107 protein-coding genes and 3 tRNA genes (3 of these 110 running past the window's edge) are annotated in these 115,343 nt (G+C 39.8%); 84 read left to right on the top strand and 26 right to left on the bottom strand.

Translation table 11 applies throughout. The features are described from left to right. Positions 1-5: the 5' portion of a serine hydrolase gene (locus HMPREF1516_RS03210; RefSeq protein WP_033605780.1), read on the bottom strand. 1,264 nt of this gene lie to the left of the window's left edge; the window shows 5 of its 1,269 coding nt (coding positions 1-5); the start codon lies at positions 3-5; its stop codon lies off the left edge, out of view. Next, positions 1-120 carry the 5' portion of an SP_0009 family protein gene (locus HMPREF1516_RS10170; RefSeq protein ID WP_000429343.1) on the bottom strand. The gene continues 3 nt to the left of window position 1, outside the view, so the window shows 120 of its 123 coding nt (coding positions 1-120); the start codon lies at positions 118-120; the stop codon falls past the left edge of the window. Before HMPREF1516_RS10170 ends, HMPREF1516_RS03210 begins: the two co-directional genes overlap by 8 nt. Before the next feature lie 4 nt (positions 121-124). Further along, a complete protein-coding gene (locus HMPREF1516_RS03200; protein ID WP_033605779.1) occupies positions 125-493 on the bottom strand; it encodes a septum formation initiator family protein in 369 nt (122 codons plus the stop codon). Next, on the bottom strand, positions 486-752 hold the full coding sequence (locus HMPREF1516_RS03195; protein WP_001234975.1) for an RNA-binding S4 domain-containing protein: 267 nt from the start codon (positions 750-752) through the stop codon (positions 486-488). The genes HMPREF1516_RS03200 and HMPREF1516_RS03195 overlap by 8 nt, the downstream gene beginning before the upstream one ends. Positions 753-809: 57 nt before the next feature. Beyond that, a complete protein-coding gene (mfd, locus tag HMPREF1516_RS03190; protein ID WP_033605778.1) occupies positions 810-4,313 on the bottom strand; it encodes a transcription-repair coupling factor in 3,504 nt (1,167 codons plus the stop codon). Continuing rightward, positions 4,314-4,883: an aminoacyl-tRNA hydrolase gene (pth, locus tag HMPREF1516_RS03185; protein WP_000163921.1), complete on the bottom strand. Its 570-nt coding sequence runs from the start codon at positions 4,881-4,883 to the stop codon at positions 4,314-4,316. Positions 4,884-4,955: 72 nt separating this feature from the next. Continuing rightward, a complete protein-coding gene (gene ychF, locus HMPREF1516_RS03180) occupies positions 4,956-6,071 on the bottom strand; it encodes a redox-regulated ATPase YchF (protein ID WP_001218702.1) in 1,116 nt (371 codons plus the stop codon). Between the two features lie 84 nt (positions 6,072-6,155). Beyond that, a complete protein-coding gene (locus HMPREF1516_RS03175) occupies positions 6,156-6,350 on the bottom strand; it encodes a DUF951 domain-containing protein (protein WP_000285178.1) in 195 nt (64 codons plus the stop codon). Between the two features lie 64 nt (positions 6,351-6,414). Continuing rightward, positions 6,415-7,551, bottom strand: coding sequence for a DNA polymerase III subunit beta (gene dnaN / locus HMPREF1516_RS03170; protein WP_033605777.1), 1,137 nt, complete (start codon positions 7,549-7,551; stop codon positions 6,415-6,417). Between the two features lie 158 nt (positions 7,552-7,709). Then, entirely contained in the window at positions 7,710-9,008 is a 1,299-nt protein-coding gene (gene dnaA, locus HMPREF1516_RS03165) for a chromosomal replication initiator protein DnaA (protein WP_394335025.1), read from the bottom strand. Between the two features lie 279 nt (positions 9,009-9,287). Beyond that, the gene (locus HMPREF1516_RS03160; RefSeq protein WP_033605775.1) at positions 9,288-10,046 is read right to left on the bottom strand and encodes a ParB/RepB/Spo0J family partition protein; all 759 of its coding nucleotides are present in this window, start codon (positions 10,044-10,046) and stop codon (positions 9,288-9,290) included. Between the two features lie 57 nt (positions 10,047-10,103). Further along, positions 10,104-11,294: a S1C family serine protease gene (locus HMPREF1516_RS03155; protein ID WP_000681812.1), complete on the bottom strand. Its 1,191-nt coding sequence runs from the start codon at positions 11,292-11,294 to the stop codon at positions 10,104-10,106. Between the two features lie 177 nt (positions 11,295-11,471). Here HMPREF1516_RS03155 and rlmH point away from each other — a divergent pair, with 177 nt between their 5' ends. From rlmH to HMPREF1516_RS03120, 7 genes are all read left to right on the top strand, one after another. Then, positions 11,472-11,951, top strand: a complete 480-nt coding sequence (gene rlmH, locus HMPREF1516_RS03150; protein WP_033605774.1) for a 23S rRNA (pseudouridine(1915)-N(3))-methyltransferase RlmH — start codon at positions 11,472-11,474, stop codon at positions 11,949-11,951. Positions 11,952-11,994: 43 nt separating this feature from the next. After that, positions 11,995-12,068 (top strand) — tRNA-Arg (locus tag HMPREF1516_RS03145). Positions 12,069-12,233: 165 nt separating this feature from the next. Further along, entirely contained in the window at positions 12,234-12,356 is a 123-nt protein-coding gene (gene comC / locus HMPREF1516_RS03140; RefSeq protein ID WP_000798830.1) for a competence-stimulating peptide ComC, read from the top strand. Between the two features lie 12 nt (positions 12,357-12,368). Next, complete coding sequence (gene comD / locus HMPREF1516_RS03135) at positions 12,369-13,688, top strand: competence system sensor histidine kinase ComD (RefSeq protein WP_000345271.1); 1,320 nt, start codon at positions 12,369-12,371, stop codon at positions 13,686-13,688. Continuing rightward, complete coding sequence (comE, locus tag HMPREF1516_RS03130; RefSeq protein ID WP_000866079.1) at positions 13,685-14,437, top strand: competence system response regulator transcription factor ComE; 753 nt, start codon at positions 13,685-13,687, stop codon at positions 14,435-14,437. The genes comD and comE overlap by 4 nt, the downstream gene beginning before the upstream one ends. Positions 14,438-14,488: 51 nt before the next feature. Then, positions 14,489-14,560 (top strand) — tRNA-Glu (locus tag HMPREF1516_RS03125). A 5-nt stretch (positions 14,561-14,565) separates the two neighbouring features. Beyond that, positions 14,566-14,639, top strand: a tRNA-Asn gene (locus HMPREF1516_RS03120). Between the two features lie 39 nt (positions 14,640-14,678). On the opposite strand, the gene HMPREF1516_RS03115 is transcribed toward HMPREF1516_RS03120, so the two are convergent. Further along, entirely contained in the window at positions 14,679-15,221 is a 543-nt protein-coding gene (locus tag HMPREF1516_RS03115) for a TetR/AcrR family transcriptional regulator (RefSeq protein WP_000665084.1), read from the bottom strand. A gap of 128 nt (positions 15,222-15,349) precedes the next feature. Between HMPREF1516_RS03115 and HMPREF1516_RS03110 the strand changes: the two genes are divergently transcribed. Further along, positions 15,350-18,004, top strand: coding sequence for a YhgE/Pip domain-containing protein (locus HMPREF1516_RS03110; RefSeq protein WP_033605773.1), 2,655 nt, complete (start codon positions 15,350-15,352; stop codon positions 18,002-18,004). Positions 18,005-18,025: 21 nt separating this feature from the next. Here the strand turns inward: HMPREF1516_RS03110 and HMPREF1516_RS03105 are convergent, their stop codons facing one another. Next, a complete protein-coding gene (locus HMPREF1516_RS03105) occupies positions 18,026-20,578 on the bottom strand; it encodes a YfhO family protein (protein WP_033605772.1) in 2,553 nt (850 codons plus the stop codon). A gap of 61 nt (positions 20,579-20,639) precedes the next feature. Further along, the gene (locus HMPREF1516_RS03100) at positions 20,640-22,262 is read right to left on the bottom strand and encodes an ATP-binding cassette domain-containing protein (protein ID WP_033605771.1); all 1,623 of its coding nucleotides are present in this window, start codon (positions 22,260-22,262) and stop codon (positions 20,640-20,642) included. Positions 22,263-22,457: 195 nt separating this feature from the next. Between HMPREF1516_RS03100 and trpS the strand changes: the two genes are divergently transcribed. Continuing rightward, positions 22,458-23,486: a tryptophan--tRNA ligase gene (trpS, locus tag HMPREF1516_RS03095; protein WP_000165469.1), complete on the top strand. Its 1,029-nt coding sequence runs from the start codon at positions 22,458-22,460 to the stop codon at positions 23,484-23,486. A gap of 159 nt (positions 23,487-23,645) precedes the next feature. Then, entirely contained in the window at positions 23,646-25,124 is a 1,479-nt protein-coding gene (gene guaB, locus HMPREF1516_RS03090; RefSeq protein WP_033584615.1) for an IMP dehydrogenase, read from the top strand. A 55-nt stretch (positions 25,125-25,179) separates the two neighbouring features. Here guaB and recF read toward each other — a convergent pair whose 3' ends face one another. Together recF and yaaA are read right to left on the bottom strand one after the other, a co-directional pair. Then, positions 25,180-26,271, bottom strand: a complete 1,092-nt coding sequence (gene recF, locus HMPREF1516_RS03085; protein WP_033584616.1) for a DNA replication/repair protein RecF — start codon at positions 26,269-26,271, stop codon at positions 25,180-25,182. A 2-nt stretch (positions 26,272-26,273) separates the two neighbouring features. After that, positions 26,274-26,642, bottom strand: coding sequence for a S4 domain-containing protein YaaA (yaaA, locus tag HMPREF1516_RS03080; protein ID WP_033584618.1), 369 nt, complete (start codon positions 26,640-26,642; stop codon positions 26,274-26,276). A 160-nt stretch (positions 26,643-26,802) separates the two neighbouring features. Here yaaA and yfmF point away from each other — a divergent pair, with 160 nt between their 5' ends. The 12 genes from yfmF (at position 26,803) to tsf (ending at position 37,988) form a co-directional block, all read left to right on the top strand. Next, positions 26,803-28,053: an EF-P 5-aminopentanol modification-associated protein YfmF gene (yfmF, locus tag HMPREF1516_RS03075; RefSeq protein ID WP_033605770.1), complete on the top strand. Its 1,251-nt coding sequence runs from the start codon at positions 26,803-26,805 to the stop codon at positions 28,051-28,053. After that, positions 28,050-29,333: an EF-P 5-aminopentanol modification-associated protein YfmH gene (yfmH, locus tag HMPREF1516_RS03070; RefSeq protein ID WP_033605769.1), complete on the top strand. Its 1,284-nt coding sequence runs from the start codon at positions 28,050-28,052 to the stop codon at positions 29,331-29,333. The genes yfmF and yfmH overlap by 4 nt, the downstream gene beginning before the upstream one ends. Positions 29,334-29,368: 35 nt before the next feature. After that, complete coding sequence (gene rodZ, locus HMPREF1516_RS03065; protein ID WP_033584624.1) at positions 29,369-30,190, top strand: cytoskeleton protein RodZ; 822 nt, start codon at positions 29,369-29,371, stop codon at positions 30,188-30,190. A 10-nt stretch (positions 30,191-30,200) separates the two neighbouring features. Then, positions 30,201-30,746 (top strand): CDP-diacylglycerol--glycerol-3-phosphate 3-phosphatidyltransferase, encoded by a 546-nt coding sequence (pgsA, locus tag HMPREF1516_RS03060; RefSeq protein WP_000712151.1) that lies wholly within the window; start codon positions 30,201-30,203, stop codon positions 30,744-30,746. Continuing rightward, positions 30,743-31,570, top strand: coding sequence for an energy-coupling factor ABC transporter ATP-binding protein (locus HMPREF1516_RS03055; RefSeq protein WP_000835748.1), 828 nt, complete (start codon positions 30,743-30,745; stop codon positions 31,568-31,570). The genes pgsA and HMPREF1516_RS03055 overlap by 4 nt, the downstream gene beginning before the upstream one ends. Next, on the top strand, positions 31,555-32,394 hold the full coding sequence (locus tag HMPREF1516_RS03050; RefSeq protein ID WP_000513202.1) for an energy-coupling factor transporter ATPase: 840 nt from the start codon (positions 31,555-31,557) through the stop codon (positions 32,392-32,394). Before HMPREF1516_RS03055 ends, HMPREF1516_RS03050 begins: the two co-directional genes overlap by 16 nt. Then, a complete protein-coding gene (locus HMPREF1516_RS03045; RefSeq protein ID WP_000377880.1) occupies positions 32,387-33,181 on the top strand; it encodes an energy-coupling factor transporter transmembrane component T family protein in 795 nt (264 codons plus the stop codon). Before HMPREF1516_RS03050 ends, HMPREF1516_RS03045 begins: the two co-directional genes overlap by 8 nt. A gap of 60 nt (positions 33,182-33,241) precedes the next feature. Next, positions 33,242-34,057 (top strand): rod shape-determining protein MreC, encoded by an 816-nt coding sequence (gene mreC / locus HMPREF1516_RS03040; protein WP_001078968.1) that lies wholly within the window; start codon positions 33,242-33,244, stop codon positions 34,055-34,057. A 2-nt stretch (positions 34,058-34,059) separates the two neighbouring features. Beyond that, positions 34,060-34,554, top strand: coding sequence for a rod shape-determining protein MreD (mreD, locus tag HMPREF1516_RS03035; protein ID WP_001237922.1), 495 nt, complete (start codon positions 34,060-34,062; stop codon positions 34,552-34,554). 93 nt (positions 34,555-34,647) lie between these two features. Then, the gene (pcsB, locus tag HMPREF1516_RS03030) at positions 34,648-35,877 is read left to right on the top strand and encodes a peptidoglycan hydrolase PcsB (RefSeq protein WP_000727001.1); all 1,230 of its coding nucleotides are present in this window, start codon (positions 34,648-34,650) and stop codon (positions 35,875-35,877) included. Between the two features lie 224 nt (positions 35,878-36,101). Beyond that, positions 36,102-36,869 (top strand): 30S ribosomal protein S2, encoded by a 768-nt coding sequence (gene rpsB, locus HMPREF1516_RS03025; protein ID WP_002877761.1) that lies wholly within the window; start codon positions 36,102-36,104, stop codon positions 36,867-36,869. 78 nt (positions 36,870-36,947) lie between these two features. Then, positions 36,948-37,988, top strand: a complete 1,041-nt coding sequence (tsf, locus tag HMPREF1516_RS03020; protein WP_000808088.1) for a translation elongation factor Ts — start codon at positions 36,948-36,950, stop codon at positions 37,986-37,988. 279 nt (positions 37,989-38,267) lie between these two features. On the opposite strand, the gene cysK is transcribed toward tsf, so the two are convergent. From cysK to HMPREF1516_RS03005, 3 genes are all read right to left on the bottom strand, one after another. Then, on the bottom strand, positions 38,268-39,194 hold the full coding sequence (cysK, locus tag HMPREF1516_RS03015; protein ID WP_000158479.1) for a cysteine synthase A: 927 nt from the start codon (positions 39,192-39,194) through the stop codon (positions 38,268-38,270). Positions 39,195-39,290: 96 nt separating this feature from the next. Further along, positions 39,291-39,734, bottom strand: a complete 444-nt coding sequence (locus HMPREF1516_RS03010; RefSeq protein ID WP_033605768.1) for a PH domain-containing protein — start codon at positions 39,732-39,734, stop codon at positions 39,291-39,293. Between the two features lie 15 nt (positions 39,735-39,749). Next, positions 39,750-40,385, bottom strand: coding sequence for a YigZ family protein (locus HMPREF1516_RS03005; protein ID WP_000395762.1), 636 nt, complete (start codon positions 40,383-40,385; stop codon positions 39,750-39,752). 56 nt (positions 40,386-40,441) lie between these two features. Here HMPREF1516_RS03005 and HMPREF1516_RS03000 point away from each other — a divergent pair, with 56 nt between their 5' ends. From HMPREF1516_RS03000 to HMPREF1516_RS02835, 34 genes are all read left to right on the top strand, one after another. Further along, positions 40,442-41,740 carry a DEAD/DEAH box helicase gene (locus HMPREF1516_RS03000; RefSeq protein ID WP_002877642.1) on the top strand — a complete coding sequence of 433 codons (1,299 nt, stop codon included), beginning with the start codon at positions 40,442-40,444 and terminating at the stop codon, positions 41,738-41,740. Continuing rightward, positions 41,737-42,399, top strand: a complete 663-nt coding sequence (locus HMPREF1516_RS02995) for a ComF family protein (RefSeq protein WP_000995719.1) — start codon at positions 41,737-41,739, stop codon at positions 42,397-42,399. Before HMPREF1516_RS03000 ends, HMPREF1516_RS02995 begins: the two co-directional genes overlap by 4 nt. A 79-nt stretch (positions 42,400-42,478) precedes the next feature. Further along, a complete protein-coding gene (gene hpf / locus HMPREF1516_RS02990) occupies positions 42,479-43,027 on the top strand; it encodes a ribosome hibernation-promoting factor, HPF/YfiA family (protein ID WP_000599116.1) in 549 nt (182 codons plus the stop codon). Between the two features lie 247 nt (positions 43,028-43,274). Next, the gene (gene fadE, locus HMPREF1516_RS02985) at positions 43,275-44,483 is read left to right on the top strand and encodes an acyl-CoA dehydrogenase FadE (RefSeq protein ID WP_000201480.1); all 1,209 of its coding nucleotides are present in this window, start codon (positions 43,275-43,277) and stop codon (positions 44,481-44,483) included. Between the two features lie 80 nt (positions 44,484-44,563). Further along, a complete protein-coding gene (locus HMPREF1516_RS02980) occupies positions 44,564-45,412 on the top strand; it encodes a 3-hydroxybutyryl-CoA dehydrogenase (RefSeq protein ID WP_025169584.1) in 849 nt (282 codons plus the stop codon). An 18-nt stretch (positions 45,413-45,430) separates the two neighbouring features. Beyond that, positions 45,431-46,609 carry an acetyl-CoA C-acetyltransferase gene (locus HMPREF1516_RS02975; RefSeq protein ID WP_000655998.1) on the top strand — a complete coding sequence of 393 codons (1,179 nt, stop codon included), beginning with the start codon at positions 45,431-45,433 and terminating at the stop codon, positions 46,607-46,609. 319 nt (positions 46,610-46,928) lie between these two features. Continuing rightward, positions 46,929-47,708, top strand: a complete 780-nt coding sequence (locus HMPREF1516_RS02970; protein ID WP_000048041.1) for an enoyl-CoA hydratase-related protein — start codon at positions 46,929-46,931, stop codon at positions 47,706-47,708. A gap of 15 nt (positions 47,709-47,723) precedes the next feature. Beyond that, positions 47,724-48,446, top strand: a complete 723-nt coding sequence (locus tag HMPREF1516_RS02965) for a CoA transferase subunit A (protein WP_000869893.1) — start codon at positions 47,724-47,726, stop codon at positions 48,444-48,446. A gap of 1 nt (position 48,447) precedes the next feature. Then, positions 48,448-49,101 (top strand): 3-oxoacid CoA-transferase subunit B, encoded by a 654-nt coding sequence (locus tag HMPREF1516_RS02960; protein ID WP_000644731.1) that lies wholly within the window; start codon positions 48,448-48,450, stop codon positions 49,099-49,101. A gap of 194 nt (positions 49,102-49,295) precedes the next feature. Continuing rightward, complete coding sequence (locus HMPREF1516_RS02955; RefSeq protein ID WP_002877920.1) at positions 49,296-50,204, top strand: LysR family transcriptional regulator; 909 nt, start codon at positions 49,296-49,298, stop codon at positions 50,202-50,204. 15 nt (positions 50,205-50,219) lie between these two features. Then, positions 50,220-51,350, top strand: coding sequence for an acyl-CoA dehydrogenase family protein (locus HMPREF1516_RS02950; protein WP_050595433.1), 1,131 nt, complete (start codon positions 50,220-50,222; stop codon positions 51,348-51,350). Between the two features lie 3 nt (positions 51,351-51,353). Then, the gene (locus tag HMPREF1516_RS02945) at positions 51,354-52,271 is read left to right on the top strand and encodes an MBL fold metallo-hydrolase (RefSeq protein WP_033605767.1); all 918 of its coding nucleotides are present in this window, start codon (positions 51,354-51,356) and stop codon (positions 52,269-52,271) included. A 64-nt stretch (positions 52,272-52,335) separates the two neighbouring features. After that, complete coding sequence (locus HMPREF1516_RS02940) at positions 52,336-53,316, top strand: nitronate monooxygenase (protein ID WP_256283325.1); 981 nt, start codon at positions 52,336-52,338, stop codon at positions 53,314-53,316. Between the two features lie 175 nt (positions 53,317-53,491). After that, the gene (locus tag HMPREF1516_RS02935; protein WP_033605766.1) at positions 53,492-55,465 is read left to right on the top strand and encodes a DHH family phosphoesterase; all 1,974 of its coding nucleotides are present in this window, start codon (positions 53,492-53,494) and stop codon (positions 55,463-55,465) included. Next, positions 55,462-55,914, top strand: coding sequence for a 50S ribosomal protein L9 (rplI, locus tag HMPREF1516_RS02930; RefSeq protein ID WP_000864202.1), 453 nt, complete (start codon positions 55,462-55,464; stop codon positions 55,912-55,914). The genes HMPREF1516_RS02935 and rplI overlap by 4 nt, the downstream gene beginning before the upstream one ends. A gap of 43 nt (positions 55,915-55,957) precedes the next feature. Then, complete coding sequence (dnaB, locus tag HMPREF1516_RS02925; protein WP_000852476.1) at positions 55,958-57,310, top strand: replicative DNA helicase; 1,353 nt, start codon at positions 55,958-55,960, stop codon at positions 57,308-57,310. A 1-nt stretch (position 57,311) separates the two neighbouring features. Further along, positions 57,312-57,587 (top strand): Veg family protein, encoded by a 276-nt coding sequence (locus HMPREF1516_RS02920; RefSeq protein WP_033605765.1) that lies wholly within the window; start codon positions 57,312-57,314, stop codon positions 57,585-57,587. Positions 57,588-57,677: 90 nt separating this feature from the next. Continuing rightward, positions 57,678-58,787 (top strand): N-acetylmuramoyl-L-alanine amidase family protein, encoded by a 1,110-nt coding sequence (locus HMPREF1516_RS02915; protein WP_033605764.1) that lies wholly within the window; start codon positions 57,678-57,680, stop codon positions 58,785-58,787. A gap of 84 nt (positions 58,788-58,871) precedes the next feature. Continuing rightward, on the top strand, positions 58,872-61,505 hold the full coding sequence (gene polA, locus HMPREF1516_RS02910; protein ID WP_033605784.1) for a DNA polymerase I: 2,634 nt from the start codon (positions 58,872-58,874) through the stop codon (positions 61,503-61,505). A gap of 276 nt (positions 61,506-61,781) precedes the next feature. Next, positions 61,782-62,072 carry a thiamine-binding protein gene (locus tag HMPREF1516_RS02905; protein WP_033605763.1) on the top strand — a complete coding sequence of 97 codons (291 nt, stop codon included), beginning with the start codon at positions 61,782-61,784 and terminating at the stop codon, positions 62,070-62,072. Then, complete coding sequence (locus HMPREF1516_RS02900) at positions 62,035-62,793, top strand: ABC transporter permease (RefSeq protein ID WP_084647634.1); 759 nt, start codon at positions 62,035-62,037, stop codon at positions 62,791-62,793. The genes HMPREF1516_RS02905 and HMPREF1516_RS02900 overlap by 38 nt, the downstream gene beginning before the upstream one ends. Positions 62,794-62,828: 35 nt before the next feature. Beyond that, positions 62,829-63,836, top strand: a complete 1,008-nt coding sequence (locus HMPREF1516_RS02895) for an ABC transporter substrate-binding protein (protein ID WP_033605762.1) — start codon at positions 62,829-62,831, stop codon at positions 63,834-63,836. Further along, positions 63,836-64,564, top strand: a complete 729-nt coding sequence (locus tag HMPREF1516_RS02890) for an ABC transporter ATP-binding protein (protein WP_033605761.1) — start codon at positions 63,836-63,838, stop codon at positions 64,562-64,564. Before HMPREF1516_RS02895 ends, HMPREF1516_RS02890 begins: the two co-directional genes overlap by 1 nt. 118 nt (positions 64,565-64,682) lie before the next feature. Beyond that, the gene (locus HMPREF1516_RS02885; protein ID WP_001211263.1) at positions 64,683-65,141 is read left to right on the top strand and encodes a CtsR family transcriptional regulator; all 459 of its coding nucleotides are present in this window, start codon (positions 64,683-64,685) and stop codon (positions 65,139-65,141) included. A 1-nt stretch (position 65,142) separates the two neighbouring features. Next, positions 65,143-67,575 (top strand): ATP-dependent Clp protease ATP-binding subunit, encoded by a 2,433-nt coding sequence (locus HMPREF1516_RS02880; protein ID WP_033605760.1) that lies wholly within the window; start codon positions 65,143-65,145, stop codon positions 67,573-67,575. A gap of 252 nt (positions 67,576-67,827) precedes the next feature. After that, on the top strand, positions 67,828-68,481 hold the full coding sequence (bgrR, locus tag HMPREF1516_RS02875) for a response regulator transcription factor BgrR (RefSeq protein WP_001024193.1): 654 nt from the start codon (positions 67,828-67,830) through the stop codon (positions 68,479-68,481). Then, positions 68,478-69,818, top strand: a complete 1,341-nt coding sequence (gene bgrS / locus HMPREF1516_RS02870) for a sensor histidine kinase BgrS (protein WP_002877614.1) — start codon at positions 68,478-68,480, stop codon at positions 69,816-69,818. The genes bgrR and bgrS overlap by 4 nt, the downstream gene beginning before the upstream one ends. Before the next feature lie 108 nt (positions 69,819-69,926). Further along, positions 69,927-70,454: an isoprenylcysteine carboxyl methyltransferase family protein gene (locus tag HMPREF1516_RS02865; protein WP_033605759.1), complete on the top strand. Its 528-nt coding sequence runs from the start codon at positions 69,927-69,929 to the stop codon at positions 70,452-70,454. A gap of 82 nt (positions 70,455-70,536) precedes the next feature. Next, positions 70,537-73,701 carry a GAG-binding domain-containing protein gene (locus HMPREF1516_RS02860; protein ID WP_033605758.1) on the top strand — a complete coding sequence of 1,055 codons (3,165 nt, stop codon included), beginning with the start codon at positions 70,537-70,539 and terminating at the stop codon, positions 73,699-73,701. A gap of 333 nt (positions 73,702-74,034) precedes the next feature. Next, positions 74,035-75,093 (top strand): AAA family ATPase, encoded by a 1,059-nt coding sequence (locus HMPREF1516_RS02855; RefSeq protein ID WP_000730567.1) that lies wholly within the window; start codon positions 74,035-74,037, stop codon positions 75,091-75,093. Positions 75,094-75,102: 9 nt separating this feature from the next. Then, entirely contained in the window at positions 75,103-75,882 is a 780-nt protein-coding gene (gene pnuC, locus HMPREF1516_RS02850) for a nicotinamide riboside transporter PnuC (protein WP_000736883.1), read from the top strand. Between the two features lies 1 nt (position 75,883). Continuing rightward, a complete protein-coding gene (locus tag HMPREF1516_RS02845) occupies positions 75,884-76,657 on the top strand; it encodes an NUDIX domain-containing protein (protein ID WP_000763405.1) in 774 nt (257 codons plus the stop codon). 273 nt (positions 76,658-76,930) lie between these two features. Further along, a complete protein-coding gene (locus HMPREF1516_RS02840; protein ID WP_000730912.1) occupies positions 76,931-77,614 on the top strand; it encodes a hypothetical protein in 684 nt (227 codons plus the stop codon). 126 nt (positions 77,615-77,740) lie between these two features. Beyond that, complete coding sequence (locus HMPREF1516_RS02835) at positions 77,741-78,427, top strand: YoaK family protein (RefSeq protein WP_033605757.1); 687 nt, start codon at positions 77,741-77,743, stop codon at positions 78,425-78,427. A gap of 56 nt (positions 78,428-78,483) precedes the next feature. Here HMPREF1516_RS02835 and dusB read toward each other — a convergent pair whose 3' ends face one another. Both dusB and hslO read right to left on the bottom strand, forming a co-directional pair. Then, a complete protein-coding gene (gene dusB / locus HMPREF1516_RS02830) occupies positions 78,484-79,464 on the bottom strand; it encodes a tRNA dihydrouridine synthase DusB (protein ID WP_000183314.1) in 981 nt (326 codons plus the stop codon). Continuing rightward, on the bottom strand, positions 79,451-80,323 hold the full coding sequence (gene hslO / locus HMPREF1516_RS02825; RefSeq protein ID WP_000357860.1) for an Hsp33 family molecular chaperone HslO: 873 nt from the start codon (positions 80,321-80,323) through the stop codon (positions 79,451-79,453). The genes dusB and hslO overlap by 14 nt, the downstream gene beginning before the upstream one ends. Before the next feature lie 286 nt (positions 80,324-80,609). Here hslO and HMPREF1516_RS02820 point away from each other — a divergent pair, with 286 nt between their 5' ends. The 11 genes from HMPREF1516_RS02820 (at position 80,610) to HMPREF1516_RS02770 (ending at position 93,083) form a co-directional block, all read left to right on the top strand. Further along, positions 80,610-80,741, top strand: coding sequence for a teichoic acid D-Ala incorporation-associated protein DltX (locus HMPREF1516_RS02820; protein ID WP_008276434.1), 132 nt, complete (start codon positions 80,610-80,612; stop codon positions 80,739-80,741). 20 nt (positions 80,742-80,761) lie between these two features. Continuing rightward, positions 80,762-82,312 carry a D-alanine--poly(phosphoribitol) ligase subunit DltA gene (gene dltA, locus HMPREF1516_RS02815; protein ID WP_033605756.1) on the top strand — a complete coding sequence of 517 codons (1,551 nt, stop codon included), beginning with the start codon at positions 80,762-80,764 and terminating at the stop codon, positions 82,310-82,312. Further along, positions 82,309-83,553 carry a D-alanyl-lipoteichoic acid biosynthesis protein DltB gene (dltB, locus tag HMPREF1516_RS02810; protein ID WP_033605755.1) on the top strand — a complete coding sequence of 415 codons (1,245 nt, stop codon included), beginning with the start codon at positions 82,309-82,311 and terminating at the stop codon, positions 83,551-83,553. The genes dltA and dltB overlap by 4 nt, the downstream gene beginning before the upstream one ends. Positions 83,554-83,566: 13 nt before the next feature. After that, complete coding sequence (dltC, locus tag HMPREF1516_RS02805; RefSeq protein WP_000351968.1) at positions 83,567-83,806, top strand: D-alanine--poly(phosphoribitol) ligase subunit DltC; 240 nt, start codon at positions 83,567-83,569, stop codon at positions 83,804-83,806. Beyond that, positions 83,799-85,067 (top strand): D-alanyl-lipoteichoic acid biosynthesis protein DltD, encoded by a 1,269-nt coding sequence (gene dltD / locus HMPREF1516_RS02800; RefSeq protein WP_033605754.1) that lies wholly within the window; start codon positions 83,799-83,801, stop codon positions 85,065-85,067. The genes dltC and dltD overlap by 8 nt, the downstream gene beginning before the upstream one ends. A 142-nt stretch (positions 85,068-85,209) precedes the next feature. Next, a complete protein-coding gene (nt5e, locus tag HMPREF1516_RS02795; RefSeq protein ID WP_001042700.1) occupies positions 85,210-87,261 on the top strand; it encodes a cell surface ecto-5'-nucleotidase Nt5e in 2,052 nt (683 codons plus the stop codon). 149 nt (positions 87,262-87,410) lie between these two features. Further along, a complete protein-coding gene (adcR, locus tag HMPREF1516_RS02790) occupies positions 87,411-87,851 on the top strand; it encodes a zinc-dependent transcriptional regulator AdcR (RefSeq protein ID WP_001249328.1) in 441 nt (146 codons plus the stop codon). Next, positions 87,851-88,555, top strand: coding sequence for a metal ABC transporter ATP-binding protein (locus tag HMPREF1516_RS02785; RefSeq protein WP_001269482.1), 705 nt, complete (start codon positions 87,851-87,853; stop codon positions 88,553-88,555). Before adcR ends, HMPREF1516_RS02785 begins: the two co-directional genes overlap by 1 nt. Beyond that, the gene (locus tag HMPREF1516_RS02780) at positions 88,548-89,354 is read left to right on the top strand and encodes a metal ABC transporter permease (protein WP_000950027.1); all 807 of its coding nucleotides are present in this window, start codon (positions 88,548-88,550) and stop codon (positions 89,352-89,354) included. Before HMPREF1516_RS02785 ends, HMPREF1516_RS02780 begins: the two co-directional genes overlap by 8 nt. 9 nt (positions 89,355-89,363) lie before the next feature. After that, positions 89,364-90,869, top strand: coding sequence for a zinc ABC transporter substrate-binding protein AdcA (locus HMPREF1516_RS02775; protein WP_033605753.1), 1,506 nt, complete (start codon positions 89,364-89,366; stop codon positions 90,867-90,869). A 534-nt stretch (positions 90,870-91,403) separates the two neighbouring features. Further along, a complete protein-coding gene (locus tag HMPREF1516_RS02770; protein ID WP_025169582.1) occupies positions 91,404-93,083 on the top strand; it encodes an alpha-L-fucosidase in 1,680 nt (559 codons plus the stop codon). A 36-nt stretch (positions 93,084-93,119) separates the two neighbouring features. On the opposite strand, the gene HMPREF1516_RS02765 is transcribed toward HMPREF1516_RS02770, so the two are convergent. Next, entirely contained in the window at positions 93,120-95,207 is a 2,088-nt protein-coding gene (locus HMPREF1516_RS02765) for a GH92 family glycosyl hydrolase (protein WP_000803421.1), read from the bottom strand. 170 nt (positions 95,208-95,377) lie between these two features. Between HMPREF1516_RS02765 and HMPREF1516_RS02760 the strand changes: the two genes are divergently transcribed. The 17 genes from HMPREF1516_RS02760 (at position 95,378) to HMPREF1516_RS02680 (ending at position 113,078) form a co-directional block, all read left to right on the top strand. Continuing rightward, positions 95,378-96,658 (top strand): glycoside hydrolase family 125 protein, encoded by a 1,281-nt coding sequence (locus HMPREF1516_RS02760; RefSeq protein ID WP_000640552.1) that lies wholly within the window; start codon positions 95,378-95,380, stop codon positions 96,656-96,658. 90 nt (positions 96,659-96,748) lie between these two features. Beyond that, entirely contained in the window at positions 96,749-99,394 is a 2,646-nt protein-coding gene (locus tag HMPREF1516_RS02755) for an alpha-mannosidase (protein ID WP_000432719.1), read from the top strand. An 86-nt stretch (positions 99,395-99,480) separates the two neighbouring features. Continuing rightward, positions 99,481-100,350 carry an ROK family protein gene (locus HMPREF1516_RS02750; protein ID WP_000150698.1) on the top strand — a complete coding sequence of 290 codons (870 nt, stop codon included), beginning with the start codon at positions 99,481-99,483 and terminating at the stop codon, positions 100,348-100,350. Then, positions 100,344-102,224 (top strand): beta-N-acetylhexosaminidase, encoded by a 1,881-nt coding sequence (locus HMPREF1516_RS02745; RefSeq protein ID WP_033605752.1) that lies wholly within the window; start codon positions 100,344-100,346, stop codon positions 102,222-102,224. Before HMPREF1516_RS02750 ends, HMPREF1516_RS02745 begins: the two co-directional genes overlap by 7 nt. Positions 102,225-102,422: 198 nt before the next feature. Continuing rightward, on the top strand, positions 102,423-103,352 hold the full coding sequence (locus tag HMPREF1516_RS02740) for an ABC transporter permease (protein WP_000714584.1): 930 nt from the start codon (positions 102,423-102,425) through the stop codon (positions 103,350-103,352). Positions 103,353-103,365: 13 nt separating this feature from the next. Then, complete coding sequence (locus tag HMPREF1516_RS02735; protein ID WP_000818344.1) at positions 103,366-104,289, top strand: carbohydrate ABC transporter permease; 924 nt, start codon at positions 103,366-103,368, stop codon at positions 104,287-104,289. 108 nt (positions 104,290-104,397) lie between these two features. Beyond that, the gene (locus HMPREF1516_RS02730; RefSeq protein WP_033605751.1) at positions 104,398-105,882 is read left to right on the top strand and encodes an ABC transporter substrate-binding protein; all 1,485 of its coding nucleotides are present in this window, start codon (positions 104,398-104,400) and stop codon (positions 105,880-105,882) included. 160 nt (positions 105,883-106,042) lie between these two features. Then, complete coding sequence (locus tag HMPREF1516_RS02725) at positions 106,043-106,732, top strand: CPBP family intramembrane glutamic endopeptidase (protein WP_033605750.1); 690 nt, start codon at positions 106,043-106,045, stop codon at positions 106,730-106,732. A gap of 64 nt (positions 106,733-106,796) precedes the next feature. Further along, positions 106,797-107,093 (top strand): bacteriocin immunity protein, encoded by a 297-nt coding sequence (locus HMPREF1516_RS02720; RefSeq protein WP_000188102.1) that lies wholly within the window; start codon positions 106,797-106,799, stop codon positions 107,091-107,093. 131 nt (positions 107,094-107,224) lie between these two features. Beyond that, positions 107,225-108,211 (top strand): oxygen-dependent tRNA uridine(34) hydroxylase TrhO, encoded by a 987-nt coding sequence (trhO, locus tag HMPREF1516_RS02715; RefSeq protein WP_001030023.1) that lies wholly within the window; start codon positions 107,225-107,227, stop codon positions 108,209-108,211. A gap of 121 nt (positions 108,212-108,332) precedes the next feature. After that, complete coding sequence (locus HMPREF1516_RS02710; protein WP_001140327.1) at positions 108,333-109,193, top strand: DUF4299 family protein; 861 nt, start codon at positions 108,333-108,335, stop codon at positions 109,191-109,193. 154 nt (positions 109,194-109,347) lie between these two features. Beyond that, on the top strand, positions 109,348-110,271 hold the full coding sequence (locus HMPREF1516_RS02705; protein WP_033605749.1) for a helix-turn-helix domain-containing protein: 924 nt from the start codon (positions 109,348-109,350) through the stop codon (positions 110,269-110,271). Positions 110,272-110,364: 93 nt separating this feature from the next. Then, a complete protein-coding gene (locus tag HMPREF1516_RS02700) occupies positions 110,365-110,586 on the top strand; it encodes a hypothetical protein (RefSeq protein WP_000429447.1) in 222 nt (73 codons plus the stop codon). Between the two features lie 30 nt (positions 110,587-110,616). After that, entirely contained in the window at positions 110,617-111,480 is an 864-nt protein-coding gene (locus HMPREF1516_RS02695) for an ATP-binding cassette domain-containing protein (protein ID WP_001082444.1), read from the top strand. A gap of 23 nt (positions 111,481-111,503) precedes the next feature. Then, on the top strand, positions 111,504-112,196 hold the full coding sequence (locus HMPREF1516_RS02690) for a hypothetical protein (protein ID WP_001086664.1): 693 nt from the start codon (positions 111,504-111,506) through the stop codon (positions 112,194-112,196). A gap of 8 nt (positions 112,197-112,204) precedes the next feature. Further along, positions 112,205-112,786 carry a hypothetical protein gene (locus HMPREF1516_RS02685; RefSeq protein ID WP_033605748.1) on the top strand — a complete coding sequence of 194 codons (582 nt, stop codon included), beginning with the start codon at positions 112,205-112,207 and terminating at the stop codon, positions 112,784-112,786. Beyond that, entirely contained in the window at positions 112,779-113,078 is a 300-nt protein-coding gene (locus tag HMPREF1516_RS02680) for a cysteine peptidase family C39 domain-containing protein (protein ID WP_033605747.1), read from the top strand. The genes HMPREF1516_RS02685 and HMPREF1516_RS02680 overlap by 8 nt, the downstream gene beginning before the upstream one ends. Positions 113,079-113,162: 84 nt before the next feature. Here the strand turns inward: HMPREF1516_RS02680 and HMPREF1516_RS02675 are convergent, their stop codons facing one another. The 3 genes from HMPREF1516_RS02675 to HMPREF1516_RS02665 all read right to left on the bottom strand — a co-directional run. Beyond that, positions 113,163-114,125, bottom strand: a complete 963-nt coding sequence (locus HMPREF1516_RS02675; RefSeq protein ID WP_033605746.1) for a DUF6574 domain-containing protein — start codon at positions 114,123-114,125, stop codon at positions 113,163-113,165. A gap of 62 nt (positions 114,126-114,187) precedes the next feature. Next, positions 114,188-115,117: a DUF4097 family beta strand repeat-containing protein gene (locus tag HMPREF1516_RS02670; RefSeq protein ID WP_033605745.1), complete on the bottom strand. Its 930-nt coding sequence runs from the start codon at positions 115,115-115,117 to the stop codon at positions 114,188-114,190. Further along, a protein-coding gene (locus tag HMPREF1516_RS02665) for a DUF1700 domain-containing protein (RefSeq protein ID WP_033605744.1) crosses the window boundary here: on the bottom strand, positions 115,110-115,343 show its 3' portion. The gene runs 360 nt beyond the window's last position; 234 of the gene's 594 nt are visible here — the last part of the coding sequence; its start codon lies beyond the right edge, outside the window — the gene reads right to left on this strand; it ends in the stop codon at positions 115,110-115,112. Before HMPREF1516_RS02665 ends, HMPREF1516_RS02670 begins: the two co-directional genes overlap by 8 nt.

The following is a 115,343-nucleotide window of genomic DNA, read 5'->3' as shown; positions in this document are numbered from 1 at the left end:
CGCATTCTTCTCTTCCCTTTCTTCTTGTAATCGTAATAAATGGTTTTTAGCTGCCAATTCCTCTAATTTTTCATCTGATAAACTTAAAAATTGCTCAACAACCTCTAATAAATTTTCCATGACATTACCTCGGAAGCAAATCAGGAATTGTGTAAATTGCTTCTCGTTTCTTTGAGTAATAGTACTTTGCGCGTGCATATTTTGCTACATAGTCTTCATCTTTCAACTTTGTAGCAAAAGCGGATTCCTTATCCTTTTCATCACTAAGAGTTTGGTATTGTTCTTTCAACTCTGTCAATTGCTGACGGCGTTGCAGTAACTGATCATAGCTTTGGGCCAAGTTATAAGTTGGTAAAATAAACAACAAAATCATCAAAATAAGGACCCAACCCATAAAACGATTTCGTTTTTGTCTCTGCTTCATCAGGTAACGACGACGTTGATGTTCATTTTGAATAAAAGAATTATTCATCTGTACAATATTTTTAGACATTTTCTTCTACCCGTGTTTCACTGAGAATTTCATACATGCCTGCTGCATCTTCTTTTTTTGTACTATCTTTCATCTCTAGTACTTTAACAAGCAACAACTTATTTCCAAAGCGAATTTCAACTTGGTCATCAACTTTCAAATCCGTTGAACTTTTGGCCAAGATTCCATTCACCTTGATTCTACCTTTATCTGCTACTTCTTTTGCGACTGTGCGACGCTTAATAATTCGTGATACTTTTAAATACTTGTCTAATCTCATTTTTATTACCTCAAATTATTATTGTACCATTTTTATCCCTTTTATAGAAGAAAAATGTTAACTAAGATTTGTTTTCTTTGATTCTTTTATCTCTAATAAACTTTCTCCAAAAATCAGCAGACCTTCTAAAATTTCATAATCCTTCTTGTTTCGAACATCGAATACAACTTCCATTAAACCTCTATTCTCCGCTATGGCTGCTTTTAAGTTCGTTGCGGATAAGGCTTTAAAATAATCTTGAGCCAAGAACAGTCGTTGAGTGACTTTTTCAAATTGAACTGTAATCTTATTTTCTTTTCTTTCCACACGTTCTACAAAGACCTTGTCAAAATATGACTTGACCAAACCAATCTCTAAAAGATATGCTACTACATCTGGATATTCTCCAAAGCGATCCATCAATTCTTCTTGTAGTTCTTCATAGTTGGTACGATTGTCAATTTGACGAATTTTCTTGTAAATTTCAATCTTATGTCGTTGATCAGAAATATAAGTGTCAGGAAGATAAGCATCAATTTGTAAAATCAACTCAGCATTTCCTTTGATTCTTTTATTCCCATTACCGTTCCGTTTAGCAATAGCTTCTTCTAGTAACTGAGAATACAATTCAAAACCAACAGAATCAATGAAGCCCGATTGGGATTTTCCTAAGAGGTTTCCTGCTCCACGAATTGAAAGATCTCGCATCGCAATCTTAAATCCAGATCCCAATTCTGTAAATCCTTTGATTGCTTCTAATCTCTTTTCAGAGACTTCACTGATTGATTTTTCTGGACGATACATAAGATAGGCATAGGCAATGCGATTGCTCCGACCAACTCTTCCCCTTAATTGATACAAGGTTGACAAGCCCATATGGTCTGCATTTTCAATAAATAAGGTATTGGCGTTTGGAATGTCAACGCCTGTTTCAATTATGGTAGTTGTCACCAAAATATCATATTGGCCTTCAATAAAGTCCAATAGAGTGTTTTCTAACTGAATTTCACTCATTTGTCCATGAACAAACCCAATTGAAGCTTCTGGAATCAACTCCTGTAATTCTGAAACCTTCCGATCAATAGTGTCAACTTTGTTGTAAAGATAGTAAACTTGACCTCCACGCTCCATTTCACGCAAGACAGCATCGCGAATCACACTATCATTCTTTTCTAAAACATAAGTTTGCACTGGATAGCGATTAGTTGGAGGAGTTTCAATAACAGACAAATCTCGAATTCCTAGCATAGACATATGAAGGGTACGAGGGATTGGCGTTGCTGTCAAGGTTAGAACATCTACTTGTTTTTTCAGTTCTTTCAAAGTTTCCTTATGCTTAACACCGAATCGTTGTTCCTCATCAATAATCATCAAGCCCAAATCAGAAAATACAACATCTTTTGACAAAACACGATGCGTTCCAATCAAAATATCAACTTGACCATTCTTTAATTTTTCAAGTGTCTCTGCCTGCTCTTTTTTACTTCTAAAGCGACTCAACACATCAATATTAACAGCAAAATTTTGGAATCGTTCCTTAAAATTCGTATAGTGTTGTTGTGCTAAAACCGTCGTTGGAACTAGAACAACCACCTGTTTGTGATCATTGACTGCCTTAAAAGCAGCACGCATTGCTACTTCAGTCTTCCCAAAACCAACATCTCCAACCAAAAGTCGATCCATGGGGTGAGAATCCTGCATATCTCTCTTGATTTCCTCAATACTGCGAAGTTGATCATCCGTTTCAACATAAGGGAAAGCATCATCAAAAGCATGTTGTTCATCATCATCCGCTGAGAAAGCAAACCCCTTCAACTGACTACGCTCAGAATACAGTTTGATTAAATCGTCAGCTATATCCTCTACCTGGTTCTTAACTTTTTGCTTGGCCTTTTTGAAATGACCGTCATTTAATTTATTAAGTTTTGGTGCTTTACCATCACTTGAAACATATTTGGACAGTAACTGAATCTGCTCCACTGGGATGGAGATTTGGTCACCATTTTCATACTGTACACTGACATAATCACGGTGGATACCTTTGATTTCAATTGTTTCGATTCCTAGATATTGACCAATTCCATGGATATGGTGAACAACATAGTCTCCTTTTTCAAGTTCATTATAATCTTTTAATCGCTCTGCATTTGAAGCATGTTGTCTTCTAAACCGACGTTTTAATTTCTTTTGAAAAATCTCATGTTCAGTAATCAAGAGAATTTTTTCATCTACAAAATGAAAACCATGTCTTAGATTACCCTCAATCAAGTTTACAGATTCTTTACAGATACTTGACTTATCTCTGGAATCCAATTTGATCTGGTATTCCTCTAAAACATCCTCCAATGTTTTACTTCCCATTGAATTGCTAGACTGCAAAACAATGGTGTAGTCCATTTTTTTGTATCGCTCAATTTCTTCTTTAAGAAAAGAAAACTGATTGAAAAACTCCTGCATAGGGTATTGATTAAATTGATAAATATGGTCAAACTTAAGATTTCCTAAGCCCTTTTGCAGATTGGAGAAAAAGGTAACTGGACTTTGTTTTTTATAGGTTTGCTCTGTATCTGCAAAATACTGCATCCCAGAAAATGATTTATTATTCTGTAAATCTTCTGTAAAGTATTGTGCTAATTCTCTTTCAAAGGATTCATACTGATTCATCAATTTTTGATAGTCATCAAAGAATACTGGTGTATCTTTTTCAATATAATCAAATACAGTCCATGTTTTATCGTAACATAAGGACAAAAACTTTCGACTATCTGAATGTACTTGTTTTTGATGAAAACTTGACAAAATCTCTTCCAAATATGATTTTAAAATTGGTGATAGAGTCTTTGAAATTTGCTTTTCTAAAGCTGACTGTCCTCGTTGATAATCTTTTTCTCTCAAAAGTATGTCGCTAGCTGGAAAGATAGTGAGGTTTGTCTGATTTTCTTTCGATAATTGTGTTTCAACTTCAAATGACCTGATACCATCTACTTCATCACCAAAAAACTCAATTCGGAAAGGTTCTAACTGAGACATCTCAAAAATATCTAAAATATCTCCTCGAATACTAAACTCACCTTGGGTCTGTACTTGAGTAACTTTTCGATATCCAATTTCCTCTAACCGGTGAAGTAGCTCGTGTTGGTCATATTCTTCACCAACCGCAATCTTTATAATACTTTCTTTAAATCTAGTCGGAGAGGGTAAAATCAACCGACTCGCTGCGATATTACAAACTAAAATCCCTTTCTTAGACGGATCACTCAAAAAACGCAAGGCCTCAACCCGCGAAATGATTTTTTCTTGTGAAGACATCAAAAACTCTACCATAGGAGAGTCATCAACCAAAAATGGATAGACAAATTCCTCTCCTAAGAGAGAAAGAAGATCACTGATAATTCGTTCTGCTTCACCATAAGTCGAGGTCAGTAACACAACCTTATTTTCTTTTTTTAGACTGCTTGCAATTGCAAGAGCCTTGGTAGACGTTGATAAACCAAGTATTAGTTGTCTTTTCTTATCTATCAGATTTTGATGCCATTTTTTTATCTGATCATTTTCTGAGAATAAATCTAATAAAGTCACCATTTAACCATTATACCTCTGCATTGTTTTCTCAAAGTTTTTCTCTTGTAAATAGTAGTTTACAGCATCGTCAACCTTGTCAATAGACTGTAAAATACCCACATAGTCATCCTGATCAAACTTACTTAAAACATGATGAACAACTGACATGCCTTTTTTAGGTCTTCCAATACCTATTTTAACACGGTTAAATACCTGAGTACCTATATGTTGAATAATAGACTTGATACCATTATGACCACCAGCTGACCCCTTTGCTCTTAAACGAATTTTCCCAACTTCCATGTCAAGATCATCGTAAATAACGAGTAAATCTTCAATATCCAAACCATAGTAAGTCAATAAAGCATGAACCGCTTTTCCACTTTCATTCATAAATGTTGTTGGTTTGACGAGATAAATTTTTTCTCCATTGAAGAAAAAAGAAGCTAGGTCAGCTTGAAATATCTTGTCATGTGTAAAGGTGACATTTTGTTTTTTGGCCAATTGGTCAATCAACATAAATCCAACATTGTGCTTGGTTTCAAAATATTTATCCCCTGGATTTCCTAATCCAACAAGTAATTTAGTCATTTATTTTCCTTTCAAAAGCCAAAAGGGTTGGAATTTTTTTCCAACCTAATTGACACTATTTATTAAATGTTATTAAACGTTAAAGCGGAATTCCATAATATCGCCATCTTGAACGATATATTCTTTACCTTCTTCACGTAAGCGCCCAGCTTCTTTTACAGCCTTTTCAGATCCATATTTTACTAGATCCTCATATGACATGGTTACTGCACGAATAAACCCTTTTTCAAAGTCTGAGTGGATAATACCAGCTGCTTGAGGAGCTTTCATCCCTCGCTTAAAGGTCCAAGCACGGACTTCTTTTTCACCAGCTGTGAAGTAAGTTCCAAGCCCAAGCAAGTGATAAGCTGCACGAGTCAACTTGTCAACGCCTGATTCAGTCAAACCAAGTGCTTCAAGAAACTCTTGCTTATCCTCATCGTCTAACTCAGAAATTTCTTCCTCAGCACGCGCGGAAATAACTACTACTTCAGCATTCTCTGTCGCTGCGAATTCACGAATTTGCTTCACATATTCGATAGAATCTGGATCTGAAACTACATCCTCATCCACATTAGCAACATAAAGAACTGGTTTAGTGGTCAAAAGGAAGAGACCTTTGACAACTTTTTGTTCTTCATCTGTAAATTCGATGGTGCGAGCTGATTTTCCATCCTCAAGGACTGGTTTAATCTTTTGAAGAACATTAAATTCTGCTACTGATTCTTTATCTTTTTGCGTACGTGCCATCTTTTCTACACGCGCATAGCGTTTATTAACTGATTCTAAGTCAGCAAGAATCAATTCTAGGTTAATGGTATCAATATCTGCAAGTGGATCCACAAAGGCGTCTTCACGTCCTTGCTCGCGCATCACATTTTCATCATCAAAAGCACGAACTACGTGAACAATCGCGTCTACTTCACGGATATTGGCCAAGAATTTATTACCTAGACCTTCTCCTTTTGAAGCTCCTTTTACAATCCCTGCAATATCTGTAAACTCAAAGGTTGTTGGAACTGTCTTTTTAGGAGTAATCATTTCTGTTAGTTTTTGTAGGCGTTCATCTGGAACTTCCACCATCCCAACGTTTGGATCAATAGTCGCAAATGGGTAGTTTGCCGCCTCTGCTCCTGCTTTTGTAATTGCATTAAAAAGGGTTGATTTACCAACGTTTGGCAAACCAACGATACCTGCTGTTAAAGCCATAGTTTCTCATTCTCCGTTCTCATTTCAATCCCTAACATTATAACACAAAAAGGGAAAACTTGCTAACCCTCTAACTAAGGGTTCTTAGTCAATAATCTTATTCATTTTTCGTTCAAAATCATAGCGACTCATCATGACAAGGTGGTCACAATTGCTACATTTGATTTTGATATCTGCCCCTACACGAGTGATTTCCCAACGATTAGCTTTTTTTCCTGTTGATTTGATTATGCAAGCATGAGGCTTTTTCATCTCAACAAAATTTCCAACTTGATACATACTATTCTCCTTTTCTTTTTCGATTATATCATAAAAGAGGCGAGCCAGGCTCAACCTCTTTTACTTAATTTGTACGAACTGGTGTAATGAGCTGCATGAAATCTTCGTCAGTATCTGCTGGCACAAGAGTAAATGGACGAACAGCTGAGATAAAGCTAATAGTTACCTTTTCGCTATTTAAAGCCTTGAGGGAATCAATCAAGTAAGTTGGGTTAAAACTAATAGTTAAATCATCCCCAGTCACCTGCTCCGTATCGATTTCTTCGTTTACTTTACCAACTTCTGGAGAGTGAACATGGGCACTAACAACCCCACCTTTAATTTCAAGCTTCACAGTACCGTTTTGAGTCGCACTTGATAAGAGACGTGCACGTTCCATAGATTGACGTAAATTAACAACATCAAAAGTAATTGTAGTGTTAAAGTCTGTTGGAATCAAGCGATCTGTATCAGGATAATTACCTTCTAGTAGACGAGTGTAGAAGCTAATATTTTCGCTTCTAAAGAGGATTTGATTATTTGCAAAGAAAATCTCTACAGTTTCAATATCATCTGTAAATACCGCTGAAAATTCGCGTAGAGAACGACTAGGAATTACCACATCGAAATCATCTCCATTTTTTTCAAGAGTCAATTTCTTCTGGCTAAGGCGGTGTGAGTCTGTCGCAACTGTTTTTAGTTCCTTGTGTTGGCTCAATACAAAATGAACACCTGTTAAGATGGGACGACTTTCTTGCGTACTTGCAGCAAAAGCTGTTTCATTGATAATTTTCTTGAGCAGTTTTGTTTCAAGAACTAAAGGTGTGCTTGCTGAAATTTCTTGGATTCGTGGGTACTGTTCGCTATCTTTTCCTTTTAGGGTAATTTCTGATTTGCCACTGGTTAAGACAATTTGTTTTTGTTCAATCTCTTTTAAATCTAGCGTTACATCTGGAAGACTAGATACCACATTGATGAAGAAAGAAGCTTCAAGAAGAATCGAACCCAAAGAAGTGATCAAGAGACCAGCATCTTCATTCTTTTGAGAAATGAAATTCTCAATAGAAATTTGACCGTTTGATCCAATTAAAGTAATTCCTTCATTTGTAACGTCAATTTTTATTGTTGATAAAATTGGAATAGCATTTTTTGAGCTGATTGCTCGTTTTGTGGTATTTAAGGCTTGTAGAAATAAATTTTTATTAATTGAAAAATGAATCATGGATTCTCCTTTATTTATTTTTAGTATTAGAAAGTTAATAGTAATAATAGAGTGTGTGAATTCTGTGGAAAACTGGGTGCTATTTAGTGAACTTAAGCTTCTAAGCTTGTTAAAAAAATGTGGATAAAAAAGATAAGAAAGGAAAACTTATCCACAAGCTACTTAATTTTCTTTTTGATTGCTTCTATTTCTAAACGTAAATTATCGTCTTCGTCAATCAATGATTTAATTTTAGCATGGGCATGAATAACGGTGGTGTGATCCTTTCCGCCAAATTCTTTTCCGATTTTTGGAAGACTGTTATCTGTCAGTTCTCTAGCTAGGTACATGGCAACTTGACGTGCTAAAACGATGTTCTGAACTCGTCTCGTCCCCTTCATTTCTTTGACACTCACTCCATAAAAATTACCAACTTCAGTTTGGATTTTCTCAATTGGAATAACAAGTATCTGGCGAGCGTCTTGCTTACGTGCTCTAATAGCTTCCGCAGCAATATCAATAGTGATATCCTTAATTTTCTTTACTCTGGCAATTAAAGTGATATCGTTGATTGCTCCTTCTAATTCTCGAACATTTGAATCAAATTGGCCAGCCAAGTATTCCAGAGTATCACTTTGGAAATGGTAATCCAAGTGCTCTGTTTTACTTTGAAGAATGGCGATACGTGTCTCAAAGTCAGGAGGAGTGATATTTTGCGTCAATCCCCAGCTAAAGCGCGTGACAAGTCTTTCCTCAAGGCCTTCTAGGTGTTTAGGACTTCGATCACTGGTTAGGACAATCTGTTTCTGCTTATCATGAAGAGCATTGAAGGTATTGAAAAATTCTTCCTGGGTTGCGACTTTTTTACCGCTGAGAGATTGGATATCATCAATCAACAAGAGATCAAGACTACGGTAAGTTTTTTTGAACTTTTCCATTTCCCCAAGTCTTAAGTGCTCAAGAAAGTCATTGATAAAGCTTTCGGCAGGAATGTACTTGACACGCGCATCAGGAATATTTTTCAAAATCTCATTTCCAATCGCATTGAGCAAGTGAGTCTTTCCAAGACCAGGTCCTCCATAGATAAAAAGAGGATTGTAGGTTAGAGCTAAATCTTCTGATACAGCTAACGCAGCAGAAACCGCCCAAACATTCCCATCACCTTGAATAAAGTTATCAAAGGTATATTTTTCTTTTAATCCTGTTTCAGAATAAGGAATCGTTGGTAGTGCAGGTGTGTAATTGTAAGTAGAGACACTATTCGTATCATTTACTTGAGGAGATTCTGTACTCTGAGGTTTAGTGAAAATATAGTGAGGTTTGATTTCAGAATCATAAATTTCAAAACCAGCAGCAACAATAATATCTTTTAATTGCTTTTCCCACACCATTTCCATCTCTGATCTCGGTAGAAATATAGTAGCTGTATTTTCTTCTACTTTGATGAGTTCAGCAGGTGTAGCATAGAAATCATACATAGATCGAGTCAATCTTTCTTGAGCAAATTCTAAAATACGATTCCAAAATTGCTTTTCTTTCAACTATTTTTCCTCCTTTACTATGATTTTAGTAGTTTAGTGCTAGACTTATTTTACCATAGATAGTAGGATTTTTCCACAGATTGTGGAAAAGAATCCACAATGTTAGTAGTATTTATCCACAGGTTGGGGATAAATAGCTTTTTCCTTGATTTAGTAGGGTTTTTGATAAAAAAATTAGTGGATAAATTTGTGGGTTAAGAAAATAAAAGAACAGCCTTATTTCAGGCTGTTAATAATTCTATCGTATTCTTCTTGACTTGAAAAAGAGATGATAATCTTTCCAGTATCTTTTTTAGAAAGTTTAATTTCTACACTTAAACCTAGTAGTTTTTTTAATTTATCTTCTTCATCTTTGATGAAAGAATCACTTTTTTTTTGCTTCTTGTGTTTTTTTTCTGTCAGTAGTGCTTCCAACTTTCTCACAGAGATGTCTTCATTTTTAATTAGTTGAAAGAAATGGTCTTGCTGCTCTTTGTCCAAACCAACTAGGGAACGTGCATGCGCTTGAGAAATTTTTCCATTTTCTACTTCAGTTAAGATATATTCTGGTAGGGAAAGTAAACGAATAAAATTAGTGATATAAGGACGAGATTTCCCCATTTTATCCGCTATCTCAGTGTGAGTAAATCCTTTCTCTACTAAAGATTCATAGGCGCGTGCTTCTTCAACAGGATTTAAATTTTCTCTCTGCAAATTCTCAATGATTGATTGAACCATCATTTCCTGATCTGAGAGGTGCTTTACAACGGCTGGGATAGAGGTCAGACCAGCCAAGAGAGAAGCTCGATATCGTCTCTCTCCTGCAAGGATTTCATAACCAATTACAGGAGATTGACGAACGATGATTGGTTGGATGAGCCCATTTTCTTTGATTGACTGAGCCAATTCCTTTAATTTTTCTACATCAAATTCTTTCCGAGGTTGGTAAGGATTTTTTTGTATTTCAGAGATAGAAATCATTTCAAATTTTTCCATGATTCTACACTAACATATCTTTTACTTTCTGTAAAGTTTTCTTTACACTGATGTCAATTAACGTTCCAAATCACCAGAATTCTTATCTAGTTTTATAGAGGTTGTTTCCTCCTTACCATTACGGTAGTAGGTTATTTTGATAGTGTCTCCAATAGCATGGTTGTAAAGAGCATGTTGTAAGTCTGTTGATGAAGTAATTTCTTTGTCGTCAACTTTAGTAATGACATCGTATTTTTGAAGATGTCCATTTGCAGGCATATTACTTTGAACAGATCGAACAACTACACCTGAAGTGAGGCCACTTGGAATGTTTAGTTTTCTAAGATCATTAGCTCCAACGTTGGACAGATTGACCATTTGGATTCCAAGAGCAGGACGAGTCACTTTACCATCACTTTCAAGCTGTTTAATGATATTTTGTACATCGTTCGAAGGAATTGCAAAACCAAGACCTTCTACAGATGTTCCACCATTACTTGCAATCTTACTTGATGTAATACCAATTACTTGTCCTTGAATATTTACAAGAGGACCACCAGAGTTACCAGGGTTAATGGCCGTATCTGTTTGAATGGCTTTTGTTGAAATAGCTTGACCATCTTCAGATTTTAGAGAAACATTCCGATTAAGACTTGAGATGATTCCCTGTGTAACTGTATTAGCATATTCTGAACCTAAAGGACTACCGATAGCAATCGCTGTTTCTCCAACGTTAAGTTGGCTTGAATCACCAAATTCTGCCACTGTTGTAACTTTTTCTGAAGAAATTTTTACGACAGCAATATCAGAGAAGGTATCCGATCCAATAATTTCACCAGGTACTTTTGTACCATCAGCTAAACGGATATCGACTTTTGAAGCTCCGTTAATAACGTGAGTATTTGTTACAATATAAGCATCATTTTCGTTCTTTTTATAGATGACACCTGATCCTTCACTTGCAATCTGTTGATTATCCGTATCAGAATTTGATTCTTCGGTTCCAAATACACTACTTTGTTTATTAGCAGAGTAAGTAATGACTGATACAACAGCATCCTTAATTTTATTCACTGCTTGAGTAGTTGAGTTTTCATTCTTGTATGATGTTTGAGTTACAGTGCCAGAATTATTATTTGTAGCTTGATTTCCTTGTTTTTGATAAAGTTGCAATGTTACAAAACTTCCTAGTGCACCACTCAAAAATCCTATTAGAATAATTACAAGAAAAGTAACTCCTTTTTTGTAAAATTTTTGTAAGTGTTTCATAAACGCCTCCGTTTGCTATTGTTTGTCAAGATTATAAACCTATTAACTTAATCTAAGCTTAAAAGTTTTACACAAGTTGTGGATAACTCACATTATTCTGTGAATTTAATAGTATTTTTGGATGATTTTCATGTGTATAAGATGTGAAATAAAGTGTGGATATGATAGAATAGAAGAATGAAAATAAAAGTTGTAACAGTAGGAAAACTGAAAGAGAAATACTTAAAAGATGGCATTGCTGAGTATATCAAACGAATTTCACGTTTTGCCAAATTAAAAATGATTGAACTTGCTGATGAGAAAACACCTGACAAAGCCAGTAAATTAGAAAATCAAAAAATCTTGGGAACAGAAGGTGAAAGAATTCTTTCTAAGGTTGGAGAAAGGGACTTTGTCGTTGTACTAGCCATTGAAGGAAAAATACTCTCCTCAGAGGAATTTAGTAAGCAACTAGAGCAGGCTTCTATCAAAGGCTACTCAACTCTTACTTTTATCATTGGAGGAAGTTTGGGTCTAGCTCCTGTTGTAAAAAATAGGGCCAATCTTTCTGTCAGTTTTGGACGTCTGACATTACCACATCAGTTAATGAGATTGGTTTTAGTTGAACAAATTTACCGTGCTTTTACGATTCAGCAGGGTTCTCCTTACCACAAATAGAAGATTGACTTAGCTCTTGTTTTTTGATAGAATGGTCATGTTAGGTCTCATAGCTCAGCTGGATAGAGCATTCGCCTTCTAAGCGAACGGTCGCAGGTTCGAATCCTGCTGGGATCAATTTTAGATGCGAAGCTGGGATGAATCCCAGCTTTTTTCTTAAAAAAGTGCGTTTCAGGTGCAAAAATGTACAGTTGGGAAAATTTTTTTCTTATATGGTCTTCATTTTGTATAATGGATTTGTAAGTTAACTTACAAGAAAAAAATAATACAGGAGATTTCATTATGAAAAATACAGAAAAATTGGAACAATTTAAAAAGGTAACAGAGGCAGAATTGCAGGAGATTCGAGGTGGAGAAATTAGAAAGGAAAATAATTTTTTATTTTATTTTTTTAAAAGAAAGTAAAGGGAGAAAAGAATGGATTTTTTCGCAATAATAAGCGTTATATTACATATTTTTATTACTAGTAAAAGTTATAATTTGATTTGTAATACAACTAGAAAAGAACAATACTTCTTTATTTTTTATACAGTAATAGTAGAATTTGTAGTTGAATTTTTCTTCTATTCTATATATTTAAGTGGACTAGGGATTGAAAAATTTTTATATCCATTTATTTTATACGCTTATTTTATATGGTTTAAAAAGTTTGATAAGTATAGGGGAGTATTCCTAAGTTTCCTGCTTTCTCTCTTATATCACAGTACTCATACTTTTATAGCTGTAACCCTATCCTCGATAACAGGTGATGAGCTTGCATTACACTATGAAAGTATATTCTTTCTAGTAGTATTGTTGTTGACCTATTTTGTTATTTTAAAAACAATTCGTTATTTTCATTTAAAAATAAAATATTTTGATAAAGATTATCTGTACCCTTTTTTAAAAAAAGTAACAGTTGCTTTCTTTGGTTTGCATATCTTATTGTTTATTTCAGATATAGTAAGTACAACTCATCATTTAAATAGCTTCGGAAGTATTTTATCAACCATTGTTTTTATCTGTCTGCTATTAGTTTTCTTTGCAATGAATTCTTATAAGGTTCAAATTGAAAAAGAGATTGCCCTAAAGCAGAAGAAATTTGAACAAAAGTATTTACAAACTTATACAGATGAGATTGTGGGTTTGTATAATGAGATTCGAGGTTTTCGTCATGACTATGCAGGTATGCTTGTCAGCATGCAAATGGCGATTGACAGCGGAGATTTACACGAAATTGACAGGATTTACAACGAGGTCTTAGTAAAAGCAAATCAGAAATTGAGGTCAGACAAATATACTTACTTTGATTTAAACAACATAGAAGATTCGGCTTTACGAAGTTTAATTGCTCAATCGATTGTATATGCACGAAATAATGATGTAGAGTTTACATTGGAAGTAAAAGATGTCATTACTAGATTGTCAATGGATTTACTTGATCTTGTTCGCATCATGAGCATTCTATTAAATAATGCTGTTGAAGGTGCCGCAGATAGTTACTTGAAACAAATGGAAGTTGCAGTCATTAAAATGGATTTTGAAACAGTTATAGTTATCCAGAATTCATGTAAAATCACTATGACGCCTTCAGAAGACTTATTTGCCCTAGGTTTCTCTACCAAGGGAAGAAATAGAGGTCTAGGACTAAATAATGTCAAAGAGATCTTAGATAAGTATGACAACATTATTTTAGAAACAGAAATGGAAGACAACACATTTAGACAAATTATTAGATTTAAGAGAGAATTTGAATGAAAGTATTAATTTTAGAAGATGTTATTGAGCATCAAGTGAGACTAGAGAGAATATTGAATGAAATCTCTGAGGAATCGAATATTCCTATCTCATATAAGACAACAGGAAAAGTTCGTGAGTTTAAGGAATATATCGAAAATGATGAAGTAAACCAGCTTTATTTCCTAGATATCGATATTCATGGAATCGAGAAAAAAGGCTTTGAAGTGGCTCAATTTATCCGTCATCACAATCCTTATGCTATTATTGTCTTTATTACTAGTCGATCTGAATTTGCTACTTTAACTTATAAGTATCAGGTATCAGCTTTAGATTTTGTAGATAAGGACATCAATGATGAATTGTTCAAAAAACGTATCGAGCAGAGTATCTTCTATACCAAAAGCATGCTGCTTGAAAACGAAGATGTTGTAGACTATTTTGATTACAACTATAAGGGAAATGATTTGAAAATTCCTTACCATGATATTCTGTATATCGAAACAACAGGTGTTTCTCATAAATTGCGTATTATTGGTAAGAATTTTGCTAAAGAGTTTTATGGAACTATGACAGATATTCAGGAAAAGGACAAACATACTCAACGATTTTATTGCTCCCATAAATCTTTCCTTGTCAATGTGGGAAATGTGAGAGAAATTGATCGAAAGAATTTAGAAGTTGTTTTTTATGAAGATCATCGTTGTCCCATTACCCGTTTGAAAGTTCGTAAACTAAAAGATATTCTAGAGAAAAAATCTAAAAAGTGATTGACAATCAGTAAGAAATTGATATAATGGTTATATCTGCTACAGATAGATGGTCCGTTGGTCAAGGGGTTAAGACACCGCCTTTTCACGGCGGTAACACGGGTTCGAATCCCGTACGGACTATTTTATCCGCCATAGCTCAGTTGGTAGTAGCGCATGACTGTTAATCATGATGTCGTAGGTTCGAGTCCTACTGGCGGAGTTAGATAAAAAGAACACCAGATGGTGTTCTTTTTTGTTCTTAGTTGGCATCACCTAGCATTTTCATAAGGAAGTCTGTCATTTCTTGCGGACTTTCTTTTTTTCCACGAGCAATCCAAGTTTGACAAACTCCAAATAGGGCATTTGTCAGATAAATGCTGCTATATTCTAATTCAATTGAATTTAGTTGTAGTTGCATAAAGCGCTTCTGAAGATCTGTGCTCAGCATGATATGAAGCTTATTTCTTAAGAAATTTTGGATTTCTTTGGTACCATTTTCAGATAAAAGAGCAGCTAATAATGGTTCAGATTCTAAATAGTCGAATACTTCTAAAATGGCATCTTTTTTATGATGAGCATGTTTTTGGAAGATATACTCAAATGTATGAAATAACTTACTTTGATAGTGTTCAATCATATCATACTTATCCTTGTAATGGGTATAGAAGCTAGAACGACTAATTCCAGCTTTTTCTGCTAATTTAATTGTAGTAATTTGATCGAAGGGGTGATCCATCAATAATTGAACCATGGCATTTTCAATATTTCTCTTTGTTTTTAATCGTTTGTTACTTTCTTTCATAGTTTCTCCTTTTGAACAATTTAGACTATATGTCTAAAAAAATATTTTTTATCTTGTAATTTAGATTTTTTAATGTATAATCTATTATATCAAAAATTTAGACAATATGTTTAAAAAAAGGAGGAAATATGTTTAAAGAATGGAAAGCAATTTTTAAAAAACCGACATTCATTATTGTAATGATAGGGATTTCTCTTATTCCAGCTTTATACAATATCATATTTTTATCGTCAATGTGGGATCCATATGGTCAAGTATCGGAGTTACCTGTAGCAGTTGTTAATAATGATAAGGAAGCTTCTTATAATGGAAATACAATGGCTATAGGAAAAGACATGGTGTCTAATTTAAAAGAAAATAAGACTTTGGATTTTCATTTTGTCAATGAAGAAGAGGGGAAAAAGGGGTTAGATGATGGCGAATACTATATGGTAGTGACTTTACCAAGTGATTTATCTGAAAAAGCTACTTCGATCCTAACAAATCACCCTGAACAGATGCAAATTGATTATCAAACTTCAAGCGGTCGTAGCTTTATTGCAAGTAAGATGAGTGATTCTGCAATGACACAATTAAAACAAACCGTCTCTACAAATGTAACTGAAACATATACCAAGGCACTATTTCAAAAAATAAGTGACTTGAAGTCTGGGATAAATAAAGCAGCTGATGGAAGTGAACAACTGGCTGATGGGACTAATCAGTTAGCAAAAGGAAGTCAAACATTGACGACAAATCTCAATACTCTAGCTAACTCAAGTGTAACTTTTTCAAATGGAGCTAATCAATTTACAAAAGGATTGTCTGCCTATGTATCTGCCATAGAGCAATTACATCTTGGTTTAGGAACTTTTAATAGTGGTTTACAAAGTTATACAAATGCAGTTTCACAAGTTGACACTGGACTTGGTCAATTGGCCTCAAGAACTCCTGAGTTGGTGACAAGTGTAAATCAGCTGAATACAGGTATAAAGACCTATACAGGTGGAGTTTCACAACTCAATTCAGGTCTCAGTCAATTTTCGGTTGGTGTCAATGCCTATACAAGCGGAGTTGACAAATTATCTGTTGGTACAAACCAACTATCAAGTCAATCAGATACATTGAGAGACGGTATTACTCAATTAAATAAAGGAATCAAAAAAATATCCACACAATTAAATACTTCATCTCAACAGAAAGAGGATATAACACAGTTAGCAAGCAGTTTAGATGAGTTGAATAAGGCTCTCCAATCAGTTACAGTTTCAGATAATACTGATCTTAAAAATACAATATCTAATGACTTAACAAATATAACGACTCTTGCTCAAACTATTGTGACTAATAGTCAAGCAGAGCAAGAGAAAACTCTTACAAATCTTCAAGCAACAGCAACTTATCAATCTCTCACTGAAACTCAGAAAAAAGAATTGACTGAAGCTGTTTCAAATAATTCTAATTCTACGATAGAGTCAGCAAAAGCAATTTTAACGACGGCAGGAGATTTAAAAGAAAATTTAGGAAGTATAAACCAACCAGTCTCTAATCTTTCTACTTTACAGACTAAAGCAAATCAACTTTTACCTATAGCGTCTAGTTCCTTGACATCTATGTCAAGTGGATTTACACAGTTGCAAAATGCTGTAGATAATCAGTTAGTTCCCGGAATTCAATCAATTGAAAATGGAGTTAATGCGTATACTAAAGGATTGGATACTATTTCTTTAGGTGTAAATCAACTAAGTGAAAAGAATACAACTTTAACAACAAGTTTGGATCAATTGGTTTCTGGCTCAACCAAGTTGACAGAAAACTCTTCAAAATTGACAACTGGTTTGGATACTCTAGCTGGGAAAACTCCAGAATTAGTAACAGGTATTGAAAAACTATCATCTGGTTCTAACCAATTAAATAGCAAGAGTCCGGAATTAATTGCAGGACTTGATAAAATACAGCTTGGTTCAAGTCAATTAACAGACAAATCAACACAGTTACTTTCTGCAGCATCCCAACTAGGAAGTGGCGCTATGAAGATAGCAGATGGTGCTGGAAAACTAGCAGCTGGTGGAACAACCTTAACCTCTGGTCTTGAAGATTTACAGACAGGAGTTGATTCATTAGGACAAGGATTAGGCAATGCTAATAATCAACTCAAATCAGCTTCAACAGAATCTAAAAATGCAGAAACATTATCTGAACCTCTAGTTCTTTCAAAAACAGATAACGACCAAGTCCCTGTAAATGGGATTGCTATGGCTCCTTATATGATATCAGTTGCTCTTTTTGTTGCTGCTATATCTACCAATATGATTTTTGCTAAGTTGCCTTCTGGACGTCATCCAGAGAGTCGTTGGGCTTGGTTGAAGTCTCGCTCTGAAATAAATGGGATTATAGCTGTCTTAGCAGGTGTTTTAGTTTATGGAGGTGTCCATCTTATTGGATTGACTGCGAACCATGAGATGAGGACCTTGATTCTAATTATAATCACAAGTTTAGCTTTCATGTCTATGGTGACAGCTTTAACAACTTGGAATAGCCGTATTGGAGCTTTCTTCTCTCTTATTTTACTTTTATTACAGTTAGCATCAAGTGCAGGGACCTATCCCCTTGCTTTGACAAATGATTTCTTCAAAGGTGTCAATCCTTGGTTACCAATGAGTTATTCTGTATCAGGCTTACGACAAACAATCTCTATGACAGGAAATATTCATCATCAAGTGATTTTCCTTATTATAACTCTAGCTTTCTTTACTGCTTTAGGTATGCTAGCTTATCAACCTAAGAAAATGGAAGAAGATTAAAAAGATTGGCCAAGAAATTGGTCAATCTTTTTCTGTCTTAGATAAATTTCGTCTGTGATTATAGATCCCAAAAAGAAGAAGGGCAGTTAGTGAGCAGGCTGCTCCAATAACAAAACCATTGGGGATAAAGGAAAGTGTAATGGTGCCTTTTCCCTTTGGAACATCAACTTTCATAAAACCAGTTTGAGCCTGCTTGATTTCAAGTTTTTTCCCATCCTGGTATGCAGACCAACCTTTGTCATAAGGAATAGTGAAGAAAATAGAGGTATCTTGTTTTACTTCATATGTAGCAAAGACTTTATTTTTAGAGGTGGATACTTCTACAGGTTGTTCTTTAATCTTTTGAATTGCCTCAGTAAGAGCCTGAGTATCTAAACGATAGAAGGTTGGAGATTCAAAGGACACCTGAGAATTTCCAGGGAAACTAACACTGATATTGAAAGTTTTTTGTTCTTCAGTATAACCCAAATTAAAGAAATTAAATGCATTGTCAGTTGTAAAAGTCTTTTTTTCTCCATTGACAAGGATGTCAACTTTCTTTTGCTTATCGTTTGTAAAATGAAGATTTGAAAAAGAGAGATAGACTTGGCTATTTTGAGGAACCTCAATTTGATAATCAATCTTTGCATCCTCATTCGCAGAACCTGTGATGCTCGTTAAACCATCTGAAGTATCTGTTTTATCAGATGCTATTTGGGAGAAGTAATCTAAGTTGAGATTAGCAAGCTGGTTTATAAATAAAGCTTGATTATCTAGAGTGTGATTGTTAAAGTTTACATCTGTGTAAATAGATTGAGTGGCAAAGGCAATGGGTAAAGAGAGTTGATTTTTATATAAGGTTAAATGATCCTTTTGATAAATCTCTTGAAAGCCATACTTATCAAGTGAAGTTTCAGAAATATTGTACTGGATTCCAAATAAACTGTCTGCTAAAAGACTGTTATTTGCATAACGGAGATTAAGGTTGGTTCCAGAGGATTTGAATCCCAGTTTATCCAAACTAGTGCTAGCTGAACGATTTCGTACAGACGAAAATTGAGAGATTCCATTGTAGTTAAATTTCATACTGTCATTTCCAGTCTGAATTTGCAGTTTTTCAGTACGTGTAAATGAATTGTCAATTTGGTTTAGAATTGATTCCATAGCGGTGATATCTCTATTATAGGCGCTACGAGAAGCAAAGGCCCATTCTTTAGCTATTCCTTCCATTTGAGATGATGCATTTAAGCTTATCTCAGCCGTTATAAATAAAGACAAAAGAATTGCAAATAGATTTACAGAGATAAATTTTCTAATGACTGCAAGAAGTAAAAGAGCATAAACTAGTAGAAATTCAAGAGTGAGTAGGATATTCAAATCAGTTAAAAAAGAATAGTGTGATTTAAAATAGACAGTGGCCAAAAATCCTGTTAGTACAAGAAAAAGTGAGACAAATAAATTCCAGAGCTTCAGTTCTTTCAGACGATTTAAGACTTCTGCTGCAGTATAAATTAACAGAGTGGAAAAAATCCAAGCATAGCGATGCAAAAACATATTTGGGGTATGCATCCCTTGCCAAAATAAATCAAGTGCTTCTATGTAAAAGCTTGTTATTAAAAAAGTAAAGAAAATTGCATAGGTAAGTTTCACGTGAAACCTTATGGATTTTATTGTGAAAAATAGAATAGTCAAAATAAAAGGAAGCAATCCAACAAAAATCATTGGTATAGATCCATATTTAGTTGTATCAAAAGATCCAATGAATTGTTTTGCAAAAATATCCAAATACCAGCTACTATCTGTCTTTAATTTTGTGATGGCAGTCAACTTCTCTCCATGAGTTTGTAAATCAAACAGTGTAGGAAGAGTCATAATCAAACTAGCCATTCCAGCTAAAAAGGAGGTAACAACAAAATCAAGAAAAGATGATTTTCGAGTTTTAAAGTCCCAAGAAATTTGGCAGAGATACCAGAAAATAAGAAACAATGCTGTCATATACCCAAAATAATAATTTTGAATAAATAAGATTGACAAACTTGTAAAGTATAGTAGGCGCTTCTTTTGTGTTATAAGTAGGTGTAAACCAGTTATAATTAAAGGAATCAAGATAAAAACATCTAGCCAGGTTTTAATCTCTAACTGACTGACAGTGAAGCTCATTAAAGCATAGGAAGTAGATAATGCAAGTTTTAAAAATTTTGGGATATCTTTAAATAATCTAGTCAAACTAAAGAAGGTTGACAGACCAATCAATCCAAATTTTAAGAGAGTGGTTAGATAGACAGCATCTGGCATATTCGACAGATTAAAAAAGTAAACTATGGGTGAAAGAAAGCTACCCAAGTAATAACTAGATAGAGCATAGAAATTCAGTCCGAGGCCACTTGTAAAGGTGTAAAACAAACTGCCATTTCCATGCAGAATATTTCGTAAAGCTACATCAAAAATAACGTATTGATGGAAACCGTCTCCTAATAGTGGAGATGCATCGCTATTCCAGTAGATACCTTGAGTTAAGTATACTCCAGTCATAATTACTAAAGGAATGATGAAAGAAACAAAATAGGTCCAATATGTTTTAAAAAATGATTTCATGTTACCTCGTAGAATGATAGAAAACTCAGTTGGTTACCCCAACTGAGTTTTGAAGTCTTATTTAATCTTTCCAAAGTTCTTTAACTTTTGCTTGTACTTCTGCATTTTCTAGGAATTCATCGTAGGTTTCATCAATACGATCAATGACGCCATTCTTAGACAAAACAATGATATGGTTTGCCAAAGTTTGGATAAACTCGTGGTCATGACTAGCAAAGATGATTGATTCTTTAAAGTTTTTCAATCCATCGTTCAAGCTTGAGATAGATTCCAAGTCCAAGTGATTTGTTGGATCATCAAGTACAAGGACATTTGATTTCAAGAGCATGAGTTTTGAAAGCATGACACGTACTTTTTCTCCCCCTGACAAGACGTTTACAGGTTTGTTAACCTCATCACCAGAGAAGAGCATACGACCAAGGAAACCACGTAGGAAGGTATTGTCATCTTCTTCTTTACTTGCAAATTGACGCAACCAGTCAAGGATTGACTCTCCTCCTGCAAAATCAGCCGAGTTGTCTTTTGGCAAGTAAGAACGGCTAGTAGTAACTCCCCACTTGACAGTTCCTTCATAGTCGATGTCACCCATAATTGCACGAATTAATGCAGTCGTTTGGATGTCATTTTGTCCAATAAGAGCTGTCTTATCACCTGGACGCAAGATGAAACTAATATTGTCTAGAATAGTTTCACCATCAATCTTTACAGTTAGATTTTCTACTGTCAAGAGATCATTACCAATCTCACGTTCTGCTTTAAAGTTGATAAATGGATATTTACGACTAGATGGCACAATTTCTTCTAGTTCAATCTTGTCAAGCATTTTTTTACGAGACGTTGCTTGTCTTGACTTAGAAGCGTTGGCAGAGAAGCGAGCAACGAATTCTTGCAATTGCTTAATTTTTTCTTCTGCCTTAGCATTACGGTCTGCTAGCAATTTAGCAGCAAGCTCAGAAGATTCCTTCCAGAAGTCATAGTTTCCAACATAGAGTTTGATTTTTCCAAAGTCAAGGTCGGCCATATGAGTACATACTTTGTTTAAGAAGTGACGGTCATGGGATACAACGATAACGGTGTTATCAAAGTCAATCAAGAAGTCTTCTAGCCAAGTAATAGATTGGATGTCCAACCCGTTGGTTGGCTCGTCCAAAAGAAGGACGTCTGGTTTACCAAATAGAGCTTTAGCAAGGAGAACCTTCACCTTGTCACCATTGGCCAATTCGCTCATGTTTTGATAGTGCAATTCTTCTGGAATGTTTAGGTTTTGAAGTAATTGAGACGCTTCACTTTCTGCCTCCCAACCTCCAAGTTCGGCAAATTCACCTTCGAGTTCGGCCGCACGAACACCATCTTCATCGGAAAAATCTTCCTTCATATAAATAGCATCTTTCTCCTTCATGATGCTATAAAGTTTTTCATTTCCCATAATGACGACATCAATGACACGCTCATCTTCATAGTCAAAATGATTTTGACGGAGAACAGAGAGACGTTCATCTGGACCAAGAGAGATGTGACCAGTTGTTGGCTCAATATCACCAGCCAAGATTTTTAAGAATGTAGACTTCCCAGCACCATTAGCACCAATTAATCCGTATGTATTTCCTTCTGTAAATTTGATATTGACATCATCAAAAAGTTTGCGATCACTAAAACGTAGTGAAACATCAGATACTGTAAGCAATGTTTTTCTCCTATAATATGTAATACATTTATTCTACTAGAAAAGAGAGAAATATTCAAATTTTTGTTTGTCAATTTTATGTCAATTAAGTTTACAGGTTTGTTTACAATGAGTTAGTTGTCTGATTTAAATAATTTTCTGTTATTTTAACAAAAAAATGCTATAATTGAAGAGACCATTTCGAAGGAGAAAAAAATGACGAAACCCATTATTTTAACAGGAGATCGCCCAACAGGAAAACTGCATATTGGACATTATGTTGGGAGTCTTAAAAATAGAGTATTACTGCAGGAAGAAGACAAGTATGAGATGTTTGTTTTTTTGGCGGACCAACAAGCATTGACAGATCACGCTAAAGACCCTCAAACGATTGTAGAATCGATTGGGAATGTTGCCTTGGATTATCTAGCAGTTGGATTGGATCCAAGTAAATCAACTATCTTTATTCAAAGCCAGATTCCAGAATTGGCTGAGCTGTCTATGTACTATATGAATTTGGTGTCACTAGCTCGTTTGGAACGGAATCCAACAGTAAAAACAGAGATTGCTCAAAAAGGGTTTGGAGAAAGTATTCCGACAGGATTTTTGGTCTATCCAATTGCGCAAGCAGCAGATATTACTGCTTTCAAGGCCAATTATGTTCCTGTAGGAACAGACCAGAAACCAATGATTGAGCAAACTCGTGAAATTGTTCGTTCTTTTAACAACGCATACAACTGTGATGTTTTGGTGGAACCAGAAGGTATTTATCCAGAAAATGAGAGGGCAGGACGTTTGCCTGGTCTAGATGGAAATGCTAAAATGTCTAAATCCCTTAATAATGGTATTTATCTAGCAGATGATGCGAATACTTTACGTAAAAAAGTCATGAGCATGTATACTGATCCAAACCATATTCGAGTGGAGGATCCAGGTAAGATTGAAGGGAATATGGTTTTCCATTATCTAGATGTGTTTAGTCGTCCAGAAGATGCTCAAGACATTGCAGATATGAAAGAACATTATCAACGTGGTGGTCTTGGTGATGTAAAGACGAAACGTTATCTACTTGAAATATTAGAACGCGAACTTGGTCCTATTCGTGAGCGCCGTATCGAATTTGCTAAGGATATGGGAGAAGTGTACAATATGCTTCAAAAAGGTAGTGAGAAAGCGCGTGAGGTTGCGGGGGAAACTTTATCTGAAGTTAAAGGAGCAATGGGACTAAATTATTTTAAATTATAGATAAAAAATAAATCATAAAACTATCTCTTCCATAGGATCACAGGGATAGTTTTTTTATGATTTCTACCATAAATATAATTGACAAATTTTCATAGAATGGTATGATAGATACAATACAAAAAGAGTCAAGCTCAAAAAGAAAGAAAAGAGGAAACTTCAATGTCTAATTGGGATACTAAATTTTTAAAAAAAGGTTTTACTTTTGATGATGTATTGCTCATTCCAGCAGAAAGTCATGTGTTGCCTAATGATGCAGATTTAACAACAAAATTGGCAGATAATCTGACTTTAAATATCCCAATTATAACAGCCGCCATGGATACAGTCACAGAAAGTCAAATGGCTATTGCCATTTCTCGTGCAGGTGGTCTTGGAGTAATCCATAAAAATATGTCTATTGCGCAACAGGCAGATGAAGTTCGCAAGGTAAAACGTTCTGAAAATGGTGTTATTATTGATCCATTCTTCTTGACTCCAGAACACACTATTGCTGAAGCAGATGAACTGATGGGACGTTACCGTATCAGTGGTGTTCCAGTTGTAGAGACACTTGAAAATCGTAAATTGGTTGGTATTCTAACAAACCGAGATCTTCGCTTTATTTCAGATTACAATCAGCCAATCTCAAACCACATGACCAGTGAAAATCTTGTTACTGCTCCTGTTGGTACAGATCTTGCAACAGCTGAGAGCATTCTTCAAGAACACCGTATTGAAAAACTTCCTTTAGTTGATGAAGAAGGTCGTCTTTCTGGCTTGATTACTATTAAAGACATTGAAAAAGTGATTGAATTTCCAAATGCTGCCAAAGATGAGTTTGGTCGTCTCTTAGTTGCAGGTGCAGTAGGTGTTACTTCAGATACATTTGAACGTGCCGAAGCCCTTTTTGAAGCAGGTGCTGACGCAATTGTTATTGATACTGCCCATGGTCACTCTGCTGGTGTTCTACGTAAAATTGCTGAAATTCGTGCTCACTTCCCAGACCGCACTTTGATTGCGGGTAATATTGCCACTGCAGAAGGTGCGCGTGCTCTTTACGAAGCAGGTGTAGATGTTGTCAAAGTTGGAATTGGACCAGGTTCTATCTGTACCACTCGTGTGATTGCAGGGGTTGGTGTACCACAAGTTACAGCAATCTATGATGCAGCAGCTGTTGCGCGTGAATATGGAAAAACGATCATTGCTGACGGTGGAATCAAGTATTCTGGAGATATTGTAAAAGCCCTTGCTGCAGGTGGAAATGCTGTTATGCTTGGATCAATGTTTGCTGGAACAGACGAAGCACCAGGTGAAACTGAAATCTTCCAAGGACGTAAATTCAAGACTTACCGTGGTATGGGATCAATCGCAGCAATGAAGAAAGGTTCAAGCGATCGTTACTTCCAAGGTTCTGTCAATGAAGCAAACAAACTTGTTCCAGAAGGAATTGAAGGTCGTGTTGCTTATAAAGGAGCGGTAGCTGATATTGTCTTCCAAATGATTGGTGGTATCCGCTCTGGTATGGGTTACTGTGGTGCAGCTAACCTTAAAGAACTACACGATAATGCTCAATTTATTGAAATGTCTGGTGCTGGTTTGAAAGAAAGCCACCCTCATGATGTACAAATTACTAATGAGGCACCAAATTATTCTATGTAAAAGAGATAAAAAGAACTCCCGTGAAAACAGGAGTTCTTTTACAATATTGTCAATTTTAGTTTACAGCAACTTTACCATCCTGAATAGTGAAGATACTTAGATTTTCTGGTAGGTTTTGAAGATGATCTAAGCTTGTTGTTGTGATAAAGGTTTGGATTGACTGAGAAATCGTTTCTAATAATTTTAGTTGTCTAGTGTTGTCAAGCTCGCTCATAACATCGTCAAGCAATAATATCGGGGATTCTGTAGTAATACTTTCCATTAGTTCGATTTCTGCTAATTTTATAGACAGGACGAGACTACGATGTTGGCCTTGGCTTCCAAAACTAGCATCCATCCCATTTATATAAAAAGAAATATCATCTCGATGAGGACCAACACCAGTATTCTTTTTAAATAAATCTCTGGATCTACTTTTTTCTAAAGCGATTTCAAAAGAATTCGTTAGCTGTTCTTCATCAGTGAAGTTGACAGATGATTGATAAAATATTGACAACTCTTCTAATTGATTTGAAATTTCTAAGTGTTTTTTTTGACCAAATTTCTCTAACTCTTTAATGAATTTTATCCGATGCTTTATGACGCGACAACCGTATTCTACTAACTGATCATCTAAGACTGACAGAAATGTTTCGTCAATTTTTTGGCTGGATTTTAGGTAGGTATTTCTTTGTTTGAGTATATGGTTATAGTTTGATAGGTCTGACAAGTAGATTGGTTTAATTTGTCCCAGTTCAATGTCTATAAATTTTCGACGAACAGAGGGGGCCCCTTTAATTAACTGGAGATCTTCAGGTGCAAAGAGGACCACATTCATATGTCCGATGTAGTCTGAGAGGCGAGCTTGCTTTAAGTGATTGACTTTAGTCACACGCCCTTTTGGCGTTAAATCAATTTCTAGAGGAATAGAACCTGTTTTTTTCTGTAGCAAGCCAGAAAGATGGAGTTGCTCGTCATCAAAATGAATGAGATTTTTATCTGTCCGAGTCCGATGACTACGTGTCAAGGCCAAGAAATAGATTGCTTCTAGAATATTGGTTTTTCCTTGTGCATTTTGACCTAGAAAGATATTTAATTTTGGATTGAAATCAATTTTTGCCTCTTTATAGTTTCGAAAGGTTTTAATTGTTAAATGTTGGAGCCACATAGTTATCTTCCTGGAAAACGTGGAGCTTGTTTGGTCTTAGGTGATGAAGAAGTTTTTTGTTTTTCTTTCTTGACACCTTTATTCATCTCTTTGACAAGTTTAGCAATTCGCTCTTTCTCAATCTTGTCTGCTTGATATTCTTCTTGCTCTTTTAAACTTGGTTGTGTCAAGGTGATGTCAACCTTTAAATCAGGAATGTCAATTGTATCTCCAATACGGATTTTTTTCCCACGTCTACTTTCTAACTCACCATTAAAGTAAACTTGATGCTCTATTAAAAAGGCTTTGATAGCACCGCCGCTTTGTATAATTCCAAGCTCTTTTAGGAGGGCTTGGAGCGTGATAAATTCTTCAAATAATTTGTATTCCATAATTCACCTCAATCTTTGGTATTATACCATATTTTCATCGAAATAGCTGAAGGAAAGTCAGTTGAAATGAAAACGATTTTACTCTTTAAAGCTATAAAGAGAACAAGAAAAATTTTGATTTTCGTGGTATAATAGAACTCTATATGTAAGGAGGTAAGGTATGGAATTGGTGCCTGGAATTTCAGCACATTTTGTTCAATCCAAAAAGTTTAAAACAAATAAAATTACTATTCGTTTTACTGCTCCCTTATCTCTTGAGACAATAGCAGGACGCATGTTAAGTGCAAGTATGTTGGAGACGGCAAATCAAGCTTACCCAACATCACAAGCATTTCGCAGATACTTGGCAAGTTTATATGGAACAGATATTTCTACAGGTGCTTATCGTAGGGGACAGGCACATATTCTTGATCTAACATTTACCTATGTGAGAGATGATTTTTTAAGTAAAAAGAATGTCTTGACTTCTCAAATTTTGGAATTGGTGAAACAGACTTTATTTTCCCCCTTAGTTCAAGATGGTGCTTTTGAGCCAGCCTTATTTAAAATTGAAAAAAAACAATTATTGGCTAGTTTAGCTACTGATATGGATGATTCATTTTATTTTGCTCATAAGGAGTTGGATAGCTTGTTCTTCCATGATGAGCGTCTTCAATTGAGATACAGTGATTTACGAAATAGCATTTCAAATGAGTCTCCGGAAAGTAGCTACACGTGCTTTCAAAATGCTCTGAAAAATGATCGTATTGATTTCTTTTTCTTAGGTGATTTCAACGAAGTAGAAATTACAGAATCACTGAAGTCATTACCCTTTACAGCTAGAGAGAACGGCGTCACTATCCAGTACCATCAATCTTATTCGAATGTTCTACGAGAAGGAATGTTTCAGAGGAATGTTGGGCAATCTATTTTGGAATTAGGCTATCATTCTCCTGTAGAATATGGTGATGATGAGCATTTGCCCATGCTTGTTATGAATGGTCTGTTGGGTGAATTCGCACATTCGAAACTCTTTACAAATGTTCGTGAAAATGCTGGAATAGCCTATTCAGTCTCTAGTCAATTGGATTTGTTTAGTGGTCTGTTAAGGATGTATGCGGGTATTGATAGAGAAAATCGAAATCAGGCTAGAAAAATGATGAATCATCAATTGCTAGATCTGAAAAAGGGTAACTTTACAGATTTTGAACTTGAACAAACCAAGGAGATGATTCGACGATCTTTGTTGATGGCTCAAGATAATCAACAGACCCTGGTTGAAAGAGCCTATTTGAATGCTCTATTGGGGAAATCAAGCTTTGATATTGATCGATTGGTGGCAAAATTAGAGAGTGTTGATAAAGAAGCTGTATGTAAAGTTGCCAACAGTTTGAAGTTACAAGCGATTTACTTTATGGAAGGAGTAGAATGACAAAGGTTACTTTTGAAGAAAAATACTATCCTGCTGTAAAGGAAACAGTCTACAAAACACAATTGTCAAATGGATTGACAGTTTCTTTACTCCATAAGCAAGATTTCAATGAGGTTTATGGGATTGTAACGGTTCAATTTGGTTCTGTAGATGCAACTTATACAAGCTTGGAAAAAGGTTTACGTCATCATCCAGCAGGAATTGCACATTTTCTTGAACATAAATTGTTTGAAAGAGAAAATTCTGAGGATATGATGGCAGCTTTTACTCGATTAGGTGCGGACAGTAATGCCTTTACAAGCTTTACTAAGACCAGCTATCTTTTTTCAACAATTGACCATCTATTAGAGAATTTAGATATGCTAAATGAGTTAGTCGGAGATGTTCATTTTACAGAAGAGTCTGTTTTGAGGGAACAGGCTATTATCCAGCAAGAACGAAAGATGTACCAAGACGATCCAGACTCACGTTTATTTTTTGCAACATTAGCCAACCTTTATCCTGATACTCCTTTAGCAACAGATATTGTTGGAAGTGAAAAATCAATTTCTGAGATTCAGGTTTCAAATTTAAAAGAGAACTTTACAGAGTTTTACAAACCTGTCAACATGTCATTGTTTTTAGCTGGAAATATTGATGTAAAAGTTGTAGAGGAATACTTTTCGAAAAAGGAAAAGAAGACTTTAGAACAGTTTACAGTTACAAAAGAGAAACTACCCTTGCAGCCTGTGAAGCAAACAGATAGTCTTCGGATGGAAGTTTCTTCACCCAAACTTGCTGTTGCGATTAGAGGTAATGGGCAAATAACAGAAGCTGAGTCTTATCGTTACAATATTTTATTGAAAATACTATTTACGATGATGTTTGGCTGGACCTCAGATCGTTTTCAAAGGTTATATGAGTCTGGGAAGTTAGATGCGTCATTGTCACTTGAGGTTGAAGTCAACAGTCGCTTTCATTTTGTGATATTGACAATGGATACCAAAGAGCCTGTTTCTCTGTCGCATCAATTTCGGAAAGCGATTCGTCAGTTTAGTAGTGATACGGATATTACAGAGGAACATTTAGATCTTGTTAAGAGTGAGATGTTTGGGGAGTTTTTCAGTAGCATGAACTCCTTGGAATTTATTGCAACTCAATACGATCCGATGGATCGCGGAGAAACAATTTTTGATTTTCCAAAAATTTTACAGGAAATTACTTTGGAGGATGTTCTAGAAGCTGGACATCGTTTGATTGATGATGGTGATTTAGTTGATTTTACCATCTTTCCAGCTTAAAAGATGACTAATACTAGAAAGAAGGAATGATACGTATGAGAAAAAAAACAATTGGCGAGGTTCTACGTTTAGCTAGAATTAACCAGGGATTGAGTTTGGAAGAATTACAGGAAAAAACTGAAATTCAGTTGCATTTTCTAGAAGCCATGGAGGCTGATGATTTCGATTTACTTCCTAGTACCTTCTACGCTCGTTCTTTTTTAAGAAAATATGCCTGGGCAGTAGAGTTGGATGAGAGAATTGTTTTGGACGCCTATGATTCAGGTAGTATGATCACTTATGAAGAGGTTGATGTTGATGAAGAAGACTTGTCTGGTCGCAGACGATCAAATAAGAAAAAAACGTCTTATCTTCCTTTGTTTTATTTCGTTCTATTTGCTTTGTCGATTTTAATTTTTGTGACTTACTATGTTTGGAACTACATCCAAACTCAGCCAAGTCCTTCTTCAGCTAATTATAGCGTTGTGAACTCAACTAGTTCAACAACCTCATCTAGTTCATCTTCTAGTAGTCAGACGTCTAGCTCGTCTTCTACTACGGAATCAACTATTACAGTGTCAGGCGAAGGAAACCGCATTGAAGCTCTCTATAAAACGAGTAAGGAAACAGCTACTGTTCAGCTGGCAGTTTCAGATACGACTAGCTGGGTTAGTGTTTCGGGAAGTGAGTTGGAAGGTGGTGTGACACTATCCGCAGACAATAAGAATGCAAAAACAACAGTTTCAACGAAAGATTCTGTAACTATTACTTTGGGTGTGGTAAAGGGAGTTACTGTGACTGTGGACAATCAAACGATTGATACTTCGAAGCTGACAACTCAGACTGGAACTGTGACACTTACATTTACTACAGATTAAGGAAAAATCAATGAAAAAAGAACAAATTCCTAATGTATTAACTATTGGTAGAATTCTCTTTATACCTCTCTTTATTCTTATTTTGACTTTGGGCCATTCACAAGGCAGTCATTTGCTAGCAGCGATCATCTTTGCAGTTGCTAGTATAACGGATTATCTCGATGGCTACCTTGCTCGTAAATGGAATGTAGTCAGCAATTTTGGAAAATTTGCTGATCCGATGGCCGATAAGCTGTTGGTTATGTCAGCTTTCATCATGTTGATTGAGTTAGGTATGGCTCCAGCTTGGGTTGTTGCTATTATCGTCTGTCGTGAACTTGCGGTGACAGGCTTACGCTTGTTGCTTGTTGAGACTGGAGGGACAGTTCTAGCAGCAGCGATGCCAGGGAAAATCAAGACCTTTAGTCAGATGTTTGCCATTATCTTTTTGCTCTTACATTGGAATTTAATTGGTCAACTGTTGCTTTATATCGCTTTGTTTTTCACTATCTACTCTGGCTATGATTATTTTAAGGGTAGCGCTCATGTATTCAAAGGGACATTTGGTTCGAAATGAAATCGATTATTGAAGTAAAAAATCTGTCTTTTCGTTACAAGGAAGACCAGGAACATTATGACGTTAATAATGTCTCGTTTCACGTGAAACGGGGAGAATGGCTTTCGATTGTAGGTCATAATGGGAGTGGGAAATCGACAACTATCCGTTTGCTTGATGGCTTGCTTGAAGCAGAGTCTGGGGAAATCTGGATAGATGGGCAGTTGTTGTCCTCTGAGAATGTTTGGGACTTACGCCGTCAAATTGGTATGGTTTTTCAAAATCCAGATAACCAATTTGTGGGGGCAACTGTTGAAGATGATGTCGCCTTTGGCTTAGAAAATCAGGGACTTCCTCGTGAAGAAATGAAGAGGAGAGTGTCTGAATCTTTGGAGTTGGTAGGGATGCTGGACTTTAAGAAGAGAGAACCAGCTCGTTTATCTGGTGGACAAAAACAACGGGTGGCTATTGCAGGAGTTGTTGCCTTGAGACCTGCTATTTTGATTCTGGATGAGGCTACAAGTATGTTGGATCCTGAGGGGCGCAGAGAACTGATTCAGACAGTTCAAGAGATTCGAAAAGACTATCAGATGACAGTTGTTTCCATTACGCATGACTTGGAAGAAGTTGCGATGAGTGACCGTGTCCTGGTCATGAAAAAAGGCCAAGTGGAGTCAACCAGTAGCCCAAGAGAACTTTTTTCTCGGGACGACCTTGACCAGATAGGCTTAGATGATCCCTTTACGAATCAATTGAGAGAATCTTTGAGAAAGACAGGCTATCAGTTGCCGGATGGCTATTTGACAGAAGGAGAGCTAGAGGACAAGTTATGGGAATTACTCTAGAAAATGTGAGCTTTACCTATCAAGAGGGGACTCCCCTATCTTCATCAGCCTTGACTGATGTTTCCTTGACGATTGAGGACGGCTCCTATACAGCTTTGATAGGACATACAGGTAGTGGGAAATCGACGATCTTACAGCTTTTAAATGGGCTATTGCTTCCAAGCAAGGGTTCTGTTCGAGTTTTCGATACCGTCATTACCCCTACATCAACAAATAAAGAAATTCGACAGATTCGAAAGCAGGTTGGTCTAGTGTTTCAATTTGCTGAAAATCAGATTTTCGAAGAGACTGTTTTGAAAGATGTTGCTTTTGGACCACAAAATTTTGGAGTTTCTGAGGAAGAGGCCAAGAAAATTGCGCGTGAAAAGTTAGCCTTGGTAGGCATTGATGAGTCACTTTTTGAGCGCAGTCCTTTTGAACTTTCGGGTGGTCAGATGAGACGTGTGGCTATAGCAGGTATGCTAGCCATGGAGCCAACTGTCCTGGTTTTGGATGAGCCAACAGCAGGGCTAGATCCTCTGGGCAGAAAAGAATTGATGACCTTGTTTAAAAAACTCCACCTTTCTGGAATGACAATCGTTCTGGTAACGCATTTGATGGATGACGTAGCTACGTATGCTGATCAGGTCTATGTTATGGAAAAGGGGCGTTTAGTCAAAAGTGGTAAACCGAGCGAAGTTTTCCAAGATGTAGCCTCTATGGAAAAAGTACAGTTAGGTGTGCCTAAAATCACAGCCTTTTGTAAACGTTTGGCAGATAGGGGTGTAGCTTTTAAAAAACTGCCAATCAAGATAGAGGAGTTTAAGGAGTCGCTAAATGGATAGTATGATTTTAGGGCGTTATATACCGGGGGATTCCATCATTCATCGTTTGGATCCACGTAGTAAATTGCTCGCTATGATCCTGTTAATTTTGATTGTATTTTGGGCCAATAATCCTCTCACCAATCTCATTTTGTTTATAGCGACAGGTATATTTATCGCTTTGTCAGGCGTTTCTCTCTCATTTTTCGTTCAGGGATTAAAATCCATGTTCTTCCTGATTGCTTTTACGACTCTTTTTCAGCTCTTTTTCATTTCAAGTGGAAATATCCTATTTGAGTTTTCTTTTATAAGAATAACGGATTATGCTTTGCAACAAGCGGGAATCATTTTCTGTCGTTTTGTGTTGATTATTTTCTTTTCAACCTTGCTAACCTTAACGACCATGCCTTTGAGTCTGGCAGCTGCAGTTGAAGCTCTTTTGGCACCGCTGAAACGCGTGAAAGTTCCCGTTCATGAAATTGGTCTGATGTTATCAATGAGTTTGCGTTTTGTTCCAACTTTGATGGATGACACGACGAGAATTATGAATGCTCAAAAAGCTCGTGGAGTTGATTTTGGCGAGGGAAGCATCGTTCAAAAAGTAAAGGCTATGATTCCAATTTTAATTCCTCTTTTTGCGACGAGCTTAAAGCGTGCAGATTCATTGGCAATAGCCATGGAAGCGCGTGGTTATCAGGGAGGAAAGGGTAGAAGTCAGTATAGACAATTGAGATGGAGTCAAAAGGATACACTGGCAATTCTTGTGATTTTGGTACTGGGATGTTTCTTATTTTTCTTAAAATCTTAGCAGGTTTGTAGGATTGATAAGAAGCTCACTGTAGCAGATTTTTAGTATAAAGGTAGGAATATGAACCGTTTTAAAAAATCAAAATATCTAATCATCGTTTTTGTCACAGTTCTGGCAGTTTCTGTACTATTAGTGACAACCTATTCAAGCGCTATCGTGACAAAACTAGGAGATGGGATTTCCTTAGTAGATAGAATTGTCCAAAAACCCTTTCAGTGGTTTGATACTTTCAAATCAGATTTGGGACATTTGACGCAGACTTATAATGAAAATGAAAGCTTAAAAAAGCAACTCTACAAACTAGAAGTGGAGTCTAATCAATCAGAAAGTTTAAAAAATGAAAATGAACAACTACGTCAGTTGCTGGATATGAAGTCAAAATTGCAGGCTACAAAAAACTTAGCAGCAGATGTGATTACGCGCTCACCGGTATTTTGGAAGCAAGAGTTAACGATAGATGCAGGAAGTTCAAAGGGTGCTTCTGAAAATATGTTGGCCATTGCAAACGGGGGCTTGATTGGCAGTGTTTCAAAAGTGGAGGATCATTCAACAACGATCAACCTATTGACAAACACCGAAAATTCAGACAAAATTTCCGTTAAAATCTTGCATGGTTCTACTGAAATTTACGGAATTATCGTTGGTTATGACAAAGAAACCGAACTTCTTAAAATTAGTCAATTAAACAGTAACAACGACATTAGTGCCGGAGATAGGGTGACTACAGGGGGGCTTGGAAACTTTAATGTTAAGGATATTCCTGTTGGAGAGGTTGTTGCTACAACTCATAGCAGTGATTATCTAACACGAGAGGTAACAGTAAAGTTAAGTGCTGATACTAAAGATCTTCATGTGGTAGAGTTAGTGGGGAATTAGCAATGAGACTGTTAAAACAAGTTGGTATTTTCTTTTTACTTCCTTTTCTTGTGCTAATTGATGCACATATTGGTCAATTAGTAGAATCCTTTTATCCACATTTTCACTTAGCAAGTCATTTCCTGTTTTTATTTCTCTTGTTTGAGACAATTGAGGTATCAGAATACTTCTATTTAGCTTATTGCTGTATAGCAGGTTTGGTGTACGATATCTATTTTTTCCACTTGATAGGAATTGCGACACTTTTATTTATCTTGATAGGTGCCTCACTTCACAAGTTTAATAGTGTAACTTTGTTGAACCGTTGGACGAGAATGTTAACAATAGTTGTGATGAGCTTCCTATTTGATATGGGTAGTTATCTTCTGGCCCTTGCTATGGGACTGACAGTAGAATCAATGCCAGTTTTCATTGTTTACAGCCTTGTCCCATCAATGATTTTAAACTTTTTATGGATGCTTATTTTCCAATATATTTTTGAAAAATATTATCTATAAGAAAGAAATAAAAATGTAACAAAGGCGTAATATTTATTATGTCTTTTTTTGGTATACTAGTAATGTCTTAAATAGAAGGAGTATCTACACAATATGAAGAAAAAAATCTTAGCGTCACTTTTATTAAGTACAGTATTAGTGTCTCAAGTGGCAGTGTTAACAACTGTTCACGCTGAAACAACTGATGAAAAAATTGCTGCTCAAGATAGTAAGATTAGTGACTTGACAGCTCAACAAAAAGAAGCTCAACAACAGGTAGATGAAATCCAAACGCAAGTTACAGCCATTCAAACACAGCAAGCAAACTTACAAGCTGAAAATGAAACACTACAAGCGGAATCTAAAAAACTCGAAGGAGAAATTACAGAGCTCTCTAAGAATATTGTTGCTCGTAATGAATCTTTGGAAAAACAAGCACGTAGCGCACAAACAAACGGTGCTGCAACTAGCTATATCAACACAATTGTAAATTCAAAATCAATTACAGAAGCTATTTCCCGTGTTGCGGCTATGAGCGAGATTGTATCGGCTAACAACAAAATGTTAGAGCAACAAAAAGCTGATAAAAAATCAATTTCAGAAAAACAAGTCGCAAATAATGAAGCAATCAATACTGTCATTGCGAACCAACAAACGCTTGCTGACGATGCACAGACATTGACAACAAAACAGGCGGAGTTAAAAGTTGCTGAGTTGAACCTTGCTGCAGAGAAAGCTACTGCAGAAGGTGAGAAAGCTACCTTGTTGGAACAAAAAGCAGCAGCAGAGGCAGAAGCGAAAGCAGCAGCTGAAGCAGAGGCAGCTTATAAAGCACGTCAAACAAGTCAACAACAATCAGTTGTTGCTTCTGGAAACACAAGTTTCTCAGCTCAAGTGCAAGCAACATCTACATCAACGTCAGCATCAGCATCTGATGACGAGGACTCAAGCTACACTCCAGCACCTACACCTACTCCAACTCCTACTAGACAACGTCCAACATACAGTACAAATGCTTCAAGTTATCCAACTGGTGAATGTACTTGGGGAGCTAAAACATTAGCACCTTGGGCTGGAGATTACTGGGGTAACGGAGCACAGTGGGCTACAAGTGCAGCAGCTGCAGGTTTCCGTACTGGTTCTCAACCACAAGTTGGTGCGATTGCATGTTGGAATGATGGTGGCTATGGACACGTAGCGGTTGTTACAGCAGTTGATTCAACTACTCGTATTCAAGTATCAGAATCAAACTATGGTGGAGATCGTACAATCGGTAACAAACGTGGATGGTTCAACCCAACTACAACATCTGAAGGTTATGTTACTTACATTTATCCAAACTAATGAATGAAACGAAGAGGCTCGATTTGAGCCTCTTTTATTATTTTTAATCGAGAGCAAGATCGAAATCTATCAAAATCACTTGAAAATATCGCTAAAATGTGGTAGAATGAAACTTGTCGTGTAAACGATAATACTCATTCTTGATGAATTGTGAAACTGTTGCCCTCGGGTCGTTTTGCAAGTTGAAATCAAGAAGAGGAAAAAAACAAAAAGGAGAAATACTCATGGCAGTAATTTCAATGAAACAACTTCTTGAGGCTGGTGTACACTTTGGTCACCAAACTCGTCGCTGGAACCCTAAGATGGCTAAGTACATCTTCACTGAACGTAACGGAATCCACGTTATCGACTTGCAACAAACTGTAAAATACGCTGACCAAGCATACGACTTCATGCGTGATGCTGCGGCTAACGATGCAGTTGTATTGTTTGTTGGTACTAAGAAACAAGCTGCTGATGCTGTTAAGGAAGAAGCAGAACGTTCAGGTCAATACTACATCAACCACCGTTGGTTGGGTGGAACTCTTACGAACTGGGGAACTATCCAAAAACGTATTGCTCGTTTGAAAGAAATCAAACGCATGGAAGAAGAAGGAATCTTTGATGTTCTTCCTAAGAAAGAAGTTGCACTTCTTAACAAACAACGTGCACGTCTTGAAAAATTCTTGGGTGGTATCGAAGACATGCCTCGTATCCCAGATGTAATGTACGTAGTTGACCCACATAAAGAACAAATCGCTGTTAAAGAAGCTAAAAAATTGGGAATCCCAGTTGTAGCGATGGTTGACACAAACACTGATCCAGACGATATCGATGTAATCATCCCAGCTAACGATGACGCTATCCGCGCGGTTAAATTGATCACAGCTAAATTGGCTGACGCTATCATCGAAGGACGTCAAGGTGAAGATGCAGCAGAATTTGAAGCTTCAGAAGCTCAAGCTGACTCAATCGAAGAAATCGTTGAAGTTGTAGAAGGCGACAACGCTTAATTCAAATAAGTAATCATTACCTAGGAGGGCGGGGCTTAGCCCGGCTCTCCTATTTTTAAAAAATATAGGAGAATCAAAATGGCAGAAATTACAGCTAAACTTGTTAAAGAGTTGCGTGAAAAATCTGGTGCTGGTGTTATGGACGCTAAGAAAGCATTGGTTGAAGTTGAAGGTGATATCGAAAAAGCAATCGAATTGCTTCGTGAAAAAGGTATGGCTAAGGCAGCTAAGAAAGCTGACCGTGTTGCAGCTGAAGGTTTGACTGGTGTATTTGTTAACGGTAACGTTGCAGCAGTAGTTGAAGTAAATGCTGAAACTGACTTCGTTGCGAAAAACGCTCAATTCGTTGAGTTGGTAAATGCAACAGCTAAAGTAATTGCTGAAGGTAAACCAGCGAACAACGAAGAAGCACTTGCTTTGACAATGCCTTCAGGTGAAACTCTTGAAGCAGCCTATGTATCTGCAACAGCTACAATCGGTGAAAAAATCTCATTCCGTCGTTTTGCTTTGCTTGAAAAAACAGATGCGCAACACTTTGGAGCATACCAACACAATGGTGGTCGAATTGGTGTTATCTCTGTTATTGAAGGTGGAGACGAAGCGCTTGCTAAACAAATCTCAATGCACATTGCTGCGATGAAACCAACAGTTCTTTCTTACAAAGAATTGGATGAGCAGTTCGTTAAAGATGAGTTGGCACAATTGAACCACGTGATTGACCAAGATAATGATAGCCGTGCAATGGTTGGTAAACCAGCTCTTCCACACTTGAAATATGGATCAAAAGCTCAATTGACTGATGAAGTGATTGCTCAAGCTGAAGAAGATATCAAAGCTGAATTGGTTGCAGAAGGCAAACCGGAAAAAATCTGGGATAAAATCATCCCAGGTAAAATGGATCGCTTCATGCTTGACAACACTAAAGTTGACCAAGCATACACACTTCTTGCACAAGTATACATCATGGATGACAGCAAGACGGTTGAAGCCTACCTTGATTCAGTTAACGCTTCAGTAGTTGAGTTCGCTCGCTTTGAAGTTGGTGAAGGTATCGAAAAAGCTGCAAATGATTTTGAAGCTGAAGTTGCAGCTACAATGGCAGCAGCCTTGAATAACTAAAGAATCTGAAACAAAATAGTTCTCAGCCACAAAAAAGCTAGAGGTTTCCAATTGAGGAACTCTAGCTTTTTAATTTTGACTCCTTCTCTTATTGTATTTTAAGAGGTTATTGGCCATGAGTATGAATCCCATGTTAATTCTCACTTGACGCTTACCTCTCAGATTACATCTCGTGTAACCCCAGCAAGCCTTTATCTGCCCCAAAACTTTGTTTTAGAGAATAGGCTCTATATGAGTATATAAAAAGCCCTTTAATAAGGGCTAAGTGCATTTAGGAGACTACACTTCAAATTCGTAGAGTGCTGTAGACAAATAACGTTCGCCGTTATCTGGTGCTAAAGCAAGAACTTTCTTCTCTGTACCTAATTTCTTGGCAACCTCAATTGCCCCGTAAATTGCTGCAGCTGAAGAAATCCCAACAAGGAAGCCTTCTTTTCCACCAATTTCACGTCCGAGTGCTAGAGCATCATCTGACGTTACGCGGACGATACCATCATAGGCTTTTGTATCAAGGGTTTCAGGAATAAATCCAGCTGAGATGCCTTGAATTTTGTGAGGTCCTGGTTTTTCACCAGACAAGATAGCTGACTCGTCTGCCTCAACTGCATAAACTTGAATGTTTGAATTTGCTGCTTTAAGAGCGTGAGAAACACCTGAGATCGTTCCACCGGTGCCAACACCACCCACAAAAGCATCTAGTCCATCAGAACCGAAAGCAGCCAGTATTTCAGCTCCTGTTGTTCTTTCGTGCACTTCTGGATTAGCTGGATTATTAAATTGGAGGGGAAGGAAGCCGTCACGTTCAGCGGCGATTTCCTGAGCTTTGGCAATAGCCCCTTTCATTCCTTCACTTCCAGGAGTAAGGACGAGTTCAGCACCATAGGCTTGGATAATCTTACGTCGTTCCACACTCATCGTTTCAGGCATGACGATAACAACTTTATATCCTTTAGCGGCACCAACCCATGAAAGACCGATACCAGTGTTTCCACTCGTTGCTTCAACAATGGTAGCACCCGGTTTTAGAATACCATCTTGTTCCGCTTTTTCAATCATACTAAGGGCAATACGGTCTTTTACTGACGATCCAGGGTTAAAAGCTTCTAGTTTAACATAGACGTCTGCAGCACCCTCTGGAACAATGTTGTTGAGTTTAACAATCGGTGTTTGTCCAATTAGTTCAGTGATATTATTATAAATAGTCATAGATATACCTCTTTGTATAAGATGATACTAGTATAACGCGCTCAAGGCTATTTGTAAAATATAGAAATCCTATCAAAGTGATAGGATTTTTTTATATCAAAGGTCTAAGCCATTAATTTTTAATCGATTGTGATAAGCCAATTCTAATAAATAGGTGTAAAGCGGAAGGATGTCCGTTTTTTTAGGGAATTCAAATTTATGGAAACTCAGATGCTCATTATGTGCTTTTAGAAAGACATTTTCTAAATAAGTGATCGTAATCTCACTATCATCTATACCTGCTCCAGCAGTTTCCATTTCAATGTTTACAATGTTCATCAAAAAGAGTGACTTAACAGACATCTTGCGACCAGTGGCACCTTGCTTATCTGTAAAGATGATACGGATATTTGTAAAAATAATTGAATCGCGAATAAGTTTATATCCACTTTGAATTTCTTCATTCTCTAGTAGATATTGTCCATATTCTTTGATAAGAGTCTCTTTGTTTTCCTCGCTGAAGTTACCAGCAAGTCCTTGAATAAATTTTCCAAACGCCATGTATTTCTCCTTTGTTTACACTAAGTTTACAGGGACTTCAACTTCTCGTAAACCTTGATCCGTTAAAGTAACCTTTCCATTAAAAAACTCTACAAGAGCAGCCTTGATATTTTCTTTCTCTTCCTTATCAACATAAATCATTGTATCAACTTGATCTGTAAAGTTTGTATCCAGCTCCATGAGATTATGTTCTTTAAGAAAATTGCCATATTCTTGATACTGAGTGTAGGACATCTGAATGTCTATACCAGCCTGTTCTTTGATTTCAATAATGCCAATTTCTTTGACAGCCAAGGCCACACTACCTGCATAGGCACGGATCAAACCGCCAGCACCTAGTTTGATGCCACCAAAGTAGCGTGTCACTACCACACAGAGATTGGTTAGATTATGATTTTCTAAGACACCCAGCATAGGGACTCCAGCAGTACCACTAGGTTCCCCATCATCACTCGTACGTTTGATTTCACTGCGTTCCCCTATAATAAAAGCAGAGCAGTTATGGGTGGCTTTATAGTGTTCTTTTTTGATGGTAGTGATGAAGTCACGAGCCTCTTCTTCGCTATAAACACGCTTGACATGACAGATAAAGCGGGATTTTTTGATTTCTTCTTGGACCTGCCCATCCTCTTTAATTGTTCTAAATTCCATGATTCAATTGTACTAAAAAAATATCTAAAGTGCTAGATTTTTACGAATATTAAAGTATGAAAGTAAATCCAAATTACCTCGGTCGCTTGTTTACTGAGAAAGAATTAACGGAAGAAGAACGACAGGTAGCAGTGAGACTGCCAGCAATGAGAAAAGAGAAGGGGAAACTGTTTTGTCAACGTTGTAATAGTTCGATTCTAGAAGAATGGTATTTGCCTATTGGCGCATACTATTGTAGGGAGTGCTTACTGATGAAGCGAGTCAGGAGTGATCAAGCCTTATACTATTTTCCGCAAGAAGATTTTCCTAAGCAAGATGTCCTCAAGTGGCGTGGTAAGTTAACCCCTTTTCAGGAGAAGGTGTCAGAGGGATTGATTCGAGCAGTCGAAAAGAAAGAACCGACCTTGGTTCATGCTGTAACAGGAGCTGGAAAGACGGAGATGATTTATCAAGTTGTGGCCAAGGTAATCAATAATGGTGGTGCAGTGTGTTTGGCCAGTCCTCGAATTGATGTATGTTTGGAATTGTATAAGCGACTGCAGAATGACTTTGCTTGTGAGATAGCACTGCTTCATGGCGAATCAGAGCCCTATTTTCGAACTCCACTAGTTGTTGCAACGACTCACCAGTTGTTAAAATTTCATCATGCTTTTGATTTGCTGATAGTAGATGAAGTAGATGCCTTTCCTTATGTTGACAACCCTATACTTTACTACGCTGTAAACCAATGTGTAAAGGAGGAGGGGTTAAAGATATTCCTTACAGCGACTTCTACAGATGAGTTAGATAAGAAGGTTCGCACAGGAGAATTAAAACGATTGAGCTTGCCAAGACGATTTCATGGAAATCCATTGATTATTCCTAAACCAGTCTGGTTATCGGATTTTAATCGCTGTTTAGAGAAAAATCAATTGTCAACCAAGTTAAAGACTTATATTGAGAAACAGAGAAGAACAGGTTATCCCTTACTGATTTTTGCATCAGAGATTAAGAAAGGCGAAAAACTAAAAGAAATCTTGAAGGAGCAGTACCCGAATGAGAATATCGGCTTTGTGTCTTCTGTGACAGAAGACCGATTAGAGCAGGTGCAAGCTTTTCGAGATGGAGAACTAACAATACTAATCAGTACGACAATCTTGGAACGCGGGGTTACCTTCCCTTGTGTGGATGTTTTCGTAGTAGAAGCTAATCATCGTCTCTTTACCAAGTCTAGTTTGATTCAGATTGGAGGGCGAGTTGGACGCAGTATGGATAGACCAACTGGTGAGTTGCTCTTCTTTCATGATGGATTAAATGCTTCCATCAAGAAGGCAATCAAGGAAATCAAGCAGATGAATAAGGAGGCAGGGTTATGAACTGTTTATTATGTGGCCAGACTACAAAGAGTGAGCTGACTTTTAGCAGTCTCTTCCTTTTGAAGGATGACTGCAGTTATCTTTGCTCAGCTTGTGCTTCTAGTTTTGAGAAGATTGGAGAGAATTATTGTCCAAACTGTATGAAAACAGATATGTCAACTAAGTGTCAAGATTGTAAGTTTTGGTGTAAAGAAGGAGTTCGTGTTGATCATAAGGCAATCTTTACCTATAATCAAGCTATGAAAGACTTTTTCAGTCGCTATAAGTTTGATGGCGATTTTTTGCTTAGAAAAGTTTTTGCTTCTGTTCTTGCTGAGGAGCTGAAAAAGTATAAAGGTTATCAATTTGTTGTAATTCCCCTAAGTCCTGGAAGATTGCTTGAGAGGGGGTTCAACCAAGTCGAGGGTTTGGTTGAGGCAGCAGGCTTTTCTTTTAAAGATATATTAGGAAAAAGAGAAGAGAGCGCTAGTTCTTCTAAAAGCCGTTTGGAAAGGTTGGCTACTGAAATTCCATTTTTTATTAAAGATGGAATCTCACTTCCTAAGAAGATTTTGCTGATTGATGACATCTATACAACAGGGGCAACTGTGAATCGTGTGAAACGACTTTTGGAAGAAGCAGGTGCTTTGGAAGTTAAAACTTTTTCCCTTGTAAGATGAGGAAAAAATTTGCAAAATGAAAATGAAAGCGTTATAATATAGTTAGAAAAACAAAAATGTTTAGAAAGAAGGTACTTATATGATTAAATATAGTATCCGTGGTGAAAACCTAGAAGTAACAGAAGCAATTCGTGATTATGTAGTTTCTAAACTCGAAAAGATCGAAAAGTATTTCCAACCAGAGCAAGAGTTGGATGCACGTGTGAATTTGAAAGTTTACCGTGAGAAAACAGCAAAGGTTGAAGTAACAATTCCACTTGGATCTATTACTCTTCGTGCAGAAGATGTTTCTCAAGATATGTATGGTTCTATCGATCTTGTAACAGATAAAATTGAACGTCAGATTCGTAAAAATAAGACTAAAATCGAACGCAAGAATAAAAATAAAGTTGCGACAAGTCAACTCTTTACAGATGCTCTAGTTGAAGATGCAGATGTTGTGCAACCCAAAGTCGTTCGTTCAAAACAAATTGATTTGAAGCCAATGGATTTAGAAGAAGCGCTTCTTCAAATGGATTTATTGGGACATGATTTCTTTATCTATGTAGATGTAGAAGATCAAACAACTAATGTTTTGTATCGTCGAGAAGATGGTGAAGTTGGTTTGCTCGAAGTAAAAGAATCATAAAATTGAAATAACTAATAAGAGTGGTTTACTGATTTGTAAACCACTTTTTCTTGTGCCTATAAGTAAGTAGAAAAACGAGGAAATCCTTGATAAAACAGTCAGAATCAGCCCCTATAATCTGAACTTATAGGGGTGTTTATATTTATTAAGTAGACAAAATAATACCCTAAGGGATAGAATGGGGTTGTCAACAAATAGCGAATACAAAAATGTAAGCGCTCTTATAACAAATAAAGGAGTCATGACTATGGCAACAAAAGAAGAAATTTTACGCGAACTATATCCTGAGGACCTTTTTCACTATGCGGATGGTCTAACTTTGGGAGAAGCAGAGGTTTTACAAGAAACTCGCCGTTTGATTGAGAAACATCTCCGTCCGGTTATTAATGAATACTGGGAAAAACCTGATTTTCCTTTTGAAGAATTCTATGCTGTGGCTAAGGGCGCTCAAATTATGAACAATCCAAAATTGTTTGAGGGACGTGAAGGTAGCTGGAAACCATCTGAACTTTATATTGCTTTCTTGTATCTTGAACTTGCTCGCTTCGATGCTTCTATGGCAACATTCTACACCGTTCATGGTGGACTTTGCTACAACACAATTCTCTTGGGTGGTGATGAGCGTCAACAAAAAGAATTTCTTCCAAAACTAGCTGCATTTGATTGGCAAGGTTGCTTCGCTTTGACTGAACCTCTTTCAGGTTCTGATATTGCTGGAGGACTAGCAACTACTGCAGAACGTGTTGGAGACAAGTGGATTCTAAATGGTGAAAAACGCTGGATTGGTGGTTCAGATACTGCGGATGTCGTTCCTGTATTTGCTCGTGATGTTGCGGATGGCAAGGTGAAATGCTTTATCGTTCGTAAGGGAGCTCCTGGATATCATGCGGAACCAATCCCACATAAGATTGCTCTTCGTTGTGTCCGCAATGGCCATATTACTATGAAGAATGTAGAGGTTCCAGATTCAGACCGTTTGGTAAATATCAATGGTTTTGGTGATGTAGCCCGTATCTTGACCTTCACTCGTGCGGACGTTGCTCACATTGCTATGGGAGTGACTTGTGGATCTTATGTAGCAGCTCTTAAATATGCTAAAGATCGTGAACAGTTCAAACGTCCAATTGCCAAATTCCAAATTGTTCAAGAAAAATTGGCTCGTATGCAAGCAAATGCTGTAGCAGTTATTGCTTATTCAACTCGTATTGCTGAGATGCAAGAGAAAGGTAATGAATTGATGCTTAACTCTGCTCTTGCTAAGATGCACAATTCCTTGGTGATGCGCGAAACAGTTGCCCTTGCTCGTGAAACTTGCGGAGGTAATGGTATTACACTTGAGACAGACGTTGCTCGTTTCTTTGCAGATGCTGAATCAATCTATACCTATGAAGGTTCACACGAAGTGAATGCCTTGATTGTTGGTCGTGAGATTACTGGACTAGGTGCCTTTGTTTAATGTCAGAAGGGCGATTGAAGGATTTCTGTTCAATCGTCCTTGCTTCATGCACTGGATTTTTGTAAAATAAGAAGGAGAAAATAATGATATCTAAGGTGATGATTATTGGTTCTGGTCAAATGGGAAGCGGAATTGCTCAAGTATTTGCTCAGGCTGGTTTTACAGTTTACTTAAACGATATTAAAGAAGAATTTGTTCAAAGAGGCTTGAATAATATCACAAAACAATTGGAACGTTCAGTTGAAAAAGGACGGATGTCTGCGGATGAGAAGGATCAGGTATTAGCCAATTTGCTTCCATCTGTTTCATATGAAGATGCGAAAAAAGTCCAATTGGTGATTGAAGCTGCAACTGAGAATCGTGAGATTAAGTTGAATATTTTCAAACAATTGGATGAATTGACAGATCCTAAAACTATCTTAGCATCAAACACATCCTCTTTGTCAATCACGGATATAGCTGCTGCTACTAAACATCAGGAGCGCGTGATTGGAATGCACTTCTTTAATCCTGCCCCAATCATGAAACTTGTAGAGGTTATTAAGGCCTTGCAGACTTCAGAAGAAGTGGTTCAGGCGGTTCGTGAATTGACAGTGAAAATTGGTAAAACACCAGTTGATGTTAAAGATTCTTATGGTTTTGTTGTGAACAGAATTTTGATTCCTATGATCAATGAAGCCATTTACATTCTAGGTGAAGGAGTGGCTAGTGCCGAAGAAATCGATGAAGCGATGAAACTTGGTGCAAATCATCCTATTGGACCTTTGGCTCTTGCTGACTTGATTGGGTTGGATGTTTGTTTGGCTATTATGGGCGTCCTAAACCAAGGGTTTGGTGATCAAAAATACCGTCCTGCCCCTCTTCTTAAGAAAATGGTCGAAGCAGGAAAATTGGGACGGAAGACAAAAGAAGGTTTCTTTACTTACTAGACACTGATGGAGGTAGTCATGAAAGACGTAGTTATTGCTTCGGCAGTGCGAACACCTTTAGGTTCCTTTGGCGGGAGCTTGAAGAATGTTTCTGCTGTTGATTTGGGATCTTTGGTAATTAAGAGTGCTTTGGAAAAAGCGAATATTAAACCAGAGCAGGTAGATGAAGTGATTATGGGGAATGTCCTAGGCGCAGGTTTAGGTCAAAACGTAGCTCGTCAAATGAGCATTCACGCAGGACTCCCTGAATTTACACCAGCCTTTACTATCAACAAGGTTTGTGGTTCCGGTTTGAAGGCAGTGCAGTTGGCTGCTCAAGCGATTCGATGCGGCGATGCAGATATTATCGTAGCTGGTGGTGCAGAAAACATGAGTCAGGCGCCATACGTTTTGCCAAGTTTCCGTTGGGGTGGTCGTATGGGAGATTCGAAAGTGGTAGATACCATGATTAAGGACGGTTTGTCTGATGCCTTTAACGAATACCATATGGGGATTACAGCTGAGAATGTGGCAGAAGAATATGGTATTAGCCGAGATGATCAAGATGCGCTTGCTTTGGAATCACAAAAACGAGCAGTGGCGGCTATAGAATCTGGACGCTTTAAGGAAGAGATTGTTCCGGTGGTTATTCCTCAACGTAAAGGCGATCCTATCGTCTTTGATACAGATGAATTTCCTAGAAAAGATGCTAGCTTGGAGAGTCTGTCTAAGCTACGACCTGTTTTCAAAAAAGACGGTTCTGTTACAGCGGGAAATGCCTCAGGTATCAATGACGGAGCTGCAGCTGTCTTGGTCATGAGTGCTGAAAAAGCTGAAGAATTGGGACTTCCAGTCATTGCGCGCATTCGTTCGTATGCAAGTGCAGGTTTGGATCCTAAGATTATGGGTTGTGGACCGATTTATGCGACCCGTAAAGCTCTTGAAAAAGGTAATTTGACAGTTGATGATCTCGACTTGATCGAGTCAAATGAAGCCTTTGCTGCTCAGGCTTGTGCGGTTGGGAAAACACTTGGCTTTAACACAGATATTGTCAATGTCAATGGTGGCGCGATTGCTCTTGGTCATCCAATTGGAGCTTCAGGCTGCCGTATCTTAGTGACTCTGGTACATGAGATGATGAAACGTGATGCCAAAACTGGTTTAGCAACTCTCTGTATCGGAGGAGGGATGGGAACAGCCCTCATCGTTGAACGTTAGTTATTAGAAAACTGAACGTCAGTTCCTCTTTTTCAATATTACGATTACAAAATGAGATATTGATCCGATCTCATAGTTACATACCTTATCAAGTGTCTTTCTTCGAAAGTGCTTGATAAGGTATTTTTGCTTTTCCTAAGACTTTGAGGGTAGATTGAATGGCTCTATTCTATAAGCTGGACTTATAGGTCTATAAATAAAGATTAAGTAGACGGATGGAAAAAAAAGTTTATGATGAAAATGTAAGCTCTTACATTTTGTGTTGGTATTTGTTGACGCTGTACTCTGTACTCAAAATAAATCAAGTAGGAGCAGAACAATGAGTAAAACTGTTTTATTAGAGGTTAAGAATGGTCTTGGCTATCTAACAATTAACCGTCCATCGGCTTTGAACGCTTTAAGTTCAGAAGTCTTAAAGGATTTGAATCTTGCTTTAGACCAAATTGAAGCAAGCGAGGACATTCGTGTTGTCATTGTGACCGGTCAAGGAGAGAAAGCATTTGTCGCGGGAGCAGACATTAAAGAGATGGACCAAATGTCTCCAATTCAGGCTCATGAATACATGACCTATGCGAACGACACCTTTACCCGCTTATCTGAATTGACTCAGCCAACTATTTCAGTATTGAATGGTTATGCTTTGGGAGGCGGTTTAGAATTAGCTCTTTCAACTGATATCCGAATCGGCTATGACAAGACAATGGTTGGCTTTCCTGAAGTCGGCTTGGGAATCATTCCTGGTTTTGCAGGTACTCAAAGAATGTCTCGTTTGATTGGTACTAGTAAAACAAAGGAATTAATCTTCACTGCTAGAATGGTCAAAGGACAAGAAGCATACGATCTTGGAATTCTTAACAAGTTGGTAGCAGCAGAAGAACTATTGCCTGCGGCAGAAGAGCTAGCAGCAGCGATTATGAAAAATGCACCGCTAGCAGTTGAAAAAGCTAAACATATTATCCAAGTTGGCTCAGAACTCCCTCTGAAAAATGCTATTCGTTTGGAAACAGAAGCGGAAGCTCTACTCTTCTCAACAGAAGATAAGGTAGAAGGAATGCGCGCTTTTGTTGAAAAACGCAAAGCTGTCTTTCAACGTAAATAAGAGAGGAGATAGGTTATGAAAGTTGTAACATTGTCTGAAGCTATTTCCTTGATTCATTCAGGAGATAAAGTTGGTATTTCTGGATTTCTCGGAGTGGGAGAACCACTTGAGTTAATTGAGGAACTGGTTCGTCAAAACCAGCAAGATTTGACCTTGGTGTCTGTTGTAACCTCTCAACCCGGTAAGGAAGTTGGAGTTGGTCGTCTTTGTGAAAACCATCAGGTTACAAAATACATTGCAGCTCACGTAGGGACATCTGCTGCTGCTCAGCATGATTATTTTTCAGGAGCCATGAAAGTGGAGTTCACTCCGATGGGAACTGTTGTAGAACGCTTGCATGCTGCGGGTGCGGGTCTTGGAGCAGTCTTAACACCAACAGGTGTAGGAACAATTCTTGAAGATGAACACGAAAAAGTGACTCGAAATGGAAAAGAATATTTGATTTATGATCCATTGAAGATTGATGTTGCCTTGATTAAAGCTACAAAGGCTGATAAGTATGGCAACCTTTATCTGGATGGGACTACTAAAAATATCTCCCTTCAACTCGCTCTAGCAGCTGACACAGTTATTGTTGAGACAAACGAATTGGTTGAAGTCGGAGAAATTGATCCAAATGATATTTACATCCCTGGTATCCTAGTTGACTATGTCGTTCAAGGATTGACACCACAAGAGCATCATCAGATGATGGGAGATCTGTGGACAGAGACAAAGAAACTGGCGGGGGTGAAGTAAAATGAAAGCAAAAGAGATTATCGCAAGACGTGTAGCACTTGAATTTAAAGATGGAGATGTGGTCAATCTTGGTTTTGGGATTCCAAATGCCTCTGCTGATTACATTCCTGAAGGTGTAAATGTTATTTTACAGGCAGAAAATGGCGCTCTTCGATTTGGGGAAACACCTACCAAGGACAACTATAATGCCAATTTAGCGAACTCTGGTGGAGCTCCTATTACATTGTTGCCAGGAGCAGCCTTGTTTGATCTACAAACTTCCTTTGCCATTATTCGTGGTGGACACGTGGATGCAACCGTTCTTGGAGCTCTTGAAGTCAGCCAAGATGGAAGCATTGCGAACTGGATTATCCCAGGGAAATTTGCTCCTGGTATGGGTGGCGCAATGGACTTATTGGTAGGAGCTAAGCGCGTAATCGGGGCTATCCAACATACAACTGCTGATGGGGAATCTAAGTTGTTGAAAGAATGTACCTTGCCACTTTCAGCTAAAGGAGTATTGGATCTTGTCATCACAGAATTAGCTGTTTTTGGATTCAAAGATGGTAAATTCCTGTTGAAAGAGCTGGCTCCTGGTGTGACATTAGAAGAAGTTCTTGAAAAAACAGCTGGGGAAGTCATTGTCTCAGAAGACCTAAAAACAATGCCGATTTAAGCAAAAAAAGAGCTATTTTCTACTTAGTGTGTTATGATATAAACTAGATAGTATTGTAAGCGCTTTATATACAATGTTAAAATGAAGTATTCGAAATGTTATTTCGATAAAAAGTCAGTAGACAACTATCAAACACTAGAATAGTTGTCTAATTGACCTACTAAAATAGTGAAGGAAAGCTAGGTGATGGGTAAGTGGATATTATCCAAATGAACTATTTCATCAATATCATAGAATGCGGATGCAACCTTTCCATTGCTGCAAAGAAGATTCACATTAGTCAATCAGCCTTGAGTCAATTTGTGACAAATTTTGAAGCAGCTGAAGGGGTTCAATTATTCAATCGCAAGAATGGAAGATTAGAAAGTTTAACAGAGGCGGGACGCAAAATTTATCGTTATGCGACCGAGATTGTGAATCGACATGAAGAAATGCTTTCCATGATCCATATAGAAGCTCAAAAGCAAAAAGGCACCATTAATTTTGGTATTCCGTCCTTGATTTTACGAGTTTATTTTGCTAGTGCCTTGCCTCATTTTCTGAAAAATAATCCTCATATCCATATCCAGGTTACGGAAGGTGGAGGGAAGGAAATTCGTCAAAAAATGGTTGATGGAGATTTGAATCTCTCTATTCTGATAGAGCCTACGAGCCTGGATACTAAAAAATATGAACAACATATCATTCAATTGGATGAATACGTTGCTTATATGGATAAGGATCATCCGCTGGCTCAGAAAAGCTTGTTGGAATGGTCTGATATTGCTGGTTATGAATTGGCAACCTTCAACAAAACATTTACGACTTATGATTTAGTGACAGAAAAACTTCGTTCACAACGAATTGAGGCTAAATTTGCTTATCTTTCCTCTACTTGGGACTTCCTAGTTGAATCAACTCATCAGACAGATTTGATTGCCCTTTTGCCAAGGCCGGTTGAATATTTTGTGGATAAGAGTCGTTTTAAGGCGGTTAGATTCAAGGATCCGATTCCATTTAATATTTGGTTTTGTAGACCCTATAAAAACTCCTACAATGAAGTAGAGTCTTATGTGTATGAAGAATTGTTGAAAGATTATTACCAACCGTTTTCTGACAACTAAGATGAGGTGAATGCGATGACCTATAATGACGTGCTGGCACGAGAATTGAAGGCAGATGTGAAAGTGTTGATTCGGGACTATCTTAAGTCTCATGAGGATGAACAACAGTTCCCTAGAGAATTGCTTTATCAGTTTATTGAGCAATTTGATATCTTTTCCTTGCTTTTAGATAGTCAAGATTCTGTTTTGAGAACCGAGTTTTTAACCTTTATTCGCTTGATTTCAAAAGATTTTCCTGCTTTTTCTGCTGTTCTACTAACTCAGGCATGTTATGGTATCTATCCTATTTTACGATATGGGAGTCAGGAACAAAAATCGCGTTATGTAGAACCATTAGTAAGGGGAGAAATCTTAGCTGGCTTGGGATTTTCTGAAGGAAAATTGATGGACAGCTTGGAGGTTATTGCAACAACTGCAAGGAAAACAGAAACAGGTTGGTCTTTAACTGGGAAGAAGTCAATTGTATCAAATTGCCGCTATACAGATATTTTGTTAATCTTAGCCAAGGTTCAGGAAGCTAACGGAGAAGATGGATACGGATTTTTCATTGTTGATACGACTCGACCGGGAGTTGCTTTTGGAGATGATATTGCAAAACCTGGTTTACAGGGTTTGCCTGTGAATTCGGTAACTTTTGATCAGGTCATATTGCCAGAAGATAGTCTGCTAGGATTGACGCTAAATGGGGAAACTCAGTTAAATGATATTATCAAAAAATTACAGCTAGGATTAAGCGCAATCTCTATTGGTATCTCTGAGGGAGCTTTTGAAACAGGTCTGGCTTTTGAAACAGGTCTGGCTTTTGTAAAGGTCAAAAGAAGATTTGGGAAACCATTAATCGATGCGACAGTCTATCAACATCAATTCGCAGACTTGTATACTAAGCTGTGTGCGGCTGAATCTTACTTTGCTTCCTACAAGGATAGGATGAAGGCGGATTCTCTCTTTGTATCTCAGATAAAACTTTATACGACAAAAGTAGCAATTGAGATTTCTGAGGAAATTATTAGATTAATTGGACCTCTTCAAACCTTGGATGACATCCCCATAGACCGTTATCTAAAGGATGCCAAAACGATTGAAATCTATGGAAAATCTGGGGATTCGATTCGTAAAAGAATAGCAGCCCAATGGATAAAGGAGTAAAGCATGGCAGAACTCACCTTACAGGAATATCAATTTCATGATATGAAACTGACATGGCTACGTGGAGCCGATAAATTGACGGATGCAGGGACTCTTTTTGGTCCGGTTCCGAAAGTTGTGTGGTCTCGTTACTACCCAACAAATGATGCTAATATGATGGCAGAATTGACGGATCCTATTTTGATCCAGTACAAGGGTAAAAATTACTTGATAGATGCAAGTTTTGATACAGCAAAATTATCTGATAAACAAAGGCGCAACTTAGGAATCTTAACTGAAAGTCGGGTAGAAGAAAGTTTATCTCTTTTAGGACTATCGCCTGAAGATATTGACATCGTGCTGATGACACATATGCATCATGATCATTCTGGTGGCTTGACGCGTGTGAATGATCAAGGAGAGTTGGTTTCCAAGTATCCAAACGCCAAGATTATTGTGAATGATGTCGAATGGTATGAGATGAGAAACCCTAATAATCGAACACGAGGAACTTATCTGAGAGAGAATTGGGAACCGATTCAAGATCAGGTGACGACTTTCTCAGAGTATATCAATGTCATTCCAGAAATCCAAATGATTCACACAAGTGGTCACAGCAATGGCCACAGTATTATCTTGCTCAAACAGGGGAAAGATACGATGATCCATATGGGGGACTTGATGTTATCACATGTTCATCGAAAGCCTCTCTGGGTTCCAGCAGTTGATGATTATCCTATGAAATCCATTTTAGCCAAAGAGAAATGGTTGCGTCAGGCTTTTGAGAATCATTACAAGTTTTTCTTTTATCATGATCAATTTTTCGCGGTGGTAGAGTTTGACAAGGATGGGAAGGAATTTGTAGATTATGTTCTACGTTCTCGCCCCCCACTTATTCCTTTTACAGATCAGCAGGATCGTAAGCCAGATTTTTTAGGATAACAGAATATGAGGAGACAAATGTAACATTTTCTTGTTGACGGGGATATTGGTGCACTATGCATCCATTTGCCAACAAGAATCAACAGAAAATAAAAGGAGGACTCATATGTCAATTACAAAACTTTTACAGATTCAATATCCAATTTTCCAAGGGGCCATGGCTCAAATCTCCCACTATCAACTAGCAGCAGCTGTTTCTGAGGCTGGAGGACTAGGAATTATTGCGTCAGGTGGTATGACTGGAGAGCAGTTGCGAGAAGAAATTCGTGAATTGAGAAAGTTGACAGATAAGCCTTTTGGTGTCAACATTATGTTGATGATGAAAAACATCAAGGATATTGTGACTGTTATCATCGAAGAAAAGGTTCCGGTGGTAACTACAGGTGCAGGAACACCTAAGCATATCATGCCTTACTTGAAAGAAGCAGGAATCAAGGTTATTCCAGTTATTGCCAGTGTCAAGCATGCTCAAAAAATGGAAGAATTGGGAGTTGATGCTGTAATCGCTGAGGGTTCAGAAGCTGGTGGGCATATCGGAGAGACCAATACAATGGCTCTTATCCCGCAAATCGTTGATGCGGTATCAATTCCGGTCATTGCTGCCGGAGGTGTGGCAGATGGCCGAGGGCTGGCTGCTGCGATTGCCCTAGGTGCACAAGGAGTTCAAATGGGAACAGTTTTTCTTGCTTCAGAAGAATGTCCAATTTCTCCAGCCTATAAAGAAGCTATTTTGGCGGCAAGTGATACAGCGACTGCGGTTACAGGTCGCATCGCGGGAGCGCCAGTTCGTTGTATTCGCAATGAGATGACAGATCACTATATTGAGTTAGAGCAGAAAGGTACAAACCGAGAGGAACTGGAAGAAATTACGATCGGTTCCCTATCTAAGGCTGTCTATGAAGGTGATACAGTTCATGGTTCAATGATGAGCGGACAAATTGCAGGTTTGGTGAAAGACATCAAACCATGTAAGTCTATTTTAGAATCAATTGTGAAACAGGCGCAAGAGCGCCTACAAGACATTCGACTAGAATTAGGTGAATAATGTAATCTAGGAGGAAGATTCTGCACTGATGTGGAAAAAGGAGAGCGAGGCATTTGCTCTCCTTTTTTATGTATGGTTTCTTTAAGAGTATCTTACTATAATAAAAGCAGTGCTTTCTCTTTAAAGGTCGCTTTTTAAGGGCATTTGTGATATAATAATGCGCAAGAGGTTTAGAATGAAAAAAAATAATTTAACTCCGAATTCTGCGATTCTACTAGGGATTGCAACTTTCGGAACCTTAACAATGCTGATTATTTTTTCACAAAATAATGTTGTAACAATCAGTGTCTTGTTTTTATTTGTACTTCTTTATCTGCTTTTATTTGTCTGGCAAAAAAAACAGTATGAAAAGAGCGAAATTGAACAAATCCAATACGTAAATCATCAAGCTGAAAATAGCTTGAGTACTTTGCTTGATCAAATGCCGGTGGGAGTCCTGAAATTAGACTTATCTAGTGGCGAAGTGGAATGGTTTAATCCCTATGCTGAGCTGATTTTGACGAATGAAGAAGGGGAAATTGATGTTGAATTAATTCAAACCATCATCAAGGCTTCTGTTGGGAATCCTGGTTCGTATGCTACCTTGGGCGAAACACGGTATGCTGTTCATATGGACAAGGCTTCGGGTGTTTTGTATTTCTTTGATGTTTCTGGGGAGTACGAAGCGACTGTCGAATTGGTAACTAGTCGTCCAGTCATTGGGGTCATCTCAGTGGATAATTACGATGATTTGGAGGATGCGACGTCTGACTCTGATATCAGCCATATCAATAGCTTTGTAGCTAATTTTGTTTCAGAATTTGCTAGTAAGTATGCTATGTTTTCTCGCCGTGTGGGGATGGATCGTTTTTATTTATTCACAGATTACACAGTACTCGAGGAATTGATGAATGATAAATTCTCTGTTATTGATAGTTTCCGAGAAGAATCAAAACAGAGGCAACTGGCCCTAACCTTAAGTATGGGATTTTCTTATGGTGATGGAAATCATGAAGAGATAGGGAAAATTGCCTTGCTCAACTTGAACTTAGCAGAAGTTCGTGGTGGTGACCAGGTGGTGGTCAAGGAAAATAACGAAACCAAGAATCCTGTCTACTTTGGTGGAGGAACTGCTGCATCTATCAAACGTACTCGTACACGTACCAGAGCCATGATGACAGCCATTTCTGATAAGATTCGAAGTGTTGACCAAGTTTTTGTAGTCGGTCATAAAAATCTAGATATGGATGCTTTGGGCTCTGCTGTTGGTATGCAGTTGTTTGCAAGTAATATTATTGAGAACAGTTATGCTGTCTACGATGCAGACCATATGCCAGCAGATATCGAACGTGCTATTCAGTTCTTGAAGAAGGAAGATGTCACGAAACTTTTATCTCTTACAGATGCGATGAAGCTAGTTACAAACCGTTCATTATTGATTCTGGTGGATCATTCCAAGACGGCTTTAACCTTGTCAAAAGATTTTTATGATTTGTTCACTCAAACTATTGTTATTGACCATCATAGACGTGATCAGGATTTCCCTGAGAATGCAGTCATCACCTATATTGAAAGTGGAGCAAGTAGTGCCAGTGAGCTGGTCACAGAATTGATTCAGTTCCAAAATTCTAAGAAAAATCGTTTGAGTCGTATGCAGGCCAGTGTTTTGATGGCTGGTATGATGCTGGATACCAAGAATTTCACATCTCGCGTGACGAGCCGAACCTTTGATGTGGCTAGCTACCTGAGAACACGGGGAAGTGACAGTATTGCTATTCAGGAGATTGCTGCGACAGATTTTGAAGAGTATCGTGAGGTAAATGAACTCATTTTACAAGGTCGTAAGTTAGGTTCAGATATCTTGATTGCCCAAGCTAAGGACTCAACCACTTATGACACCGTTGTTATTAGTAAGGCTGCTGATGCTATGTTAGCTATGTCCGGCATTGAGGCTAGTTTCGTTCTGGCAAAAAATACACAAGGATTTATCTCTATCTCGGCTCGAAGTCGTAGTAAAATCAATGTGCAACGCATTATGGAAGAGCTGGGTGGTGGAGGTCACTTTAATCTAGCAGCTGCGCAAATCGAGGACATGAGTTTGTCGGAAGCGGGAGAAAAATTGACTCAACTAATCTTGGAAGAACTAAAGGAAAAGGAGAAAGAAGAATGAAAGTAATCTTTTTAGCAGATGTTAAAGGAAAAGGGAAGAAAGGCGAAATTAAGGAAATGCCAACTGGCTACGCTCAAAACTTCCTGATTAAAAAGAATTTGGCCAAGGAAGCAACTGCTCAAGCAGTGGGTGAGTTGCGTGGAAAACAAAAATCAGAAGAAAAGGCTTATGCTGAAATGATTGCTGAAGCAAAAGCCATCAAGGCTAAGCTTGAGGCAGAAGAAACAGTTGTAGAGTTTGTTGAAAAGGTTGGACCAGATGGCCGTACATTTGGTTCCATCACTAACAAGAAAATTGCAGAAGAATTGCAAAAGCAGTTTGGTATTAAGATTGACAAACGCAATATTCAAGTGCAAGCACCAATTCGAGCAGTAGGTTTGATTGATGTACCAGTGAAGATCTATCAAGATGTTACAAGTGTCATCAATCTTCGTGTAAAAGAAGGCTAAGTTTACAACTTCTTGACAAGATTGTAAAAGGAAGGAAAGTCGGATGGCAGAAGTAGAGGAACTGCGAGTTCAACCTCAGGATATTTTAGCAGAACAATCTGTTTTGGGGGCTATTTTTATAGATGAGAGTAAGCTCGTTTTTGTCCGAGAATACATTGATTCTCGTGACTTCTTTAAGTATGCTCATCGATTGATTTTCCAAGCGATGGTAGATTTGTCGGATCGTGGGGAAGCAATTGATGCGACGACAGTTCGGACGATTTTGGATAGCCAAGGGGATCTCCAAAATATTGGCGGCCTGTCCTATCTTGTCGAAATTGTCAACTCTGTACCAACCTCAGCTAATGCGGAATATTATGCTAAAATCGTAGCCGAAAAGGCCATGCTACGTCGCTTGATTTCCAAGTTGACAGAGTCTGTCAACCAAGCCTATGAAGCTTCTAAGCCTGCAGATGAAATCATCGCTCAGGCTGAAAAGGGGCTTATTGATGTTAGCGAAAACGCCAATCGTAGTGGGTTCAAGAACATCCGAGATATTCTAAATATCAACTTTGGGAACCTAGAAGTTCGGTCACAACAAACAACGGATATCACTGGTATTGCAACGGGTTACCGTGATTTGGACCATATGACGACAGGTCTCCATGAGGAAGAACTAATTATCCTAGCGGCGCGACCAGCAGTTGGTAAGACGGCCTTTGCCTTGAACATTGCTCAGAACATTGGGACTAAGTTGGACAAGACGGTTGCCATCTTTTCACTGGAAATGGGTGCGGAAAGTCTAGTAGACCGTATGTTGGCGGCCGAAGGCTTGGTGGAGTCTCATTCTATCCGTACGGGTCAATTGACTGATGAGGAGTGGCAAAAGTATACCATTGCTCAAGGGAACCTAGCCAACGCGAGTATCTATATCGATGATACGCCAGGGATTCGGATCACGGAAATTCGTTCGCGGTCACGCAAACTGGCTCAAGAAACGGGCAATCTAGGATTGATTTTGATAGACTACCTACAGCTTATTACAGGGACTGGTCGTGAGAACCGCCAACAAGAAGTTTCTGAAATTTCTCGTCAGTTAAAAATTCTAGCCAAGGAATTGAAAGTTCCAGTCATTGCTCTTAGTCAGTTATCTCGTGGAGTGGAACAGCGTCAGGATAAGAGACCAGTCTTGTCTGATATTCGTGAATCGGGTTCTATCGAGCAGGATGCGGATATCGTAGCTTTTCTATACCGTGACGACTACTACGATCGTGCTGGTGAAGAAGAGGAAGGAATTCCAAATAACAAGGTTGAGGTTATCATCGAGAAAAACCGTAGTGGAGCTCGCGGAACGGTGGAATTGATTTTCCAAAAAGAATACAATAAATTTTCAAGTATTTCAAAGAGGGAGGCATAAGATGTCAGATGCATTTACAGATGTAGCCAAGATGAAAAAAATCAAAGAAGAAATCAAGGCACATGAGGGACAAGTCGTTGAAATGACTTTGGAAAATGGCCGTAAGCGCCAAAAAAATAGATTGGGTAAGCTAATTGAGGTTTATCCATCTCTATTTATCGTTGAATTTGGGGATGTTGAGGGAGATAAACAAGCTAATGTCTATGTTGAATCCTTCACCTACTCAGATATCTTGACAGAAAAGAACTTGATTCGCTATCTAGACCAAGAATTCTAAAATGAAGTGAGCTTTGCTCACTTTTTTCTTTTTCTCCCGAATAGTATAAACGAGGGTAACCTCAGAAATTTATATTATTAAGGAGAATGAATGACGTTTTTTAAATCAGGAGTTAAGAAGAGTAGATGTACTCAGTTGAGTGTAGGGCTGGCTACTTTGTTCGTTACGAGTACCTTTTTGTTTGGTGGGGAATCGGTTCAAGCCGACAGTGTAGCGCGTGGAGATGATTATCCGCTTCACTACAAAAATGGTAGTGTAGAAATCGACCAGTGGCGGATGTATTCTCGCCAGTGTACCTCTTTTGCGGCCTTTCGTTTGAGTAGTGTAAATGGCTTTGAGATTCCTCCTGCTTACGGAAATGCGAATGAATGGGGACATCGTGCAAGGCGAGAAGGCTACCGTGTGGATACTAAGCCAGAAGTTGGAGCTATTGCTTGGTCGACAGAAGGTTATTATGGGCACGTGGCCTGGGTATCAAATGTATCAGGGGATACGATTGAAATCGAAGAGTATAACTATGGGGTTCGAGAAAAGTATAACCGTCGAAAAGTCAAGGCTAGTTCGATGACAGGTTTTATTCATTTCAGGGATTTATCCGCTACCCATAGTGTGAGTGAGGGTTCTCGTAACTCAGAGCTTCCGTCCAGCGGGACAATAGTATTCACGGGGAAATCGCCGATTATGGACCAGCCGTCAAGTACAGCGCAAGTTATCGACTACTACTATCCTGGTGAAAATGTTAGCTACGATCAAATCGTAGAAAAGGACGGTTATAAGTGGCTTAGTTACCTGTCCTATAGTGGAATGAGGAGATACGTTCAGTATATGGAAACAGAATCGGTGGAGAATGGTTGGAAGAAGCAAAACGGTATTTGGAATTACCGTGAGAATGGGAAACTCGCAACTGGTTGGAAGAAAATAAATGGCAGTTGGTATCACTTCAAAGAAAACGGGACTATGTCAACAGGTTGGGTAAAGTATGACTCGCATTGGTACTATCTAAAGACATCAGGTGAGATGCAGACGGGATGGCTCAAGGAAAATGGAACATGGTACTATTTGGAAAGTTCAGGGGCTATGAAGTCTAGTCAGTGGTTCCAGGTAGGCGGAAAATCTTACTACGTCAATGCTTCAGGGGCTTTAGCAGTGAATACTACAGTGGATGGCTATCGAGTGGATAGTAATGGAGCTAGAATCTAGAAAGAATATAAAAAAGAGAACTTCACTACCATTTGCCTATTCTTTCCGATGGTATTTTTCCTTGCTTTCCTTTATAATGGGTGTATGGACAAGAAAAAATTATTATTAATTGATGGATCTTCAGTTGCTTTTCGAGCTTTTTTTGCGCTCTATCAGCAGTTGGATCGTTTTAAAAATGCTAATGGCCTTCATACCAATGCAATCTATGGCTTTCAACTCATGTTGAATCATGTCTTAGAGCGAGTTGAGCCTAGTCATGTTTTGGTAGCTTTTGATGCAGGTAAGACGACCTTTCGAACAGAGATGTATGCAGACTACAAGGGTGGGCGTGCGAAAACTCCAGATGAGTTTCGTGAGCAATTTCCCTTCATTCGTGAGTTGCTAGACCATCTTGGAATTCGCCATTATGAGTTGCCGCAGTATGAAGCGGATGATATCATCGGGACTCTGGGTCGCTTGGCTGAAAATGAATCTTTTGATGTAACAATCGTCAGCGGAGATAAAGACTTAATCCAGTTGACGGATGAGCACACAGTGGTCGAGATTTCCAAGAAAGGTGTGGCTGAGTTTGAGGCCTTTACACCAGCTTATCTTATGGAGAAGATGGGACTCACACCGTCTCAGTTTATAGATCTCAAGGCCCTTATGGGGGATAAGTCTGATAATATCCCTGGCGTCACTAAGATTGGTGAAAAGACAGGCATAAAGCTCTTGCTAGAACACGGTTCGCTAGAGGGTATTTATGAAAATATCGATGGCATGAAGGCTTCGAAGATGAAGGAAAATCTCATCAATGACAAGGAACAAGCCTTCCTGTCTAAAACCTTGGCGACTATTGAGACTCAGGCACCGATTGAGATTGGCCTTGATGATTTGGTCTATAATGGCCCAGATGTGGAAAATCTTGGGAAATTCTACGATGAGATGGGCTTCAAACAGCTCAAGCAAGCTCTAAATGTGTCATCAACGGATGCGCCTGAAAGCTTGGAATTCGCCATCGTTGACCACGTTAGTCAAGACATGCTGAGCGCAGACTCTATCTTCCACTTTGAACTCTTTGGTGAGAATTATCATACAGATGACTTGGTTGGTTTTGCCTGGTCCTGTGGGGATAAACTTTACGCTACAGACAAACTTGAGCTCTTGCAGGAACCGATTTTCAAGGAATTTTTAGAAAAAACACCTCTGAAAGTGTATGATTTTAAGAAAGCTAAGGTTCTTTTAAATCGCTTTGGTTTGAATTTACAGGCTCCTGCTTTTGACAGCCGTTTGGCCAAATACCTCCTCTCTACTGTCGAGAATAATGAAATTTCAACCATTGCGAATCTCTATGGCCAGACTTATTTGGTCGATGATGAGACTTTCTATGGTAAGGGGGTCAAGAGGGCAATTCCTGAACGTGAGAAATTCTTGGAGCACTTGGCTCGCAAGATTGCTGTATTGGTTGAGACTGAGCCGGTTTTACTTGAAAAACTCAGTGAACATGGGCAGTTAGATCTCCTCTATGACATGGAGCAACCTCTGGCTTTTGTCCTTGCCAAGATGGAAATTGCTGGGATCAAGGTCAAAAAAGAAACCCTACTTGAGATGCAAGCTGAAAATGAGGTCGTCATTGAGCAACTCACTCAAGAAATCTACGAGTTAGCTGGTGAAGAGTTTAATATCAATTCCCCTAAGCAGTTAGGTGTCCTTCTCTTTGAAAAACTGGGACTTCCTCTAGAATACACCAAGAAAACCAAGACAGGTTACTCGACAGCCGTGGATGTGCTGGAGCGTCTGGCTCCTATTGCTCCTATTGTTAAGAAAATCCTCGATTACCGTCAGATTGCTAAGATTCAATCGACTTATGTGATTGGCTTGCAGGATTGGATTTTAGATGATGGCAAGATTCACACGCGCTATGTGCAGGATTTGACTCAGACAGGGCGTCTGTCTAGTGTGGATCCAAACTTGCAAAATATTCCTGTTCGTTTGGAACAAGGCCGTCTCATTCGTAAGGCTTTTGTACCTGAGTGGGAAGATAGCGTGCTGCTCAGCTCGGACTATTCACAGATTGAGTTGCGCGTTTTGGCTCATATTTCCAAGGATGAGCACCTAATTAAGGCCTTTCAAGAGGGGGCAGATATCCATACCTCGACGGCCATGCGGGTCTTTGGAATTGAACGTCCTGAGGATGTGACTCCAAACGACCGTCGTAATGCCAAGGCGGTAAACTTTGGAGTGGTTTACGGGATTTCAGACTTTGGTTTGTCTAATAATCTGGGCATCAGCCGTAAAGAGGCTAAAGCCTACATTGACACTTACTTTGAACGCTTCCCAGGTATTAAAAACTACATGGATGAGGTGGTGCGTGAGGCGCGTGATAAGGGCTATGTAGAGACCCTTTTCAAGCGTCGTCGAGAGCTACCAGATATCAATTCGCGCAACTTTAACATTCGTGGTTTTGCAGAGCGGACAGCTATCAACTCTCCTATCCAAGGTTCGGCGGCGGATATTCTCAAAATTGCTATGATTCAGCTAGACAAAGCTCTAGTTGAAGGTGGCTATCAGACCAAGATGCTCTTGCAAGTGCATGATGAAATCGTCCTTGAGGTTCCAAAATCAGAACTAGAAGCCGTCAAAACTCTAGTGAAACAAACCATGGAAGAAGCCATCCAAATCAGTGTTCCCCTGATCGCTGATGAGAATGAAGGAGCAACTTGGTACGAGGCTAAATAAGAAAGATATGATGGAGTTTGAAGTACTTGCCTTCAAACTCTTTTTCATGATTTTCTGTAAGCAGTTTCCTTGACTTTTCCTTGTATTTGCGTTACTATATGTCCATATAAGATATGGGAGTCTGTGTACAGTCTGAGAGGAAGTGTTAAACTTCGACCGCACCTGATCTGGGTAATGCCAGCGTAGGGAACGATACTTAGCCGAATTCTGCACCTTTTCCATATATGGAAGGGGTTTTCTTTTTGTCAAAAGGAAACCTGAGAAAAGGAGGTTTTTATGAAAGCAAGCATTGCCTTGCAAGTCTTGCCCCTATCACAGGGGATTGATCGAATTGCTATTATCGATCAGGTTATTACCTATCTGCAAGCTCAGTCCGTGACCATGGTGGTGACACCATTTGAAACGGTCTTGGAAGGGGAGTTTGATGAGCTCATGCGCATTCTCAAAGAAGCGCTTGAAGTGGCTGGGCAGGAGGCAGATAATGTCTTTGCCAATGTCAAAATAAATGTAGGAGAGATTTTAAGCATCGATGAGAAACTTGAAAAGTATGATGAGACGACAGATTAGTCTTTTGGGATTTCTCGGAGTCTTGTCGGTCTGGCAGTTAGCGGGAATATTCAAACTTTTACCCAAGTTTATCCTGCCAACTCCTCTTGAGATTCTCCAGTCCTTTGTTCGTGACAGAGAATTTCTCTGGCACCATAGTTGGGCGACCTTGAGAGTGGCTTTACTCGGTCTAGTGCTGGGTGTCTTGATTGCCTGTCTCATGGCTGTGCTCATGGACAGTCTGACTTGGCTCAATGATCTGATTTACCCTATGATGGTGGTTGTCCAGACTATTCCGACCATTGCTATAGCTCCTATCTTGGTCTTGTGGCTAGGCTATGGAATTTTGCCCAAAATTGTCTTGATTATCCTGACGACAACCTTCCCTATCATCGTCAGTATCTTGGACGGTTTTAGACATTGTGACAAGGATATGCTGACCTTGTTTAGTCTGATGCGTGCAAACCCTTGGCAAATCCTGTGGCATTTTAAAATCCCTGTCAGCCTGCCCTACTTTTATGCAGGTCTGAGGGTCAGTGTCTCCTACGCCTTTATCACAACCGTGGTATCTGAGTGGTTGGGAGGCTTTGAAGGACTAGGTGTCTACATGATTCAGTCCAAGAAACTGTTTCAGTATGATACCATGTTTGCCATTATTATTCTGGTGTCGATTATCAGCCTTATCGGTATGAAGTTGGTCGATATTAGTGAAAAATACGTGATTAAATGGAAACGTACTTAATAGAGCGTTTTAGAAAAAGAAAAGAGGAAATGAAAATGAAGAAAACATGGAAAGTGTTTTTAACGCTTGTGACAGCTCTTGTAGCTGTCGTGCTGGTGGCTTGTGGTCAAGGGACTGCTTCTAAGGACAATAAAGAAGCAGAACTCAAGAAGATTGACTTTATCCTAGACTGGACGCCAAATACTAACCACACAGGGCTTTATGTTGCCAAGGAAAAAGGTTATTTCAAAGAAGCTGGAGTGGATGTTGATTTGAAATTGCCACCTGAAGAAAGTTCTTCTGACTTGGTTATCAATGGCAAGGCACCATTTGCAGTGTATTTCCAAGACTACATGGCTAAGAAATTGGAAAAAGGGGCAGGAATCACTGCCGTTGCCGCTATCGTTGAGCACAATACATCAGGAATCATCTCTCGTAAGTCTGACAATGTCACCAGTCCAAAAGACTTGGTTGGTAAGAAATACGGAACTTGGAATGACCCAACGGAACTGGCTATGTTGAAAACCTTGGTAGAATCTCAAGGTGGAGACTTTGAGAAGGTCGAAAAAGTACCAAACAACGACTCAAACTCAATCACACCGATTGCCAATGGTGTCTTTGACACTGCTTGGATCTACTACGGTTGGGATGGTATCCTTGCCAAATCTCAAGGCGTAGATGCTAACTTCATGTATTTGAAAGACTATGTCAAGGAATTTGATTACTACTCACCCGTTATCATCGCAAACAACGACTATCTCAAAGATAACAAGGAAGAAGCTCGTAAAGTCATCCAAGCTATTAAAAAAGGCTACCAATATGCCATGGAACATCCAGAAGAGGCTGCAGATATCCTCATTAAGAATGCACCTGAACTTAAGGAAAAACGTGACTTTGTCATCGAATCTCAAAAATACTTGTCAAAAGAATACGCAAGCGACAAGGAAAAATGGGGACAATTTGACGCAAACCGTTGGAATGCCTTCTACAAATGGGATAAAGAAAATGGCATCCTTAAAGAAGACTTGACTGACAAAGGCTTCACTAACGAATTTGTAAAATAATGACAGAAATTAGACTAGAACAGGTAAGCTATGCCTACGACAATGAAAAGATTTTAGAGGACATCAACCTGCAGGTGACTTCAGGTGAAGTGGTTTCTATCCTAGGTCCAAGTGGTGTTGGAAAGACCACCCTCTTTAACCTAATCGCTGGGATTTTAGAAGTCCAGTCTGGGCGAATTGTCCTTGATGGCGAAGAAAATCCCAAGGGGCGCGTGAGTTATATGTTACAAAAGGATCTCCTTTTGGAGCACAAGACGGTGCTTGGCAATATCATACTGCCCCTCTTGATTCAAAAGGTGGATAAGGCGGAGGCCATTGCCCAAGCAGATGAAATCCTTGCGACCTTCCAGCTGACAGCTGTACGGGATAAGTATCCTCATGAACTTAGCGGTGGGATGCGTCAGCGTGTGGCCTTACTTCGTACCTACCTTTTTGGGCACAAGCTCTTTCTCTTGGATGAGGCCTTTAGCGCCTTGGATGAGATGACCAAGATGGAACTCCATGCTTGGTATCTTGAGATTCACAGGCAGTTGCAGCTGACGACCTTGATCATCACGCATAGTATCGAAGAGGCCCTCAATCTCAGCGACCGCATCTATATCTTGAAAAACCGCCCCGGGCAGATTGTTTCAGAAATTAAACTAGAGTGGTCTGAAGGTGAGGACAAGGAAGTTCAAAAGATTGCCTACAAACGGCAAATATTAGCAGAATTAGGCCTAGATAAGTAGAAAAATAGGGAGTTGGTGAAGATTATCCTTTACCAGCGCCCTTTTTCTTTAAAAAAATCAAAAATTTCGGTATAATAGTCAAAGATGGTCAAGGTTCAAAGAAGGAGTTTGATTTACTATGAGATTTAAAAATACATCAGATCATATCGAAGCCTATATCAAGGCGATTTTAGACCAGTCTGGTATCGTGGAATTGCAACGGAGCCAGTTAGCTGATACCTTCCAGGTTGTGCCAAGTCAGATTAACTACGTCATCAAGACACGCTTTACGGAAAGTAGAGGTTACTTGGTTGAGAGCAAGCGTGGTGGTGGAGGCTACATTCGCATAGGGCGGATTGAATTTTCCAGTCATCATGAGATGCTCCGCGATTTGCTTTATTCGATTGGTGAGCGAGTTAGTCAGGAGATTTATGAGGATATTCTCCAGCTTTTGGTGGAGCAGGACTTGATGACCAAGCAGGAAATGACCTTGCTGACTTCAGTAGCAACAGATCGTGTCCTAGGGGAAGAATCCTCAGTTGTCCGTGCCAATATGCTCCGACAGCTATTACAAGAGGTAGATAGAAAAGAGAAGTAAGATGAACTATTCAAAAGCATTGAATGAATGTATCGAAAGTGCCTACATGGTTGCGGGCCATTTTGGAGCTCGATATCTAGAGTCTTGGCATTTGTTGATTGCCATGTCCAATCACAGTTACAGTGTGGCAGGTGCGACTTTAAACGATTATCCTTATGAAATGGACCGTTTAGAAGAGGTTGCGTTGGAACTGACTGAAACGGACTATAGTCAAGACGAAACCTTTACGGAATTGCCCTTTTCCCATCGTTTGGAGGTTCTCTTTGCAGAAGCAGAGTATGTGGCCTCAGTGGTCCACGCAAAGGTACTAGGGACAGAGCATGTCCTCTATGCAATCTTGCATGATGGCAATGCCTTGGCGACTCGCATCTTGGAGAGAGCAGGCTTTTCTTATGAAGACCAGAAAGATCAGGTTAGAATTGCTGCTCTTCGTCGCAATCTAGAAGAGCGTGCAGGATGGACAAGAGAAGATCTCAAGGCTTTGCGTCAACGTCATCGCACAGTAACTGACAAGCAAAATTCCATGGCCAATATGATGGGCATGCCTCAAGCTCAAAGTGGTGGTCTAGAGGACTACACGCATGACCTGACGGAGCAAGCGCGTTCTGGCAAGTTAGAGCCAGTTATCGGTCGAGACAAGGAAATCTCACGTATGATTCAGATTTTGAGTCGGAAGACCAAGAACAATCCTGTCTTGGTTGGAGATGCGGGTGTCGGGAAAACAGCTTTAGCACTTGGACTTGCTCAGCGTATTGCTAGTGGGAATGTACCAGCTGAAATGGCTAAGATGCGCGTTTTGGAGCTTGATTTGATGAATGTCGTTGCAGGGACACGTTTCCGTGGTGACTTTGAAGAGCGTATGAACAACATCATCAAGGATATCGAGGAGGATGGCAAAGTAATCCTCTTTATCGATGAACTCCACACCATCATGGGTTCTGGTAGCGGTATTGATTCGACTCTGGATGCAGCCAATATCTTGAAGCCAGCCTTGGCTCGAGGAACTTTGAGAACGGTTGGTGCAACCACTCAGGAAGAATACCAAAAACACATCGAAAAAGATGCAGCCCTTTCTCGTCGTTTTGCCAAAGTGACGATTGAAGAGCCAAGTTTAGCTGATAGCATGACTATTTTGCAAGGGTTGAAGGCTACCTATGAGAAACACCATCGTGTGAAAATCACAGATGAAGCTGTCGAAACAGCAGTTAAGATGGCACATCGTTACCTGACCAGTCGTCACTTGCCAGACTCTGCTATCGACCTCTTGGATGAGGCAGCAGCAACTGTGCAAAACAAATCCAAGCATGTGAAAGCAGACGAATCTGACTTGAGTCCAGCTGACAAGGCCTTGATGGATGGCAGGTGGAAACAAGCAAGCCAGCTAATCGCAAAAGAACAAGAATTGCCTATCTATAAAGACTTGGTGACAGAATCTGATATTTTGACTACCTTGAGTCGCTTGTCAGGAATTCCAGTTCAAAAACTGACACAAACGGATGCCAAGAAATACCTGAATTTGGAAGCGGAACTGCACAAACGTGTCATCGGCCAAGATCAAGCTGTTTCAAGTATTAGCCGTGCCATTCGCCGCAATCAGTCAGGAATTCGCAGTCACAAGCGTCCGATTGGTTCCTTTATGTTCCTAGGACCAACGGGTGTTGGTAAGACCGAATTGGCCAAGGCTCTGGCAGAAGTCCTCTTTGATGACGAATCAGCCCTTATCCGCTTTGATATGAGTGAGTATATGGAGAAATTCGCAGCTAGCCGTCTCAATGGAGCTCCTCCGGGCTATGTAGGCTACGAAGAAGGTGGGGAGTTGACCGAGAAGGTTCGCAACAAACCTTACTCAGTGCTCCTCTTTGATGAGGTAGAGAAGGCCCACCCAGATATCTTTAATGTTCTCTTGCAGGTTCTGGACGACGGTGTCTTGACAGATAGCAAGGGACGCAAGGTGGATTTTTCAAATACCATTATCATCATGACGTCAAACCTTGGTGCGACAGCCCTTCGTGATGACAAGACGGTTGGCTTTGGCGCGAAAGACATTCGTTTTGACCAGGAAAATATGGAAAAACGAATCTTTGAAGAGTTGAAAAAAACTTATCGACCAGAGTTTATTAACCGTATTGATGAAAAGGTGGTCTTCCACAGCTTGGATAGCGAGCATATGCAAGAAATTGTTAAGATCATGGTTAAACCATTGATTGCTAGCCTAGCAGAGAAAGGCATCGACTTGAAACTGCAAGCTTCAGCGTTGAAGTTACTAGCTAGTCAAGGTTACAATCCAGAAATGGGAGCTCGCCCACTTCGCAGAACACTGCAAACAGAAGTGGAAGACAAGTTGGCAGAACTCCTTCTTAAGGGGGAACTGGTAGCAGGCAAGACTCTCAAGATTGGTGTCAAAGCTGGTCAATTAAAATTTGATATTGCTTAAAAATGGAGAATCAGGAGCAATCCTGATTCTTTTTGTATTTATTTTTATGAAACCAAAGGAAACAAGTTGACAATATGTAAATATTGGTTATAATAAGAATAGATATTAAGATTTGTATAGAATGAAAAAGAGCAGAGTTTCCTGAAATTTCCACCATTTCAATAGAGCCCTGTTTCTTTTTTTGCGTATGAAATGAAAATAATGTAAACCTAGCAAAAGAGTGAATTTTAGATAGGTTAAGAAGGGAAATAGATGAACATTTTAGTTGTAGATGATGAGGATATGATTAGAGAGGGGGTAGCTGCTTTTTTGAGAGAAGAAGGCTATCATGTTATTCTAGCAAAGGATGGGCAGGAGGCTTTGGAGAAATTTCATGAGTTCCCGATTCATCTGATGGTCTTGGATCTGATGTTACCGAAGCGGAGTGGATTTGAGGTTTTAAAAGAAATTAATGGAAATCATGATATTCCTGTAATCGTCTTAAGTGCGCTCGGAGATGAGGAAACTCAGATGCAGGTATTTGACCTTTATGCTGATGATCATGTGACAAAACCATTTTCACTGGTGCTCCTAGTCAAACGGATTCAAGCCTTGCTTAGGCGTTACTATGTTGTGGAGGATATTTGGCATTATCAAGATGTGACAGTGGATTTCACATCCTACCAAGCCCGAGTCAAGAACGAGGAGGTTGCAATTAAGCCGAAAGAATTGTTGGTTTTAAAATGTTTGATCCAACATAAGAACCAGGTCTTGAGTAGAGAGCAGATACTCGAGTCTATCTCAAATGATTTTGCAGATTTGCCTCTTGATAGAGTAGTTGATGTTTACATTCGAAATCTTCGTAAGAAGTTGGATCTGGATTGCATTGTAACAGTGAAAAATGCCGGATATAAAATTAGCTTATGATAAAAAACCCTAAATTATTAACCAAATCATTTTTAAGAAGTTTTTCGCTTTTAGGTGCAATCGCTTTGGTCATCCACATTGCCATCTATCTGACCTTTCCTTTTTATTACATTCAGCAAGAGGGTGAGAAGTTTAATGGGAGTGCGACTATTATGAGCAGGTACTTAGAAGGCAAAAATTTTCATGAACTGCCTAGTTTGCTGGAGTCCTATTCGAAATCTCTTCGTATCTCTGCCCATTTGAAAGATGATGTACTGGATAAGAGAATTTCCCTTGTGCACGACTTGGAAATAAAGGAAGGCAGCCCCACTAACTATATCGTAACGATTGACCGTCAGATTACGACAGCTGATGGTAAAAAGGTAACCATTCAATTTATTCAAGGTGTGGATATTTATAAAGAGGCAACACGGATTATGCTTCTCTATCTCCCTTATACCTTTCTAGCAACGCTTGTATTTGCTTTTCTCTTTTCCTACTTCTATACGAAACGTTTATTGGAGCCTCTCTTTTATATCTCAAAAGTTACAGGTAAAATGCAGGAGTTGGATCATGATATTCGCTTTGATGAAACGCGAAAGGATGAAGTTGGGGAAGTTGGAAAGCAAATCAATGATGTGTATGAAAACTTGTTGGCAGTCATTGATGAATCTGAGAGAAGAAATGAACGGATTATCAGGTTGCAAAAGCAGAAAGTTTCTTTTGTTCGTGGAGCGTCACATGAGTTGAAAACCCCTTTAGCCAGTCTTCGAATTATTCTAGAGAATATGCAGTACAATATTGGGGATTATAAAGACCACCCTAAGTATATAGCAAAGAGTATCGATCAAATTGATCAAATGAGTCACTTGCTTGAAGAAGTCTTGGAGTCCTCTAAGTTCCAAGAGTGGACAGAGTGTAGCGAGACCTTGATAGTCCAGACTGTTTTGACGGATGTTTTATCTCGCTATCAGGAATTAGCACGCTCAAGAGGAATAGAAATTGAAAATCAATTGACAGATGCTACTAGGGTCATCATGAGTCTCAAGGCATTGGATAAGGTTTTGACAAACCTGATTAGTAATGCAATTAAATATTCAGATAAAAATGGGCGCGTAATCCTATCCGAGCAAGATGGCTATCTTTCTATCAAAAATACCTGCCAACCTCTTAATCAAGAAGAGTTGAATCATTTGTTTGATATTTTTTACCACTCTCAAGTTGTTACAGACAAGTCTGAAGGGTCTGGTTTAGGACTCTATATCGTGAATAACATCCTAGAAAGTTATCAAATGTCCTATAGTTTTCTCCCTTATGAACAGGGAATGGAATTTAAAATTTACTTGCAAGCAGATTAGTTGTATAAAGTAAAAGAACGGAAATCTCTCCGTTCTTTTTTGTTAAAGTTCACATAGGTTTAACATGAGAATATTATTTTAAATATAGAAAAAAGAAAGGATACTGGTATGGTATTAGCGATTATTTTAGTAACCTTCCTCGTTCGATTGATTTTTTTAAAACGTTCGATGGAGAATGAAAAACGAATCCTTAGCAATGGTGGGAAAGAATTTGGAGTTGAGAATACAAAACGATTAACGATGGCTCATATTGTTTTTTATCTCTCTTGCTTCGTTGAAGCAATGGTGCACAAGACAAATTTTGATGGCATGAGCATAGTTGGTTTAGTTTTGCTTATTTTTTCCATGTTGATGTTATTGCTGGTCATTCACCTATTAGGGGATATTTCGACAGTTAAGCTTATGCTTGTCAATAATCACAAATATGTAGATCATCCTCTCTTTCGAATTGTGAAACATCCCAATTACTTTTTAAATATTCTTCCTGAGCTAGTTGGTTTAGCTTTGGTGAGTCATGCTTACGTAACTTTTATCTTTATTTTTCCTGTCTATGCGGTTATTCTTTATCAAAGAATAGCAGAAGAAGAGAAATTACTGCAAGAAGTTATCATTCCTAATGGAAGAATGAAAGGATAGCGAAAATAATATAGCAAATTTCATATACAATTCATATTAGCAGGATATACTGTAGTTAATTAAAATCATGGAGGATATAGATATGTTTAAATCAAATCATGAACGAAGAATGCGTTATTCCATTCGTAAATTTAGTGTAGGAGTAGCTAGTGTACTAGTAGCTAGCTTCTTTATGGGGAGTGTTGCTCATGCTGGTGAGATGAGCTCTAGTACACCTACAAATAGTGCCAAGGTCACTGAGCAAACTTCATCTAAGAGTAAGGCAGGAGAAAACAAAGAAACTTTTTCTGAAAATAATAAAAAAACAGAACCAGCTAGAGAAACTTTGAAAGATGCAAAAGAAAAATTAATAAAGGAGCTAGCGGAAAGTGACCTTCCTACAGATAAAAAAGCAGCATATCAGCAGAAAATCGAACAGGCGAATGATACAGAAAGCTTGCTTTCGATAGATAATGATTTTCACCTAGACTTACTAGAACACCATGAAAAGCAGCATATGGAACAAGAAAGGAAGGAAAAAGAAAATCAATCGAAAGATGAAAACAAGGTAGTTCCTCCGACTAAGGAGAGCTCGGAACAGTCTCACGATACTTCTACAAAAGAGAACACAGGTGCGGTCGCTGAAATTCAAAAACGTCTAAAAGAAGAAATCAGAAAAAGTACCCTACCAACTGAGCGGAAAGATTCCTTGATAAAAGAGATTGAGGGAGAAGATGACCGTGATAACCTAGAAACTTTGGAGAATAGTTATAGAGAGCTGGAAGATACTTTCAAAAAAATCAATGAAGAACTCGACCATCAAAAGAAATTGATTAGCGATATGGCAACTACAAAAGGTATCACCGAAGAAGATAAAAGTTCTTTAGTAGGCGAAATCAATAAAATCAAAGAGCGAATTGTAAATGATTTTAAGAACGAGTCGGATAAATCACTCCAAACGATTAAACAAGAAGTTATTGCTGATCTAGGTAAGTTATTCAAATCTTACAAAGCTTACGTTGAAAAAGAAATTCAAAACTACGTCAATGAACAAGTGGACGAAAACATAAAGGAGAAAAAACTAAACAAAGAAGAAGCAAACGAGGATGCCACAATCAAACAGTTACGCGAGTTGGAAAAAAAGGCGCTTCAGCAACTCGATCAGGCCGCGAAAAATGAAGAGGTGCTGAAGGCTAAACACAGTCTTCTTGATGAGATTGCAAAACTCAAGTCATCTAATGGCAATAAAGAGACAACGAAACCTAGAGACAAACGAAGTGCTAAGGAGACTGATCAGCAAGATTTAGCTAAACAAATTTCAGAAGCTAATCTATCGCTTTCTAATCACATGAGTGAGCTGTTGGATAGAACTAAAAAAGATCTGAAATCTGAGTATGAGTCTAAATTTGATGAATTAATTAAAAATGCCTTAGGAATTGTAAATAAATATAGATCAGAGCTTTCTAAAGCTCAAACAAAAGAGGAACTAAATCGGATTCTAGAAACAGCGAAGTCAGAGCTAAATGCTACTGTGGAGGAATTCAAAAAAGGGTTAACGAAATCAACTGAGCCTCAAAGAAAGCCTGATATGGAAGGTCATATTCCTCCAACTAAAGATGGGAAATCTCAGACACCGACTGAAGAAACGAAAGAGATAGAATCTTTGAAGAATAAGGCTAAGGAAGAGCTAAAAAAACTAGAGCAAGCTTTGGCTGAAGTGAATAACTATCCAGAGTTACCAGAAAATAACAGTGATTATAAGGTGCAGAAAAAAGATATTTGGGAGGATTCTAAAAAGATTGCTCCTGATAAAATAAAAGCATTTAGAGAACAGTTAGAAAAAGGTTCATACACTGCCAAAACTCTCCAAACGTTTATAGATGACTTTATCTATTATCAAATCCATGCACAAATCGAAAAGATGACAAGACAAGTCGCTTTGTATCGAGAAAAATACGCGAAAATTCCTAGTCTAGAAAAAGAATTTGAATCAGGCATTAAGCAAACGTGGAATAAGAATTATGCTACCTTAGAAGGGAAATATCTAGCGGATTACTTTAAGAATGAATTTCTTCCATCCTTTAATAAGATTCAGCAGATTGTGGAACTTCAGAAGGCTATCAGCCAGCTTGAAGAAGAAATGAAGACAGTCCCAGATGGAGCTAAGTTAACAGGAGAAGCTGGTTCTGCTTATGAAAAGGTCAGAAATCGCGCAAGCGAAATCATTAAACAAGGGAAAGAGCTTCTAGAACAAGTAAATATTACAGAAAAGCAGCTAGATACTCAGATAGGAGAGCTTCAGAAGAGCTTATCTGAATTGAAGGTAGCGAAGGCCAACTTAGTGCCAAAGAAAGAAGATAAGAAAGAAATTCCAAAACCAGATTTGCAACCAAGTCCTCAACCGGAAGGTAAGAAACCACATACACCGGCGCAACCTGGTACTGAGGATAAGAAGCCATCTACTCCAAAACCAGATATGCAACCAAGTCCTCAACCAGAAGGCAAGAAACCACACACGCCGGCACAACCCGGTACTGAAAATCAGAAGCCATCTGCTCCAAAACCAGATATGCAACCAAGTCCTCAACCAGAAGGCAAGAAACCACATACACCGGCACAACCAAAGACACATAAAATCTTTACGGCAGCAGATGGCAAGACGAAAGTCTCAGTAATATTTGATAAACCTACAGATGCTGATAAGTTACATCTCAAGGAAGTAACGACGAAAGAGTTGGCTGATAAAATTGCTCGTAAAACAGGAGGGGGAACAGTTCGTGTGTTTGACTTATCTCTTTCTAAAGGAGGCAAGGAAACTCATGTCAATGGAGAACGAACTGTTCGGCTCGCGCTTGGGCAGACTGGCTCAGATGTTCACGTCTATCACGTAAAGGAAAATGGCGACCTTGAGCGTATTCCTTCTAAAGTTGAAAATGGGCAAGTTGTTTTTAAAACGAACCACTTCAGTTTGTTTGCGATTAAGACACTTTCTAAGAATCAAAATGTCACTACACCTAAGCAGACTAAGCCGTCTATCCAAGATAGTCAAACACAGATAGGAGAGAGCCGAACTGGAAAATTCCAGAATAAAGAAGTTAATCATAAATCATTGGCTACTGAAAATGAAACAGTAGCAAAAGGAAATCCTACATCAGCAACTGAGAAGAAATTGCCATCTACAGGAGTGGCGTCTAATCTAGTTCTTGAGATCCTTGGTCTCCTTGGTTTGATTGGAACTTCATTCATCGCGATGAAAAGAAGAAAATAATGATTCAGATTTTTAAAAATATCCACTTTCGATATTTAGCATTTGATTGGTTAACCATTGAAGATTCCAAAGATTTTACTTATAATTGGTATCTAATAATGATAAGTTATTTCATATAGAGATGAATCTAAGATATAAAAAGAGAAGGCTAGTGAACCGCAAAAGTTAGATTTTTTATGTCCAACTTTTGAGGGGCAGTATAAAGATGGCCTTCTCTTTTTTTGTTACCTTTTTATAAAAAGTAATAAAAAACTATTGACAAAACAAAAATATAGTATATAATAAAAACACAGAAAACAAAAATATTAAAAACTATAAAAAGGTAAGGCGTTTATGAAAAAGAAAACAGCAGTGGTATTTGGGACCTTTGCCCCTCTCCATCAAGGGCATATCGATCTGATCCAGCGAGCGAAGCGTCAGTGTGACCAGGTCTGGGTAGTCGTTTCAGGCTACGAGGGAGACCGAGGTGAGCAGGTAGGTTTAAGTCTTCAAAAAAGATTTCGCTATATCAGAGAGGCTTTTCGTGATGACGAATTGACCTCTGTCTGCAAGTTAGATGAAACCAAGCTTCCTCGTTACCCTATGGGCTGGCAGGAGTGGTTGGACCAGATGTTAGCGGAGATTTCCTATGATGAAACCAAGCAAGAACTGATCTTTTTTGTGGGAGAAGAAGAATACCAGCAAGAATTAGCTAAACGTGGTTTTGAGACCGTTTTGCAAGAAAGAAAGTTTGGTATCTCAGCGACTATGATTCGAGAAAATCCAAGCAAATATTGGAAATACATCGCTCAGCCCTTCCGTCGTCAGTTTACAAAGAAAGTGTTGATTATGGGAAGTGCTAGCAATGGGAAGACCACTCTGGCCAAGGATTTGGCAAGGTATTACGATGCGCCCGTTAGTCTGGAATACGCACGTGAGTACCAGATTAAAAACAATGTCCGCGACGATGAATTGACTCCAAAAGATTACTACTATCTCCTTTTAGGGCAGTATGACCAGACCTCTAAGTTAATTGACAGTAATGCCAATCGAGGTCTAGTGATAGCCGATACCAACTCCTTGGTAACCAAGGGTTACTATGACTATTACATGGAGACAGGGGACCAAGGGAACTTATCAGGAGAAACCTTTGACAATCTCTTTGCCTCTATCTTGGCCAAGGAAAAATGGGACTTGATTCTCTTTGTGCAGCCTGTTGGCTCCTATGTCAATGACGGATTTAGAGATATGACCATGGCAGAAGACCACATTCGCTACAGTTTTTCCCAGCATTTGGACCAGATGAGGGAGCTATACTTAACGACCATTCCTTTAGTTTATCTAGCGGAGGATTACCTAGGTAATTATGAAGCAGCAAAAGTGGCTATTGATGCCATTTACCAAGCAGATTAGGAGAAAATTATGAAAAAACTAACCGAAAAAATCACACAATTTATCGAAAACTTTAAAAATGTCCATGAAGAAGCCCGCAAGATCGGTTTTGCAGGGATCATGCGCCTGCTCTGGAAAGATCTCTTTGTCGGCCGTAGCCTTTTCCAGTGGTTGTATCTCATCGCCTTGTCAAGTGTTCCCTTGATCTTAGAGTTCACGCAAAATACGGAAAGTCATGACTGGCTGAGCTTGTTTGCATCCTGGACTGGGATTGTCTGTGTTATCTTGGTAGCAGAAGGTCGTGCAAGCAATTATCTCTTTGGGACCATTAACTCGGCTATCTATTTGATCTTGGCCATGAATGCGACTTTTTACGGAGAAGTTTTGACGACTGTTTACTTCTTTGTCATGCAGCCGATTGGTCTCTATGCTTGGCTGTCCAATCGTATCAATGACCAAGGAAAACCAGAAGAATCCCACTTTGAAGCTAAGAAATTATCTGTTCTTGACTGGCTCAAGTACTTGGTCTTGACTGCCATTATCTGGATTGGTATGGGCTTTGCTTACCAAAGTATCCATAGTGCTCGCCCTTTCCGTGATAGTGTTACCGATGCGACCAATGGTGTTGGTCAGCTCTTGATGACACGTCTTTACCGCGAGCAATGGATTTTCTGGATTGCAACCAATCTCTTTAGTATCTACCTCTGGTGGGGTGAAAATATCCACATTCAAGGGATGTACTGGGTTTACACACTGAACAGTCTAGTGGGATGGTACCAATGGACCAAGGCAGTTCGAAAGGAGGCATAAGATGGCAGACATAAAGATTCCAGAAGGAATGACGGAAAAAGAATATTATGAAATCCATGCCAGTCAGGAGGAGTTTTTAGACTGGTACTACAGGCAGGAACTCCCTCAATATGAAAAACCAAGTGTGACAGTGGATATGGTGGCTTACTGCTTTGTCGAAGGAAAGATCAAGCTCTTACTGATCCGTCGCAAGGCCCACCCTTATCAAAACTGCTTGGCTCTGGTTGGAGGCTTTATGGACAAGGGAGAAGATGCTGCACATGCCTGTCAGCGCGAGGTGAGTGAAGAAGTCAATCTCGATCTACCTTTGGAAAAAATCGAGCAATTGATGACCGTATCGACCCCTGGGCGTGATCCACGGGGCTGGACAGTGACCATTGCCCACTTGGTGTACCTACCTAGTCGTGCATTAGACCTCGTTCAGGCAGGAGACGATGCTAAGGATGTTGTTTTCGTAGATGTCGATTTTCAGACGGGGAAATGCTTCCTAGAGGGAGTGGAGCTGGAGGAGCAAGCCTTCGCCTTTGACCATTATGCCATTATCCAAGAATCCATCAAACGAATCCAAGGCCGTCTTGACTGGAATCCGACCTTCCTCTATCTGCTGGAGGAAGAGTTCACTGTCTACGAAGGGACTGAACTGGTCAATCTCATCAATCCTGGTCGGCCCATCGTCAGCAATAACTTTCTCGTAAAATACGGAGAATATGTAGAAGAAGTCGGGCTCAAACGAGTACCCAAAAAGAAACCAAGGAAAACCTATCGATTGAAATAAAAAACGAGGCCGGGAACTTTTCCCGACCTTTTTATTTATCATCATTTTTTATGAATGGCTATCTTTCTTAGAATTACACAAGAGAGATGCAAAAAATAGGACTCTAATCTAAAAAAATTTCTATTTTTTTCGTTTCGATTACGAATTGAAATAGTGGAGGGAACAATTTTTAAAATAGGTTCTCTAAATAGTTGACAGATTCAAAACCCAATGTTACAATTGTATTACAAAAAGATTTCTTGATATTTCAAAAACATTACAAAGGAGTAAAAAATGAAAAAGAAAACCTATATCAAATTGATGGCAGTGACTGTGTTGGCTTCTACCTTGCTACTAGGAGCTTGTGGAAATAAAAACGAATCCACTCAAACCAGTAGCTCTGCAAAGACAAGTCAATCATCAAGCTCTAAAGCAGCTTCTTCTAGCAAAGAAAGCAAGACTCAAAAATCTTCAAGCTCAGCTTCATCTGAAAAGGCCCAGGCATCTTCTGGTCAGTCTTCTACAGCGGCGGATCAGTCACAAGCGAAATCAGCGCCTGAATCAAGACAAGAACAAGCAGCCCCTAGTCAGCAAGCTCCATCTCAGGCACCTTCAACTCAGCAAGGCTCTCAAGCCCAGTCTAACCAGTCAGGCTATGATCCAACAACTGACCGCAAACTTCAAGACAAGCAAGCAGAACACAACAAACGCTACAAGGGTGTTTTAACCATGGTCGATGGTGATTTCTCAGCAGCTGCAGGCAACTGGAAGGGAGCGAATGGCGAAACTATTACGGTTTCATCAGGGGGCCAATTTACAGTAGAAACTGCAGAAGGAAATAAAGAAAACTACTCTATTAGAGGCTACTCTTACACTCTTGATGATGGCAAGTATAATGCTAAAATCGGAGGAGGAAAAATCATCCAAATTACAACAGGTGCGGATGGTAAAGTTTCAAGCGTTGCCTTGATTCAATAATAAAATTTTGTGTTTTGACTCTTACTAGAAATCGTTCTGTAAAAGAGTGAGTCAACTGTTTTTCACTTAGTTTCTCCAAGAGAAAGTGGTATAATAAAAAAATCAAAGGAAAACGAGTGATAATACATGGCGGATAAATTAATCTTACCTCAAAACACACGATTGATGGGAGTATTTCTTGGATTTGTAGGTGGTTCTTTGGATGTGTTTTGCCATATTCAATACCATAGTTTGGTAGCGACACAGACAGGGAATATTCTCCTATTGATATCTGATTGGCACGACTCAGATGTTATCAATACGATGCTACGATTCTGCTCCATTATTTTCTTTTCTCTAGGATTTCTGTTTGCATTGCACATGAAAGAATACCGTAAAACGGCCTACTGGCGGGTTAAGATGCTGCTCCCTTTATTTATTGGAACTCTTATTCTCCCTTTCTTTTCACGATTTCCTCTAATAGAAGTTCCTTGCATCGCTTTTGGAACAGGAATGATGATGTTAACATTTACGGGCAGTTTGATTGAAGATCATCCCTATGTCATTTTTATGACGTCTGGAAATTACCGAAAGATGTTGACCGCTTTGTATCGCATTGCTAGAAGAGAAGGAAATATCCAAGAATACCGTCGTCAGGCCTTAAATTATGGGATTGTTGTGGGAAGTTTCATAGTGGGCGCAATCAGCTTGGCTGTATTGATGCATTTTCTTCATGAATGGTCTATATGGATTGTCAGCCTCAATTTGTTTTTGATTATGTCCTATTATATAGCTAGAGTGAAGCAATTAGATTTACAAGATGAAAACATATAAAAAACGGCAAGACTCATTTTTGAGCTTTGCCGTTTTTTTGAGTTGTAGATGTGGGACTATGCTTTGTCTAGTTGCAAGAGGGCCTCAATCTCTGCAAGAGTGCTAGCTTGTGAAATAGCTCCACGAAGTTTGGCTGCGCCAGATGTACCACGAAGGTAGTGAGGAGCGAGGCCACGGAATTCACGGACTGCAATTTTTTCTCCTTTGAGGCTAATCAAGCGTTTTAAGTGTTCGTAGGCGATTTTCATCTTATCCTCAAAGGTCAAATCAGGAAGGATTTCTCCTGTTTCAAAGTAGTGGTTGATTTGATTGAAGAGGTAGGGATTTCCCATGGCTGCTCGGCCAATCATAACTGCGTCAGCACCAACTTCTTCGATGCGTTGTTTAGCATCTTGAACTGTACGGATGTCACCGTTGGCGATAAATGGGATCTTAGTCAGTGCTTGGGCTACATCGTGCAAGGTCTCGAGGTCTGCGTGGCCTGTGTACATTTGTTCGCGGGTACGGCCATGCATGGCGAGAGCAGAGACACCAGCAGCTTCAGCTGCGAGGGCATTCTCCACGGCTAGGGATGGATCAGACCAGCCGGTGCGCATTTTGACAGTTAGGGGGATATCAAGGACAGATTGGACCTTGTTGATAATAGAGTAGATCTTGTCTGGGTCCTTGAGCCACATAGCGCCAGCTTCGTTCTTCACGATTTTGTTAACTGGGCAGCCCATGTTGATATCGACGATATCGGTCTTGGTGTTTTCTTGGATGAATTCTGCTGCGCGTGCTAGGCTGTCTTCATCGCTACCAAAGAGTTGGATAGAAACGGGATTTTCGCCTTCATCGATGTGAAGCATATGCAAGGTTTTTTCATTGTTGTATTGGATTCCCTTGTCAGAGACCATTTCCATGACAACGAGTCCAGCCCCGAGCTCTTTTGCGATGGTACGAAAGGCTGAGTTGGTGACACCAGCCATGGGTGCTAAAACAGTACGATTGGGAATCTCAACATTGCCAATCATAAAAGGTGTATTAAGATTTGTCACGAATGAGTTCCTCCAGGTCGTTTTCATCAAAGTTGTAAGTTGTTTGGCAGAATTGGCAAGTGATTTCTGCCCCGTGGTCTTCCTCTTTCATTTCCTCTAAGTCTGAGCTTGGAAGGGTGGCAAGAGCGTTCATAAAACGGTCTTTGCTGCAGTCGCATTGGAAACGAATTTCTTCTTCAGATAGACGTTTGTAAGATTCGTCACCATAGATAGCCTTGAGAAGGGCTTCGATATGGTCGTCGCTTTCTAGAAGAGTTGAAATGGCTGGCATTTCTTGGATGCGTTTTTCAAAGCGGGCAATCTCTTCTTCCTTGGCTCCTGGCAAAACTTGGAGAAGAAAACCACCGGCAACTTCGACCTTGTCGTCTTTGTCTAAAAGAACATTGAGGCCAACTGCTGAAGGGGTTTGTTGGCTTTCTGTCAGGTAGTAGGCCAAGTCTTCACCGATTTCCCCAGAGATGAGAGGAGTCATAGAATTGTAAGGATTTCCAGTACCATAGTCTGTGATAACGAGAAATTGACCATTGCCGACAAAAGGTCCGACTAGGACTTCACCTGTTGCAGTTTTTTTGATATCTACACCGGGATTTTGCACATAGCCTTTGACATTTCCCTTAGTATCTGCGACCGTGATGATGGCACCGAGAGAGCTGGTTCCAAGAACTTTAACCGTTAGCTTGGTATTTCCTTTTTCATTGGCTGCGAGAATCTGGCTAGCGATAAGAGTTCGACCAAGTGCGACAGTTGAACTGGCTTGAGTTTGATGTTTTTCTTGAGCAGTGCGGACGGTTTCAGTGCTATCAAGGACAAAAGCACGAAAGGCTCCGCTTTCTGATATTGTTTTAATAATTTTATCCATAGCTACTATTTTAGCATAAAAATGCCCAAAGGGGGAGCCGTGTGTTTGCTGTCAATTTTTAAACTGTTTAATTTGTGATGACTGGTATAGGAGATTTATAGAAATGGAAATTTTTGTTCACATTTACTGTTAACATTTTAATTTATCTTAAAATAAGCTAAAACCAATTTTTAAGTTATGGTAAACAGTTGAAAAAAAGGTTGATAAAGTGGTAAAATGTTAGGAAGATAAGATGCTAACAATACATACTGATAGCTAATAGAAATAATATATTAATGGATAGCTTATGAAAAAACAACGAAATTTACATGTATTCTTAGGCCGGACGGCTCTATATTTTGTAATCTTACTTGGTTTGCTTTATTTTTTTAGTTACCTTGGTCAGAGCCAAGGCACCTTTATTTATAATGAGTTCTAGTTTAAAGGAGAAGAGGAACAGTGTCTAATAAACCGATAAAAGATATGATTGAAACGATTGAGCACTTTGCTCAAACGCAACCAACATATCCTGTCTACAATGTTTTAGGTCAAGAGCATACTTATGGTGATCTGAAGGCTGATTCAGATAGTTTAGCTGCAGCTATCGACCAACTAGGCTTGCCTGAGAAATCTCCAGTCGTCGTTTTTGGTGGTCAGGAATATGAGATGTTGGCTACCTTTGTAGCGCTAACTAAGTCAGGTCATGCCTATATCCCAATTGATAGCCATTCGGCCTTGGAAAGAGTTTCTGCTATCGTAGAAGTTGCAGAGCCAAGCTTGATTATTGCTATCTCAGATTTTCCATTAGAGCAAACTAGCACACCGATGCTGAATTTAAAGCAAGTCCATGAAGCTTTTGCTCAAGCTTCCAGCTACGAGATGACCCATCCAGTCAAGGGAGATGACAACTACTACATCATCTTTACTTCTGGTACGACTGGTAAGCCTAAGGGAGTGCAGATCTCCCATGATAATCTCCTCAGCTTTACCAACTGGATGATTACAGATAAGGAATTTGCGACGCCAAGTCGTCCGCAAATGCTGGCTCAGCCCCCTTATTCTTTTGACCTATCTGTCATGTATTGGGCGCCAACCTTGGCACTGGGTGGCACGCTTTTCGCTCTTCCTTCAGCCATTACTCAGGACTTCAAAAAACTCTTTGCGACAATTTTTTCCTTGCCCATTGCTATCTGGACCTCAACACCGTCCTTTGCAGATATGGCCATGTTGTCAGAAGACTTTAACAGTGAGAAAATGCCTGGCATCACGCATTTCTACTTTGATGGTGAAGAATTGACGGTCAAAACTGCTCAAAAACTACGTGAGCGATTCCCAGATGCCCGTATTATCAATGCTTACGGTCCAACAGAAGCGACAGTAGCCCTGTCAGCAGTTGCCGTGACGGACGAGATGTTGAAGACTCTCAAACGCCTGCCAATCGGCTATACCAAGGCGGATTCTCCGACCTTTGTCATTGATGAGGAAGGTAAGAAAGTTCCAAATGGTGAGCAAGGAGAAATCATCGTTTCTGGGCCAGCTGTTTCAAAAGGCTATATGAATAATCCTGAAAAAACGGCAGAAGCTTTCTTTGAGTTCGAAGGTCTTCCAGCCTACCACACAGGGGATGTAGGAACTATGACAGATGAGGGCTTGCTTCTCTATGGTGGACGCATGGATTTCCAGATTAAGTTTAATGGTTATCGCATTGAGCTGGAAGATGTCTCTCAAAACCTCAACAAGTCTCGCTTTATCGAGTCGGCCGTTGCTGTCCCACGTTATAACAAGGACCACAAGGTACAAAATCTACTGGCCTATGTCATCCTAAAGGACGGTGTCCGCGAGAAGTTTGAACGCGATATCGATATTACCAAGGCTATCAAGGAAGACCTAGCAGATATCATGATGTCTTATATGATGCCGTCTAAGTTTCTTTATCGAGATAGTTTGCCGCTAACGCCTAATGGTAAAATTGATATCAAGGGCTTGATTAACGAGGTAAACAGTAGATGATGGAGCTTTATAAACAGCTACCTCATTTGGAACCTTATGGTGATCTTCAGTACTTTTTATATGTAATTGTTGCGACTTTACCTATCTTTATCGGTCTTTTTTTCAAGAAACGTTTTGCCTTGTATGAGGTGCTTGTTAGTCTCTTCTTTATCGTGACCATGTTGGTCGGTGGAAAGACGAATCAAATAAACGCTTTGATCCTTTACGTTATCTGGCAAGTACTGCTTGTATCTTTCTACAAAAGGTACAGGAAACAAGGGGATAGTAAATGGATATTTTACCTGGTTAGCTTTCTATCCCTATTGCCAATCGTCTTTGTGAAAGTATCTCCTGCTATTCATGGACCTCAATCTTTGTTTGGATTTTTAGGGATTTCTTACTTAACCTTTCGTGCAGTTGGGGTTATCGTCGAGTTGAGAGACGGTGTCATCAAGGATTTAACGATTTGGCAATTCTTGCGTTTTCTTCTTTTTATGCCGACTTTCTCAAGTGGTCCCATTGATCGTTTTAAACGTTTCAATGAAAATTACGAGACCATTCCTGAGCGGGATGAGCTGATGGATATGCTAGAAGAGGCTGTCAAATATATCATGCTTGGCTTCCTCTACAAGTTTATCTTGGCTCACATTTTAGGAGAGACATTATTGCCTCCGCTGAAAAATTTGGCCTTGCAGACAGGTGGTTTCTTTAACCTCTACGCTTTAGCGGTCATGTACACCTTTGGTCTGGAGCTCTTCTTTGACTTTGCGGGCTACTCTATGTTTGCCTTAGCCATTTCAAACTTGATGGGGATTCATAGTCCTATCAACTTTAACAAGCCCTTTTTGTCAAGGGATTTAAAAGAGTTTTGGAATCGCTGGCACATGAGTCTGTCTTTCTGGTTCCGTGATTTTGTCTTTATGCGAATGGTCATGGTGTTGACCAGAAAGAAGGTCTTTAAAAATCGCAATGTGACCTCAAGTGTAGCCTATATTGTAAATATGCTGATTATGGGATTTTGGCACGGTGTGACCTGGTATTATATCGTCTACGGACTTTTCCATGGGATTGGGCTAGTCATCAATGACGCTTGGGTTCGTAAGAAAAAAGCGCTCAATAAAGAACGGAAAAAAGCTGGAAAGGGTTCCTTACCTGAGAATCGCTGGATTCAGTTGCTTGGCATGGTTGTCACCTTCCATGTCGTGATGGTTTCATTCTTAATCTTTTCTGGATTTTTGAATGATTTATGGTTTAAAAAATAAAAGGATATAAAAAATGGATATCAAATCAGAAGTTATTGAAATTATTGATGAGTTGTTTATGGAAGATGTTTCTGACATGATGGATGAAGATCTTTTTGATGCCGGTGTCTTGGATAGTATGGGAACGGTTGAATTGATTGTTGAGATTGAAAACCGTTTTGACATTCGTGTTCCAGTGACGGAGTTCGGTCGTGATGACTGGAATACGGCTAATAAAATCGTAGCAGGTATTACGGAGTTGAAGAATGCTTAAACGCTTGTGGCTGATCTTCGGGCCTATCTTCATTGCTGGATTTTTGGTTCTTCTACTCATCTTTTTTTATCCAAGTACAACAAGCCATAATCTGACGGAGGAAAAATACTCGGCGGCTTCTGTTAGTGCAGAGAGTTTTAAAGAGAGAAGTCAAAAGGTAAGGGCTCTTACGGATCCAAATATGCGTTTTATTCCTTTTCTAGGGTCCAGTGAATGGATTCGATTTGATAGTGTCCATCCAGCTGTTTTAGCGGAAAAATACCATCGTCCCTATCGTCCTTACTTTCTAGGTCAAGCAGGAGCAGCCTCTCTCAATCAATATTTTGGTCTACAGCAAATTTTGCCAGAAATAGAGAATAAGCAGGCTGTATTTGTGATTTCGCCTCAGTGGTTTACGGAGACAGATTATGAACCCGCAGCGTTTCAGAGATTTTTTAACAGTGACCAATTGACAGCTTTTTTGGGAAATCAATCTGGTGACATTGCTGCAAAGCATGCGGCTATTCGATTGTTAAAGCAGAATCCTAATGTTGCATTAAAAGGCATTGTTCAAAAACTGTCAAAGGGTGAAGAATTATCAGATGTTGATCAGGTTGCTATTGATATTTTTGCGCGATTCAACGAAAAACAATCCGCTCTCTTTGGACAATTCTCCATTCGAGGACAACTCAAGTACAAGGAACACGTGGAGAACTATTTAAAAGATCTTCCGGATCAATTTTCTTATGAAGAGTTAGAAAAAATTGTTCGTAAGGACGCAGAAGCAAATACGACCAATAACGATATGGGGATGGAAAATCATTTCTATACGAGAGAGATTCAAAAGGATTTAAAAAAATGGGAAGGATATCAAAAAAATTACAACTTCCTCAAGTCCTCTGAGTACAATGATTTGCAGCTGGTCCTCAATCAATTTGCTAAGTCGAATGTCAATGTGCTCTTTGTCATTCAGCCGGTTAACAAGAAGTGGATGGAGTACACAGGGCTCAGCGAAGAGATGTATCAACATGCAGTGGAGAAAATTCGTTACCAATTAGAAAGTCAGGGTTTTACCAATATTGCTGATTTTTCAAAAAATGGAGGGGACCCTTATTTTGTTAAGGACACCATTCATCTAGGATGGTTAGGTTGGCTGGCTTTTGATAAGGTTGTCAATCCTTTCTTGACGGATCCGAAACCAGCTCCAGACTACAAGATGAATGACCGCTTCTTTAGCAAGGACTGGGCGACCTATGATGGGAACATCAAAGATTTCAAATAAAATGGTCTAAAGGTTTGGGATTTAAACCCAAGCTTTTTTGTTTAAATGGCGAATATTTAAGATGAAAATAGGTCAAAAGTTTCAAAATTTTTAGAAATAGCGTATAATATAAAAGAGAAAAAGAAAAGAAAGGGATTTTAAAATGAACAAACGTTCTTTGTTACCTGTCTTATCGACAGCCCTGTTAGCTCCAGCCTTCTTAGCTGGACAAGTCTATGCTGAAGAAGCAACAACTCCTGCAGAAAGTTCAGCTGTTGTAGCGACTCCAGCTACGTCGGCGACTCCAGCTCCTGTTGAGAGCCCTGCGGTACCGGAAACTTCGGCAACTTCAGAAGCGGTTGTACCTGCAGAAACTCCGTCAGCTCCTGCTGAATCTACCAAAAGCGAAGAAAAGGACACCGTTATCTTACACACCAATGATGTCCATGGTCGTATTGTAGAGGAAAAGGGAGTAATTGGAGATGCCAAGTTAGCGACTGTCATTGAACAGGAGCGTGCGAAGTCAAATCAAAATACTCTGGTAGTTGATGCGGGAGACGCTTTTCAAGGTTTACCGATTTCCAACTCTACTAAGGGTGAAGCGCGTGCTGAAATTCTTAATCAGATGCAGTATGATGCCATGGCAGTAGGAAACCATGAGTTTGACTTTGGTCTTGATGAAGTTAAAAAATACAAGGAAATCTTGAAATTCCCATTACTTAGCTCAAATACCTATGTCAATGGAGCTCGTCTTTTTGAAGCTTCTACAATCGTTGATAAAGATAAGACTGTGGAAGGTGATGAATTTGTTGTAATCGGCGTGACAACACCTGAAACAGCAACCAAAACTCACCCTAAAAATGTCAAAGGGGTAACTTTTACAGATCCAATCTCTGAAGTCAATAAGGTCATCGAAGAAGTTCAAGCCAAGGCTCGTGCAGAAGGTAAGGACTACAAACACTATGTTGTGCTCGCTCACTTGGGTGTAGATACCACAACCCCAGTCGAATGGCGTGGTTCAACTTTGGCAGAAGCCTTGTCTAAAAATCCTCGTTTGAAAGGGAAACGCGTAACAGTAATCGACGGTCACTCTCATACAGTAGAATCAACGACCTATGGAGACAATGTTACCTATAACCAAACAGGGAGTTACCTTCATAATGTAGGGAAAATCACCTACAAATCACGTCAGCTTTTGGGCAATCCAACTCAGATTCCGGCTGCTGATGCTAAAAAATTACCAGCCAATCCAACAGTTGAAAAACTAGTCAAAGACATTAAACAAAAATACGATGCTGAAAATGCTGTTGAAGTCGTTTCAAACAGCCCTGTAGAACTCAACGGAGATCGTGAAAATGTTCGGGTTCGTGAAACTAACCTCGGAAACGTCGTAGCGGACTCGCTCTATCAGTATGGTCAAACAGGATTTAGCCATCCGACAGACATCGCTGTGACAAATGGTGGTGGCTTGCGTGAAACCATTGCAAAAGGCAAACCAATTACTAAAGGAAATGTCATTGCCGTTCTTCCGTTTGGAAATACCATCTCACAAATCCAAGTGACTGGGCAACAAGTCTTGGATATGTTTGAAAAGTCACTCGGATCTATCTTGCAGGTCGATAAAGATGGCAAGAAGGTCTTGGATGAGAACGGACAACCATTGTTAGAACCAAGTGGTGGTTTCTTGCAAGTTTCAGGTGTGAAGGTCTACTATGATACCAACCTACCATCAGGTAAACGTGTCTTGGCCATCCAGGTCAAAAACCGTACAACTGGTCGTTATGATCTTCTAGACCTTGCAAAAACTTACTATCTTGCAACCAATGATTTCCTAGCTGCAGGTGGTGATGGTTACACTATGTTAGGTGGTGCGCGAGAAGAAGGTCCTTCTATGGATGCAGCCTTTGAAGAGTATCTTAAAACCGCTGATTTGACCCAGTATGAAAAGATCAATCCGAACTCACGGACGATTTCTGTGGATTCTACAACTTTTAGTCTACCAGTAGAAACGCCTCAAACGAATGCGGCTGCTAACGATGCGACTACAAATGTACCACTTACTTATGAGGTGGCAGGTCAATTTAGCAAGAAGGCGGTTGTCTCAGAAAAAGCTCTCCCAAATACAGGAAGTGAACAATCCATCTTCTTGCTCTTGATGGGAATGGTAGCTGGTCTGGCAGGTATCTTATCGAGCCGAAAACCAAAGCAAAAATAGGTTAAATTTCATATCTAGAAGAGTCTAGGGAAACGTTTTTACGCCTTTTTCCCTTGACTCTTTTTTGGTTTATGATATAATTAACCAGTAAAGAATCGGTGGCTATCTATGTTTTTTTACGAAAAAGATAGCTAGGGAAGGAGTAACACATGAGACAGCTTGCGCAGGAAATCGATAACTTTTTAAACGAGGTGATCTTGAGATCTGAGAACCAGCATGAAATTCTAATCGGGCATTGCACGAGTGACGTTGCCTTGACCAATACTCAGGAACACATCCTCATGCTCTTGTCAGAAGAATCCCTAACCAACTCGGAGTTGGCCCGTCGCCTTAATGTCAGTCAGGCGGCAGTGACCAAGGCTATCAAATCTTTGGTCAAAGAGGGTATGTTAGAGACATCCAGAGATCCCAAAGATGCGCGTGTGATCTTTTATCAACTGACAGAGCTGGCTCGACCAGTGGCAGAGGAACACCACCATCATCATGAACACACGCTCTTAGCCTATGAACAAGTGGCAAGTCAGTTTACTCCAAATGAACAAGAAGTTATCCAGCGGTTTTTAACTGCTTTAGTAGGAGAAATCAAATAATGCGGTATATTACAGTAGAGGACTTGTCTTTCTATTATGACAAGGAACCTGTCCTCGAACATATCAACTACAGTGTTGATAGTGGGGAGTTTGTCACCCTGACTGGTGAAAATGGAGCTGCCAAGACGACGCTGATTAAGGCAAGTCTAGGCATCTTGCAACCAAGATTTGGTAAGGTAACCATCTCAAAGACAAACACTCATGGGAAAAAGCTTAGGATCGCTTATCTTCCCCAGCAGATTGCCAGTTTTAATGCTGGTTTTCCAAGTACGGTTTATGAATTTGTCAAGTCGGGTCGTTATCCGCGAAAGGGCTGGTTCCGTCGTTTGAATGCCCATGATGAGGAGCATATCAAGGCTAGTCTAGACTCGGTTGGTATGTGGGAACACCGTGACAAACGAATTGGGTCCCTCTCGGGAGGGCAAAAGCAACGAGCAGTGATTGCTCGGATGTTTGCTTCTGACCCAGATATCTTCGTCTTGGATGAGCCGACGACAGGGATGGATGCAGGAAGCAAAAATGAATTTTACGAACTCATGCACCATAGTGCTCATCATCATGGCAAGGCTGTTTTGATGATTACCCATGACCCTGAGGAAGTCAAGGACTATGCGGATCGCAATATCCATCTGGTTCGTAACCAAGATTCGCCATGGCGTTGTTTTAACGTTCACGAAAGCGACCAGGAGGTGGACCATGCTTAGTTTGTTATCTTATGACTTCATGCAGCGTGCCTTCTTGGCGGTCATTGCCATGAGTCTCTTTTCTCCAGTTCTTGGGACCTTCCTTATCTTACGTCGTCAGAGTCTCATGAGTGATACCCTCAGTCACGTTTCTCTGTCAGGGGTAGCCTTTGGTCTGGTTTTGGGAATTTCTCCAACTATTTCAACCATTGCTATTGTCTTGATCGCAGCGGTCTTTCTAGAGTATCTCCGGACAGTCTATAAGAACTTTATGGAAATCGGGACAGCCATCCTCATGTCAACAGGACTTGCAGTGTCTCTGATTGTCATGAGTAAGGGGAAAAGTTCGAGTTCCATGAGTTTGGACCAATATCTCTTTGGTTCGATTGTAACCATTAGCCAGGAGCAGGTGCTATTCCTCTTTGCCATTGCGGCGGTCGTTTTACTCTTGACTTTCTTATTCTTGCGACCAATGTATATCCTGACCTTTGATGAGGACACGGCTTTTGTAGATGGCTTGCCAGTTCGTACCATGTCTATCCTCTTTAACATGGTGACAGGGGTGGCCATTGCCCTTATGATTCCAGCTGCAGGAGCCCTTTTGGTGTCGACCATTATGGTCTTGCCGGCTAGCATTGCCCTTCGTCTGGGGAAAAACTTTAAATCCGTTATGTTACTAGCCAGCGCTATTGGCTTTTTGGGAATGGTGGCAGGTCTCTATATTTCCTACTATGCAGAAACCCCTGCCAGTGCTAGTATCACCATTATCTTTGTAGCTGTCTTTTTGTTAGTCAGTCTACTGAAACGTTTTATCAAATAGGAGAATGAAATGAAAAAACTGAGCTTACTACTAGCTAGTCTATGTGCCCTGTTTTTAGTGGCTTGTTCCAATCAAAAACAGGCAGATGGGAAGCTAAATATCGTGACAACCTTTTACCCTGTCTACGAATTTACCAAACAAGTCGCAGGAGATACTGCTAATGTAGAACTCCTCATCGGTGCTGGTACAGAACCCCATGAGTATGAACCGTCTGCCAAGGCAGTTGCCAAAATCCAAGATGCAGATACCTTTGTCTATGAAAATGAAAACATGGAAACTTGGGTTCCAAAATTGCTAGAATCCTTGGATAAGAAAAAGGTGAAAACTATCAAGGCGACAGGTGATATGCTGCTCCTACCAGGAGGTGAGGAAGAAGAGGAAGGGCATGATCATGGCGGCGAGGGTCACCATCACGACTACGATCCTCATGTTTGGCTTTCACCAGCACGCGCCATCAAACTGGTAGAGCATATCCGTGACAGCTTGTCAGCAGATTATCCTGATAAAAAAGAGACTTTTGAAAAGAACGCTGCTGCCTATATCGAAAAATTGCAAGTCTTGGACAAGGCCTACACAGATGGCTTGTCTCAAGCTAAACAAAAGAGCTTTGTGACCCAGCACGCTGCCTTTAACTACCTTGCCTTGGACTATGGTCTCAAGCAAGTATCCATCTCAGGTCTATCACCAGATGCAGAGCCATCAGCAGCACGTTTGGCAGAATTAACAGAGTATATTAAGAAAAACAAGATTTCTTATATCTACTTTGAAGAAAATGCCTCACAAGCCCTCGCCAATACACTTTCAAAAGAAACAGGTGTCAAACTAGACGTGCTCAATCCGCTAGAAAGTCTAACAGAAGAAGCAACCAAGGATGGTGAGGACTATATCTCTGTGATGGAGAAAAACCTCAAGGCTTTGAAACAAACAACGGACCAAGAAGGACCAGAAATCGAGCCAGAGAAGGAAGAAAACACTAAGACAGTTCACAACGGTTACTTTGAGGATGCAGATGTCAAAGATCGTACCTTGAGTGACTATGTTGGCAACTGGCAGTCAGTTTATCCTTTCCTTGAAGATGGGACCTTTGATCAAGTCTTTGACTACAAGGCTAAGTTGACTGGTAAGATGACCAAGGATGAGTACAAGGCTTACTATAGAAAAGGCTATCAGACAGATGTGACTAAGATCAACATCACGGACAACACTATGGAATTTGTTCAAGGTGGCCAAAGCAAGAAATTCACCTACAAGTATGTCGGCAAGAAAATCTTGACATATAAGAAAGGCAATCGTGGTGTGCGCTTCCTCTTTGAAGCGACAGATGCGGACGCTGGACAGTTCAAGTACGTTCAGTTTAGTGATCACAATATTGCCCCAGTTAAGGCAGAACATTTCCATATCTTCTTTGGAGGTACCAGCCAAGAAGCCCTCTTTGAAGAGATGGATAACTGGCCAACCTACTACCCAGATAACCTATCTGGACAAGAAATCGCCCAAGAAATGTTGGCGCATTGATGCAAGAGAAGATCCCGCAAATCTGCGGGATTTTTTGCTGGAAATGATTAGGTTGTTAGGTATTATAGTACATAGCTGTGCTGTTCACAATGTGATAAAGCAGTCATTTTTTGCTTAGTAGACTTTGGCTGATTCTAACTAGCTGGCAAATACAAAAGCTACGATTGTACAAATTATAGAATCTTTTCAGGGGATTTAGGAAGAAATCTTAGTCATATTGACGCTACTATCGCTTTTTGTTATAGTCAAGGAGAGAGCGGTCTGGAACAATAGTTTATTCACAGCCTGTGGATAAGTCTAGGGGAAAATAACATACAACTCTGGGTGTTGAAGTATCCTGATAATAGTTCCGTATATTAGTGACTTTCTAGAAAGCTAGTAGAAACCCTAGTATAAAGCTATTTGATAAAGGTCTGTTTAGGGTGAAAGCTTCCAAGTCTAAAAGCTGGAGTCTGAAAAGACTAGTTTTTAGGTATGTTTTCTTATCCACAAGTTGTGGATAACTTTGTGAACAAGAGAAAGAGATGTGAGATGATGACGAACATAAAACCGCATGGACCATTACCAAGCCAGGCCCAGCTAGCTTATTTAGAAGATGAACTAGCTGCCTTTATCCATTTTGGTCCCAATACCTTTTATGACCAAGAATGGGGAAGTGGGCAAGAGGATCCCAAGCGTTTTAACCCGACCAAGTTGGATGCGCGGGAATGGATTCGGGTGCTCAAAGAAACGGGTTTTAAAAAACTGATTTTAGTGGTGAAGCACCACGATGGTTTTGTCCTCTACCCGACAGCTCATACAGATTATTCGGTCAAGGCTAGCCCTTGGAGGGATGGAAAGGGGGACTTGCTCCTTGAGGTTTCCCAAGCTGCGACTGAGTTTGACATGGATATGGGAGTGTATTTGTCTCCTTGGGATGCTCACAGTCCCCTCTATCATGTGGACCGAGAAGCAGACTACAATGCCTATTATCTGGCTCAGTTGAAGGAAATCTTATCAAATCCTGACTATGGGAATGCTGGTAAGTTCGCTGAGGTTTGGATGGATGGTGCTCGAGGCGAAGGGGCCCAAAAAGTCAACTATGAGTTTGAGACTTGGTTTGAAACCATTCGTGACTTGCAGGGCGATTGTTTGATTTTCTCAACTGAGGGAACTAGTATTCGCTGGATTGGCAATGAACGAGGCTATGCAGGGGATCCCTTGTGGCAAAAAGTCAAGCCAGATCAGTTGGGGACAGAGGCGGAATTAGATTATCTACAGCACGGAGACCCCTTTGGGACGCTATTTTCAATTGGTGAGGCAGATGTTTCTCTTCGGCCGGGCTGGTTTTACCATGAGGAACAGGATCCTAAGTCTCTGGAGGAGTTGGTCGAAATCTACTTTCACTCGGTAGGGTGGGGAACTCCACTCTTGCTTAATATCCCACCGAACCAAGATGGCCTCTTTGATGAAAAGGATATCCAGCGTCTCTATGAATTTGCTGCCTACCGTGACGAGCTATATAAAGAAGATTTGGCTTTGGGAGCCACGGTATCTGGCCCTGCTCTATCACCAGACTATGCCTGTCATCATCTGACAGATGGGCTAGAGACCAGTTCATGGGCAAGTGATGCAGAGTTGCCAATCCAATTAGAGCTTGATTTAGGTGCACCTAAAGCTTTTGATGTGATTGAGTTAAGAGAAGATTTGAATTTGGGGCAACGCATCGCTGCTTTCCGTGTTCAGGTAGAGTTGGATGGTGTCTGGCAGGAGTTTGAATCCGGCTATACTGTTGGCTATAAACGCCTTTTGCGAGGATCCATGGTAGAGGCTCAGAAGGTGCGTGTGATCATTACAGAGGCACAGGCTTTGCCTTTGTTGACCAAGATTTCACTCTATAAAACACCTACCTTGTCGAAAAAAGAAGCTGTTCAACAGTTAGAGTTTTCAGAAAAAAGTCTAGTTGTGACCAAGGGAGAAAATGTCCACTTTACAGTGAAGCGAAGAGAATCTAGCAGTCCTTTAGAAGCTAAGATTTCGATTCAACCAGGGACGGGTGTGCATGGTGTTGCTTATCGGGACGAGATTCAAGTCCTTGCGTTTCAAGTTGGCGAGACTGAAAAAAGGCTGACGCTACCAACCTTGTATTTTGCAGGCGATAAAAACTTAGATTTTTATCTAAATCTGACGGTAGATAGGCAGCTGGTTGACCAGCTTCAGGTCCAAGTTTCATAAAAGAAGAACCTTTGCGCGATGCAAAGGTTCTTTTGGTTAGGAGTGATTTGGTAGCCAGCTGAGGGTGAAGGTCAGTTGCTCAGCTTTCAAGAGGTCTTGGTGTTGAATGCTAGATACAGGAGCCTTGTCCAATCGGCATTCTTTGACAAAGTTGAAATGGCTGTGGTTTTGCTCGGCATGGATATCCAGCCATTTATTTTCCTTGGCTAGGTAGATACGGAGGTGGTCAAAGAGAGGAATTCCGAGATCGTAACTTGGCTTGCCCGGACAGATCGGGTAGAATCCAAGAGCTGACCAGATGTACCAAGCAGAGAGACTGCCATTGTCCTCATCGCCAGGATAGGCTTCCCAGCTGGGGTGAAAGGCTTTCTGACGCAAGGTTTTGATGAGTAGAGCAGTGTAGTCAGGGTAGTCGCTGTAGCGGAAGAGATAAGGGATGTGGAAGCTCGGTTGGTTGGAAATGGCGATTTGCCCAAAAGGAGCGGTAGCCATCTCGCTCATCTCGTGAATCTCGTAACCATAGCCGGTGGTTTCAAAGAGAGGAGCGTCCTGACAGGCTTTCAAAAGATAGTGGCTGAAGGCTTCTTTTCCACCCATGAGTTGACGCAAACCTGGGATGTCGTGGAGAACGCCTAAAGTCGCTTGAATGGCAGAGCATTCGGCGTAGTCGCGTCCCCAACTATAGGGAGAGAAGTCAGGGCGGAAGTTTCCTTGACTATCTCGCGCTCGCATGTAACCTGTTTCAGCATCAAATAGATGACGGTAATTTTGAGACGCAGTTCTATATGTTTCCGCGATGTCATTCTGACCAAGCTTTTCGGCACAGCTGGCGATACAAAAATCGCTATAGGCGTAGTCAAGGGTGTGACTGACACTTTCGTGGTGGTCGGTAGAGAGGTAGCCCAGTTCTTGGTATTGGGCTAGTCCGTGGCGGCCATTGATGCCGAGAGGGTCGGACTTAGTGGCTGTTTCAAGCATGGCTTGAAGGAGTTCTTTTTCTAGGTCGGGGGCCATGTCCTTGCAGGCGCTGTCTGCGATAATGCCATCTAGCAGGGTACCAGGCATCATGCCACGTTCATCTGGAGCCAACCATTTTGGAAGGAACCCAGTATCGCGGTAGCTATTGAGGAAACCTTCTAAAAAGAGGTGATAGTGTTCCGGTATGACAAGGGCAAAGAGGGGGAAGGTGGTGCGGAAGGTATCCCAGAAGCCATTATTGCTAAAGAGGATACCGGGCTTGACAGTACCAGTAGTCAGGTCCATATGGATGGTTTGCCCTGACTCGTTCACTTCATAAAAAGTCTGTGGGAAGAGGAAGAGTCTGTAGAGGCAGTGATCAAAGAAGGTCCGGTCAGCCTCTCCTGTCTCTAGTATGTCAAAACGATGGAGGAGATTTTCCCAGTCTGCTTGGGCACTTGCTTTACAGCTATCAAAGTCCTTTTGAGGTAGATTAAGCAGAGCTTGAGAAGGCGAGATGAAAGAAGTTGCTAGCTGGATGTCAGCATGACTGCTTGCTAAGTCAATTCGCCAGTCTCCGCTTTCTTGGTTGACAGCAAGAATATCCGTATTTATTTGTAGGGCGGTGAAGAGTATCAGTGGATTTTTATTGGTCTCTGTTTTGCCTTCTTGTCTGAGGGCTAGAGTCTGCTTATCTACCTGCTCAATTGTTAAATCATCTGCAGCGTGAAGGTAGAGGGAGAGGGATTTGCCTTGCTTTTGCTCCAAACGAATAGAAGCGCCATAGCAAGTCGGTGTAAGCTGGGTTTCAATCTGATAGCGCAGGGAGAAAATCTTCAGATAATGAGGTTGGAAGGAAGCTTTATCCCTATCATAGGAGGATTGACGGTGAAAGAGGTTATCTCCCCCAAGCTGGCCGGTGACAGGTGTCAGAAGGAGCCAAGAGTAGTCGCCAATCCAAGGGCTGGGCTGGTGGGTCAATCGAATCCCCTGAAAGATGGGCAGATGCGGATCGAAGAACCAAGCTCCCTCCTGGTCGCTGGTCTGAGGCACAAAATAATTCATCCCAAAAGGAACGCCTGTGTAGGGCAGGGTATTTCCTCGAGAAAAGGCATGCTTGCTAGCAGTCCCAAAGCGGGTATCGATGGTTTCAAGTAGTGGTTTCATAGTATTTCCTTTAGCTGTTTTTCTACATTATATCAGAAAAATGAGGTCTTTAGAAAAGGAGTTTCAAAGATAACTATTTTGTAGAAAAATGACTATCATTTGTGTATGTATTTTCTGTCTCAAAAACTATATACTGAACATGAAACTTGTTTGAAAGAGGAAACTGCACGATGATTTATTCGAAAGAAATTGTTAGAGAATGGCTGAACGAAGTAGCGGAGCGGGCTAAGGACCATCCCGAGTGGGTGGATGTCTTCGAGCGTTGCTATACAGATACCTTGGACAATACGGTTGAAATCTTAGAAGATGGCTCAACTTTTGTCTTGACTGGGGATATTCCTGCCATGTGGCTTCGGGATTCGACAGCCCAACTTAGACCCTACCTTCATGTGGCTAAAAAAGATCCTCTCTTGCGTCAGACCATTGCAGGTTTGGTCAAGCGTCAGATGACCTTGATTCTCAAGGATCCTTATGCCAATTCCTTTAACATTGAGGAAAACTGGAAGGGGCACCACGAGACTGACCACACTGACCTTAATGGCTGGATTTGGGAACGCAAGTACGAGGTGGACTCGCTTTGCTATCCTTTGCAGCTGGCTTATCTCCTTTGGAAAGAGACTGGCGAGACCAGTCAGTTTGATGAGACTTTTGTCGCAGCGACTAAGGAGATTCTCCATCTGTGGATGGTAGAGCAAGACCACAAGAACTCTCCTTATCGTTTTGTCCGTGATACGGACCGCAGGGAAGATACTCTGGTAAATGATGGTTTTGGACCTGACTTTGCAGTGACAGGTATGACCTGGTCAGCCTTCCGTCCAAGTGATGACTGCTGTCAGTATAGCTACTTGATTCCGTCCAATATGTTTGCCGTAGTTGTCTTGGGTTATGTGCAAGAAATCTTTGAAGAACTGGATCTAGCTGATAGCCAAAACATCATGGCAGACGCTAAACGTCTGCAAGCAGAGATCCAAGAAGGTATCGAAAACTACGCCTATACCACCAACAGCAAGGGAGAAAAGATTTACGCCTTTGAAGTGGATGGTCTAGGAAATGCTAGCATCATGGATGATCCAAATGTGCCGAGTCTGCTGGCGGCGCCTTATCTGGGCTATTGCGACATTGAAGACGAAGTGTATCAAGCCACACGCAGCACTATTCTGAGCCCTGAAAATCCATATTTCTACCAAGGTGAATATGCTAGTGGTCTCGGAAGTTCTCATACTTTCTATCGCTATATCTGGCCGATTGCCCTTTCTATCCAAGGCCTGACAACAAGTGATAAGGCAGAGAAGAAATTCTTGCTGGATCAGCTCGTTGCCTGCGACGGTGGTACAGGTGTCATGCACGAAAGCTTCCACGTGGATGACCCAACGCTTTACTCACGTGAATGGTTTTCTTGGGCCAACATGATGTTCTGTGAATTAGTCTTGGATTACCTGGATATTCGTTAAGGAGCGCGCTTTAGTTTCACCGATTCGTGTCAGAATCACACCTTTACATTTAAAACGTTAAAATTTAAATTTAGAATGAGGTTTTACTTCATGGAAAATGTTGTTGTACATATTATCTCACATAGTCACTGGGACCGTGAGTGGTACTTACCTTTTGAAAGCCACCGTATGCAGTTGGTGGAGTTGTTTGACAATCTTTTTGATCTCTTTGAAAATGACCCTGAGTTTAAGAGTTTCCACTTGGATGGACAAACCATTGTCCTGGATGACTATTTGGAAATTCGCCCTGAAAATCGCGACAAAGTCCAAGGTTACATTGACGAAGGCAAACTCAAAATTGGTCCCTTTTACATCTTGCAGGATGATTACTTGATTTCAAGTGAAGCCAACGTCCGCAATACCTTGATTGGTCAAGCAGAATGTGCAAAATGGGGCAAATCCACTCAGATTGGTTACTTCCCAGATACCTTTGGAAATATGGGACAAGCTCCTCAAATCCTTCAGAAATCAGGCATTCACGTGGCAGCCTTTGGGCGTGGTGTGAAGCCGATTGGATTTGACAACCAAGTTCTCGAAGATGAGCAGTTTACTTCCCAGTTTTCAGAAATGTACTGGCAGGGTGCGGACGGAAGTCGCGTTCTCGGTATCCTCTTTGCCAACTGGTACAGTAATGGAAATGAAATTCCAGTTGATAAGGACGAGGCCCTAACTTTCTGGAAACAAAAATTGTCAGACGTGTGTGACTACGCTTCGACCAACCAATGGTTGATGATGAACGGATGTGACCACCAGCCTGTACAGCGAAATCTGAGCGAAGCCATTCGTGTGGCCAATGAACTCTTCCCAGATGTGACTTTTGTTCATAGTTCATTTGATGACTATGTCCATGCAGTAGAAAGTGCTCTACCTGAGCAACTATCTACCGTTACGGGTGAGTTGACCAGTCAAGAAACAGACGGTTGGTATACACTTGCTAACACTTCTTCATCCCGTATTTACCTCAAACAAGCTTTCCAAGAAAATAGCAACCTCCTAGAACAAGTAGTGGAGCCATTGACTGTCATCACTGGTGGGCACAACCATAAGGATCAGTTGACTTATGCTTGGAAAGTCCTTCTACAAAATGCGCCACATGATAGTATCTGTGGCTGTAGTATTGACGAAGTTCACCGTGAGATGGAAACGCGTTTTGCCAAGGTCAACCAAGTTGGAAACTTCGTTAAGACCAATCTTCTCAATGAGTGGAAGGGCAAAATTGCAACTCACGAAGCGCAAAGCGACCATCTCTTTACTGTCATTAACACAGGTTTGCATGACAAGGTTGATACGGTCAGCACCGTGATTGATGTGGCGACTTGTGATTTCAAGGAATTGCACCCAACAGAAGGCTATAAGAAGATGGCAGCTTTGACCTTGCCAAGCTACCGTGTCGAAGACTTGGAAGGGCATGCTGTAGAAGCGAAAATCGAAGATCTGGGAGCTAACTTTGAGTATGATTTGCCAAAAGACAAGTTCCGTCAGGCTCGTATCGCTCGACAAGTGCGCGTGACAGTCCCTGTTCATCTGGCACCACTTTCTTGGACAACCTTCCAATTGCTCGAAGGAGAACAAGAACACCGTGACGGTATTTACCAAAACGGAGTGATTGATACGCCATTTGTAACGGTCAGTGTGGATGAAACTATCACAGTCTACGACAAGACAACTCATGAAGCTTATGAGGATGTTCTTCGTTTTGAAGACCGTGGTGACATCGGAAATGAGTACATCTATTTCCAACCAAAAGGAACAGAGCCTATCTATGCAGAGCTTAAGGGCTATGAGGTCTTGGAAAATACAGCTCGTTTTGCCAAGATCTTACTCAAGCATGAATTGACAATTCCAGTAAGTGCAGATGAAAAGCTGGATGCGGAACAAAGAGGCATCATAGAGTTTATGACGCGTGAAGCTGGACGCTCAGATGAACTAACAACCCTTCCTCTTGAAACAGAGATGACCGTCTTTGTTGACAATCCACAAATCCGCTTCAAGACTCGCTTTACTAACACAGCCAAGGACCACCGTATCCGTCTCTTGGTCAAGACTCATAATACGCGTCCAAGCAATGATTCGGAAAGCATTTATGAGGTGGTGACACGACCAAACAAACCAGCTGCTTCTTGGGAAAATCCTGAAAATCCTCAACACCAACAAGCCTTCGTCAGTCTGTATGACGATGAAAAAGGGGTGACGGTGGCCAATAAAGGATTGCACGAGTATGAAATCCTTGGAGACGAAACCATTGCAGTGACCATTCTTCGTGCCTCAGGTGAGCTAGGTGACTGGGGTTACTTCCCAACACCAGAGGCTCAGTGCTTGCGTGAGTTTGAAGTCGAGTTTGCTCTTGAATGCCACCAAGCAGGGGAACGCTTCTCCGCTTTCCGTCGTGCCAAAGCCTTCCAAACACCATTCACTAGTCTTCAAGTTGCTAAACAAGAAGGAAGTGTTGCTGCGACTGGTAGCCTCTTGAGTCATGCGGCACTCAGCTTACCACAAGTCTGCCCAACAGCCTTTAAGGTAGCTGAAAATGAAGAAGGATATGTACTTCGTTACTACAATATGAGTCAAGAAAATGTGCGTATATCAGAACAGCAACAAACCATTCTGGACTTGCTTGAACGACCATATCCAGTTCATTCAGGACTCTTAGCACCACAAGAAATTCGTACAGAATTGATCAAAAAAGAAGACATTTAACAGTTTTAAAGAATACTATGAGATAGAAAGGAGGGGCGAAAGAGTTAGGATGAACTACTGAGTCGCCCCTTTTTATGGGAAGAACAATGACCATTGCAACCATTGATATCGGAGGGACTGGGATTAAGTTTGCCAGTCTGACTCCTGATGGAAAAATACTAGATAAGACAAGTATTCCGACGCCAGAAAGTTTGGAGGATTTACTAGCTTGGCTAGACCAACGCTTGGCAGAACAAGATTATAAGGGCATTGCTATGAGTGTTCCAGGCGCGGTCAATCAAGAAACAGGTGTGATTGAGGGCATCAGTGCCGTCCCTTACATCCATGGCTTTTCTTGGTATGAAGCTCTTGCTCATCATCAACTCCCCGTCCATCTAGAAAATGATGCCAACTGTGTTGGACTTAGTGAACTGCTGGCTCACCCAGAGATTGAAAATGCAGCCTGTGTCGTGATTGGGACAGGAATTGGCGGTGCCATGATTATCAATGGCAAACTTCACCGAGGTCGCCACGGCTTGGGAGGAGAGTTTGGCTACATGACAACTATCGAGCCTGCGGAAAAGCTCAACAACTGGTCGCAACTAGCATCCACAGGAAACATGGTTCGCTACGTAATTGAAAAATCTGGTCAGACTGACTGGGACGGACGCAAGATTTACCAAGAGGCCGCAGCTGGCAATGCTCTTTGTCAAGAGGCTATTGAGCGCATGAATCGTAATCTGGCGCAAGGTTTGCTCAATATCCAGTATCTGATCGACCCAGATGTCATTAGTCTGGGAGGCTCCATCAGTCAGAACCCAGACTTTATCCAAGGTGTCAAGAAAGCTGTCGATGAATTTGTCGAAACCTACGAAGAATACACGGTCGCACCAGTTATCCAGGCCTGCACCTATCATGCAGAAGCCAATCTCTACGGTGCCCTTGTCAATTGGCTACAGGAGGAAAATCAGTGGTAAGATTTACAGGACTTAGTCCCAAACAAACTCAGGCAATCGACTTGCTGACAAAGCGTATCTCTTTACCAGATGTTGAAGTTGCAGTCACTCAGTCTGACCAAGCCTCGATCTCTATCAAGGGTGAGGGTGGACAGTATCACCTGACTTATGACAAACCTCACCAACTTTACCGCGCCTTGTCCTTATTGGCAACAGCTCTGGAAGAAGGGGGTAAGGTCGAGATTGAGGAGCAGGCAGCTTATGAAGATTTGGTCTATATGGCAGACTGCTCGCGCAATGCCGTGCTCAATGTCGCATCTGCCAAACAGATGATTGAAGTCTTGGCTCTCATGGGCTACTCAACCTTTGAGCTTTATATGGAAGACACCTACCAGATTGAGGGGCAGCCATACTTTGGCTATTTCCGTGGGGCTTATTCAGCAGAAGAGTTGCAGGAAATCGAAGCCTATGCCCAACAGTTTGACATGACCTTTGTGCCCTGTATCCAGACCTTGGCCCACTTGTCGGCCTTTGTCAAATGGGGTGTCAAGGAAGTGCAGGAGCTCCGTGATGTAGAGGACATTCTCCTTATTGGCGAAGAAAAGGTTTATGATTTGATTGATGGCATGTTTGCTACTTTGTCTAAACTACAAACTCGCAAGGTCAATATCGGGATGGACGAAGCCCACTTGGTTGGCTTGGGACGCTACCTCATCTTAAACGGTGTTGTGGACCGTAGTCTTCTCATGTGCCAACACTTGGAGCGCGTGCTGAATATTGCAGACAAGTATGGTTTTCACTGCCAGATGTGGAGTGATATGTTCTTTAAACTCATGTCAGCGGATGGCCAGTACGATCGTGACGTGGAGATTCCAGAGGAAACTCGTGTCTACCTAGATCGTCTCAAAGACCGTGTAACCTTGGTTTACTGGGACTATTATCAGGATAGCGAGGAAAAATACAACCGCAATTTCCGCAACCATCACAAGATTAGCCATGACCTTGCCTTTGCAGGTGGTGCTTGGAAGTGGATCGGTTTCACACCCAACAACCATTTCAGCCGTCTTATTGCTCTTGAAGCCAACAAAGCCTGTCGTGCTAATGACATCAAAGAAGTCATTGTAACGGGTTGGGCGGATAATGGTGGGGAAACTGCCCAGTTTTCTATCCTGCCAAGCTTGCAAATCTGGGCAGAACTCAGCTACAGCAATGACCTAGACCGTCTGTCTGCTCACTTCAAGACCAATACAGGTCTATCAGTTGAGGACTTTATGCAGATTGACCTTGCCAATCTCTTGCCAGACTTGCCAGGCAATCTCAGTGGTATCAATCCCAACCGCTATGTTTTTTATCAGGATATTCTTTGTCCGATTCTTGACAGACACATGACACCTGAACAGGATAAACCACACTTCGCTCAGGCAGCTGAGACGCTTGTTGCTATCAAAGAAAAAGCAGGAAATTATGCTTATCTCTTTGAAACACAGGCTCAGTTGAACCAGATTTTAAGCAGTAAAGTGGATGTGGGACGACGCATTCGTCAGGCCTACCAAACAAACGATAAAGAAAGCCTGCAAGCAATCGCTAGACAAGAATTACCAAAACTCAGAAGCGAGATTGAACACTTTCATGCTCTCTTTAGCCACCAATGGTTGAAAGAAAACAAGGTCTTTGGCTTGGATACAGTCGATATCCGTATGGGCGGACTCTTGCAACGTATCAAACGAGCAGAAAGTCGCATCGAGGCTTATCTGGCAGGTCAGATTGATCGCATCGAAGAATTAGAAGTCGAAATCCTTCCATTTAACGATTTTTATGGAGACAAGGACTTCGCAGCCACAACAGCCAACCAGTGGCATACCATTGCGACAGCTTCAACGATTTATACGACTTAGGCATTTTTTCCGAGTCAGAGTGTTTCTCGTGAAACCTATTTCTTATAAAAAACTTCTCCACAAAAAATAATTTGTGGAGTTTTTTCTATAATTAGTAGTTTAACCTGACCTTCAAATAGGAGTATACTAATAATGTAATCGTTATCAAACCTAAAAATTCGATGAAATCAGTTTTTAGGAATAAAAAGGGAGGAAATTATGAAAAAGTTTTCAAAGACCTTGAGAGATAACTGGATCTTTCTCTTGATGGTTTTACCAGGGGCACTCTGGTTGATTCTATTCTTTTACATTCCAGTATTTGGGAATGTGGTCGCCTTTAAAGACTACCATATGACCAGTAATGGTTTCATAGATAGTATTGTAAATAGTAAATGGGTCGGGTTAGATAATTTCAGATTCTTGTTTAGTTCAAAAGATGCCTTTATCATCACTCGAAATACCGTTCTCTACAATCTCGGCTTTATCTTTATCGGTTTGATTGTATCAGTAGGGATTGCCATCATCCTCAGCGAACTTCGCTCTAAGAGAATGGTTAAGATTTTCCAAACGTCTATGTTGTTCCCTTACTTCCTGTCATGGGTTATCATCAGTTTCTTTACAGATGCCTTCCTAAACATTGACAAAGGGGTCTTCAACCATTTCCTAACATCCATTGGCATGAAGGAAGTCAACTTCTACGCTGACTTAGGCATTTGGCCATACCTTCTTCTTTTCCTAGGTATTTGGAAAGGCTTTGGATATAGCAGTGTCATGTACTATGCGACGATCATGGGAATTGACCCAACCTACTACGAAGCAGCAACAGTGGACGGGGCTAGCAAGTGGCAACGTATTCGCAACGTAACTATTCCTCAGTTGACTCCACTTGTAACTGTATTGACCATCCTTGCAGTCGGAAATATCTTCCGTGCAGACTTCGGTCTCTTCTATCAAATCCCACACAATGCTGGTCAGCTTTACAATGTAACCAACGTTTTGGACGTATATGTCTTTAATGGTTTGACTCAGACAGCAGATATCGGTATGGCTTCAGCAGCCGGTCTTTACCAATCCGTTGTCGGCTTGATACTGGTTATCCTATCAAACTTGCTTGCAAGACGAGTCGATCCAAACTCAGCTTTGTTCTAGAAAGGAGGAGAATATGGCAGAAAAGAAAATTAAAAAAGAAAAAATCGATAATGTCGGCATTCACTCCTTCAGTAAGAAAGCAGATATCTTCTTTAGTATCATCTCTGGTTTGATCGCTCTTTCTTGTATCTTGCCCTTTATCTTCGTTATCATCATTTCGGTGACAGATGAAAAGAGCATCCTCCAGTATGGATATAGCTTTTTCCCTTCGAAGTTTGGTGTAGATGGATTCCAGTTCCTAGCTCAGTTTAAAGATAAGATCCTCCAAGCGCTCTTTATCTCAGTTTTTGTAACCGTAGTCGGAACAGTGACCAACGTCTTCATTACAACCACTTATGCCTACGCCATCTCACGTACAACCTTTAAGTACCGCAGATTCTTCACAATCTTCGCTCTTCTTAGTATGTTGTTCAATGCTGGTTTGGTACCAGGCTATATCGTGGTCACTCGCTTGCTTCAACTTGGTGATACCGTTTGGGCCTTGATTGTTCCAATGCTTCTCTCACCATTCAACATCATCTTGATGCGTTCCTTCTTCAAGAAGACCATTCCAGAAGCCATTCTCGAATCTGCTCGTATCGATGGTGCCAGTGAAGCTCGGATCTTCTTCCAGATCTGTTTGCCATTGTCACTTCCAGGTATCGCAACCATCACGCTTTTGACAGCTCTTGGTTTTTGGAACGACTGGTTCAACGCCCTTCTTTACATTAAGAGTGACAACTTGTATCCATTGCAATATTTGCTCATGCAAATCCAGCAAAATATGGACTACATTGCAAAAGCAGTCGGCCTATCTGGCCAACTGGGAGTTGCTCTACCGAAAGAAACAGGTCGTATGGCCATGGTTGTTGTTGCAACCCTTCCAATCGCGATTCTGTATCCATTCTTCCAACGCTACTTTGTTAAAGGGTTGACGATCGGTGGTGTGAAAGAATAGCAATTGCTGAGAAACACCGTTTCTCCCTTCCCAACTTCATCTTAGTGATTGAAGTAAAAATCATTAAATCGTTTATAAGTTTAAAAACAAAAAAAAGGAGTTTTTATCATGAAAAACTGGAAAAAATATGCTTTTGCATCTGCTAGCGTAGTCGCTTTGGCTGCTGGTCTTGCTGCTTGTGGAAACCTTACAGGTAACAACAAAAAAGCTGCAGATACTACTTCAGGTGAAAAACCTGTAATCAAAATGTACCAAATCGGTGACAAACCAGATAACTTGGATGAATTGCTAGAAAATGCAAACAAAATCATCGAAGAAAAAGTCGGTGCTAAATTGGATATCCAATACCTTGGATGGGGTGACTATGATAAGAAAATGTCTGTTATCACATCATCTGGTGAAAATTATGATATCGCATTTGCATCTAACTATGTCGTAAATGCTCAAAAAGGTGCTTATGCTGACTTGACTGATTTGTACAAGAAAGAAGGAGCAGAGCTTTACAAAGCACTTGACCCAGCTTACATCAAAGGGAACACTGTAAACGGTAAGATCTATGCAGTACCAGTTGCAGCTAACGTTGCATCATCTCAAAACTTTGCCTTCAACGGAACACTTCTTGCTAAATACGGTATCGATATTTCAGGTGTAACTTCATACGAAACACTTGAGCCAGTCTTGAAACAAATCAAAGAAAAAGCTCCAGACGTAGTACCATTTGCGGTTACGAAGAACTTTATCCCATCTGATAACTTTGACTACCCAGTACCAAACGGACTTCCATTTGTTATCGACCTTGAAGGAGACACTACTAAGATTGTAAACCGTTACGAAGTGCCTCGTTTCAAAGAACATTTGAAGACTCTTCACAAATTCTATGAAGAAGGATACATTCCAAAAGACGTAGCAACAAGCGACACTTCATTTGACCTTCAACAAGATACTTGGTTCGTTCGTGAAGAAACAGTAGGACCAGCTGACTACGGTAACAGCTTGCTTTCACGCGTTGCGAACAAAGACATCCAAATCAAACCAATAACTAACTTTATCAAGAAAAACCAAACAACACAAGTTGCCAACTTTGTTATCTCAAACAACTCTAAGAACAAAGAAAAATCAATGGAAGTGTTGAACCTCTTGAACACGAACCCAGAACTCTTGAACGGTCTTGTTTACGGTCCAGAAGGAAAGAACTGGGAAAAAATTGAAGGTAAAGAAAACCGTGTACGCGTCCTTGATGGCTACAAAGGAAATACTCACATGGGTGGATGGAACACTGGTAACAACTGGATTCTTTACATCAACGAAAACGTTACAGACCAACAAATCGAAGATTCTAAGAAACAATTGGCAGAAGCTAAAGAATCTCCAGCACTTGGATTCATCTTTAACACTGACAATGTAAAATCTGAAATCTCAGCAATTTCTAACACAATGCAACAATTCGATACAGCTATCAACACTGGTACTGTAGATCCAGATAAAGCTATTCCAGAATTGATGGAAAAATTGAAATCTGAAGGTGCCTATGAAAAAGTATTGAACGAAATGCAAAAACAATACGACGAATTCTTGAAAAACAAAAAATCATAAGAACGATTGATTTCGTGTATTCATTCCTAATTCCTAAAAATGTGATCACTGCCTTCCTTAGTTCTCTAGGGGAGGTAGTGATTTTTAGGATGTAAAAATGAAAACAGTGGTTCTGAGGGTTTATGCGATGTGATACACATACATCTATAGGGGATTTATTATGAAAAAATATCGTCTTCTTTTCAAAATGAGTGCTGTCTTCTCTTACCTATTTTTCGTATTTGGCCTTTCTCAGCTGACGCTTATTGTCCAAAACTATTGGCAATTTTCTTCCCAGATAGGCAATTTCTTCTGGATTCAAAATATCTTGAGTTTGCTATTTATCGGAGTCATGATTTGGATTCTGGTTAAGACAGGCCATGGTTATCTCTTTCGCATTCCAAGAAAAAAATGGCTTTGGTATTCGATTTTGACAGTATTAGTGGTAGTGCTCCAGATCTCTTTTAACGTTCAGACAGCTAAACATGTCCAGTCAACTGCTGAAGGTTGGGCTGTACTGATTGGTTTTAGTGGGACTAACTTTGCAGAGCTAAGTATCTATATAGCCCTGTTCTTTCTGGTTCCACTGATGGAAGAATTGATCTATAGGGGTTTGTTGCAACATGCTTTCTTTAAACATTCGCGATTTGGCCTTGATTTGCTTCTTCCTTCCATTTTGTTTGCTCTTCCTCATTTTTCAAGTCTGCCTAGTCTGTTAGATATTTTTGTTTTTACAACATCTGGAATCATCTTTGCTGGTTTGACCCGCTATACCAAGAGCATTTATCCATCCTATGCGGTGCATGTGATCAATAATATTGTAGCGACCTTGCCATTTTTGCTGACTTTTTTACATAGGGTGTTTGGGTAAAATATTAGCATGAGAGTTAGGAATTATAGTTTTTTTATAAGCGAATTTCAGGAGGAAAATGAGTATGACACCATTAAAATGGTTTGCTGGAGGAAGTGAAAGGCGTTGTGAAGCGATGACCATCATTGATCATCTATTGGAAGATATAAAGGCTGCGCCTCAACTTGCTCCCCTGAAAAATCAGTTAGTGATTTATAAAAAACGATTAAAGGACGATGGAACCTCTACTCCATTTATTCTGAGCCAAATGAACGTTGACATCTCACGTGTGTTGATTGACAATAAGCTGGATTTGTCAGAAAGTCAAGCTAAGCAAATCAAAAAATTGAGAGAATTATCTGTTATTCGGTATGGTTACTGATGAAGTGCAGGGGTAGGACTCTTTCTACAATTTCCGGTCAAATAAATTGCATTCGTTTTCCCAAGTGGGTATACTAGTATAGTTGAATGAAAAATTCTGAAAATTTAAGAATAGAAAAGAGAACAAATCTTATGGCAAAAGATATTCGTGTCTTACTTTACTACCTTTATACTCCAATTGAAAATGCAGAGCAATTTGCTGCAGACCACTTGGCTTTCTGTAAATCAATCGGCCTTAAAGGCCGTATCCTAGTCGCTGACGAGGGAATTAACGGGACTGTTTCAGGTGATTACGAAACAACTCAAAAATACATGGACTACGTTCACAGCCTCCCAGGAATGGAAGATCTCTGGTTCAAGATTGACGAAGAAAGTGAACAAGCCTTCAAGAAGATGTTTGTTCGCTACAAGAAAGAAATTGTCCACCTTGGTTTGGAAGACAACGACTTTGACAATGACATCAACCCACTTGAAACAACAGGTGCTTACTTGTCTCCAAAAGAGTTCAAAGAAGCCCTTCTTGACGAAGATACAGTTGTCCTTGACACACGTAACGATTATGAGTACGACCTAGGGCACTTCCGTGGAGCTATCCGTCCAGACATCCGCAACTTCCGTGAGTTGCCACAATGGGTCCGTGACAACAAGGAAAAATTCATGGACAAGCGTGTCGTGGTTTACTGTACAGGTGGGGTTCGCTGTGAGAAATTCTCAGGCTGGATGGTCCGTGAAGGCTACAAAGATGTTGGTCAATTGCACGGAGGAATCGCAACTTACGGTAAAGATCCAGAAGTTCAAGGTGAGCTTTGGGATGGGAAAATGTACGTCTTTGACGAGCGTATCGCCGTTGATGTTAACCATGTTAACCCAACCATCGTAGGGAAAGACTGGTTTGATGGAACACCATGTGAACGTTATGTCAACTGTGGGAATCCCTTCTGTAACCGTCGTATCCTAACATCAGAAGAAAATGAAGACAAGTACCTTCGCGGATGCTCACACGAGTGTCGTGTTCACCCACGCAACCGCTATGTTTCAGAAAATGAATTGACACAAGCAGAAGTGATCGAGCGCCTAGCAGCTATCGGTGAAAGCTTGGATCAAGTCGCTACCGTATAACATCAAACAGTCCTTAGGGGCTGTTTTTCTATGCTTTTTATCTAAAAATCTAAAGTTTGTTTCTGTATCTTTCAGGAAAATAGGGTATACTATGTGTAAACGATTTCAAAGGAGGCCAGTTATGGCGAAAACATTTTTTATCCCAAATAAAGAAAGCATTCTAGGACAACAGGAGGTCTTGACTGCCAAGTCCATCTTGGCCTTGGTGGAGGGTTTGGAGTCACACAGTTATGATGCGGTCTATCTCCGTCAGCCCCTCAATCGTCTCGAGTATATCGAGTGTGGGATTGTAGGTCAGTCACAATTTCTCTTCAAGGTGAACTATGCGGATAGTCGAAAAGGCTATCAAGTGGTGATTCCAGACTTCCTTACCAGAGCGGACTGGGAGATTGTAGAAGCTCTCCTCCAAGCCCTATCGAGCAAGTTGGGGCAAGTGGTAGAAGGGCTAGAAGACTTTGACTTTGAAGCTTATTTCCGACAAACAGTCAAGCATTATCTAGCAGATAAGGCAGCTCGTCTAGTATACTGCCAAGGTCTCTTGTCTCCTATCTATCTCAACAAGGAATACCTCGAGAGCTTTTTGGCTGAGGATGGATTGGCACGTTTTGAAGAGCTAGTCAAGAAGGTTCAAGGCTCTGATGCCTACCTTGCCAGTGTGAAATTTTACCCAGACGCCCAAGGCAAGGTACACGGTATCTACCACCTAGCCCAAGGAGTCAAGACGATTTTACCTAAGGAACCCTTTGTACCGGCGCCTTATACCGAGCAGCTGGCAGGCAAGGAACTTGTTTGGGAGATTGACCTAGTGACGATTTCTGGTGATGGTTCAAAAGCCGAAGACTACGAAGCAATAGCTCGCTTGGATTATACAAGATTCCTAGAGTCGCTACCAACAGCATTTTACCACCAACTAGATGCCAATCAATTAGAAGTACAACCCATTTTGGGAAAAGATTTTGAGGAATTGGCACAAGAAAAGTAAAGCAGGTCAACTGCTATTTAGCATGCGAAAGATAGTTTAGCTTAGTTAGGTTTTGTAATGTGAAATTTCAAAAATTGCTTAGTTCAATGAAAAATAGTATAATATAACAAAAAATAGAATATTGTTCGTTAAATAATGATCAGGAGATCTTGAGATGGATATCAAGAAGGAAGTAGGTAAAAGAATCCGAATGTTGCGAGAGATGAAACATCTCACTCGTGAAACTCTTTGTGATGATGAAACCGAGATAACAGTACGACAATTAGCACGGATTGAATCAGGGCAGTCTTCCCCAAGTTTATCTAAGGTAGAGTATATAGCTTACAAACTAGGCTGTCCAATTTCACATATAGTAGATATGGATCATATGATTTTACCTTCAGAGTACTTGATATTAAAGGATAAACTTATTAAGTTTCAAACTTATGGGGATGATGATAGAATCCAGGTTAAGGAAGAGTTGTTTGATAGAGTTTACGAACACTATTATGATAGTCTACCTGAGGATGAGCAGATTGCAGTTAGTGCCTTACAAGCTAGTTTTGATGTCTTTGTAAGTGAAGATGCAGGGTTTGGCGATACTTTGCTTGATGAGCATTTTGAGCAAGTAAAGATAAGGAAAAACTATTCGGTGAATGATTTGCTTCTCATAAAATTGTACTTTGGTTCATGTTTGGCAAGACCGACTAAGTATAATCACGAACTATTTTGGATGCTTTCTAAAAAACTTTTGAGAGTAACGAGTTCATCGGATATAGAAACAGATTATGTATTAAAGCAAACAGTACTCGATTCTCTAGCTGTTCAATGGATGGAAAAGTCCTACTCTACTTTTGAGCCTTATGTTAAGGCAATGAATAGATTGATGATTTTATCCCAGGACTTTCAAAAGAAACCAATCGTAGATATGCTAGAAGCTATGTGTACCTTATTTCATAAACGGGATAAGGAAAAAGCTATCCACTTATACGATAGAGCCATTATTTGTGCTCAAGCATTTGAGGACCAAGTATTAGAAGCGCGCATCTCTGGAGAGAAAGAAAGAGATTTAAAAACTTTTGAGGAAATGAAGAGCTGACATGACATTTTTGTCATGTTTTTTTGTTTTTGAAAGCGTTAAACTAGAGATGTAATGAAGGGTTAATTGAGTTATTCAGAGTAGGAGGAAGTGATGGAGAATCTTAGTATCTCGCTAGAGACTTTTACACAGACTCGCCACAGTTTGGTGTTTCGAAATAACACGACTGAGCAAAAGTTGGTAGAGATAGTGATAAATAACGAAGTCTTTCGCCTAGCTATTTTAGATGCAGGCGAAGAGCGAGTTTTAATTCTGCCTGAAGAAGTTACAGATGTTAGGAATTTTGGGATTTCAGAGGTGGAGGATAATTCATGAAACCAAAAGATATAATAAAGGAGAGAAACGATGAATCGTGTGATTTTAAGTCTTAAAAATATCGCTAAAACATATGGGAAAGAACAGGTTCTTCATAATATTTCCTTTGATATTGAGCAAGGAGAAATATGTGGTCTTATTGGCGAAAATGGTGCTGGAAAGACAACATTAATGAGAATTCTCCTAGGACTAATTCGAGCTGATAAGGGAGAAATCGAGAGTGTTTCGCAGCATAAGATTGGCAGTATTATCGAATCACCTGCCCTCTATCCAAACTTGACTGGACGTCAACACCTGCAATATTACAAGACAAGATTTGGTTTAAAGACAGATATCACAAAAATGTTGGAATTGGTTCACTTGCCTGAACCGTCATGGGATCGAAAAGTAAAAAACTATTCCCTTGGAATGAAGCAGAGGTTATCGATTGCGATTGCGCTGTTGGATAATCCAGAGCTTATTATCTTAGATGAACCCGTGAATGGTTTAGATCCTCAAGGGATTTCAGATTTAAGAAAAATGATTTTGAATTTAAGGGATCAGTTAGGAGTTACTTTTTTAATCTCAAGCCATATCCTATCAGAGTTGGAGTTTATAACCGATAAGTATATCATCATGAAAAAGGGAAAAATTCTAAATGTGATGAGTTCAAAAGAGCTAGCGAATGATTTATCTGAAAAAATTTTCCTAAAGACAAGTGATAATCAGATTCTAAAAATATTTTTAGAAGAAGAGGGCATTATCCATTTTGAGCAGGATGACTATCTGGTTGTGACAGAAAAGGAGAGGTTAATGGCTATCTTGGAATATAGTATTGGTTCAAATCTAGTGATACAGGATATTTATATTAAGAAGGAACGCTTTGAGGACTACTATTTGCGTAATATTATCTGATGATTTAAGAAAGGAGGAGAGTCATGAATTCTCTTAAAGCAGATATGTATAAATTTTACTGGGAAAAAAGAGGAGTGCTTCCTAGTTTGTTGATAGGGTTATTAGTTTTGTTATTCTCCTTGTTTTTTAAGTCATCAAATGAAAATGAGCCGGCATTTCGAGTGTTGATTTCAAACGTGAGTGGTTTTATTCCTTTGCTTTTCATCTCTGCTAATTTATTTTTCTGGGGGGAAGATTATAGTTTCCGTACGATCAATATTTTGCTCACAAAAGAAAAACAACGATGGAAGTTATTTTTATATAAAACTTTGGGAACCTTTTGTTTGTCTTTCCTATATGTAACTATTTTTTATAGTTTAACAGCTCTTGTTTATTTGGAAGGGGACATGGTGTTGATTGTTTCGACATTTTTACATCAACTACCATACTATTTGGTTATTATCAGTATCTCCTTATTGATTTTTCAAATATTTGATAAGGTTTATGAATCATGTATGATTTATACACTCTACATTTTACTATTTGATAATCTATTAGTTTACGTTCTTCCAAACTCTGGTGAGAGTGTGAGAGACTATTTACTAATGACTTTAAATTTGAAAGCATCACCAGGTATCAGTCAATTTACCCTTACAAACGTATGCTATCCTATAGTGGCAGGTCTAGCAGTAATCATGCTTACGTTTGTTGTATTCAGTAAAAAAGAATTTAAATAGGAGGACTAATGATGAAAAAAATAGGAATTGTAATTGGGCTGTTGTTACTGTTTGTAGTAGCTGGAATTTTATTAACCTTAAAACGAGGAGAGACAACAATCAGTTTGAAACAATCATGGACTCTCTCTTCTAAAAGTATTAAAACGTTAGAGTTTTATGGCTCAAAGCAAGCAATTGATGTTAAAGTTGTCAAGAGTGAATCAGATGAAACAAGTGTTCAAATAGAAGGAAAAGTTTCCGAAGAATCAGCGAATAATATATCTAAAAACGTTAAAATGAGTTCAGATAGTCTATATCTACCATTTTCACAACATGGTTTTAATTTGGCTCTGAGTTCAGAAGGAAAAGACAAGTTATATGTAACTATTTCCTTAGGAAAAAATACTACTTTCGAAAAAATATTTATAGATACTCTTGTTGGCGATGTATCTATTACAGTTCCTAAAGATTTTGATGGGATTTATACTTTGCATACAAATAATACCGGGGAAATTTTAAGGGTTCCTACCACAAATCAAACTTCGAATAGCGTCATTGAAGTTGATGGTTATAGTAAGATAAGTGTTGAAAAAGGAGAAAATAATGGTTAGTCACTATAAACAAGCAACTTTGCTGGACTGTGGAATGGCTTGTGTAAAGACAATCATTTCTTATTATTTCCCCAAATTAGAACATTTAGATAGTCTACAATTTGATAATAATAATCACCAAGGACTGTCTTTGTTTGAAATAGAAGATGTATTAAAAAGCTATGGTATTGATGCGGATTCTTATCAAATTGACACTCCTAGTTTGCAAAATATTTGGAATAACGAGTTTCATAGCAATGTTATCATACTACTGAACTTTAGGAATAAAACCCATCCTAGGACAAGATTTTGAAGGATTGGCAAGCATCGAATAGACATTGTTCAAAAAAGAGTAAACATAAAAATCCCTGTCATTAACAAATGGCAGGGATTTTGGTTAAAAGAATGTCAGGATGCGAAGGTAGTCCACTGTCAGCGCGAGCTCTGCAATGAAGAAGGGTACGAGAATAGCGCCATCAAGTAAGACAGCTAGCAAGAAACGATAAAATGGGTCAAGGCTACTGGTCTTACTTGGTTTGCTAATCACAAAGAGATTTCCAAGGGCAAAGATGGCCATGCTTAGAAGAGTGAGGATGCCAGCAAATCGTAAGCCACCAAAGAGTGCAAAGAAACTTGCTAGAGCTGTTAGGACAAGTGGGATAGCAAAGAGTCTGCTATACCGATCAAAGGCTTCTTGGAATGTGAAGTCACTCTCCTGATCCAGCACACGTCGGACAGTAAAGCCTCCCAAAATGATGGAAAAGTAAAACAGAGCGCTAGCGACCAAGATAGAAAGTCCAGCAAAGAGATCTAAAGGTGGAAGCTGGTTAGGAGAACTATTAGCAATAGAAATCATATAGCCATAGTAGAGGTGCTTGATATGATAGATACTAAAGAAAAGATTAATAGAAGACAGCAAAGTGAGCAGGCCAAAGACACTGTAACGATGCTTTTGGTCCCTAGTCTTGCTGGCAGTTGGTTCTTGAATAGCATCCAGCAGCCAAGTCCAAAACAGTGTGATTTCTTCTTTGAATCTGGCTGTTTTACGAGGGTCAATATCTGGGATATAGGGGCTTTCTAAAGCCTTGCTGAGGATACTTTTCTCTTTTGCAGGTTTTTCTTGCTTGTGTTCCTCTTCAGCTTTCCCTTCTCCCTCTTCCTCGGTTTGGGTTGCCTCAATCATTTCGGGAGCTTCCTCCTCATGCGTTTCCAACTCTTTAGGTGAGACAGAAGTTTCTTCGCTTACTTGTGGTTCAGCTTCCACAGTTTCTGAAGTCTCAGGCTCGTCGGGCTGGATTTCTGATTTCGTCTGAGCTGATTTCTTCTCAAGATCGGCGCTTTCAAACCATTCTTGTGTCATGGTGGAACCTCCTTTTTTATGATCGTTTTCTATTTTTAGATTAGCAGATGAAAGCGTTTTTGTCAATGGTTTCTAGATGGAGAAGAGTACTCTTCTTTTGGTAGGTAGATATCTTGGTTGGCTTTTGCAATGAGTAGGTCCTTGATATCTGCTTTTTCCGTTTTATAAGGGTTGGCAAGTACATTCTCTTTTTGTCCACGATGTTCTTCTTTGGGTTGACGATAGATACCACCATGCTGAGAAGAAATTTCTAGATTGATACGGTCGGTCTCTTTCTGGGAGAGAATGAGTTGTAGAGTTGAATAAGCCTCTAGCTCGACCTTGCCGTGAACTTGGATATTTTCAGCATAGATGTGTGCTCCCTCCGTCTTGACCTGACTATCTGTCAATTCGGCATCAAAGATATTGATGATATGAGGTGCCGTTAATGTGCTGTTCTTGATAGAACTTTCTGTTAGTCTTAAGAGATAGCCTTTTATTTTGATGGTTGCATTTTCAAGGTTGGCTTGACGAATATTAGTTTGTCCACGATTGGCTGAGACGGTGATAGCTTGCAGCTTTCTTCCTTTGGGTAGGGAGAGAACGACTTCGTCAAAACGATTAGAATAGTTGCTGGCGATACGAAGTAGGCTTTCGATTCCTGAACCGAGAAAACGATGTTGGGAGGCTTGTTTGTCAGTGACGCTCAGTGTTTTGTCACTCATACCAGTAGTCAAATCGTGACGACCAGACACCGAAGGATGATAGGTGATATGGATCTTGTCATCTACAGACTCTGTGATGGTTAGGCTGTGTTCTTCAAGGGCTAGATCAAGTTTTTCCACTTCACTTCCAAAGGTTACTTCTTCGATACGATTGTCATAGACGGGGTCTTTTGACATGGCAAGCAAACTTTGAATACCATTGGACTGCGCGCCTACAATGATCATGATAAAACCGAGGATCGTGGAAACCACACCAAAAATGAGAAATCCTTTCGTCAATTTACGCATGTCTGTCACCTCTCTTTCCTTTTTTAAGAATCCATTGCACCAAGCGGACGACCAGGAGGCCAAAGAAACGAGCTACATAGGAGATACCTAGTAGAACAAGAGAAGAAGCTCCGATAGAAAGCAAACCGGCCCCAAAAATCAAGATAAAGGCAGATTTGGCTTCGACTAGGACACTAAAGCTCTCTACGATAAAAAGTCCACCTAGCAGGATACCCGTTACAGAGAC

It is taken from the genome of Streptococcus sp. CM6, assembly GCF_000526095.1.
Taxonomy (GTDB): domain Bacteria; phylum Bacillota; class Bacilli; order Lactobacillales; family Streptococcaceae; genus Streptococcus; species Streptococcus oralis_BW.
The sequence above is the reverse complement of the archived record's forward strand: the minus strand, read 5'-3'. Positions and strand labels throughout refer to the sequence as shown.

Coding starts and splice junctions, on each gene's coding strand:
- HMPREF1516_RS03000 (WP_002877642.1), top strand. CDS start 40,442: ATGAAAGTAAATCCAAATTACCTCGGTCGCTTGTTTACTGAGAAAGAA.
- HMPREF1516_RS03175 (WP_000285178.1), bottom strand. CDS start 6,350: ATGTATCAAGTTGGAAATTTTGTTGAGATGAAAAAGCCTCATGCTTGC.
- HMPREF1516_RS02840 (WP_000730912.1), top strand. CDS start 76,931: ATGAAAAAGAAAACCTATATCAAATTGATGGCAGTGACTGTGTTGGCT.
- HMPREF1516_RS03200 (WP_033605779.1), bottom strand. CDS start 493: ATGTCTAAAAATATTGTACAGATGAATAATTCTTTTATTCAAAATGAA.
- HMPREF1516_RS02760 (WP_000640552.1), top strand. CDS start 95,378: ATGATTTATTCGAAAGAAATTGTTAGAGAATGGCTGAACGAAGTAGCG.
- dltC (WP_000351968.1), top strand. CDS start 83,567: ATGGATATCAAATCAGAAGTTATTGAAATTATTGATGAGTTGTTTATG.
- HMPREF1516_RS02705 (WP_033605749.1), top strand. CDS start 109,348: ATGGATATCAAGAAGGAAGTAGGTAAAAGAATCCGAATGTTGCGAGAG.
- comC (WP_000798830.1), top strand. CDS start 12,234: ATGAAAAATACAGAAAAATTGGAACAATTTAAAAAGGTAACAGAGGCA.
- HMPREF1516_RS02995 (WP_000995719.1), top strand. CDS start 41,737: ATGAACTGTTTATTATGTGGCCAGACTACAAAGAGTGAGCTGACTTTT.
- HMPREF1516_RS02675 (WP_033605746.1), bottom strand. CDS start 114,125: ATGACACAAGAATGGTTTGAAAGCGCCGATCTTGAGAAGAAATCAGCT.
- HMPREF1516_RS02890 (WP_033605761.1), top strand. CDS start 63,836: ATGACAGAAATTAGACTAGAACAGGTAAGCTATGCCTACGACAATGAA.
- HMPREF1516_RS03105 (WP_033605772.1), bottom strand. CDS start 20,578: ATGAAATCATTTTTTAAAACATATTGGACCTATTTTGTTTCTTTCATC.
- HMPREF1516_RS02730 (WP_033605751.1), top strand. CDS start 104,398: ATGAAAAACTGGAAAAAATATGCTTTTGCATCTGCTAGCGTAGTCGCT.
- HMPREF1516_RS02935 (WP_033605766.1), top strand. CDS start 53,492: ATGAAAAAAAATAATTTAACTCCGAATTCTGCGATTCTACTAGGGATT.
- HMPREF1516_RS02860 (WP_033605758.1), top strand. CDS start 70,537: ATGTTTAAATCAAATCATGAACGAAGAATGCGTTATTCCATTCGTAAA.
- HMPREF1516_RS02700 (WP_000429447.1), top strand. CDS start 110,365: ATGGAGAATCTTAGTATCTCGCTAGAGACTTTTACACAGACTCGCCAC.
- HMPREF1516_RS02920 (WP_033605765.1), top strand. CDS start 57,312: ATGTCAGATGCATTTACAGATGTAGCCAAGATGAAAAAAATCAAAGAA.
- HMPREF1516_RS02775 (WP_033605753.1), top strand. CDS start 89,364: ATGAAAAAACTGAGCTTACTACTAGCTAGTCTATGTGCCCTGTTTTTA.
- HMPREF1516_RS02880 (WP_033605760.1), top strand. CDS start 65,143: ATGAACTATTCAAAAGCATTGAATGAATGTATCGAAAGTGCCTACATG.
- cysK (WP_000158479.1), bottom strand. CDS start 39,194: ATGACTATTTATAATAATATCACTGAACTAATTGGACAAACACCGATT.
- HMPREF1516_RS03055 (WP_000835748.1), top strand. CDS start 30,743: ATGAAATCGATTATTGAAGTAAAAAATCTGTCTTTTCGTTACAAGGAA.
- HMPREF1516_RS02755 (WP_000432719.1), top strand. CDS start 96,749: ATGGAAAATGTTGTTGTACATATTATCTCACATAGTCACTGGGACCGT.
- HMPREF1516_RS02765 (WP_000803421.1), bottom strand. CDS start 95,207: ATGAAACCACTACTTGAAACCATCGATACCCGCTTTGGGACTGCTAGC.
- HMPREF1516_RS02785 (WP_001269482.1), top strand. CDS start 87,851: ATGCGGTATATTACAGTAGAGGACTTGTCTTTCTATTATGACAAGGAA.
- HMPREF1516_RS03155 (WP_000681812.1), bottom strand. CDS start 11,294: ATGAAACACTTACAAAAATTTTACAAAAAAGGAGTTACTTTTCTTGTA.
- HMPREF1516_RS02735 (WP_000818344.1), top strand. CDS start 103,366: ATGGCAGAAAAGAAAATTAAAAAAGAAAAAATCGATAATGTCGGCATT.
- HMPREF1516_RS02725 (WP_033605750.1), top strand. CDS start 106,043: ATGAAAAAATATCGTCTTCTTTTCAAAATGAGTGCTGTCTTCTCTTAC.
- HMPREF1516_RS03010 (WP_033605768.1), bottom strand. CDS start 39,734: ATGGCGTTTGGAAAATTTATTCAAGGACTTGCTGGTAACTTCAGCGAG.
- HMPREF1516_RS03110 (WP_033605773.1), top strand. CDS start 15,350: ATGTTTAAAGAATGGAAAGCAATTTTTAAAAAACCGACATTCATTATT.
- HMPREF1516_RS02680 (WP_033605747.1), top strand. CDS start 112,779: ATGGTTAGTCACTATAAACAAGCAACTTTGCTGGACTGTGGAATGGCT.
- HMPREF1516_RS02905 (WP_033605763.1), top strand. CDS start 61,782: ATGAAAGCAAGCATTGCCTTGCAAGTCTTGCCCCTATCACAGGGGATT.
- polA (WP_033605784.1), top strand. CDS start 58,872: ATGGACAAGAAAAAATTATTATTAATTGATGGATCTTCAGTTGCTTTT.
- dnaN (WP_033605777.1), bottom strand. CDS start 7,551: ATGATTCATTTTTCAATTAATAAAAATTTATTTCTACAAGCCTTAAAT.
- pth (WP_000163921.1), bottom strand. CDS start 4,883: ATGACTAAATTACTTGTTGGATTAGGAAATCCAGGGGATAAATATTTT.
- hpf (WP_000599116.1), top strand. CDS start 42,479: ATGATTAAATATAGTATCCGTGGTGAAAACCTAGAAGTAACAGAAGCA.
- rplI (WP_000864202.1), top strand. CDS start 55,462: ATGAAAGTAATCTTTTTAGCAGATGTTAAAGGAAAAGGGAAGAAAGGC.
- bgrS (WP_002877614.1), top strand. CDS start 68,478: ATGATAAAAAACCCTAAATTATTAACCAAATCATTTTTAAGAAGTTTT.
- HMPREF1516_RS02770 (WP_025169582.1), top strand. CDS start 91,404: ATGACGAACATAAAACCGCATGGACCATTACCAAGCCAGGCCCAGCTA.
- HMPREF1516_RS02965 (WP_000869893.1), top strand. CDS start 47,724: ATGAAAGTTGTAACATTGTCTGAAGCTATTTCCTTGATTCATTCAGGA.
- HMPREF1516_RS02780 (WP_000950027.1), top strand. CDS start 88,548: ATGCTTAGTTTGTTATCTTATGACTTCATGCAGCGTGCCTTCTTGGCG.
- HMPREF1516_RS02670 (WP_033605745.1), bottom strand. CDS start 115,117: ATGCGTAAATTGACGAAAGGATTTCTCATTTTTGGTGTGGTTTCCACG.
- HMPREF1516_RS02685 (WP_033605748.1), top strand. CDS start 112,205: ATGATGAAAAAAATAGGAATTGTAATTGGGCTGTTGTTACTGTTTGTA.
- mreD (WP_001237922.1), top strand. CDS start 34,060: ATGAGACTGTTAAAACAAGTTGGTATTTTCTTTTTACTTCCTTTTCTT.
- rodZ (WP_033584624.1), top strand. CDS start 29,369: ATGAGAAAAAAAACAATTGGCGAGGTTCTACGTTTAGCTAGAATTAAC.
- dnaA (WP_394335025.1), bottom strand. CDS start 9,008: ATGTATGATTTCTATGCTACACCTGCTGAACTCATCAAAGTAGAAGAA.
- HMPREF1516_RS03045 (WP_000377880.1), top strand. CDS start 32,387: ATGGATAGTATGATTTTAGGGCGTTATATACCGGGGGATTCCATCATT.
- HMPREF1516_RS02960 (WP_000644731.1), top strand. CDS start 48,448: ATGAAAGCAAAAGAGATTATCGCAAGACGTGTAGCACTTGAATTTAAA.
- HMPREF1516_RS02835 (WP_033605757.1), top strand. CDS start 77,741: ATGGCGGATAAATTAATCTTACCTCAAAACACACGATTGATGGGAGTA.
- ychF (WP_001218702.1), bottom strand. CDS start 6,071: ATGGCTTTAACAGCAGGTATCGTTGGTTTGCCAAACGTTGGTAAATCA.
- yfmF (WP_033605770.1), top strand. CDS start 26,803: ATGGAATTGGTGCCTGGAATTTCAGCACATTTTGTTCAATCCAAAAAG.
- HMPREF1516_RS02900 (WP_084647634.1), top strand. CDS start 62,035: ATGAGAAACTTGAAAAGTATGATGAGACGACAGATTAGTCTTTTGGGA.
- dltD (WP_033605754.1), top strand. CDS start 83,799: ATGCTTAAACGCTTGTGGCTGATCTTCGGGCCTATCTTCATTGCTGGA.
- guaB (WP_033584615.1), top strand. CDS start 23,646: ATGTCTAATTGGGATACTAAATTTTTAAAAAAAGGTTTTACTTTTGAT.
- HMPREF1516_RS02740 (WP_000714584.1), top strand. CDS start 102,423: ATGAAAAAGTTTTCAAAGACCTTGAGAGATAACTGGATCTTTCTCTTG.
- mreC (WP_001078968.1), top strand. CDS start 33,242: ATGAACCGTTTTAAAAAATCAAAATATCTAATCATCGTTTTTGTCACA.
- comD (WP_000345271.1), top strand. CDS start 12,369: ATGGATTTTTTCGCAATAATAAGCGTTATATTACATATTTTTATTACT.
- HMPREF1516_RS02845 (WP_000763405.1), top strand. CDS start 75,884: ATGGCAGACATAAAGATTCCAGAAGGAATGACGGAAAAAGAATATTAT.
- HMPREF1516_RS02895 (WP_033605762.1), top strand. CDS start 62,829: ATGAAGAAAACATGGAAAGTGTTTTTAACGCTTGTGACAGCTCTTGTA.
- HMPREF1516_RS02710 (WP_001140327.1), top strand. CDS start 108,333: ATGGCGAAAACATTTTTTATCCCAAATAAAGAAAGCATTCTAGGACAA.
- HMPREF1516_RS02865 (WP_033605759.1), top strand. CDS start 69,927: ATGGTATTAGCGATTATTTTAGTAACCTTCCTCGTTCGATTGATTTTT.
- HMPREF1516_RS02970 (WP_000048041.1), top strand. CDS start 46,929: ATGAGTAAAACTGTTTTATTAGAGGTTAAGAATGGTCTTGGCTATCTA.
- HMPREF1516_RS02945 (WP_033605767.1), top strand. CDS start 51,354: ATGGCAGAACTCACCTTACAGGAATATCAATTTCATGATATGAAACTG.
- comE (WP_000866079.1), top strand. CDS start 13,685: ATGAAAGTATTAATTTTAGAAGATGTTATTGAGCATCAAGTGAGACTA.
- HMPREF1516_RS02720 (WP_000188102.1), top strand. CDS start 106,797: ATGACACCATTAAAATGGTTTGCTGGAGGAAGTGAAAGGCGTTGTGAA.
- adcR (WP_001249328.1), top strand. CDS start 87,411: ATGAGACAGCTTGCGCAGGAAATCGATAACTTTTTAAACGAGGTGATC.
- HMPREF1516_RS03160 (WP_033605775.1), bottom strand. CDS start 10,046: ATGGAAAAATTTGAAATGATTTCTATCTCTGAAATACAAAAAAATCCT.
- pnuC (WP_000736883.1), top strand. CDS start 75,103: ATGAAAAAACTAACCGAAAAAATCACACAATTTATCGAAAACTTTAAA.
- HMPREF1516_RS02950 (WP_050595433.1), top strand. CDS start 50,220: ATGACCTATAATGACGTGCTGGCACGAGAATTGAAGGCAGATGTGAAA.
- yaaA (WP_033584618.1), bottom strand. CDS start 26,642: ATGGAATACAAATTATTTGAAGAATTTATCACGCTCCAAGCCCTCCTA.
- recF (WP_033584616.1), bottom strand. CDS start 26,271: ATGTGGCTCCAACATTTAACAATTAAAACCTTTCGAAACTATAAAGAG.
- HMPREF1516_RS02820 (WP_008276434.1), top strand. CDS start 80,610: ATGAAAAAACAACGAAATTTACATGTATTCTTAGGCCGGACGGCTCTA.
- rpsB (WP_002877761.1), top strand. CDS start 36,102: ATGGCAGTAATTTCAATGAAACAACTTCTTGAGGCTGGTGTACACTTT.
- yfmH (WP_033605769.1), top strand. CDS start 28,050: ATGACAAAGGTTACTTTTGAAGAAAAATACTATCCTGCTGTAAAGGAA.
- rlmH (WP_033605774.1), top strand. CDS start 11,472: ATGAAAATAAAAGTTGTAACAGTAGGAAAACTGAAAGAGAAATACTTA.
- trpS (WP_000165469.1), top strand. CDS start 22,458: ATGACGAAACCCATTATTTTAACAGGAGATCGCCCAACAGGAAAACTG.
- mfd (WP_033605778.1), bottom strand. CDS start 4,313: ATGGTGACTTTATTAGATTTATTCTCAGAAAATGATCAGATAAAAAAA.
- hslO (WP_000357860.1), bottom strand. CDS start 80,323: ATGGATAAAATTATTAAAACAATATCAGAAAGCGGAGCCTTTCGTGCT.
- pcsB (WP_000727001.1), top strand. CDS start 34,648: ATGAAGAAAAAAATCTTAGCGTCACTTTTATTAAGTACAGTATTAGTG.
- HMPREF1516_RS02690 (WP_001086664.1), top strand. CDS start 111,504: ATGAATTCTCTTAAAGCAGATATGTATAAATTTTACTGGGAAAAAAGA.
- HMPREF1516_RS02750 (WP_000150698.1), top strand. CDS start 99,481: ATGACCATTGCAACCATTGATATCGGAGGGACTGGGATTAAGTTTGCC.
- HMPREF1516_RS03005 (WP_000395762.1), bottom strand. CDS start 40,385: ATGGAATTTAGAACAATTAAAGAGGATGGGCAGGTCCAAGAAGAAATC.
- HMPREF1516_RS03050 (WP_000513202.1), top strand. CDS start 31,555: ATGGGAATTACTCTAGAAAATGTGAGCTTTACCTATCAAGAGGGGACT.
- HMPREF1516_RS03115 (WP_000665084.1), bottom strand. CDS start 15,221: ATGAAAGAAAGTAACAAACGATTAAAAACAAAGAGAAATATTGAAAAT.
- HMPREF1516_RS02975 (WP_000655998.1), top strand. CDS start 45,431: ATGAAAGACGTAGTTATTGCTTCGGCAGTGCGAACACCTTTAGGTTCC.
- HMPREF1516_RS02915 (WP_033605764.1), top strand. CDS start 57,678: ATGACGTTTTTTAAATCAGGAGTTAAGAAGAGTAGATGTACTCAGTTG.
- dnaB (WP_000852476.1), top strand. CDS start 55,958: ATGGCAGAAGTAGAGGAACTGCGAGTTCAACCTCAGGATATTTTAGCA.
- HMPREF1516_RS02855 (WP_000730567.1), top strand. CDS start 74,035: ATGAAAAAGAAAACAGCAGTGGTATTTGGGACCTTTGCCCCTCTCCAT.
- nt5e (WP_001042700.1), top strand. CDS start 85,210: ATGAACAAACGTTCTTTGTTACCTGTCTTATCGACAGCCCTGTTAGCT.
- HMPREF1516_RS02695 (WP_001082444.1), top strand. CDS start 110,617: ATGAATCGTGTGATTTTAAGTCTTAAAAATATCGCTAAAACATATGGG.
- fadE (WP_000201480.1), top strand. CDS start 43,275: ATGGCAACAAAAGAAGAAATTTTACGCGAACTATATCCTGAGGACCTT.
- HMPREF1516_RS03195 (WP_001234975.1), bottom strand. CDS start 752: ATGAGATTAGACAAGTATTTAAAAGTATCACGAATTATTAAGCGTCGC.
- tsf (WP_000808088.1), top strand. CDS start 36,948: ATGGCAGAAATTACAGCTAAACTTGTTAAAGAGTTGCGTGAAAAATCT.
- HMPREF1516_RS02885 (WP_001211263.1), top strand. CDS start 64,683: ATGAGATTTAAAAATACATCAGATCATATCGAAGCCTATATCAAGGCG.
- trhO (WP_001030023.1), top strand. CDS start 107,225: ATGGCAAAAGATATTCGTGTCTTACTTTACTACCTTTATACTCCAATT.
- pgsA (WP_000712151.1), top strand. CDS start 30,201: ATGAAAAAAGAACAAATTCCTAATGTATTAACTATTGGTAGAATTCTC.
- bgrR (WP_001024193.1), top strand. CDS start 67,828: ATGAACATTTTAGTTGTAGATGATGAGGATATGATTAGAGAGGGGGTA.
- dltB (WP_033605755.1), top strand. CDS start 82,309: ATGATGGAGCTTTATAAACAGCTACCTCATTTGGAACCTTATGGTGAT.